Source organism: Maribacter orientalis (assembly GCF_900109345.1).
GTDB classification, from domain to species: Bacteria; Bacteroidota; Bacteroidia; order Flavobacteriales; family Flavobacteriaceae; genus Maribacter; species Maribacter orientalis.
In genome coordinates this window covers 7,883-123,225 of record NZ_FNZN01000001.1, presented here as the reverse complement: position 1 = coordinate 123,225, position 115,343 = coordinate 7,883, and the positions used below count along the sequence as shown (strand labels likewise).

The window sequence follows — 115,343 nt, the reverse complement described above, 5'->3', positions numbered from 1 at the left end:
CAATTAGCGAGGTAACCACATCTATCGAATTCGGTAATGGAAAATTCTTGGTAACGTTAAAGCCTACATCCGTCAAAAGCAGTGGAATTCTTGCGCCTACTGTCCACACTTCCTTTTTGCCGGGAAGGTCCAAAAGAGATTGGGACACAAACTCGGTAAGGGTGTCATTGAATTGCCCCACAAATCCTTGGTCCGAACCAAACACTATTGCACAAATTGAGTTTTCACTATTATCTTTAGGTTTTTCAATTTCAAGAATAGGACCGATGTTCGTCTCATTAAAATAAGCAACAATACCCAAGGAAATCGAAGTATAATAATCGCCCAAAGAACCGACTGCTGACTCATATTGCCCGATATTTGCTGCAGCCATGGCCTTCATGGTACGTACAATGGACTTTAGCTCCCCCGCACCTACAATTTTTCTTTTTAAACTTTCTAAAGTGCGCATTAGTTCTTATCAGGTATTGGTTCAGATTTGGCCTCAAAAGAGATCATTATATTTTTCGCCCGGCTAAAAATGGATTCTCGATCGGAGGTTTCCAATGCGGTAGCTGAATTGAGGCGTTTGACCATATCGGCAGGGAGCTCCCCAATAATTTTACGTAATTCAGTCTCCGCTATTTGTATTTTCTCCAATGGCACCCCATCAAAAAGGCCATCCATTAGGGCCAATAATACTATTATTTGCTCAGGAGCGGACATGGGCTGGAGTTCCTTTTGTTTCAAGCAGGCCCTGATTCGTTTACCATGTTCAATGATTTTTCTTGTGTTTTCATCCAAATGCGAACCAAAGCGGGCAAAGGTCTCCAATTCCTCAAATTGGGAATAGGCGAGCTTTAGATTTCCGGTTATGGAATGATATGCGGGCAACTGTGCTTTCCCCCCTACCCTAGAAACGGATTTCCCGACATCAACAGCTGGTAAAATTCCCAATTCAAATAATTTTGGAGAGAGATAAATCTGTCCGTCTGTAATAGAGATTAAATTGGTAGGGATGTATGCAGATATATTTTGTGCCTCGGTCTCAACAATAGGCAAAGCAGTCAGTGACCCCCCTCCTAGTGCATCATTTAGATGTGTAGAACGTTCCAATAACCTGGAATGGATGTAAAAAATATCCCCTGGAAACGCCTCCCTTCCCGGGGGTCTTCTCAAAAGCAATGAAAGTTCGCGATAAGCCCTCGCATGGTTCGTCAGATCATCATATACTATCAACACATCTCTGCCCTGATGCATAAAATATTCTGCAATACTTGTGGCTGCATAAGGTGCTATGTACTGTAATCCAGGAGAATTATTTCCTTCGGTAACCATGACAGTGGTGTATTCCATGGCTCCCTTTTCCTTAAGATTAGCAATGACTTTGGCCACCGATGAGGCACGTTGCCCGATGGCACAATAGATACAGAGTACGTTTTTATCTTTTTGGTTGATGATGGTGTCTACTGCAATGGCCGTTTTACCCGTTTGGCGGTCCCCTAAAATCAATTCCCTTTGCCCTCTACCAATAGGTATAAGCGCATCTACCACTTTTAGTCCCGTCTGCAAGGGAACGGTAACCGCAGAACGATCCATTATCGCAGTGGCAGAACGTTCAATAGGTAAGCGTTGATCAGTAGCTATGGCCTTTTTCCCATCCATGGGCTCCCCTAATGGATTTATAACCCTCCCTATCAACGCATTACCAACGGGAATATCCATTACACGACCAGTCCGCTCCACTTCATCGCCAGCATTTATTAATGAATCTTCTCCAAGTAATACTGCGCCTATCTCATGTTCGTCAATGTTGAAGGCAATTCCGTACAAATCTCCAGGAAACTTCAATAATTCTTCAAATCCTGCACTAGGCAGGCCGGAGACCTTGACCACCCCAGAAGATACACTACTAACGATTCCTACTTCTCGAGGGGAAAGGGAAAAGTGGTGCTTTTCACGTCCTTTAACCAATTGGTCGAATGTACGCTCAATGAAATCCTTATCTCTTTTTAGGCCCATATCATCCTTTTTCTAATGCAGTTTTAACATTTTCCTTTGCGCTGTCATTCATACTTTTCTCAAGAGAATTGATATATTCCGAGATACTCCACGATAGTTTATAGCCATTAGCCGATAATTCTATTCCGATAATAAGTTCTGGTGCTATTTTAAACTGAAATTGGCTTTCCACGTCCAATACGGCATTTATCGATTGCTGGATTTCGGTTTGCTGTTTATTCGATAACTTGAAGGCGCTTTTTACCAAAATGGGGTTTTTTCTTGATGTTAAGGTCAAAATCAATTTTTGCTTTTCATCCTCTTTTAGTTCATTGATTTTCTTGATAAAGGTCAGTACGGATTGTTCTTCCAAACTAGCCGAAGAAAGGTCGGTAAGTGTTTTTTTGGTAATTGTCACCACCTCTTGCTGAATCTTTTGGGCTATCTCACGATTCCTATTTTCTTGGCTGTCCTGTATATTTTTTTCCAATTTAGCCTTTAATGCATTGGCTTCATTTCTAGCTTCTTCTTTGATTTTCAAGCCTTCCGCATTACTTTCCTCAATTGCCTTTTGCATAAGTTCGCCCTTTTGCCTATCAAAGGTTTCATTCTTTTTTTTGAATTCGTTACGTTCTTTTTCCGCTTCGGCTTTTTTCGCTTCGGCATCCTTGAGTTGGGCTACGATTTTATTCTCCCGTTCGTCTATGGCATTTAAAATGGGCTTATATAAATAGCGCTTAAGCAACCACATTAAAACGAGGAAGTTGATAATCTGTGCTATTAATGTGAACCAATTTATTTTCATTATAACTCTTATTTAGCGATGAAATGGTTCCAAAATGGGTTAGCAAAAATGAGGATCATCGAAATCACGAAACAATATATTGCAAGCGACTCCAACATCGCCAATCCTACGAATAGCGTACGGGTTATTGTCTGCCCGGCATCTGGCTGTTGTGCCATTGAACTCAAGGCCGTAGAAATAGATTTTCCTTGGCCCAATGCGGGTATCATACACCCGATACCAGTGGTTACGCCAGCGGTAATGATGGAGACCATTGCGATTATAGTTGAATTATCCATAATAATTTATTTTTATTGTATTACTTTTTTTCGTTTTACTCTTTTTGATTCAGATTCTTGGGTGGCAGCTGCGATGTATACTGTCGCCAAAATGCTAAAAATATAGGCCTGAATGATGCCCGTAATCAGGCCAAGTACGGTCATTAGTACAGGAAACAGTAAGGGGGCAATGCTAAGAAGTATAGTTACGATCAACCCACCGCTCATAATATTACCGAATAATCGCACGGCCAAGGCAAGTGTACGTGAAAGCTCGCTGATAATATTAAAAGGCAGCATGATGAAGGTGGGTTGCACATATGTTTTTAGATATCCCAAAATCCCACTTTCCGCAATCCCAAACATGGGTACGGCCAGAAACACGCTTATGGCTAGTGCCGCTGTCGTCGATAATGAACTGGTAGGCGGTATATATCCTGGGAAAATGATACACAGATTCGCGAATGCTATGAATATGAACATGGTTCCTATAAACCCGATAAATTTTTCGGGTTTTTCTAAACCTATTTCCTTGATCTGCTTGTTCATGCCCGTTACCAGCATTTCAAGTACACATTGCCAACGTGAAATCTGAATATCGGTTTTGAGTCGTCTTGTAATCAATATCGAGGTAACTATCAGGAAAAGCATTAATACCCATGTTGTAACAAGGGTAAGGTTGATGGTTATAAAACCATGTTCCCAAAAAATAGTTTCATCAGGACTAAGTTCCATATCAGCTTTCCTTTTTTAGTTCTACTTCTTTTTTATCTTTTGTTTTGGCAAAATTTAGTACCATAAAACGGGCTATTACAAAACCTAGAAGACAAATAAGCATGTTGATCCAATCACCCATTGCGACGTAGTAAAAACCCAACATAGTGATTCCTACCCTTAGAAACAGGCTTCCCAAAAACCATAGAGTTGGTTTTTTAGAGGTCAACGCTTTTCTCACGGTAAGCCATAGTCCACCAAAAAATAGGGTTCCTAACGCTAAACCCACGATGAACACTAAAACGCTAAATAGATAATCATTCATTTTTTTCTTCTTTATCTTGATGCATCATTTTATTTTCCTTGGCTACCCATTGCCATGCAATCATGCAGCCAATAAATAACCCTGCGACCAAAAAGGTTAGGGTCCAAGAGATAGTTTCTGGATAATACTTATCCAACCACATACCCAAGGCCGCTCCGAGAACCGTTGGCACGGCAACCGACCAACCTACCATACCGAAAGTCCCCAAACCTGCCCAAACACTCCGCTTTTTTTCATAGAGGGCTTTAAGCTTCTGTTTTTCCTTTTGGCCTACCTCCTGCTTGAACGTATCCTCATTTTTTATCTCCATCGATTTATTATTGTTCCTGACGCAACTTTTTTATGCTCTGAATAAATTCGCTTTCAAGTTTTGCTACTGCCGAGCGTGCAATACGTTCATTTTCATCAAGGTTTTTAAATTCTCTCTCGATAGTTTCCCGAAGTTTTCCGAGATCCGCACCACCAATTGCATTACGAACTGAAACCTGTATTTCGTTTTCGGTCTTTATCAATACTCCCTCGTCAATCGCGACATAGTACACACCACCAGTTGCCGTTTCGTAGGTCAGTATTCCCGGTACTAATGCCGCAACACAATCGAGACGCTGTGGTAAAAACCCATAAGAACCCGCATTGGTATCTACCGTTACACGATTTACACGGATGCTGTTCATAAAAACTTTGTATGGAAGAAGAATTTTTAAATCCATCGGTATCTATGTTACTGGGTTAATCTCGACTTGTTTCACATCTGCACTTTTAAGACTTTCCTTACTTATTTCATTCTTTCCCTTTTCTATAGCTTCTTCTATATTGCCAACCATATAAAAGGCACTTTCGGGCAGATCTTTGAATTCATCAGAAAGTATACGCTCGCAACCAGCAAGCGCATCTTCTAGTCGAACCCCCTTTCCTTTCATGCCACTGAACTGTTCCGTAGTGAAAAAAGGTTGGGTAAAAAACCGTTCCAATCTCCGTGCCCTGTTCACGATGTTACGGTCGGTAACTGATAATTGCTCCAAACCTAGCATGGCAATGATATCCTTCAATTCTTCATACTGTGCCAGTGTTTCCCGAATTTGGTTCAAGATGATATAATGCCGTTCGCCAATGATTCCAGGTGTGGCCATTTTTGAACTGGATTGCAAAATATCAATTGCTGGATACAACCCTTCACTTGCCCTTTTCCGTGATAGGACTATGGATGCGGAAAGATGAGAAAATGTGTGTACCGCAGAGGGATCGGTTAAATCGTCCGCAGGAACATATACGGCCTGGATCGAAGTGATGGCTCCTGTATCGGTATTCGCTATTCTTTCCTCAAGTTTGGCAAGTTCTGTTCCCAAGGTCGGTTGATAACCCAACCTTGAGGGCATTTGCCCCATTAACCCCGATACCTCCATCCCTGCTTGGATAAATCTAAAAACATTATCTATTAGTAAGAGGACATCCCTATGCTCCTCATCACGAAAATATTCAGCCATGGTCAAGGCGGCATGGCCCACACGAAAACGTGCTCCAGGGGGTTCGTTCATCTGACCGAACATCATAACCATATTTTTTAGCACATCGGCCTTTTTCATATCGTGATACAGCTCATGTCCTTCACGACAGCGCTCCCCAATACCACAGAACATACTTACCCCTTGGTGGTACCCCACCATATTATGTATCATTTCTGTCAACAATACCGTTTTACCAACGCCAGCGCCACCAAATAGACCCGCATTGCCACCATGTTCCAATGGGACCAGTACATCGATCGCCTTAATACCCGTCTCAAAAATCTCGGATTCTGTAGATTGTTTTCCTAAAGGTGGGGGCAATTGATGCACATTGTGCCATTTCATTTTTGGTAAAGACGGGCCGTGATCTATGGTATTTCCGAAGACATCGAACATACGGCCCATTATTTCGGCTCCAACTGGCACAGAAAGTTGTTGCCCTAAGGTTTCGGTAATCATACCCCGTGCTAGCCCTTGTGTAGGTGTCAATGCGATGCCTCGCACACGATGATTATCTAGCTGTGCCAGTACTTCTATAACTACCTCTTTTTTTGCGCCTGTATGAATTACAGTGTTAATAGAAGGCACATTATTTTCAAACCATATGTCGACCACACTGCCACGGATCGAAACAACCTTTCCAAACAATAAGGAATCTTTTTGCTTTTCCGAGACAGCCTTCATGGATTTACCTATTTTTTATTCTTTGTAAAACTAGAGGTATGGTAAAAGACTTAAAATGATTTAAATCATTTCAAAAAGCGTTGAGCGAATAGATATTTGTCGCTGTACTATGAATGATAATAGTATCCACAAACATTCTGTTATGAAAAATTACATCAAATACTTTAACGAAATAGATATACACGATGTTCCCAAAGTAGGTGGTAAAAACGCTTCTTTGGGCGAAATGTTCCAAAAACTGACCTCAAAGGGCGTTCAGGTTCCAGATGGTTTTGCTACCACTTCTGACGCTTATTGGCTTTTTTTGGAGGAGGCAAAAATCAAGGATAAAATCTTCAATGAACTCGAAAACCTGGATAAAAAAGATTTTTCCAATTTACGAAAAATTGGGACTTCGATAAGGAATACCATTGCACAAGCGCGATTCCCCCAATCTATTAAAATGTCCGTAGAAAAAGGATATGATGCTTTAGTAAAAAAGTACGGAAAGGATGTTTCCTTGGCGGTCCGCAGTAGTGCCACTGCTGAAGACCTACCGAACGCTAGTTTTGCAGGACAACAAGAGACCTATCTCAACGTAAAGGGATTTGATGAATTGATTGCGGCTTGCCATAAATGTTATGCCTCGCTGTTTACCGATAGAGCCATAAAATACCGGGAAGACAATCATTTCGACCAGACCAAAGTGGCACTTTCTATTGGCATACAATTGATGGTACGTTCCGATCTTGCCGCCTCGGGCGTAAACTTTACTTTGGATCCCGATACCGGTTTTGATAAAGTGGTTCTAGTTTCTAGCATTTGGGGCTTGGGAGAGAATATTGTTCAGGGAAGTATCAATCCTGATGAATACTTCGTTTTCAAACCCAGTTTGAAAAAGGGAATTCGGCAACCAATCATTTCACGAAAACTGGGAAGCAAGGAAAAAACGATGATCTATGATTCTTCGGGTAGCGGTACCGTTAACCTTGATACCAAAAAAGAGAAACAAGAACAATTCGTATTGACCGATTCAGAAGTAGTAAAACTTGCCGAATGGTCAATCATAATTGAAGAGCATTATGGACGTCCCATGGATATCGAATGGGCGAAAGATGGTATTCTCAACGAACTCTTCATTGTTCAAGCAAGACCAGAGACAGTACAGAGTGCAATAAAGGACAAACTTAAAATCACAACCTTTAAATTACGGGAAAAAGGTAAGGAAATTACAAGGGGAATGGGACTGGGTAACAAAATATCCGCTGGAAAAGCAAGAATACTACATAGTCCGAAAGAGTCCGATAAACTGCAACCAGGAGAAATTTTGGTAACTGAAAAGACCGATCCCGATTGGGATCCCATCCTTAAAAAAGCGGCAGGAATTATTACGGATCAGGGTGGGCGTACCAGTCATGCGGCCATTGTGGCCCGTGAAGTTGGTGTAGCGGCCATTGTGGGATCTGTAAATGCAACTAAAACTATCAAAGATGGACAAGAGATTACGATTTCCTGTGCCGATGGTGATACAGGCATAGTATATGACGGAATATTAAAATGGGAGGAGAATGAGGTCGATACCAAATTCCTTAAAAAACCTGAAACACAACCCATGCTTATTTTGGCAGACCCGGATCAAGCATTCAAACTATCGTTTTATCCTGCCGAGGGTGTCGGGTTAATGCGATTGGAATTTGTGATTAATAATTCCATACAGATACATCCTATGGCCTTAAGGCATTTTGAAACCTTAAAAGATGCTTCGACCAAAAAAGAAATCGAAAAACTGACCCACCATTACCCCGACAAGGCCGATTATTTTGTGCATAAGCTAGCCGAAGGGGTAGCAACTATTGCAGCGGCTTTCTATCCTAAAGATGTCATCGTTCGTACCAGTGATTTTAAATCCAACGAATACGCTAATTTGATTGGTGGCACTGAATTTGAACCTGTGGAGAGCAACCCTATGATCGGTTTTCGCGGTGCTTCTCGTTACTATCATTCAAGATACCAAGAAGCTTTTGAGTTGGAATGTAAGGCAATGAAAATGGTGAGGGAAGACATGGGCTTCGACAATGTAAAAATTATGATTCCCTTTTGTCGTACCATTAAAGAAGCCGAAAAAGTAGTGAACTTGATGGCCGAAAACGGATTGAAAAGGGGAGAAAACGGATTACAGCTTTATATGATGACCGAAATACCCAACAACGTAATTCTGGCAGAAGAATTTGCTCAATATTTCGATGGCTTCTCTATCGGCTCTAACGATCTTACCCAGCTGACTTTAGGAGTAGATAGAGATTCAGAGCTGCTAAGCGATATTTTCGACATCAACGATTTAGGGGTCAAAAAAATGATTGCTATGGTCATTGCTTCTGCGCATAAGACCCATACAAAAATCGGTTTGTGCGGACAGGCACCAAGTGATTATCCTGAGTTTGCGCAGTTTCTGGTAGAAAATGGGATTAACTCCATTTCTTTTAACCCAGATGCGTTGATTACAGGAATCAAGAATATCAATACTGCAGAGGGGCACAAGGTAGTATTTGGTATGGCAGAGAGTAGTAATTGATTATGCTTGTAATCAAAAAGAGATTTTTTTGAACCATGCCAAAAATAAGCGCAGGAATCTTATTGTATCGGTTGAACAATAGTGACCCAGAAGTTTTATTGGTACATCCCGGCGGTCCATTTTGGGCAAAAAAAGATAAGGGCACATGGTCCATTCCCAAAGGAGAAATAGAACCAAATGAAGATTTATTGCAAGCCGCCATTCGAGAAACCGAAGAAGAAACTGGAATAAAGTCACAAGGAAAATTCATTGCATTATCTCCCCTAAAACAAAAAAGCGGGAAGATTATACATGCTTGGGCATTACAGGGCAACTTTGAGCCCTCAGATTTCAAAAGCAATGCTATTGAAATAGAATGGCCTCCAAAATCAGGTAAGAAAAAAGCATTTCCTGAGGTTAATGAGACTTCATGGTTTAGCACAGGAGAAGCAAAATTGAAAATTGTTCCGGGGCAAATACCTTTTATTACTGAATTGGAAAACCTTATATATCGTTAACGAAAATCAATAATTTAATTCTAGGAAAACTGCAATTTCCTTCAAAACCTACCCTCCAAGATTGTACTGGTTTACAATCCTTTCAAAAAGAAATTAGAAAACCCATTTATATTCCAAAAGAGTATTGGAATGATGATTTAAATCATTCTTCGCATAGTTTATACTCACTTCCTTTGTGTTTAGAATCAGGGTACTATCCTGTACTCAAGAATAGAACAAATGAAAGTTGCAGTATTCGACACACATAAATTTGAAAAAGAGTACCTCTTAGAAGCAAACGGCGAAAAAAACGAACTGAAACTTCTGGATACTTATCTAACGGTTGATACCGTAGAATTAGCCAATGGCTATGACGCCATATCCATATTTACAGAAGACGATGCATCTGAAAAAGTATTGGACAAATTAAAAAAATTAGGTGTAAAATTCATTGTTCTTCGTTCTGCAGGTTTTAACAATGTAGATATTGCGCATGCAAAAAAATTAGGGATTCGAGTGGCAAGGGTACCCGAATACTCGCCCTATGCAGTGGCCGAATTTACAGTTGCGGTCATGCTATCGTTGAACCGAAAGTTGACACGTACCCATTACAGGATTATGGAAATGAACTATTCCTTGGATGGGCTTGTGGGTTTTGATATGCACGGGAAGACGGTTGGTATTGTCGGTACCGGAAAAATCGGGCGGGTCGTTGTAAAGATTTTGCATGGCTTTGGTTGCCGATTATTGACATATGATGTGGTGGAAGATCCAGAGTTGATTGAACAATATGGCCTGATATATACAGATTTAGATACCCTGTGCCATCAATCAGATATTATCACATTACATGCCCCCTTAACAGCCCAGACCCACCATATGATCAATGAAAGACGCATTGTGCGAATGAAGAACGGTGTAATGCTGATAAATGCCAGTCGTGGGGCACTAGTAAATACCAAAGATGTTATCGACGGACTAAAATCTAAACACATCGGTTACTTCGGAATGGATGTATACGAGGAAGAAAAAGGACTCTTTTTCGAAGACCATTCCGAGGATATTCTTGAGGATGACCAAATAGCTCGTTTGATGGCCTTCAATAATGTGTTTATTAGCAGCCATCAGGCATTTTTAACGGATACCGCTTTAAAAAATATTGCAAAGACTACTATAGAAAATCTGGATTGCTTGGAAAAAGGGGAAGCCTGTGAAAATGAAATCAAATGATTAAAACCGTTTCCGAATACGTTAAAAACAAATGCAAATAAAATAAACATCATGTTAGAAAAATTAAAAAAATTCAAGGGCAACACCTTGGCAATTGAGGTTATTGATGGTTTTACGAAAACAGATGAAGCACTATGTCAAAAGTTCTTTAAGGCAAAACTAGACGAGGGTTACGATTATGTAAATGTGCTTGTGAAGTTGGATGAACTGAAAATTTCCCACAGCAGTACCAAAGCCTTTTTTGAAGATACCTTATGGGCACTAAGAAACTATAAGAAATTAGGTCATCTTGCCATTGTCGCTCATTCAAATGTTTTAAAGGCTTTGGTTCCAATCGATAATCTTTTCTTCGAAAGGGCCAGTAAAGGACGGCAAGAACGCTATTTTGACATTTCACAGATGGACGAGGCCATGGCATTCGTGGAGTCGAACAAATAATGAGACGGTCCACGAAATTAAATAAGTTATAGCTAATACCATCGATTTAAAAAAATAAAAAATGGGAAAACTAATACTCGTAAGACATGGGAAAAGCTTGTGGAACGTACAAAATATTTTCACGGGATGGACGGATATAGATCTTGCCACTGAAGGCATTGCCGAAGCTAAAAAAGCTGGAGAATTATTAAAAAGTAATGATATCTGCATCGATGTTTGTTTCTCCTCATATCTAAAAAGGGCCATACGAACGGCATGGATTACCTTGGATACCGCCAATCAAATGCATGTAGACACAAAATACCATTGGAAGCTGAATGAAAGACACTACGGAGCATGGCAGGGTCACAATAAAAATCAGATATTGAAAGATGTAGGCGAAGAAACCTATTGGGGCGTACGGAGAGGATATTATTTGTCGCCACCCAAATTGGACCCCAAAGATAAACAACAACCGAAATTCGATGCTCATTACAAAAACATAGATCCCGCTCTGCTCCCTCTTTCAGAGTCGCTCGAAAATACATCAAAAAGGGTTGTCAACTATTATTTTGAAGCTATAGTGCCACAGTTGGTAAAGGGAAATACAGTACTCGTTTCAGCGCATGGTAATTCTTTACGTGCCTTAATCGGCTACATCAAAAATATTCCCCCAGAAGATATTGCCCATTTAGAAGTGCCGACAGGGGAACCTAACCTTTATGAATTTGATGACAACCTCAACTTAACTGAACACTATAAATTAAAATAGGGAGCCTAAAAACCTTTTAAATGCACAAGAGAGAAATTACACTTGCCGTAAATCCCGAAATCGATAAGAGTATTAACGTGGCAGGTATAACTCTTAATACTAAGTTACCCTGTACGGCAACCACAAGACTTCAAAATAATATGATTAGTGCTTGCGACAGCATGGCGGCAGTAAGGGCAGCAGCTTTGGCGAAATGGTAAAATACGGTGTAGCCTGAGGTGCTGAGGCCATTAGGCAAGAGGTTAGGAATTATGCAATAAAGAAAACGTTGACAAATTGTATGAATGATAAAAAGATAGAAAAATTTCTAAACAATCAAAATAAAATAGAGGCAGATGGATATAGAAAAAATATTAAAAGAGGAGGCCGGTTTCCTTCTAGAACATAAATGTACCACTTTCCCCAAAGAAAAATTGCATATCCCTGGAAGCGATTTTGTAGATAGAATATTTGCTCTTTCAGACCGTTCGCCAAGGGTCTTGGGAAACCTTCAACATATTTTTAATCACGGTCGGCTTAGAGGTTCGGGTTATGTGTCTATACTTCCGGTAGATCAAGGGGTCGAACATTCCGCGGGAGCAAGTTTTGCACCGAATCCCGATTATTTTGATCCTGAAAATATTGTAAAACTGGCTATGGAAGGAGGCTGTAATGCCGTGGCCTCTACCCTTGGGGTATTGGGTTCGGTATCTCGGAAGTATGCACATAAAATTCCTTTTCTGGTAAAATTGAACCACAATGAACTACTATCGTACCCCAACACCTTTGATCAGGTCTATTTTGCCCAGGTAGAACAAGCATGGAATATGGGAGCGATAGCGGTTGGTGCGACAATTTATTTTGGCTCTCCACAATCTGATCGGCAAATACAGGAAACGAGCAAGGTTTTTAAACGTGCCCATGAATTGGGCATGGCCACCGTTCTTTGGTGTTACCTTAGAAACGATGCCTTTAAAATTGAAAGGGATTATAGTGTAAGTGCTGACCTTACGGGACAGGCCAATCACTTAGGAGTTACTCTTGAGGCCGATATCATCAAACAAAAACAACCTACCAACAATGGGGGATATCTCGCCTTAGACAATTTTGGAAAGACTAGCGATTTGGTTTACAGTAAACTAACGACTGACCACCCTATAGACTTGACACGGTATCAAGTAGCGAATTGCTATATGGGCCGGGCGGGATTGATCAATTCCGGTGGGGCTTCTGGAGAGGATGATTTTGCGGCTGCGGCCCGAACGGCAGTCGTTAATAAAAGGGCCGGGGGAATGGGATTGATTTCTGGTCGAAAAGCCTTTCAAAGACACATGAAAGAAGGGATTGAACTGTTGCATATGATTCAAGATATATATTTGGACAAGAATATAACCATCGCCTAAAAGCAACGTATAATGAAAAAGACAGAAAGCCTTGCATTACCTGTTATTCATAAAGGACAAATACCGTTGGCTTTTTTGAACACCACTAAGTCCCATGAAAAAGGGGTCGTATTAGCTGGTGATATAAGTGGTACGAAAACAAATTTGGCCCTTTTTCAAATCAAGAACGGGGTCCTAATCCTATTAAAAGAAAAATCCTATCCCACCAAAAAATATAAATCATTTATGGATATTTTCCATGCATTTCATAAGGATGGCATACCAAAAGTGAACGGAATATGCCTAGGTGTGGCAGGGCCGGTAACTCAAGGTAAGGTACATGGAACCAATTTTCCATGGGAAATCTATGGCGAGGAAATTGGCAGAGAACTGCATATTAGGTCCGTTTCACTTATAAACGACATGGAAGCCAATGCTTTCGGCCTAGCGGGACTCCACGAAAAGGACTTCTACACCTTGAAATATGGACCAAAAATACCTGGCAACGCTGCCATAATTTCACCTGGTACCGGTCTGGGCGAAGCCGGATTATTTTGGGATGGATCGCACTATCATCCCTTTGCCACAGAAGGAGGTCATTGCGATTTTAGTCCCCGTAATGAAGCTGATATGGAAATATGGCAATATGTTCAACAAAAATATGGGCATGTGAGTTGGGAACGTCTAATTTCCGGCCCAGGGATTTATGATATATATCAATTGATTAGACGTGTTAGCGAAGAGAAAGAGCCCCAATGGCTTGAGGAAAAAATGATTAAGGAAGATGCATCGGCAACAATAACCCAAGTTGCTCTCAAAAACGGCGATCCGGTATGTGTGGAGACTTTGGAACTTTTTATTCGGTTCTTAGCTATAGAATCTGCACAATTGGCCCTGAAATTTAAAGCCACGGGAGGAATTTATATAGGTGGAGGCATTATGCCAAAAATTATAAAAGGGATAAACCGAGAAATCTTCTATGGCAATTTTGTGCAATCCGCACGTATGAACTCTCTTTTACAAATGATTCCGGTAAAAGTAATCTTAAACGAAAAAACTGCACTTCTAGGGGCCGCATATTATGCGGCAATGGTACTCAAATAAGAATGTAAAACGAAGAATTAAAAATCTACTTAATATTGCCGATTAAAATTGAGTTTTAGTTTAGAAAAATATTAGCTGATCTGTTGCATGTTTGAAGATATACTGAGTAATATACCTCGAGACTTCTTAAATTTCCTGCTGGTTACACTATTTTCTTTACATAGGGGACTAGAGCAGAGAAGTAAACATTTAAACGAGCAGTTTGAAAGTAGATTCGGTACGGACAGAACGTTTACCTAATTTGAATTTTTGGATATATTCTTTATTTGTTAACTCCGATGAACTTAACATTCTTTGCTGGGTTAGAATCGCAATAACCGCACTTCTTGCTGTCTACTATCAGGGCAATATAAGGGAAAAACAAAAGTTTGGGATTACCTCTTTGATTACTGCCTTGATTACCTATTGCTTGGCTCCATTGATTTATCTACAACCTTCTTGGTTGGTTATTTTAATAGTGGTTATGGTCTTATGGTTGACCGAACAGAAAGAATCTTTTTTAAATTTTACGAAAAAATTCGATGATTGGGAGTTTGTCCCACTTGCTAAATTTCTTGTCATCGTTAGTGTGATTCTACCCTTACTTCCCGATAAGCCGACCTCAGTAATAATAAATATTTCCCCTTAAAAATTTTAGATGGCCATAGTTGCTGTTTCTGGTATTTCGTATTTCAGTTATTTACTTAAAAAGTTTGTATTTCCCAAATCAGGAATCTTATTGAAAGGAGTATTAGGAGGTCTGTATAGCAGCACTGCGGCTACGTTATCTTGGCAAGAAAAAGTAAAGAACAAGGAGATACCCAAAAAGTAGTACTCGCCATTCTGCTTGCCACGACAATGATGTACCTACGTATATTGTTATTGGCCTTATTCTTTCAAAATGATATTTAAGGATGCCATACGCATTTAAGGTTAGTAGCGCTACTACGAAAATTGCTGAGGCCATTTGTCAATTGACCTTCAAAAACCCCGCAGTTGGCATGATTGCCATGATGAAAAAAAAAGCACCTATTTTTTTTAGGCTATTTCAAGAATCTATAATTAAAAAGGTTGCTTTACCTTCCAGAGTTCCCTTTTTGATACTATCATAAGTTGAAGTTTAGCTTTTTTATTAGAATTTAAGATAGCTACTAGACTACAAAATAGCTGTTTTTAGTCATGCCATTATTACCTAAACTGATTTTAATCATAGGCAAATGATAGGCACTTTCTAATTTTGTTTCAAGACTATGAAACTATGGAAAAGAGAATCGTATTGCCTACTGATTTTTCAAACAACGCTTTGAATGCTATTGAGTATGCAATAGATTTACATAAAAACCAAAAGTGCGTATTTTATATCTTAAATGCTTTTTGGGGAGATAAGGAACCTACCGATATTGCTCCATTGATACCCGAGCGTGGAGATGTCGAATATACATCTGCCAAAAAGTTTTCGGAAGATGGCTTGACCACTTTGTTACCAATAGTACAACTTCGTTCAAAAAATTCTAAACATAGATACCATACCCTTTCGAGTTATAGTTCTTTACTATTTGCCTTGAAAGATTCGATAGCCAAGAACAATATTGAGCTAGTTGTCATGGGTACCAAAGGCACCTCAGATGAAGAAGAAACGCTATTTGGTTCCAATACCCTTAGTATTATGGAATATATTACGGAATGCCCCATTTTAGCGGTCCCTGGACACTATACATTTTCAGGGCTTAAAAAAATTGTTTTCCCTACCGATTATGAAATGGTTTTTAATGAGAATAAACTCAAATACATATTAGAAATAGCAAAATCAAACAAATCAGAAATACAAATATTGCATATCAAGAAAGAACGCAAGTTGGATGAATCCCAAGAAAAAAATAAGGGGATTTTGGAATCTATTTTCAAAGGTGTGGCATATAGCTTTCATGTTCTAACGGGTATTGCTGTAAATAAAGGAATTCATTCCTTTATCGAAAGTGAAACCTGTGACTTAGTTGTTTTCTTAGACGAGAAGTCAAATTATTTAGGCAATGAACTACCAAAATTTTTGGTTAAGGAAATCAAGTCCCATTTAATGATTCCGGTATTGGTAATTAACCCCTAAAAAAAATAGGTTTCAAAATAAAAAAGTCAGAAATATTTATCTAGGCCAAACTATGTTCATTTCATCTAAATGAATCATAAATTCGAAAAATGACTGATAATTGTCATGGTGCAAGTGGCCCAAGGGCTCTAAATTCACAAAATGAAACAATCAGAATTATGGAAAAGTGAATTCTAATACCCACCGATTCTTCTAAAGATATACGGAACGCTACAGAATAAGTCTTTAAGTTGTATAATGACAAAAAGTGTGGTTTTTATTTTTTTAATGGTTTTCAAGTAGATGGATATTCTGAATGTGATTTTATGATGATCGAGGAGTTGGGTACAATAGAACATAAAAATACCAAAACAATCTCCGAAGGAAGCCTTGATAGATTGAAAGACACTTTTGAGCTTTATCACCAAACCCAAAACACACCAATAAAACTATTTCTTGTATTTGAAAGTAGAGAAAGCGATATGGTCATATTCATGAACAGGAGAACGCATTTTTTTGGTAATAGATTGTCAAAGCCTTTACTTAGGGAATTAGATAGGCATTCAATTATTCCTGTTCTGGAAATTTCGATTTCTTAATAACCAACATAATATGCAAACACTAACAGATTTATTAAAAGATCCAACGATAATCAAAATCATGAGGACAACCCTGTGGATTGTCATCATTGGAATTTTAATCATGTTTCTTCGAAAACTGGTAAAACGGAGAATAGCTGATATAGCCTATCGATACAAGATTCAAAAAATGATAGAAATGGTCGGTATTTTTTTGATTGTCCTTATTATTCTTTTATCATTTACGCTAGACAATTTGAAAGACTACACGGTCATCATAGGGCTTTTTACCGCTGGTATCGCGTTTACATTGCAAGAGCTTATCTTAAGTGTCGCTGGATCTTTCTATATTTTTGCTTTAAGGGTTTACAAGCCTGGAGATCGTATCGAAATTAATGGTATAAAAGGAGATGTGATCGACATAAACAGTATGTACACCACGATTATGGAAATGGGCGAATGGGTAAGCAGCGATAATTATTCCGGTAGAATCGTCAAAATCAGTAATGCCTTCGTGTTCAAGGGCCCCATCAAAAACTATTCAATGGATTTTCCTTTTGTTTGGGATGAACTAAACATTCCAATAACTTATGAATCGGATGTTGAACTGGCAAAGAAAATAATTCTCCATGTTGCGATAGATCATTTATCAGATTACATTGAAAATTCCAAGGAAACATGGAAAGAAATGGTAAAACGGTACTATATCGAAGATGCGACATTGGATCCAACAATAGCAATAAAACTAACCGACAATTGGATTGAACTCAACCTGCGATATATCACGGATTATAAACGGAGGAGGGTTACAAAACATGAACTTTTCGAAAATATCGAGAAATCGATTCTGGAGACCAAAGGAAAGGTAAGCATCGCTTCTTCAACCCTTCAGTTACTTAAGTTTCCTTTGATGGATGTCAGGATGAAAAGTTGAAATTTTTGATTAATCAAGCATAACATATTTGAACATTTCTAAATATAATAAGCCAACAGCTTTTCTGGAATAATCAAATGATATTCTGATGTAAATCATTTTCGAAATTCCAAAATTGCCCTATTTTAAGAGTGCTAACAATATGATTATGAAAAAAAAAACTAATCACCAAATGATGATGGATCGCCTTCATGAACAAAGTCTTGAATGGAAATCTATTATACTTTTCATGGAAGAGGAAATTATCTTTTTGGAACATCTATTACACTCTTACCATTTTGAGCCAGATACCGCAGAACTTTATGAGCGTTATCATAAATACCTTAAACAGTTAGACGAAATAAAATTTGCGAAAAATAATCTAAAAGTTCAAATTGATGGGCATGAAGCAAGTATAGGTGGCATAATGGATTCTATAGATCATTTCGGAGACTCTAGTTTTTATATAGAGCATGATGATATAAATGTATTGGTTCAAAAGACTTCAGAAGATTATAGGAAGCTGAAATCTGAAATTTTTGATTATGCAATAACAGTTATGAGAAAGCATAAAAAACCTGACGAAATTTGAAAACGTCTCATTTTACTTTTAATGTCGAAAGAACATACTCTTTCTCTAAGAGAATTGTTCGCGTAAAATGAAATTCCTTAGATTCTAGAATGGTATTAAAGTATGAAGATTCTGACTGGGTTATTTGCTTGACCCCATACTTATCTTTCTTCATTTCTTAAATCCCTTTATTTGCATCTTCAATAGCCTCTTGAGGACTTTCATGTGAGGTGAAATTTTTTATTATCATAAAATTAGTTTTAAACACTATATGCTTTCTTATTTTATTCAGTGAAAAGGCGGCCCTTTTTCTACATAAATCTATAAATAAGATCAAAGCATTCATGATAGAAAAATCAATTGCTCTCATGGGTTTCTTTATACCGTCTTACCAACTGCTTTAAATCATCTAGGTAGGCTTGCATCACTTTTTCATCGGTATTTGGATGGGCCATATTGGGAATGGTTATAGGATCCTCTTCCAAAAACTTATAAATTTCCGGATATTCCTTTTCAATTTCATAGGTCAATTCTGTAATTTCCGTAAATATCTTCGAAAGTTCATCCATAATCTGTGGCATATTTTTTTCTTTTAGGCTTTTAACAAACGGTTCAACTTTTCACTGTCCATTACATGTTCGGTTATTGCGAACACCTTTTTGCGGTTAGATCTGAATGATTTTACGAAATCGGCAATACTATCCTCCAATTCTTCATGCTCGGTTCTAAATTTATGTGAATCGTATTTAAATGGGTCATCAATTAAATCGGCAAGATTAGTAAGGTGTTTGTTGGTTTTTTTCAGTAACTGATAACATTTGCGATCAATCTCTATCAAATCTGTTTCAATGTCCCTTACTTCATCCAAATTTTCCTTTTGGGTCATCCAAATAAAATATTTGTCAATAAGATGTTGTAAGAATCTTAAATCGTCTCTATAAAATTCAAGATCGTTCTTCCAATGTTCTGTTAATATGTAAATTCCCTGCCAATCTGCATCGTAAATGTATTTGCCTTTTGGCCTATATCTAAAGTCGCTCATTTGCACTATAATTTACATTTGAAATCTAAAAGTAGGTATGCTGGGCAAAGAATAAAATGATTTACATCATGGGTAAATACTTAAAATAATGAATACCATTATTAGTGAAAAGAGCAAACCAAACAGTAGAGATGAATGACAATACTGATTAAAATCATTTGTAAGTCGCTCTCGCTAAACTAGCTTTCAGGTAGGATATTAAAATTTAGATAAAATGGCGAATTTAAAAAATAGTGATCAAGAGATTTTGACAGAACTCCATAATGATACACTACTTTGGATATCAATGCTTGGCTATATGGAAAATGATTTACAGTTCATAAATAGATTACTAAATTCCAAAGCTTTTAAGGATAAGGTACCCAATCTTTTTGAACGTTTACAAAACTATTTACACGAGATGAAAACAAAAACGAGGGAGTTAAAGAATTTCAAAAAAGAAATCAATGAATATGGGGTTGAGCTAAAGGGTATTTTGGAATGTCAGGATATTTCTTGTGATACATTCTATTTGGAGAACCATAGGACTTTGAAGAATCGTTTTGAGAAATTCTATACCGAATTTAACGATTATAAAACCAGAATTTTTAACTATACCGGTGGTATTTTGCGTTAATGTACTTCATCTTAAAATTAATAAATATCCATCTTAGACCTTTATGAATCTGTATCGTTATCTTAAATCCGTTATTTCAACATTTTACAATTCCGTAATATCGTTTTCAATCATAAGTACCAATAGTATTTGTTGAAATGATATATCGCAAAATTTAAATATCAATTATACATATTTAGAATTTGTCCTAATTTAATTAGTCTTTTAGTGTAAATTTTGATTCTAAAATGGTGTTAGAACTTCCGCCAATAAATACTTTAAAATCACCTATTTCAGATTCCCAGGTATTGTTTGCAGTATAAAACTCCAATGACTTACTATTAATAGTAAAACTTACTTCTTTGGTTTCCCCTGGTTTCAAAGTAATCATTTTAAAATTTTTCAACTCTTTTACTGGCCTAGCTCTGCTTGCAAACAGATCTTGAATGTATAATTGCACTACTTCTTTACCTTCATATTTGCCTGTATTCGTTAAATCTATACGTACACTTAACTCCCCTGTTTTGTTGAGTGAATTTGCACTCAACTTTAGATTATCGTACTTAAATTCAGTATAGCTCAAACCATAACCAAATTCATACAAAGGTGTATTGACCTCATCGGTATAATGTGTCCAAAATACAAGATCATCACCTGGATACTTAGGTCTTCCCGTACTTAAATAATTATAATATAATGGCACTTGACCAACATTTCTAGGGAATGTCATGGGTAATTTTCCACTTGGGTTGTAATCACCATATAGTACTTTAGCGATGGCATCTCCGCTCTTAGAACCTAACTGCCAAGCTTCTACGATAGTAGGTATATTCTCATCGGCCCAATTAATAGTTAAGGGTCTTCCGTTCATTAAAACTAAAACTATGTTTTTATTTACGGCATATACGGCTTCCAGTAATTCTTGTTGTAGCCCAGGCAAATCTAAACTCGCCCTACTTCTACCTTCCCCAGATTGAAAACCATGCTCGCCTAGAACCATGATTACCACATCCTTATTCTTAGCAACTTCTACAGCTTCAGAAATACCAGTTCTATCAGTGGTATTAATATCAAGTTCAAAGACAAAGGCTTCTGTTCCTTTTATTAACTCCACTCCTTTTTCGTGATAAACCTTATTTCCTTTGTATTTCTTTAAACCTTCAATTACCGACACTGCAGAATTATCTTCGGCTGCAAGTCTCCAACCTCCTAACGGACTGTTCTTATCATCTGCTAACGGACCAATTACCGCTATTTTCATTCCTTCTTTTTTTAAAGGCAATAATTGATTTTCGTTTTTCAAAAGCACTATAGATTTTTCGGCCATATCAAGAGCGATTTCCATATTTTTATCACTTCCTATCACAGATTTCTCTCGCTCTTCATTGCAATATTTATAAGGGTCATCAAAAAGCCCTAATTCATATTTCACCCTTAAAATTCTTCGAACCGCATCTTCAATCTTATCCAACGATACTTTTCCTTCATCCACTAAATTTTTCAAATGTTTTACATATAAATAGGATTCCATATCCATATCACTACCAGCATTTGCAGCGCTTTCAGCAGCTGCCTTTCCATCTTTAGAATAACCATGAGCTATCATTTCTGCCATCGATCCCCAATCTGAAACCACAAAACCTTGGTAGCCCCATTCCCCTTTTAAAATATCTCGTTGTAAATACGCATTTCCAGTAGCGGGTATTCCATTTAGTACGTTGAACGAATTCATAAAGGTCTTTACATCTGCTTCTATCGCAGCCATGAACGGCGGAAAAATAATATTATACAATGTTGAGGTACCAACATCTACTGTATTGTAATCTCTACCGGCTTCAGAAAAGCCATAACCTGCAAAATGTTTAGCTGTAGCTGCAATAGTATTTACTGCAGAAAGATCTTCACCTTGAAACCCCGTAATACGTGCCTTAGCTATTTGACTACCTAAATAAGGGTCTTCACCAGCTCCTTCCATTACCCTTCCCCAACGAGGGTCTCTTGAAATATCTACCATTGGAGCAAAGGTCCAGTTGATACCACTCGCAGCAGCTTCATCAGCTGCCATTGCGGCCGAAGCTTTTATGGCTTCCATATCCCAACTAGCAGATTCTGCCAAGGGTATAGGACTCTGAGTTTTATAACCATGAATGACATCAAAACCTATTATTAATGGAATACCTAAACGTGATTCTTCAACCACTATCTTTTGTACTTTACGAACTTCGTCTGCACCCGTAACATTTAACATTGATCCTACCCAACCATTTTTAAGATGCTCGTATTTATTTGAGGCATCACCATCTTCCGGTATTGGCCCAGTAACATTCCAAAAACCGTTATATTGATTCATTTGCCCAACTTTTTCTTCTAAGGTCATTTTGGCCATTAGGGAATCAATTTTCTCTTCAATACGATTATCAAGGTTTACCTGTGCATAATTACTTTGACAGAATGCCAATAAACCAAATCCAATTACTAAAAATTTTTTCATATCGTTCTATTCATTAAAAATCGCCAATGATGGAAAGAAATAATCACTGAAGTTCGTTTAAATTTACTGTAAATTATTGATAAACTACTATTTAACTATTTCGTAATGTCTACGTATAGAGGAGGATTAATTGTACTGTCACTCTCATTTTCAACCATAATTAATTCCGCTTTCATAAAGTCTAATCACTGTAAAACACTTTTTTATTTTTATAAACTGAAAATTTGAAGGTGTTCTCTAAATAACGCACCTTTTACATTATATAGGTAGTTCTGCTCAATAATACCAAAAAATAAAAAAACCAAATAAATCATAAGATTTACATGATTTTTGTCGGGGTGGCAGCGTTAGAAATCCCTGCACTATCCTATTAATAACCAATATATTACAATAAATTTTTCAAAATAGGTGACCGAAAAGGTCTATTAGCAAGGCGTTCTGACGCCTTCGTACCTTAAAGATAGAAAGGTTATACCAAAACAGGACAAATCGATTCAAATCGAATTAATCCTAACACCTAAAATTCCAATTAACTATTTTAAAACCACTAATAATAAACATTCTCAATAATTGTCGCATAACCCACACACATAGTAGCTAAGGCATATTTTCCACCAGAACGAATCAACTCATTGGTAGCCGATTGAAGGATTCTGGTGCCGGACATTCCCAACGGGTGCCCTATAGCAATAGCACCTCCATTTAGATTGATTCTAGGGTCGTCATCTGCCAAACCTAGTTCACGTATACAAGCCAAGGCCTGTGCTGAAAAGGCCTCATTAAATTCCATTTAGGTACGAAAACAATAGAAGCCTTAGATATGATTAAAAAATTACATTTTTTATTAGGTTTAGAACGTCCAATGTAGATCATTGTGTGATTTGGACGATATCTGCGGCAATGCTATTTATCAACTACCACTTACAACAAGAAGGGAGTACTGCCAGTGATTGATCAAAAGAATCAAATTTGAACTAAAGACGGCTAGATTTAGACAAAAGAAACAACAACTTAAACAAATGGTCAAATCCGCTAAGTCGGAAATTTCTAAATTGGAACCAACGCCCAAAATTTAATTTTTGGTTCAATAGGTTATAATATCTTCTCTAGACAAGGCTTTATGGCTATATTCTTATGTTAACCCCAAAAATAAGTTGACGAAAACCACCACCAAATATACCAGAGGTTGCACGGTTCAAACGGGATGCCCTGTAAATGTCATTGGTGATATTTTTACCGTTGATAAAAGCGTTCATGTGGACATTATCACCAACAATAAAGTCATAGTTTACAAAAGCATCAAAAGTTCGGTAGCCTGGCAATTTTCCGATTGCACCATCCGCAGATTCATTGCTGAAATTATGAAATTCAGTAAATTGACTACTTACAAAATTGCCGCTTACTCCTAGCGACAATTTTTTGTAATCGTAATTTATTCCAATATTTGTTGTTCTCCTAGGGGTATAGGGAGCCTCTGCATCAACTAGTCCCTGCTTCCCAAATTGGATGACACTTTTAGTGATATTTTGGAATGTGGATGATTCAATGGTTTGGTCCGTTAACAGGGTTTCACCACCTAAACCGTCCGAAACATATATTTCATAAGCGTTTCTATTGGCATTTACGGTATTGATATATTCATTTTGGGTGGCCGAACTGTGGATGACCTGCGAAAAGAGATCTTTATCCTCTAATTTACCGGCCGATACTTTGGAACGCATGAGATTAAGATTTCCTACAAGTCTGAGCTGATGTTGGTTTTTGTTCAATAATTCAACACCCAAAGCCACTTCCAGACCTTGAACATTTATTTTTCCCAATTCCTGAAAAACTTCATTTCGTCCGCCGGCATAGAAATTACGGCTGGTGTTGTTAAAGTAGGTGAATTGGCCATCGACGCGATTATCGAATACATCTCCGCGCCACCCAATTTCCCTGTTCCAACTTAATTCTGGGTCAATATTGATACTTTGCCCGGCAAGCGGATTGGTGACAATACCGTCTTGTTCCACCAAAAATCCAAAAACTTTGGAGGGTGCAATCATTCCTTCATAAATGCTACCGTAGAATTCACCATAGTTTGTTTGATAATCCAACGTAATTCCCGGCAGGAATTGGGTATACACGTTTGGTTCCCGACCTTCTTCGGTACTACTGATATTAGGATCTTGAGCTACGGCAATCAAATCTTGGCGATACATGTCTACATGCTCAAAGCGGAGAATTGGGGTAATACCCCATTTTCCAATATTGAATTCGTTCCGTATGAACCCATTGGCAGACCAAAGTCGATACCATAAATCAGTAGTGGCGCGACCACTTCTTGCCCAACGGCTACTGTCTGCAACCAGAAAACGGTCCTTAAAAGTTTCGCGGTGCAGATTAAAACTAGCTTCCAAATGCTGTCCTTTTTCAAAGGCTTTCCATTCGTAGTCCATGGTTTCTTTGACCCCGGATACGGTATAGGTCCAACGGCTGTCGGTAGTGCTCTCCCTTCCATTGTTAACTCTACCAACAATAACATAATCTTCCTCCCCAAAAGTCCGTCCGTTCAAATAGCCGTATCGGTCGTTAAAAATGGCATCGCCAACATAATCTTGCACTTCGGAGGCTTTGATTTTGGCCGTGGTCTGTCGCCACCAATCGCGTTCAAAGTCACTTGCATATACTTTTGAAGTAAAGCTCAATCTTTTTGAGGGCAACCATTTGTGGATTATATCCAACCCATACCTTCTCATGGTAAACTGGTCTGCATCTAAAGGGTTTTGGGTAGGATCAGTATCAAATGTAAAAGGAGTTTGCGAACTTAAAGAGGCTTGATTGTCTTCCGATTGAGCGCTAACTTTAAAATAAAGCGATTGGTTATCTGAGAGTTTGGCAAATATTTTAGCGTTCAAGTTCAATACTTCAACCGATGAGTTATCCGTAAACCCATCAAATTTCTTATATACTCCTTCTACCAATGCCCCAAGATTGTTCCAGGTGCCGCCATATGAAATCAAACCTGTTCTATAATTTCGTTGTCCTCCGATCAACTTCACTCTCAACTCCGGCTTCTGAGGAGGCAAAGCGGTAATATAGTTGATGGCGCCATACATGTTGTTCGGGCCATAACGGAGCATATCCGCTCCTTTATATACTTCTATGGCTGTAATACGGTCGCTTACTGGATTGTAGTAGGCCCCTGGGGCAATATACGGCGCCGGTGCGGACGGAGTGCCATCTTCCATAAGCAAAACTTTTTTGGAACGCCTGCCCCATGAACCCCGGATACTAATGTTGGGACGGTTGGACAGCCCCATATCTCCGACTATATTTAGCCCTGGAACGGTTCTGAGCATTTCTTCCGTACTCAGAGGGTTACTATTTTTAAGTGTGATTGGAGTAATGAGGAAGTTACTTCCCTTGAATTCATCCTTAAAACTTTTTGGAGAGGCACTTACAATGACCTCATCTAAAGTCGTATTGCTCAATTGGAGCGGGATAGCGCCTAGTTCAGGATTTTGGGTATTAATGGTAATCGTTTTTTTTTCATAGCCCAAATAATTAACTGTACCAGCATAGTTGCCGGCCTTTAAATTAAATAAAAAGTTGCCATTCCTGTCGGTTATAGCCCCACTTCCATTATCCAGTACGATTTGTGCCCCCATCAGTGGCTCGTTATTCCCTTCTTCAATAACTTTCCCAGTAACCGTAATCTGGGCAACTACTTGTAGTTGGATAAAAAGTAAAACAAAAAATAAAAATGGTATCCTTCTTCTTAATTTCATAAAATGTAATGTTGATTTAAAAAATACTGAATACAGTTTCCAATATCAATTATATCCTTCTCAAAATAATTTTCTAATAATTCAAATGATATCTAATTGGCTCCGTCCAATTTAGCGATATCAACGGTAAATTTGGCGACTTCCCTGCCTTGGTCCGTTCCCACGGTTGCGTCAAATGTCCAGTGGATTCCACCGTATACCCTTGAAATGGCTGCTTCCTCTGCCCAACCACGCACTAACGTTGCCTTTTCAGGAAAGATATAGGCTAGAACTTCTGATGCAGCTGCGGAGAATACGCTATGGCCCGAAGTATAACTTGGGAAATTGGGCGTACCCGCAATGGTCTTAAATCCTTCTATGGTTTGTATAGGCCTGGGATAGTGGTAGTAATATTTGGCGTCCCAGCAGCTGATGCCCGAGTCCATAATGGCCATGTTCATATAGGCCAAGGTCCTGGCTGATCGTAATGGGTTCATTTTATCTTCTACCATAAATTCATTTGCAAAACGATTCCAGTGCCCCGGAGGAGTATACGTGCCCAACCCATCTTGCCAGAAATTGGCAATGCTCCTTTTTTCTTCGGTCATATTATCGGCATAGTCCTTTAAAATTGATACATCAGCCAAATAAGCATCAGAATCAATTGCAGGAGGCGGAACGGGGCGCACATTTTCTACATTGGCAACATTCCACATCTTAACTTTTCCGAACAGCGGGGTAAGTCCCACAGGTCGCACAGGTATCTCAAGATTTTCCCACTGCCAACCAAAACGTTCGAAGGCTGCAGCTTTTATAGAATCGGAAACGACTTTAGGTGCCTGTGCATTTTTCATACCATCATTGGCCGCCCTGGCCAATGCTATCTCAGAAATTTCATCGCCTATTGTAATACCAGCAGAAATATCACTGGGTACATTTCCTCCGGAAAGTAAAAGGCTTTCCAGATGTTCATCCTCCAGTTTTTGCAAATATTCCTTTTCCAAGGGAAACATTGCTGAAAGCACTTTTTTGGACACTCTAGCCAAAACCGCACCGTCCGATGGGTATGAAGGTATATCGTTCGGTTCATAGGCATAGGTGATGGAGCCGTCTATTTGATAAGGGGCGGCCCTATTATACAAATACTTATAATGCCATGCGGAAATCAATCCATCAAACTGCGCAACTGAAAGATAGGCCAATGCCCTACAAGCATAGGGTGGATGTGCAAATGGAAAAGCAGGTGGACCATTTGGGTCACTTGGGTTGGGCAAGGTATAGGACCCATCATCATTGGGCCCTGGAATCAGGTTATATTTAGCTATCAGCTCTAAAGCAATTTCGTTCCATCGAACAACGGCATTATTGCCCCAGTAGGTCAATGCCTTTCTTTGTGGGGCATTTATTTCATCTGTAGATGCTTTTATTGCTGAAATTTCTGCCTGATAGCTTTGCGACGAGATGTCTTCCGGTACTCCAATGTTTATAGCAGCACCTTCATCGATTAAAATGGGTTGCCAAGTACCTCCATTTTCATCAGTACTTGAATAAGAGTAGTCCTTATATTCCAGATAGGTGGGCAGATCTTTTTCACATGAAATGAACCATAGTAGACTACAAATGAAAAGGATTGATTTGTATATTTTATTGCGCATCTTGATCTTTGTTTGTGTTTTTGATAAAATTGAATTGATAGGTCAAACCTAAACCTACATTACTCATCTTTGCTGTATTTAAACCGTTTACCACATTATTATAATATCCTACTACTCCAAGACCTTTAAGTGAAGGGGAATAATATTGGATAGAAACCCCAAGCCTATCATATTTCACCTTATTGGTAGGTTGTGCCGCATTGTAAGCCCTAATATTGTCCCCGCTTGTAGATTTTAGGCCGGTATAATTCAGTTCTAACTTTAATGTATTGCTCATGAACCATTTACCGATAACTGTCTCAAAGGTCCAAGCATTTGGAACGTCCATCAAAGCGGTATAAAAACTACCGCTGTTATAGTAATAGTCACGCTCTGCCTCAGTATAACCACGCCATAAATGAGCTACTGTTCCACGCACATAAAAACCATTATTAAGCTGGTATTGGGTAATGCCACGTAGGGAAAACTCGGGCGCTCCAAAACCCAAACTATAGGGCATATAATCGGATAAATAATTGGTGGCTGGTGTTGAATACCCAACTGTTGTAAACAAGGATAACCGACCGGAGCCAAGTGATCTTTCCAGGGCTTTATATTTTAGGGCGACCATAAAATCTTGAAAACCTTTTGCTCCTTCAAATCTACCCCCATTCGTTTCGGATGATTTTGTTTTAACGTAGGGCAGCCCAATATAAAAATTGAGCTCATCAAAAATGCCAACAGCGGCCATAGGCAAAATTGTCGTGCGATTTACCGTGGCTATGGTCTCATTTCTTCGTAAATCATCTCCCTCCCAATAACGATCAAAATGACCGGCTTCATAATTTAAAAGAATACATATATTTTTGGATGGCATCATTAAGCCATCGGTAGGAGTCTGTCCATGGGCAAAAGCCACCATAAACAATAATAAAATTAAGATGTTCAAATCCTTCTGTGTCTTTCGTTTATAACGTAAGAGTAAAAGTAGTTTTCCGGTCATTTTAGGAATTGGTTTTTAGATTGATTGTTTATTATAAATGACCGACCAAAGTTGGCCGGTCATTTTACTAGTATTATCGATGCCACTTAAACAACATCTTAACAAACTCAACTTGAAAGCAAATGTAACGGCATTAATCTTACCTAGGGATTAAGGAAAAATCAAAAAGATTAATGAAAGGTTAAAGACCTTAATCAAATATTAAGATTTAAATAATAACCTTAATATCGATTAGGTAGCTTTAGTGTGTAGTTCAATTTAATTTTAGCCACCCTTAATCTATATTTGAATTTAAAAGATATTTCTATTGATTTCCCTAATGGCGATGAAAGAATAGTTAGTCCCTAAAAACGGTCCATTTATGAAACCCTTTTTAGGAATAGAAAACTTAAGATAAAATCTTTTTACTTCAAATGCTAGGATTTGTGTTTCGCATAGTTCATAAAACCATTCGTACAATCGAATTAACTAACTCACGATTTTTACTAAATTCAGTATTTTTCAGTATCAATGAAGTCAATTGTATGTTGCCTTAACTTTTCCGTTACTTTTAAAGTTGACTAGCTTAAGAAGCTTTAATAATATAACGGAAGGAACAGCCTATGAAAGAACTAGAATTTATATTTTGCTTTTTAATAACCATGATAAAATTTATTTGACCTTTTGTGTTCGAATATCCTTGTTCCCCGATGATCCTATTTACGAAGACCGCTGTTTATCAAAGGTTAATAAAATTGAAAGTATTATGTTGACCGATTTTTTGACTTTTTAAGGCGATTTTAGAGAAAAAATGTGCTTTTTAAAAAAAGCCCTTAAAAATAAAACCTAGCTAATCAATTGATTAGCTAGGTTTAAATATTAATAAAATGTGTTAGTCGGGGTGGCAGAGTTAGAACCCTATCCACATTCGTTTGAAAATCAGTTTATTACAATATTTTTCTAAAACAGGACACGTGTAAGGACATGTCTATCAGCGTTTTGACGCTTTCGCACCTTAAAAATACTAAATGAATTCCAAAACGATTCAGAACGATTCGTATTTAATTCAATCGTTATTTGAGCTTTGGCTGTCACAGTTCTTTATTGTGCTTTCGTTATTTATTCTTTAACGATTATTCCTCCAATCATTTCTTCCTCACTTGGTTTTTCGAACCAGTTTTCCATAAAATCAAAGTTTTCTTTACTTACTTCAAACTCAAAAGTTTCTCCTTTTTCTCCATTTCTTTTCATCACTCTATTCCATCGAATATCTTTTGATACATCTAAATAATGTATTGTTAATTGGTAGTTATTCAAATTGCCAAATTTTCTGAATTTTTCACGATGTTCAAATTTTGAAAGGCCCAAATCAAGAATGGAATCAGTTTTCGAGTTTTCCAACTGTCTAACTAAATCCATAATCAATTTTTCGGCTCGTTCAATTCTTTCGAGAAACCATTCCAGTCCATCAGTCGGTTTTTTATCAGCAAGAAATAATGTATTATTCCATTTATCTATTGAAAAAATAATTCCGTTGGTCATTCTTTTCAATTCATTTGAATATGTGGTTTTTCCTGAGCCTGTATTTCCAACTATTAAGTGAATCATTTATTTATTTTTTAAAAATGTGATAAGGTTATGTAGCCTTAACCGTTTTGTTGCCATTGCCCGAATAACACCAACAATACCTAACAAGATAACTGCCACGATTACTGAAAATGTTGGACTGAATGTCCCAATTCCAACTAAACCAAGCTCTTCGGCCCAATCTAAAATCATTTGCCCATTTGGTAATCCTCCAAAACTAAAAGACCAGATGAATAAATACGTAATCAAGACATCCAAGGCGGGAACGAAATACGATAGGCGAATATATTTCCAATTTCCCCAATTCCATTTCAAAGAAGAAACAGATCGTCTTTTCAATTTTAAGGTAACGATCGCTGCTAATGCCGGACACCACATAAGTCCCCCGATGTAGATACTAGAGGGGTAAAAATTGACTATTGCATAATGAAAGAGAGCACTGGTGATTGTAACAATACTTAAGAAAATAAAGATTGTTCTCCACACGTCTTTAGGTTCCGATACTTTTTGAAGCATTTTAGGTTGCTTTTATAAATGACGAAACAGTAGCATAATAGTTACAATACGCCTATTGGTTGGTGGTTGATATGAGAATTGCGTTGGTTTTAAAACCGATTTTTTTGATTTTTTAAATTGTCCTTAGCATTAAGGTCAGCTTTGCAGTTGATCGTTTATACTTTTAGTTATTTTAGATTTTACATCTCCTGTGTGTGCAGTAGTTTTATTTTCTATTAATAGAATTTTGCACTCTTCAATAGATGAAACTCGGTGATTGATCCCTTTTTTTACAATAAAAATATCCCCTGCCTCCATTGTAAAACTATCTTTCCCTTGAATCTCAAAAAGAAGGGCACCCTCAACAACATAAAAAAGTTCATCTTCATTTTCATGATGGTGCCATGGAACTTTTTCACCTAAGATCTTTACAATCTTGACATAAACATCATTCACCTCACCAATGATTCGTGGATAAAAATGATTCTGAATATCATTTAGAGCAATCGGTATGTTTATTTTTGAATTCATTTTTTTGTTAATGGAATGAAACATTCTAAGTATTCAACTAATAACTTTTTTATAGAGGTATAGGCCTTAATAGCTCATATTTTATTGTTCCTTAATTTTCAATCTTTAATTTTTCAATAATCTCTATTTTATTTAATTTTTTGTAGATCAACAGACCAATAATGAAAAGTGGTAATGTTACGATTACTGGTGCTATAGATAAGGTGTCTACAACATCATCTTGCATGGGTTTCAGGCTTGGTAAAAAAGCCAGTGAAAAGGAAAAGTTGATGAGCGCGTGCGTAATCGCAACTGGAACAAGTTTATTCGTTTTAAGCACCAATACCCCAAAAAAGAATCCAATAAATATCGCAAAGACCACCTGAACCAGTACTTGACCGGTATTATCATTCTTGGTCAGATTTAGTAGATGAAAAGTACCAAAAAACACGGATGTTAAAAGGATACTCATAAAGATACCGTTTTTACGTGAACCATATCTTTTTAAGAAGAGGGGTTGTAATAGACCTCTAAAGAGATATTCTTCAGCAAAGCCAACCATTAGGCATCCCAAAAACAATAGGGTCAAGTTGGCGGCCGCTATTTTTGATAAGTCTAGATTTGAAAGTCCAACCATTGCAATTATGATTAAATATGCTGGCAGTAAATTCAAATATTTAAATCTCCAGGGGAATTGAACTGTTAAACCTGCAAGTGTTCTAATCTTCAGCATTCTTATGAAGCTATAGCCTATGAGAAAAAGCAAGCCCATTTTAAAGATGCGATCTACGTACTCCAACTTAAAATCATCAGTAATGACTTTGCTGAATATTGCTTGTGAGGGCATAAGCATTATAAAAGCTATAACCGCAAGCATGGCGATCGCTATGACGAAGGGTGATTGATTTTTGATTGTAGTTAACATATTTAAGATCTAAAATTAATTCCCTAGATACTTTATTGACGACCGGATACTAATTTTCCCTTAAATTCTTGGGATCCATCTATAAGCGTTAGATGGGCATCGGTAACAATGACTTTTAAATCTTGCATACCTGCATTTTGATGGCCATTGATAAAATATTCATTGTCACCTATTGGAATTAATTTTACGGTACTTAAGTGACTTGTTTTAACGGAATCGTCCATGAACATTCCTTGTATTTTATGATTGGAGTTAATACTTAATACCATTCCAACATCAATTGTTTCAAAGTGAAATCTGACATGGACATTTTTGACTTCATCACCTTCAATTTTATAAATGTTGTACGAAATAAATTTACCCGCATGTTGTAAAAAGTTCCCCCACATTCCTCTTAATTGACCTAAGCCTTCCTCTGTGCCTATAAAACCCTTCATTTGTTCATTAGCATAGTCTACAAGGCCTTCAAAATTTTGTGTGCTCATGGCATTCGCAAAAAACAAAGCTGTTTTACTGCTGGCATTATTTTCTTCTGAATTTCTTGAAAAGGTATAGGTAAAAACCGACCAAGGCTCTTTGCCGGCCGTTTCTAATGAATAGATGCCTTCTTCCTTTTTTAAGACAAGCGCGTGTTCATCATCAAATTGATAGGTATTGGTAAAATCAACAATGCTATTATTTTTAATTGGTAACGCTAGGTTTTCTACACGTTTACCTTGAAACAGTGAAATAATTTTATCAGTAATTTCAGGAACAAAGGTAACTTCACCTTGAAACTCTTCTAATACAGGGTTTACAGAAGTGGCATTGGATAGAATGATTATTTTAATGTTTTTTGCTGGCATTGAACCCATTACTGAAGCATAGCCAGGAAGTAATCCGGTATTATAAATCCATTTCTCTCCTTCTTTTTGATCAATTACCCAACCCAGACCAGATACCATATCATTTACACCCATTGCTTGTGTAGCTGTGTATAGTTTATTTTTGGATGCTACTTTCAACAATGTACCATTCTCCAAAGCTTGCATAAATTTGAATAAATCAACTGTGGTCGAATTTACATCGGCCGCTCCTTGAAGCCAAGAAGGATGGAAAGACGAATTGAAGTTTTGAAATTCATTCATTCCCAAACCTAAATACGGGTGGGCTTTTTGATGGTTTGGTTTAAATGCTGCGACTGCTGAATTTTTCATATTTGCAGGTTTAAAAACAGCTTGTTCCATAAAGTCTGCATAACGTTGACCGCTCACTTTTTCGATAATCTGTGCTAAGAGCAAGTATCCAAAATTATTGTATTCATACCCCGTTCCTGGTTCAAATTTTAATTTTGAAGCCTTAAATTTTTCCAAAAGTTCATCCAAAGTAATTGGCGTTACTTCGGGCATAAGTCCGTTTCCACTTTCATCAGTCCGTCCAATATTGGCCTCCATACCAGAACTGTTATTGAGTAAATGTTGAATTGTAATATCTTTTGAATTGTTAGGCATAAAATCTGGGAAGTAGATCGAAATAGGGGTTTCCAATGTCAATTTACCATCTTCCACCAATTTCATAATACCAACGGCCGTCAATGATTTGGTAAGCGAGGCAATACTAAATATCGAGTTTTTGGTATTCTTTTTTTTACTTTCTATATCGGCATAACCAAAACTTTTTTGATAGATGATGGTGTTGTTGTCACTAATTAAAACGCTTCCCACAAAGCGATTGTAATGTGCATAACTTTCAAATAGTACATCGATATCCTTTTTTAATTCTTTATTGGAACTTGATTGTCCAAAAGAATTAATCCCGAAGACCAAGGCGATTAAAATTGCTGTAACCTGTTTCATTTCCTTTTGATTTTTAATTATTGTTATCCAATATTAGAATGCTTGAACGACACCATAAAAAGAATGTGATTGCTACCTATTTTCCTGTGATGGAAACTCATAAATATGTGAAAAAGGATAAATTTCACAGCAAAGGGCAATTTCGTCCCTACAATACTACCTTCTGCCCTTTTTATGAATCTGATTTACTTTAAACGCTACTTTTGATACGAAGCTGTTCATAATGAAAAAATATATAGAACCGATAATTCACGTTTTGGTTTGGGGAATAGGGTACTTTCTAATTCTAAACTATACATCGACTATAGGTGACTTCAGAAAAGACAAGGGCCCATATTGGGTTGCCCTCCTTTTCGGGATGCTTATGAACAATGCTGTTTTTTACACTACTGCATTTTTCTTGGTCCCAAAATTTTTGCGTCTTAAAAAAATAAGGGCTTTGATTATTTCTTTGCTAAGTGGTTTTGTAGTCATCAACGTGTTTGAGAGTATCGTTGATTATAGGTATTTAGCTGTCTTCTTTTCCTCCGCAAATGAGTCTTTTCTAGTGTATCTACTTTATAATTCAGTGGTCAGTTTTTTTATCTTACTAGTCGCCTTGTCTTATGCCCTGATTAAATATTGGATACAAAATGAAAAACTTAAACGCGTATTACTGGAAGAAAAGCTTTCCACAGAAATGGCTTTTTTAAAATCTAAGATCAACCCTCATTTTTTGTTCAATGTTTTAAATAGTTTTTATGCCAAATCACTAAAACATAATGTGCCGGAATTAGCTGATGGAATTGCCAAACTCGCAGAATTGATGCGATATATGGTTTATGAAACGAATGAAGATAAAGTGCCGCTGGAAAAGGAAATTCATCACCTTAAAAATTTTATTCAGGTGTATCAATTACGCATCGCTGACGAAGACGAGGTCTACATTAATTTTAAGATCAAAGGGAATGTCAAAGGCGTAAACATAAGTCCCATGTTGCTTATCCCTTTTGTTGAAAACGCAATCAAACATGGTATTGATCCCAAAACAAAATCCCTTATCGATATATCGTTAGAGGTAGAACAAAATAAACTATCTTTTAAAGTAACCAATACAATACATCGAGGAATCACTGGCTTAACGAATGAGCCATCCGGCTTCGGACTTGATAATTTAAAAAAGAGACTCTCCATTCTGTATCAAAATGCCCATACGTTGGAAGCAAAAGAGGAAATGGGGTATTTTATATCTTTACTTACGCTGCAACTCGATGAACGACCCATATGAACTGTATACTAATTGATGACGAACCAGCTGCTATAGATGTTCTTAAATTCCATTTAAGCAGTATTCCTTTTGTCGATTTGGAGAAAACGTTCAGAGATCCCCTAGATGCGCTTGAATACCTTCAAAAGCATACCGTAGATGTTATTTTTTTGGATATCAACATGCCAAAATTATCAGGGATCAGCTTCCCTAAGTTTTTGCAAAATCCACCCCTTATTATATTTACTACCGCCTATTCCGAATATGCCTTGGAAAGTTATGAATTGAAAGCGGTGGACTATCTTTTAAAACCCATTGAATTTAATAGACTGCTGCAAGCGGTTATGAAGGCACAACAGCTTTTAGAAAAAAATAGTAGTATAAAAACTTCAAGTGCTGAAGTTTCAAATGATGGTGGGGAACAAACAATTTTCATAAAAAGCGGATCTGAATTTCATCAATTATATATTCAAGATATAAACTACGTAGAAAGCGATGGCAATTATGTCACTTTCCACACCGGTAAAGGACCTGTATTGGCGCGTTATAAATTATCTGAAGTTTTAGAAATACTTCCGAAAGAACTTTTCATTAGAATACATAGGTCCTATGTGGTAGCCTTAAAACATATAGAAACGGTCAAAAAATACTGTGTGGTCATTGATGCTAAAGAAATACCTATTAGCAGTAATTACAGAGAGGAATTTCTTGCCATGATTAATGAGATAAGTAAGAAAGGGGCCGCAAAATCCAAAGATGACTAATTGTCTTGTAATGAACCATAGCTACAGGTTAAAAATTGATGATATACCCATTATACGATAAAATTAATAGTAAGTGGAAAAAGAATGAATTTACGGACTTTAAATAATCCTTTGTTTGAACTTTCAACGGTCTTGGGTATGAAACGTAGCGTGTAAAAAGACTCTTAATTTTTGAATCACAACAGAGCCGGATTTTTATGTCTTATTTTTAGATTTTGCCAAAGGGTTATACATCCTTTATTGATTTTTTTTCTTTTTCCTTCTCACTATTTTCACAATTCTATTATAAAAGATTTCTGCTAAATTCCAATTATAGCCATCGAAGTTGGTGGTATTGTTAAATTGAATGACGACTGTGTCTATGTCTTTGTCATATTTGGCAATACTCTGGTAGCCAACCAGCAGACCCGCATGCTCGTACCCGTAAATGGAAGAATAGATTTCCTGTTCCCCTTCATTAAAAACAGAACCATCGTTCAATGCCCTTAAGAATATGCCTACATCTTCTGCCGTAGCAAGCATTAAACCTGTATCTTCTGTCTTAAAATCTTCTTCAACACCAACATAATAACCACTCATAACACTGTCGATATTCACCTCACTAAGCGACCCGAAGGTATGGTCGAGTTCTAAGGGTGTTAAAATTTCCTTTTTAATATATTCTTGATGGGGATACCCTTGTGTTTTATCAATTAGGTCGGAAATCAACATATAATTCGTGTTCGAATAACCGGAATCTTCGCCGGGTTCAAAGTCCGCCGGTAGATCTAACGCATATTCAAGTGTTTCTTGTTTATTTTTTGGTGGGTTTGTCCAATAATCAGGGTGGGCTACAAAATTAGGAATCCCACTTCGGTGTGGTACCATCATTCTTAAGGTAATCCTATCTGCATTTTCAATTCGGTCTGCAAGTTCTGGAAAGTATTCAGCAAGTGTTGTATCCAGCGACAAACGCTGGTCTTTGACTAATTTGGCGACAGCGACCGCAACATATAATTTGGTAATGCTCGCAATCTTGAATAAGGCTTGTGGGTAGGCAGGTATTTTATTTTCTCGATCATGCCAACCAGCGGCATACAGCTCTGGTGGCTTCCCAGCTTGGTCGACGTAAACGATTATGCCATCAAATCCGTGATCAATAGCTTCATTTAGTTGTTCTTGAACCGTACCCGGTAGTGGTACTATCCAAGCCTTAACCAAAACCCATGGTACAAAGTACAATGAGCCTATGCTTACCATAATAAATGATATTATAAATATCCGTTTTATTTGTTTCTTTTTCGGCATGTCTTAATTTTAAGTACGGTCTTCTTTAGTATTTCTCAGTACTTTCACAATACGTTTATATACTTTTTCCGATACATTCCATGAATATCCACCACTGGTATTTACAAATTGAATAACGACGGCATCAATATCTTTGTGATACTTGGCAATACTAGAATATCCAGGCAATAATCCTGTATGTTCATATACATAAATTGATGAATAAATAGCTTGTTCATTATCATTTAGCAAAGAGCCATCGTTCAAGGCCCTCAGAAATATGCCCACGTCTTGTGCTGTAGCCACCATTGAACCGGCAGGGCTTATAAAATCATTGGGCTTTAAATCGGGATCATAATTTACGGCATATCCGCTCATAACATCGTCTAAATTTACTTCACTTAGCAAACTGTAGGTATGGTTCAGTCCAAGGGGCATTAAAATTTCCTTTTTGATAAATTGGTGATGACTATATCCCAGTGTATTATCCAAAATTTCGCCGATCAACAGATAATTGGTATTAGAGTACCTATATTTTTTATCCGGTGTAAAATCGGCAGGGGTATCCAGTACCAAATCGAGCGATTCGTTGGTGTTTTTCGAATAATCGTTTTCCCAAAAACCCGGTGAGTCGGTGTAGTTGGGAATGCCACTTCTATGTTGAACCATCATTCTCAAGGTAATTTTATCGGCATTTTCAATTCGTCCCACGAGTTCCGGCAAGTAATCAGCGAGCGTTTTATTTAAAGACAATTGTTTGTCATTGACTAATTTAGCGACCGAAACCGCAATATATAACTTGCTAATACTGGCAATCCTGAACAAAGCTTTTGGGTTGGCAGGAATTTTATTTTTTCTATCCTTCCAACCAGCGGCATAAAATTGAGGTGGCTTCTCAGCTTGGTCTACATACACAATGATACCGTCCAATCCGTATCCAATGGCATCATTGAGCTGTTCCTGAACCGTATTAGGTAATGGTGTTAACAGTATTCTTAACAAAATCCATGGTACAAAGATTAGGGAGCTGATGCTTGCCATAATAAATATGATTTTGAGTATTCGTTTTGTTTGTTTCTTTTTCATGATATTTAAAGGACGTTGCGCTTTTATTAACTTGCTTATAGTGATAAGGCCATGATTTCAAGATAGCCTTCGACGAAGACCGATTCCTCATAAAGTCATCCGTAAATCGATATTAAATAACTGTATATCAATTAACTACAGTTCACTTATCTAAATTAAGGAATTCTGGAAGTTCCGAATTCTTTGTTCCAGTGGGTTCTGTTAGCTTTTTGACGTTGGCCACTTGGTTGACTTGCCATTTCAGCCCAAACAATGGCCGTAAGAAACCGATTCTTCTGATGATGAATTCATAAATAAGATAGCACATAATACCCGTAAAAGCAGTAATAACGATGAATTTTAGCACGGTGGGCATTTCCAAAGGTAATATGAGCATGGCCCCTGCATACAGTACGAACATATGAATGATGTAGACCGGATAGGCTGCCTGGCTTAAATAGCTTAGGATCTTACTAGGTTTGTTCAAGTATTTATAACCAAAACCAAATACCCCAAAAATCCAGCAATTGGATTCGATGGCCATTAGATACCCTGGCGCTTCGGTAGCAAAAGCAAGGTATCGGATACCATACAGGATAGCTGCCAAACTAACATACAACCATCTCCACCTTAAAATGGTCTGCCAGAACGTTTTGCCACTGTACACCAAAAGGAAACCGAAAAAGAAAGCTAGGAATCCATTAAAAAAGCCATGCCAAGTCTGGGCATATAAGGCAAATATTTGGGGTTTTACCAGCAATACCTCGATGACAAAAAATAGGGATATCAACAAGGGCCCACCGGGATGGCTCATTAAAGCGGACAACCCTTTTTGGATTTTACCTTTTTCATGATTCTTCAAATAGTAAAAAACCGGCAAAAGCAGAACTACATAAACAAAGATATTTCCCAAGAACCATAAATGGCCTTGATGGGGAAAATAACCTAAAGGCATATTATAGTGTAGCTGAAAAACAAACATGTGTAAGGTTGTGATGGCAACAATACCAAATAGGAAAGGCAAGAGAATCCGCTTTGTACGTTCCAAAAGCAATTGTTTCCAGTTTCGTGTACGCATGGCGAAATAAAGTCCCATTCCCGATACAAAGAATAAGAATGGAATTCTCCACACGTTTAGCATGGTCATGGGTTTCCATAGCACCTCCAACGGTTCATCACTCTTTATGAAACCTATGAACATCGCCCATGGCTGGAAAATTATAGCTATATGATAGATAAGTAATAAACCAATGGCAATCACCCTTAGCCAATCGATATCATGTCTTCTTTCTGTTTTCATTTGAATAGAGATTGTAGTTCAATTATTGTAGCATCATAGCAATAACCGGACGTGTTTTTTCAATTTCCATCAGATCAATCTGTAGACCTAATGGTCCTAATTGTTGTTGTAGCATTTCATAGATGGGTTTTATTTCATCAAAAGGTCCCATAACGGTCGTGCGCGCAGTGGCGCCAAAATTGTTTTTTAAGGATTTGTCGGCATTCGCGTCTAAAAGCATTTGCACAATTTCAATCCTACCAAAAAATGCGGCCGTGTGCAAAGCAGTGGCACCATCATTGTTTTTTGAGCGTAGGTCTGCACCGGCGTCAATAAGTATTTGGGCAATCTTGTTTTTTCCAAAACTCGCGGCGGTGATCAATGGTGTAGCTCCGCTCATAGCATCTTTTTTATTCAAGTCTGTACCAGCCTTAACATGTTGTTCAACAGCTTCAAGGTTATCCGAAAGTATTGCTGTTTGAATGTTCATTTGTGGTGTCTCGATAATGGTCTTGGCTTCGACTTTAGTATCGGCTTGATTTTTAGACTTGTTACCCGACTGAGCGCATGAAGCGGTCAGTAGAAAAAGACCAAACGAAATGTAGGCTAGATTTTTTAAAGAACTAATTTTTAGTTTTTTACTCACGGCTTTGTTATTTAATTTTAATAGGTGTTCGTGCATCTTTGATTTCATGATTTTGATTTTTAATTGTTTGTTATAATTTTTGTTATGAGAAGGGATAGCCTTTGATGAGGGCCTACCCCTTTTTCTAACCCTATAAAGTGGGATTCTAATGAAGGTATTCTTTTGGTGTTGCCAAACGGATTCTCTTGCTGTCCTTCAAGTGACTGAAGTAAGTGAACCTTCTAGATTCCATTGGCGATTGACTGATGAATGTTTTCATGACTATGATTTTGATTATTATTTTTATTAACTGTGATTAGCGGTTATAGTTTCTGTACTGCGCCCATTGGGTTCTCTTGCTGTTGCTGAAAGATGAGAAGTACTGTCCAGTTCTTGTTTCCGTTGCCGTTCTTGTGATTGATGCTTTCATAATTATTATTTTAAATTGTTCGTTATGATTTTTGTGGTTACAAAGATGCCATGGAACTTGAAGCAAGCCCTATAAGCTATGCAGCGAACTATATTAAGTTTCGGGAGGGTATAAAAAATATGGCGCAGGCATATAAATTATGACGCAAAAGATGTCTTTTCCGATAAATAAGCGACCTTAGGGACAACAGGTAATTCCCTAGATTTTCACTAAATTAGAGCCAGTAAAAAAACAAAATGTCAAATCCTTCGGCCAACACATCAACCTTTATTGAACAAGCGGAAGCCCTGATTCTGGAGAATTTGGCCAATGAACAATTTGGTGTTTCCGAGCTGGCCGAGGCCACGAATATGAGCCGGTCCAACCTGTTGCGGAAAATCAAGAAGCAAACTAAACTTTCCGCAAGCCAATTCATTCGTCAAGTCCGCCTTAAAGAAGCTATGGATTTACTTAAGGAAGGCTCCTCGACTGTTTCAGAAATTTCGTATCAAGTAGGGTTTGGAAGTACCTCCTATTTTATTAAATGTTTTCGGGAACACTATGGATATCCTCCCGGGGAGGTGGGAAAAGATTCTGTAGAGTTGGAAACAGAAAAGGTTCATTCCAGCATTTTGGTACGATACCGTTGGCCTCTTATTGCTGGTATATCTGCGGCGCTTCTAGTTACCGCTTTGGTTATATTCAATAAAAAGGATAAAATAAAGGAACTGAAAATTGAAAAATCCATCGCCGTGTTGCCGTTCAAAAACGAGAGCAACGATTCCACCAATCTTTATTTTGTAAACGGACTCATGGAATCTGCTTTGAACAACCTACAGAAGATTGAGGATTTGCGGGTCATTAGTAGAACCTCGGTAGAGAAATACAGAAAAACGGACAAGGGTATTCCAGCCATCGCAGAAGAACTTAATGTGAACTATTTGGTTGAAGGCAGTGGCCAGCGTGTCGGTAATCAGGTTTTACTCAATATTCAATTGATAGATGCTTCAACCGACACCCCTATTTGGGTGGAGCAATACAATCGAGAAGTAGAGGACATTTTTGGCTTACAGAACGATGTAGCCAAGAAAATCGCAGATGCCATTGCTGCAGTAGTGACACCTTCCGAATTGGAGCAAATCGAGAGAAAGCCGACTGAAGATCTGATTGCCTATGACTATTTTCTCCAAGCATTAGATCCTTTTTATTCACAGACAACGGAAGGCTTGGAGGAGGCAATTCCGCTATTTCAAAAGGCAGTACAACAAGATCCCCAATTCGCGCGCGCCTATGCCAATCTGGCTATCTCGTACTATTATCTTGATATATTCCAAAGGCAAAAACAATATACCGATCTTATCAATAATTATTCTGACAAAGCATTACTATATGATCCTAAAAATGATGTAAGCCTTATCTCTAGGGCCCTGTATTACATGCATACCGAGGAATACAGATTGGCATTGCCCCATTTAGAGAAGGCCTTGGAGTACAGTCCCAATTCGGCCGATGTGGTACAAGTACTTTCTCTATTATACAACAGTTACATTCCAGATACTGCCAAATACCTCAAATACGCACTAATGGGTATTCAGCTAGATATTGCCGCCAACGACTCAGTTGCTAAAAGTTATATTTATTTAACACTTAGCAACGCGCTGGCCCAGACCGGTTTTATCGCTGAAGCTATGGAATACATTAACAAGTCGCTTGATTATAATCCAACGAACGACTATGCACCTTATTTGAAAGTCTACATCCAATATGCAAAGGACGGAGATTTGGAGCAAGCCAAAAAGTCTTTAATAGAAGAATTAGAAAAGGATAGCACACGTCTAGATATCCTACAGGAAGTCGCTAAGCTTCACTATTTCCAAGAGGACTACGATGGCGCTTTTACCTACTACAAGAAATTTGTAGAAACGAGGAAAAAACGTAACATGAAAATTTATCCTCAAGAAAACGGAAAGATAGCTCTGGTCTATGAGAAAATGGGGCTAAAAGAACAAGCGGCTAATTTTTTCAAGGAATATGCTGAATACTGCGAAGAGGACGAATCCATTTACAAGAGTGCCAGCATGGCGCAAAAGTACGCCTATGAAGGAAAAATCGACGAGGGTATCGAGCAGCTTAATGTTTTTGCGACACAAGATAATTATCAATATTGGATTTTGTTGTTCCTGGAAAAGGATCAGCTTAACAAGCAGCTGAAAAGACATCCTGAGTATAAGACGACGGTTCAAAAAATAAAAGACCGCTTTTGGGAAAATCATGCCAAGCTCAAAAAGACTTTAGAGGAAAACGACCTTATCTAATGTATTAAACTCTACTTTTCTTGCAATGCTTTATTGCCACAACTATAAAATACGTTTAGCACTATTTCGAAGTAGTAGCCCTATAAAGACACGGTTTTATAGGACACTTTTATAAAATGAAAACTCTTTTCGAAAAGATTCCTATTCTTGGTCTCTTTTAGTATTCTCGTTAATTAACCTTTTGTGAGACATTTTAACATATGTATAAATCTTAGTAAAAGTTTTAAGAAATAACACTTTTACCCTGGGTGTGGAAAAGTTCCATATTTAGTTCTAGTCCGAGTTCACCGAGAACTCAAATGTTAAAACCCTTTATACAAAGAACTTAAGAAGATATTTGATGAAAATAGGACACGTTCGATATATAATTTGTACCGTTTTGGTACGTCTTGGCAGCATTTTTAAAAACAGAAAACCCTGACAATCAATTGATTATAAGGGTTTTACTTTCAATTAGTCGTGGTGGCAGAGTTAGAACCCCTACCCTATCACATTAATAACCAATATGTTACGATCAATTTTTCAAAATAGGTAACCGAATAGGTCTACCCGAAAGGCTGTTTGATACTTTCATTACCTGCAGATAGCTGATCAATACCAAAACGATTTATATTTAATTTATCCTTTATCTGAACTTTCCTAAATTGAAGAATTTTATAAATGTACTATTCAAAAAAATAGGAAATCGGTTAAAATAATAAGTATTTATCTTAAACCAACTTAAAAATCAAAAAATAACTTATATTTAATTTCATTAAAAAGCAATTAACTTTCAATTTATATAAAATGAGAAATTTATTCTTTCTTTTCGTTGTATTTTCATTTGTGTCATGTAAGCAAAAAACGACCAATAAAGAATCGGGTAGTGAAATGAAAGTTATTCCTAAAAGTTATGAAGCTGAGATAATAGATGTACATACCCATTTTCAGAAAGACCGAAATTATTTCAATGATTTCATGGAAAATCGCAAAATGAAAACGATTTTGGTGGATGTGGCCAAACATAACCCCACAGACTCTACCCAAGTTGAGCGAAGTTGGGACGATTATGTGGCCTTAGCAGAAAAGCACCCTGATCTTTTTTGGCTATGTTCTTCTTTAATGGGCGTAGGAATCGATTCTCCCGATTTCGCTCAAAATGAAATTGAACGTTTAAAGAAAGAAATTGCCCAAGGAGCTAAAATGGTGAAGGTTTGGAAAAATTTTGGCATGGTTACCAAAGACAATTCAGGTAAATACATACAGATAGATGACCAAAGACTACAACCTATTTGGAATTTTCTAAAGGAACAAAATATTCCGGTCATGGCACATATAGCGGAACCCGTACAAGCCTGGAGGCCACTAAATCCCAATAGCCCCCATTTTGGCTATTACAGTGAACATCCAGAATATCACGCTTATAATTTTCCAAAGATACCGTCATATGAAACTATCATTGCCGCAAGAGACAATTGGATAGCGAACAATCCCGACCTTCAAATTCTTTGCGCACACGTTGGAAGCATGTCACATGATGTTGCTATGGTTGCGCAACGCTTGGACAGCTTTCCTAACATGAAAGTTGAACTGGCCGCAAGGTTTGGTGACCTTGCCACACAAGATTCCAAAAAAGTGAGGACCTTTTTTGAAAAGTACCAAGACCGAATTTTATTCGGAACAGATTTTGGAAATAATGGCGACCAAAATAATCTTAGTGCTGAAGAACTAGCTGCGGAACAGGAAGAATTGGCCGCAAATTATGACAGATTACATGCCTATTTGAGTACGTCTGATTCGGTTTTGATTAGAGGACAGGCTAATGTGGGACTTTCCTTGCCAAAAGAAGTACTTCAAAAAATATATGCTACCAACATAAAGAATTTCTTGAACCTAAAATAAGTCTCGTTCTGAAATACAATGATTGTTCTTACCCTACAAATTAATATTTATCAAATACTTTGGTAATTGTATCTCTTTCACTAAATTTCGTTTAACTTATATTTAGTTTCTTTTTAAATAGCGCCCACAAAATTTATGATAAGTTTCAGCCTCTTTAGCTATTTAAAAGACTCAGCCATTTGACTATAGTATAATTTTTTTTTGTTCATGGGAATATTCAATCGATCACTACTTTTTTTAATCACTTTAATGGGAATTAATTCTGCGCACTCCCAAAGAGAGGTATTGGAGGATTTCACACAGACCATTGAAGGTTCCAAATTGGAAATAGAAATGGTTGCGATTCCTTCGGGAAACTTTTTATTGGGAAGCCCCACATCGGAAGAAAATAGAAATATTGATGAAGGACCCACCAATACAGTGAAATTAGATGCTTTTTGGGTGTCTAAATATGAGATTACATGGGAAATTTATAACCTTTTCGTAAACAGAGCCATTGATAGTATCGAGCAAAACAATAAAGCCACTGAATTATATTTGGAAATCGATGCCATAGCCGGCGCGACCATACCCTATGTGGATATGAGCTTGGGTATGGGCACAAGCAAGGGACTACCTGTTGGTAACGTCACGCAGTACGCGGCATCTCAATTCTGTAAATGGCTTTCTGCCAAGACCGGGTATTTTTATCGATTGCCCACGGAGGCCGAGTGGGAATACGCGGCCCGTGCAGGAACCTCGACCGCCTATCATTTTGGTGACGACCCCAAAGAATTGGAAGACTATGCATGGTCGTACGAAAATAGCGGGGATACCTATCATCAAGTTGGTCAAAAACAACCCAATCCTTGGGGTCTCTACGATATGCATGGCAATGTGGCGGAATGGACCTTAGACCAATATGAACCGGAAAACTATAACTCCAGAAACGGTATTTCGGAAGCTCCTGTGGAATTTCCGGCGGAGGCATATCCTATTTCCGTTAGAGGCGGTTCCTATTATGACGATCCCGAATATCTAAGAAGTGCCGCACGGATGGGTTCCACGGAAAACTGGAAGATGCGTGATCCCCAATTCCCAAAGAGCAAATGGTGGAATACCGATGCTCCTTTTGTAGGTTTCCGTATCGTTCGTGACCCCAATGTGCCAACAGAAAGCGAAATACATAATTATTGGGGCGAGTAGCCCATAACCTAAAAATAAACACTCATGAAAAGTTCTAAGAATGAAACCAGTCTAAACCCCAAGACCTCCAGAAGGGGATTTTGTAGAAACACAGCTCTCGTAAGTGCAGGAATGCTATTACCGGGACTGGAAATGAGTGCCATGGTCAATGTTTTTAACGATAAGAAATTGAAATTGGCCGTAATAGGTTGTGGCGGTCGTGGTTCTGGTGCTGCCAACCAAGCGTTAAAGGCAGATGAAAATATTGAATTGGTGGCCATGGCCGATGCCTTTCAAGACCAGCTGGACAATAGCCTTTCCAATTTGCAAAAGGAGTTCGAAGGGACCAAAAAAGTGAACGTGAAGGATGCCCATAAATATGTGGGGCTAGATGCGTATAAAAAAGCCATAGACCAAGCGGATGTTGTGATCCTGGCAACACCACCGGGATTTAGACCGTACCACTTTGAATATGCCATCAATGCCGGAAAACACGTCTTCATGGAAAAACCGGTAGCTACCGATGCACCTGGCATACGAAAAGTACTGGAAATGGCTAAAGTGGCCAAGGAGAAAAAATTGAACGTGGTCGTTGGCCTTCAACGTCATTATCAAAATAACTATTTGGCGATAGCCGATAAAATACAACAGGGCGATGTAGGTAAAATCGTTTCCGGACAAGTATATTGGAACAGTGCCGGAGTTTGGGTACGACCACGTCAGGAAGGCCAGTCCGAACTGGAGTACCAAATGCGCAACTGGTATTACTTTAATTGGCTTTGTGGAGACCACATCCTGGAGCAACACATCCACAACATCGATGTGGCCAACTGGTTCATTGGGGAATATCCAATTTCAGCGCAGGGCATGGGCGGCAGACTGGTACGTACCGGAAAGGAACATGGCGAAATTTTTGACCATCATTTCGTGGAGTTCACCTACCCTAGTGGGGCGGTGATCGCAAGTCAATGCCGTCACCAACCGGGCACCTGGTCCAAGGTGGGAGAGAATTTTCAGGGCACCAAGGGCAGTATTGAAATGAACGACGCTGGCGCCGCTAGTATCGTGGGACTGGACGGTGAAAAAATGTTCGACTACCGTAACCGCAACGATCCCAATCCGTACCAAGTGGAGCATGACCGTTTATTCGCATCCATCCGGAACAATGAAGTCATCAGCGATGCCGAGAATGGGGCCAAAAGTACCATGACCGCAATTATGGGAAGAATGGCCACCTATTCCGGTAAAGTGATTACTTGGGAAGATGCTTTGGAATCCAAAAAACTTTTGATGCCCAGTGAACTCACTTGGGATTCGAAGCCACCAAGCCTACCGGGACCGGATGGACTGTATCCCATACCAACGCCAGGAGTAACTGACGTTTTGAGTTAGGGTTTAATAACCAACCAACACAACTATTGTATTTGAATTCAATAACAATACTTAAATATTAAGGCAATATGAGTCTAATTAGCTTTTGATTGAATATTAAAACAAGCCATTCATATGACATTTAAGAGTATTAGCTAAAGAATTAAAACGGTAAACTAACTTTTTGAACTGGACAGTTATTTATTCCTGAAAAATAAAATTGACGGATGGAGGTCATAATTATGTGCGTCAAAATTTGATATCTATCAATATCATATGTTTATCAAGTGGTAGATGTTTTTTCTTAAGCTATTCGGAGAGGTGAAAAATTAAACGAGTTTTATAATAAATTGTATTAGTAGCACTTTAGTTACTATTTTTAACTAGTAAGAATTTGCGTAAAACCAAAAAGAAAATTAGTATAAATTCGAAAATTATACCATTTACACTGTCTAAATTGTTAATTAAAATATTGGCGACAATCACATCTCATGCTGAAACAAATAAAAGAATCATAGATGTTTAACAACATGCACTTTGGTAATCAAACAAGAATAATTTCAACACCTAAACTTAAATTGAATAATTAGAGAATGAGAAAAATAGTACTAGTTTCAATATTATTGATTACTACTATTAAAGCATTTACCCAATATGAGGAAAAAGTTGAAATAGTAATGCTAGAGGGCGAATATTGGTGGGGCGGACTTAGTGCTATTGGTCATAATACCCCTTATGATTCCAAAAGTGTTGAAAGCCATGATCTTTGGGGAGATAATAAAGGAAACCAAGCTCAACCTTTGCTTTTGTCAAATAAAGGAAGGTATGTTTGGAGTGAATCACCTATAAAATATTCATTTGATAGAGGAAAAATAACCTTAACCACCAGATCTGGAGAAATTCAATTTGGAAGTGCAGGTAATAATTTATCGGATGCTTTCAACTTTGCCGTTTCCCATTTTTATCCTCCAAATGGAAAAATTCCTGATGAACTTTTATTTACAAAACCACAATATAACACTTGGATAGAGCTAACCTATAACCAGAATGAAGATGACATCTTAGCATATGCCAAGGCCATAATCGATAAAGGATACCCCCCTGGAGTACTAATGATAGATGACAATTGGCAGGAAAGCTATGGCACATGGGAGTTTTCCCCGCGACGATTCAAGAATCCAAAGGAAATGATCAAAAAACTCCACAATATGGGTTTTAAGGTTATGCTATGGGTATGTCCATTTGTAAGTGCAGATACCGAAGTTTTCAGACATTTGGCAAAAGAAGGAATGTTGTTACTGGATGACGATAAAACGCAAGAGGTTTTATGGTCAAATACAAAAAACAAAGCGGCTATTATTCGATGGTGGAATGGGGCAAGTGCTTGCCTAGATTTAAGCAATCCAAAAACCCAAGACTGGTTTGTAGATAGGTTGAAATTTTTGATGGATGAATATGGTGTTGATGGATTTAAATTTGATGCGGGCGATGCTGATTTTTATACCGATGATATTTTGTCATTTGTACCGGAATTAAATCCAAATGATCATACGACCTATTTTGCAAGATTGGGATTGCAGTTTCCGTTGAATGAATATAGAGCATCTTGGAAAATGGCAGGGTTGCCTTTAGTGCAACGCCTAAGGGATAAAAATCATGATTGGAATGACCTTCAAAAACTCATTCCGGATTTAATGTCTCAAAGTATTATGGGATATGCCTATACATGCCCGGACATGATTGGTGGAGGTGAATATCAATCTTTTCAAAATTCTACAACTATAGATGAAGAATTGGTGGTGCGTTCAGCACAAGTACACGCCTTGATGCCTATGATGCAATTTTCTGTTGCCCCTTGGCGGGTCCTTTCAGAGGAAAACAACAGATTATGTCTTGAAGCCGCTTTACTACATGTTAAAATGGGAACTTTGATTCTAGATTTGGCTAAAAAAGCTTCAAAAACCGGGGAACCCATCGTAAAACCAATGGCTTTGGCATATCCCAATAGTGGTTATGAAAACATAAAGGACCAATTTATGCTCGGAGACCAAATATTGGTTGCCCCTGTTGTTCAAAAAGGAAGACGTAACCGAAAGGTAATTTTACCTAAAGGCTCCTGGATAGATGAGAAAGGAGTAACTTTTAGAGGAGGAAGAGCCATTGATATTGAAGTCCCCATGAGTCGCTTACCCTACTTTACAAAGAAATAATAAAAAGCTTGCCTGTTTTTTCATTTTCCAATGGTCTTTAAACAGGCTTTTTTATTTGACCTTTACGTAAAATTTAAAAAACCAATTGTATTCAAACATGTTGTTGACTTTACAAAAACCTTGGTCGTTCAATTTTTTGTAAATCCATACTTCAAGTCAAAAACAAGTTTGTCAAGTAAATGAAAAAAACATTTCAACCTTTCAATTAATAGACTTTACCTAACACTAATCACCTAATCTTTCCTTGATTCCAAATCAACTTTGGCATTTGATAAAATTAGAACTACAAACCTGGATTTTAAATTTTAAAATAAATCTTATGCTTATCCAAAAAATACGTGATATACCAAAATATAAAAAGTACAAATAGGGAGTTTAAAACAAGTATTAGATCTTCAGAAATATTGAGCGGACCAAAAATTCCTTTGGTAAATATTAATCCGAAACCCCTGAACCATTGTATGCCCACTGTTTCCGAAAACAAGTAAATAAATATTGAATTGGTACCTACAACAGAAAAAACCTGCAACCACTTTTTGCGATTGTTACGCACGTCTATGTACCAATAGAACAAAGTCAAGGCCAAAAGGGTAAATCCGCCGGAAACAAGGGTAAACGAAGTTGTAGCTATCCTTTTTACAATTGGTGTAATGCCTGTCAAATCTAGAAAATAGCCACTTAACAGTAAAATAAAACCACCAATTACAAACATTTTCAACTTCTCTTTTTCTGCGCGTTTTGATAATAATACTTGACCACAGACAACACCCCAAATGGTGTGTGCAGCAGTAGGCATGAAGTTTATTGTCACCCAACCACCGTTATTTATTTTACCCATCAAAAGCATATCCATGTAGGATCCGAAACTCGCCCCATTATTATAAGGATCCTGAAAATCATACATTCTATACAATACCTCTGTAAGAATTAGCAATCCCAGAGATATTAAAAGCTGATATTTATGGGGCAGGTTCATGATTGCATACGCAATAAGAATAGTGAAAGCCAATTGAACCAATACATTCCATAACTCCCAAACCAACTCATGACTGTAAACACAGTGAAGTAAGACACCAAATGCAAACAAGAGCAAACAACGTTTAAGAATATGTTTATTTACCTGACTTTTAGAGCTGGTTGCAAGCCTTTTACGCAAAGAAAAGGGCATGGCAACCCCAACGATGAACATGAAAAAAGGTTGTATCAAATCCCAAAAGCGTAATCCATGCCATGGATGATGGTGTAATTGCAATGCTACGGGTTCCAAGAACGTATGCTCGGCAAAATCATAAAAATTATGGTGAAAACCTGCCGCTTCAGCAATGAGCAGGAACATAGTTAGGCCCCTAAAGACATCTAATGAAAATAAACGATTCGATAATTTTTCGGTTGATACTGCCATGGTTTGTCTGTTATAGGTTGGTAATCTTAATTTCAAATTTTAAAAAAAGTACTCGAATTTTATATGGTTTGATATTTCATCTGTCAACTTATTTTAGGTAGTGTGAGGTTATTCAAAAAAATCCAAGTAATTTAATTGTACTCCCAATACGGACTTAGCGGAAAGAAAAGTCCTAGATAATAATATTTATAGCACCGAACCTTCCTCATAAACCGTTTTACTATCGCCACGATTATCCTTCAATTTTATGGTCTTCATATGATTATTTAAAAAGATGCTTCTGCTGTTTTGCGACAAGTAACCCTCACCAAGATAAAATTCCCGTTTGTAGCTTGTTCCGTCTTTTAGAATAATCTCGGCACTGACTATATTTGCAGGAACTTTGATACTGCTTAATGGAGCTTCTTGTTGATTATTTAGTTCAAATATTTTTAAGGGAGCATCATTATTTGCCACAAGCACATACATTGTACCATCTGCTTTTGTCAATTTAGATAATGCACTAGCGTCCCAATCATTCAAAAAACCGCTTTTTTCAAAAGGTAAGGTTGAAAATTGACCTTTGCCGTTTCCTTTTAAAACAATTCCTTTAATGGCATCATACCTTCCTATAGAGACTTCCGTTGTATATGAATTACCTGTTAATAATGCATCTAAAGCACCATCTCCATCAAAATCGTCAACAAGTATACCCTCAATTGGACCCATTTGACAACTTTTCGGCAAAGCTTTAACGGAAAACTGTCCGTTACCTAGATTCTCCAAAAATGAACTTTCAAAAAGGTTACTACGCAATATGTAACTACCATCTACTTCGTCTGGGAGGAAGGCATCTTCAAAGGTAACATCCGAATAGGACTCATAAGTTTTAAAGCGGGCCCTCATAGCTTTGATTTGACCAATAATCTCATCGCGTGAATGCACAATATATTCTTCTCCTTCCGTAAAATAGCTCATCACCGGGTCTATTTTTCCATTTTTATCAAAATCCTTTGCATAAATGGACACTGGCGTTTGCTTTGAAACGTTATATCTATTATTAAGACCAAGGTTGCCCAGTAGGTAATCAATGTCACCATCATTATCAAAATCGCCACCTGACACACTATTCCACCACCCACTAGTATTTAATAAACCTGCTTTTACCGGTTCTACATATTCCAATTTTCCTCGGTTATTATGAAATAGAGTAATGGGCATAAATTCACCTACTACCATAAGATCTGTCCAGCCATCATTGTCATAATCGGTCCATAATGCAGAGGTAACCATAGTAAGTTTATTCCAATTATTAATGGAAGCGCTTATGTCTCTAAACCCTATTTTTCCAGTTTTGGAGTCCGAAACGTTTTCCAATAGATAACTTTTTGCCGGTGTTGGATAAGACCCAGGACTTACCCTTCCACCAATGAATAGATCCAAATCGCCATCATGATCAAAATCTGAAGCGTTAACCACTGAACCACTGGAATTTAATTCTGGGAAATCCAAAAAACGGATAAAATTACCTTTACCATCATTAATATACAGACGATCTTGGTAAGATGTATTGCTATTATCCGATGACACGCCTCCACTTACTACATATAAATCTTGGTCTTGGTCTCCATCCACATCAAAGAAAAGAGCACCCATATCCTCAAAATTAGCTTCAGGAGCAAAAGGGCTGGCGCTAAATTGTCCCTTTGAATTTTGTAAAAATAACTTTCCAGGAAATCCAGCCGCCCCTCCAATGTAGAAATCCTCAAAGTCATCATTGTTGACATCACCTACCGCAATTCCAGGTCCATTCCGGGAGTGCATATGGGGCAAAATATATTGTATATTGAAATCTACCATAGGGTCTTCCTTGTGGTTATAGAATATCCCTAAAGAATCCGTAACATTAGTGAACAAAGAAAAATCATAACTACTACCGCTGATTGTACTATCCTTAAATTTTGCCAATGATTGATCCAGTGTCAACAGCTGATTGGCCTTTATATTGGTAAGTATTTGTTCCCTTTCGTCTGGCCAGGTAATTTTAAGAGAATCAATGGAGGTAAATTTTCCGATACCAAAATGCACCGTACGGTCAACGGCAGATTCGTATCCCCTACTGAGATATTGTTCATAAAATTGGGTAATGCTGTCTGTCGTAATTTTGATAGTGGCCCCTATGCCATCCAGGTTACCTTTTTCACCTTTAAGCTGTACCCGCAAATAATTGCTGTTTTCACGAGCATTTGCCGTATTCTCATATAAAAATGCCGGTTGATTAACATTGTTTACAATCAAATCCAGATCCCCATCATTGTCCAAATCGGCATATGCAGCACCATTAGAGCAACTTGGTATATCAATGCCCCAATCCTTTGTTACATTTTCAAAAGTAACATCTCCTTTATTCCTATAAGCATAATTGTTCAATTTTGCTGGAGGTAAATCACGAATGGATTCAAGTTTTTTTCGCATCTTGGCATCGTAGTCGCCCAAAGGATTGTCATAAATATTTTGGTAATTAATATAATCCAAGTTTCCCAAATCTCTTAAAAACCCGTTAGTTATATAGATATCTTTAAAACCGTCATTATCATAATCTGCAAAAAGTGGACTCCAGCTCCAATCCGTACTGCTAATTCCAGACATAAAACCGATTTCACTAAACTCATCCCCACCCCTATTAAGCTGTAACGTATTACGACTATATTGTGGATCATAACCCGCTTTCAACATTAATTGAAACCTATCATACCCTGTAGATGATATAATTAACTTTTGCCTCTTATTGTCTTCGGGCCTCATATCTAAAACCAGGATATCGGTTTTACCATCATTGTTCATATCGGCCACATCATTTCCCATCCCCGCATAGGAGCTATGATTAATAAACTCGCTTAGTTTATTGTCAAAAGTGCCATCCTTCTGGTTTATATAGAGGATGTCACTCCCTATAAAGTCATTGGATATATAAATGTCTGGCCAACTATCATTATTTATATCCGATACCCCAATTCCGAGGCCGTATCCTTCAGTTAGGATTCCAGCTTCCATGGTGACATCTAAAAAGGTACCATTACCCTCGTTTCTATAAAGGCGATCATTACTTAGAGACTCTCCATTCAGCTTTCTTGGTTTACTAGTATTAACAAGCTGTTCATAGGCAGCGGGATTGACCAATAAATACATGTCAAGATCTTGGTCTTTATCATAGTCAAAGAATGCAGCGTGCATGGATTGTCTTGTATCCGCAAGGCCATAGTCTGCTGCCTTTTCCTCAAAAGTTAAATTGCCATTGTTGATATACAATAAGTTTGCCCTCTCCGATTCTTTAGCTCCTCCCGACACACAGACATAAATATCCAACCATCCATCTTGATTGATATCTACCATGGTAACTCCAGTACCCCAACTAGAATTAAGGATTCCCGCTGTTTCACTAATATCCTCAAATTTTAGCCCACCTTTGTTGAGAAAGAGCCTGCCGGACACCATATTGCCACTAAAATATACATCTGGTAGCCCATCATTGTTAATATCACCTACAGCCACCCCTGCACCTGTATAGATGTTCATGAATTCAAATACATTGACACTATCATTCTCAATGATCGTATTTTCAAATTGAATTCCGGTATCTTTTGGAGTTAGGAGTCTAAACAATTCAGGCTGTTTACGACCACATGAAAAAATAATGGTAGAAAACCCTATTAAAAGAAAAACATATGAGTAAATCCTTTTCATTGTATTAGCAATATTTCATGTTCATTACCCTGAAAATCAACAATTATCACGGAACTTGCATTTCTTGGAATTTTAAAGGCCCTACTAGGCTGGGATAGATATCCAGATGATCGAACAAATTCAAATCGTTGAACAGAACCATCAGAATACTCAATTTTTGCTGCAACCTCATTTTCTTTGGGATAATAGATTTTATGTGACGGAGTCTCATATTCTAAAACGGCAACAGGCCCATTGTTGATTCCAGCGATTATAAGCTCTTGGTCACCTGATCTTAGGTTCACCAATGATTTGGCATCCCCTTTTACCAAAAAACCACTTTCCCTAGATTCTATAGAGTTAAAACTCCCTTTTCCATCACCTGATAATAACCAACCAATCGAGGCATCATATTGACCTGAAAATACTTCAGCGTTATAAAAATTTCCTACCGCAAGGACATCCAAATCGCCATCATTGTTATAATCGCCTACCAAGGTCCCATACATAGGAGCCGTTTGCATCATTTTGGGTAATGCGGATAACTTAAATTTACCATGGCCTAAATTCTCCAAATAGCTATTGGCAAAAGTTTTACTTTTAACAACATAAGCGTCCTCTAATTCTTGCTTTAAAAACGATTCATTGAAGGTTGCTTCGGCATAATCAGAATAGGATCTAAACCTCCCCTTCATTGCGCTTATTTGTTTGATTAGGTCATTCCTTGAATGGGCCAAATAATTCTCACCATTTATATAATAACTCATAACGGGGTCGATCTGTCCGTTTTTATCAAAATCTTTGGCATAAATGCGTAGAGGTTCATCTGTACTTATGCCAAAACGGTTATTCAATCCAAAATTTCCAAGTATATAGTCCATATCACCATCCCTGTCAAAGTCTCCGGAACTTATACTGTTCCACCAGCCATGACTGTTCTCAAGGTTGCTAGTCTCACTTATTTCCTTTAAAACTCCCTTATCATTCTGAAAGATCTTTATGGGCATAAACTCACCGACCACAATCAAGTCTGGCCAATTATCATTGTTAAAATCAGTCCAAAGCGCAGCGGTTACCATTCCCAAATCGTTGAGTTGGTTATTACGTAGGTCTTCCATAAATCTTATTCTTCCTTTTTTGCTATTATTCAGCAAGAGCATGCTCTTTGGAACAAGGGGGTATTCTCCTGGGCTTACCCTTCCGCCAACAAAAAGATCCATCAAACCATCCCGGTCGTAATCTACAGCAATTACTACAGAACCGCTTGCGCTGTTTTTGGGTAAAGCGTAATTTCTTGTAAAAGTGCCCGTACCATCATTTTCATACAATCGGTCTTCGTATAACTCACTGTCTTTACCAAAACTACTGCCCCCACTTACAATATATAGGTCTTGATCCCCATCGTTATCGGCATCAAAAAACAAGGAACCCATATCCTCATATTCAGGGTCTTTAAAATCAATTTTGGCGAAATTTTTATTCTCCTGTTGTATCATAAGAGCTCCTGATTGTCCTGCGGCACCGCCAACAAAACAGTCTTCCAATCCATCTCCATTGATATCCGCAACAGCAATCCCGGGACCGTTTCTAGAATGCATATGTGGCAACAAAGCCTGGACTTTATAATCCACAAAATTATCTTCGCGATGGACAAAAGGAAATAGTGTAGTGTCTTTTGGATAAAATGTTTGTTTATAGCTTTCTTTAGCTATAAGCTGATCTGAATTCCATTCTGATGCATTCTTGTAATCTAGGTCATATACTTGTCCAGTAGCAACATCCTTTAAAAGTTGTTTTTTACCATCAGGCCAAGAAACTATAACCGAATCTATTTGTTTTACATCCCCAAGCCCAAAGTGAATTCCAGACTCAACCGAAGAAAGATAACCTCTATAGGGAGTATTGTACCCAACCTGTTTTTTAAAATTGTAACGAATTTCAACTTGACTTCCAAGGCCATCCCTATTTTTAGACGTTCCAGTGAACTTAAATTTGATATAATTGCTTGATGGGTTTTGATCACTCTGGTTTTCATATAATCCTGCAGGGTCATCGATATTATTTATGACCAAATCCAAATCCCCGTCATTATCAAAATCTGCATAAGCCGAGCCATTAGAATATGTGCGATTTTTAAAGCCAGCTTTTTCGGTGATATTTTCGAAACCCAATTCCCCGGTATTTCTATAAAAATAGTTTTGAATCTTAATTTCAGGTAATTTATTCAATTCCTCTATTCTGGCCTTTCTATTTGCTTCTTCTGTGCCCATGGTGAGTATAGTTCGCCCGTAGTCCATAAAATCCAAATTGGTAACATCTTGCCTATAGCCATTTGTAATATAAAGGTCTTTAAAACCATCTTGGTCAAAATCGGCAATAAGCGGACTCCAACTCCATTCTGTTGCTGATATGCCCGCCAATTGCCCTATTTCACTAAAAGTACCGTTTCCGTTATTTAACTGTAATGTATTCCTAATATATTGAGGTTCATATCCGAATGATCTCCCCAAATGAAACTGATCATAGTTATTGCCTATCATAGTAAGCTTATGCCGTTTATTATCTTCTGGGAGCATATCAAGTACTACTACATCCATTAGACCGTCGTTATTAATATCTGCAATATCATTACCCATACCGTTGAATGTTAAGTGTTCAAAATAGTTGGCTATTTCATTTTGAAATGTTCCATTTTTTTGATTGATATATAGGATATCGGGGGTTAAAAAATCATTGGATATGTATATATCGGGCCATCCATCCCTATTAAAGTCAAAAACTTCAACTCCTAGACCAAAACCTTCAATTAAAATATTGGCTTCCTTAGATACATCCGTAAAAGTGCTATTGCCATTGTTCCTGAACAATTTGTCCATCGAAGGAGCCTTTCCCGTTTTTTCTAAAGGACGTGCGGTATTCCTATTAAAGTCTACCAATGCATTATTTAGCAAGTACATATCTAGATCTCCATCCATATCATAATCAAAAAAAACAGCCTGTACGGAGTATGCATCATCATTTAAACCCCATTTTAAAGCGGACTCTGTAAAAGTCAAACCTTTACCCTTACTACCATTATTGATAAAAAGTAAGTTGGCCTTTTCCTCACTTGTAGATCCCCGCGGTCCACCTCTGCTAACGTATATATCCGGATAAGAGTCTTGGTTTATGTCAACTATAGCGACTCCATTTGACCAATTTTTAGTACCTGTATTTGATGATGTGGTAACATCCTCAAATTTCCAATCACCTAGATTTCTATAGAGTCTATTGCTCGACATATTAGCAGTAAAATAGATATCCTGAAAACCGTCCAAATCAAAATCGGCCACAGCTACTCCTGCTCCATTATACATGTATTCAAAGTCAAGGACTGTCAACTCATCGGATAAAATAAGTTGATTCGAGAAATGAACACCTGTTTCCCTAGGTGTTTTTAATTTAAATAAAGGTGTAGTATTATCACATCCAATATATACAAGCGCAAAAACTATGGCTAGGTAATTCTTTAAGCTTTTCCTAAAAAGACTTGAAAACATAATGATTGACAAAATTGATTGTTCCTATACAAAACAATCCAATCTATAAACTATAGATTGGATTGCCAAATTAAAATAAACTAACTCAACTATATTTAGAACATTAAATAGAATTCTATTTTTCTATTAGTATCCTGGATTTTGATTTAACACACCATTAGAACGCTCTATCTCTGTTAATGGAAATGGAAAAACATTTAATCTATCATTCCAGTTTGCACCAAATACTTGAGATCCTATACCCCATCTTGTAATATCAAACCATCTATGGGGCTCAAATGCCAATTCTACCCTTTTTTCTTGTCGCATGGCCGTTAACAAGTCTGCACCAACAGCCAAATCTCCTAATCCAGCTCTGTTACGAACATCATTTATCTGTTGCTCAGCTATACCCAAATCACCACCTCCTTCAATGAGTGCTTCTGCATATAATAATTTAAGCTCTGCAAACCTGAACCAACGCTCATTGTTAAATTCAGATTGTCCATTGGGAGAACGATTTCCATCAACCGTATTGTGAGCACCTTGGTATTTACTTGATGTCAATGAAGTTGAGGACCACGTTGTATCATAAGGTAATACAATTTGACCGCCACCATCATAACTATAGTACGTATCACCGTCATGGTATAAAACAAAAGGTAAACGCACATCTCCAGGTTCATAAGCATTTAATAGGTCCTCTGTGGGAGCAAACCATCCATTCTTACCACCTGGTACACCATTTCCGCCGGCGTCCCAATAGTATGATCTGGCAATACCTTGTGATGCCTTGAAATCTTCAGAGTGCGTATCATCAAACACCCAAATGTTATCGTCAGAGAAAGGACCACCAAATTGAATTTCAAATATGGATTCCGCATTATTTTCAGTGTCGAAATTGAAATTATCCTCATAATTGGGCATCAACATGTAAGGCCCATTATTTACTACATTACCTAATGCGGTAATTGCTGCAGGCCAATCTTCTTTCCAAACATTTACCTTTCCAATATAGGAACTAGCCGCCCAAGACGTTGCCCGTCCTGTATTACCGCTGTCCCAGACCTCTGGTAAACCAGCTTCAGCATCTGCAAAATCAGACAAAATGGCCGCAAACAAATCATCTCGAGAAGCATTTGGCAAAGCTTGGGCATTTATATCAGTAATAACCCCCAAAGCCGCCGGAGGAGTTCCAAATAATTTCATTGCCTGAAAATGAAACCAGGCACGAAGAAATTTTGCTTCAGCCGCCAAAACAGTTTTATCATCAGCTGTAAGTTCGTTTTCAGCATCCAAACGATCAAGAACAATATTTGCGCGGTAAATACCTTCATAAATTTGGGTATAGACCGCAGCATAAGGAGTATCAGCGGCTCTTATCTGAAGCGCATCAACATCTCTTGTTATTCCATCTGCATTTACGGCATCAGCTGCGACATCGTCCGTAATCGCCACGCTGATTTTCCAAAATTCACCTCTTTCCGATAGCGTTTCCGTACTGGTTCCCCAAAAATCCTGTATGGAGGAATAAGAGGCAAAAATAGCGCCATCGAAGTCAGCTCTAGTTTTATAGAACGTATCTGTGGTCAGCCTATCTAAAGGCTGCAAATCTAATTGGTCGCTACAGGAGAATAACACCCCTAAAGAGCAAACGACAACTATAAATTGATTTATTTTTTTCATAACTGTTATATTATAATAATTTTTTAATTAAAGTTTACTGTCCAACCCAATTGAATTATCCTAGGTAAAGGCGTCTGTCCACCATCTTGACCGGTAGCCAAGGTAAAATCACCTTTTTGAAAACTCTGGGCCCGACCTACCTCAGGATCATATCCTGAATATTTGGTAAAGGTAGCCAGATTTTGTGCTCCAATATAAAAGCGCATATTGGTTACGAAGTTATCAGTCCAACTTCTCAATTTCTCTTGAGACAGCGTATATCCTATGGATATATTCTGAATTCGCAAATAGCCTGCATCTTCAACCCATCGATCAGAAAAACGGTTATTTCCATTAGGATCATTAAGGGCCAACCTAGGATTAGAACTTGAATTAGTACTACCTTCACTTGTCCATCTATTCAGTATTTGAGTACTAAAATTACCGGTACTATTCATTCCTTCCAAACCAATTCTAGCGGAGTTATAAATCTGTCTGTCACCGACTCCCCTCAAATTCATGGAAAAGTCAAATCCTTTGTATTCTGCATTGAAAACAAAACCATAAAAGAAACCTGGGAACGGACTACCTAAGAAAGACCTGTCATCTGCGTCCACTACACCATCATTGTTAATATCAACAAAACGAACATCTCCAGGAGAAGGCGTTCCATTAACATCAGGTACCGCTGCAGCAACTTCAGCAGCATTTTGATAAAGTCCATCGGTTTTGTAGCCATAAAAATGCCCTAGGCTTTGGCCTACAACAGTTCTATGGGTAGAAGCCCCACCTATACCACTTATTATATTAGGTATTGGCCCTAAGTCTGTGACCTCATTTTTAACTGTAGTAAGGTTTCCTCCAATGCTATAATTAAAATCTCCAATAGCATTGGCATAGGTAAAGGAAAATTCAATACCTGAATTCTTTATTTGCCCAATATTTGCATCGGCAGGTAGGAAGAATCCTGAGACAAAAGGTAAAGGGAAACCTAAAAGAACATCATCCGTTGTTTTATTATAATAATCAAAAGTTCCTGTTAATTTACCATCAAAAAAGCTTGCGTCAACACCAATATCAAATTGTGTACTGGTCTCCCATTTTAAATCAGAATTTGCAAATGTAGTTGGTGCAGGAGCAACTACTGTTCCTTGATCGTCTCCGATTACATATCGGACATTATTATCAATTGCACTTAAGTAGGCAAAATTGAGACCCGTAAATTGATTACCTGATTGTCCCCAGCCACCTCTCAATTTAATTTCGTCTATCGCAGTATCTTTAGGAAAAAAGTCTTCGTCAGTCATCCTCCAACCCAATGAAACGGATGGGAATACCTGATCTCTATTACCAGGGGCAAATCTTGAAGTAGCATCTCTACGCATATTGGCAGTAGCAAGATATTTACCCTTGTAATTATAGGTCAAACGACCTAACCATCCTTGTAGGGTCCACAAATCAGCCTCATTGGCACCGGCTACCGTGGTACCGGTCGCAGCAAAATTTTCATTGAACAGGTTCCTTCCCTGAAGTCGCTGCTTATCATATCTAAATTTGGTCTGCTCAAATCCAAAGAGGGCACCAATGTTATGATCGCCATCACCAAAAGTCTTATCATATTGCAGTGTTGCAGCGCTGGTCAATGTTAACTCTATAGGTCTCTCGGACACCAATAATGATGAACCAGAAGCTCCATTCAATTGATCAACTCCACTTGTGAAATAGTCACCTACACCTACATTATAGTCTACACCCAAAGATGTCCGGGCCTTTAACCCTTCAATTATATCGAGCTCACCATAAAAGTTCGCAAGGACCTTACGTGTCTGAATGGTTGTCCTAGTAAACCTTTCATCCGTATTGAAAAGATAGTTATTAGCAGAACCCTGTCCCACAGTCTGCTGGTTTATCAAGTTATAACCCAATGGACCATCTCCAAAAGGCTGATAATACGGTGCATTACTAGCGGAATTGAAGCCCGCAAATATCCCTGGCTCACTTTGAACCTGTCTATCCACCTGGCTAATCAAAATAGATTCTCCAAATTTCAGCCTATCCCCTACCTTTATATCTGAGTTTGCTTTAAAAGAATATCTAGAAAAAGCCTGAGCTCTTTCAGTTCCTTCCTGGTCTAAATAACCACCGGATATAAAATAGGTTGCCTTTTCACTTCCACCACTTACGGAGACGTTATGGTTTTGCACAAAACCGGTCTTAAAAATTAAATCTTGCCAATCCACATAGGGCTGGCCACTAAATTGAGAAAGATCCCTGCCCAATTGGCCTTGAATATCTATATACTGGTCTACATCTAAAACATCTATCGTATTTCTAACACTGGCAAAAGAAGTATAACCATCATACGTTACTCGAGCATCTCCTTTTTTACCCCTTTTGGTCGTTACGATAATAACACCGTTCGCTGCTCTTGCCCCATAAATGGCGGTAGAAGCGGCATCCTTTAATACATCGATGGATTCGATATCATTCGCATTCAAACCAGCCAAAGGGTTTGAATCCGTCGTTGATGAAGTATTAACGGTTATATTGGTGGTTTGCACAATTGGAACTCCATCAATAACCCATAAAGGATCGTTTACTCCTGGTGTACCCACCCCACGTATATTTACACTTATAGGAGCACCTGGGTCACCACTTCGGTTCGTTATGTTTACCCCAGAAATTGTACCCGCTAGTGCTTGGTCTGGACTTGTAATGGGTTTTGAGACAATATCTGCCGCACCTATGGAGCCAATTGACCCTGTCAAATCCGCTTTACGCTGCGTACCGTATCCAACCACAACCACTTCGGACAGAGCCTCAGCATCTTCCTGTAGTGATACATTGATAGTTGTTCGATTATTGACTGCAACTTCTAACGTTTTGTAACCAATGTAGCTAACAACCAAAGTAGCATTGCCTGATGCATTAATAGTGAAATTACCGTCAAAATCGGTTTGGGTACCATTAGTGGTTCCTTTAACTAATACACTTGCTCCAGGAAGTACGCCGGAACCATCCGTTATTGTGCCTGTAATAGATGTCTGCGCATAGACTTGCGTGGACCCCAAGGACATGATAGCTAAAAACGCCATATAAAACAATTTGTTCATATAGCATTTACATTGTGGTTTTTTCATAATATAGAGTGGTTTAAGTTAATTGAATTAGTTTTAAGTTAATTAGTTTTATTTGGATATATGATCTTCATTATATGTTGATGTTAGAAATCCTAAACTAAGTTAAATATATGTAAAATTTTGATTATAACGAAAGAAATATAAATTAAAAAATTATATAACCTTTCTTAAATATTATTTTTCCTTTTTTTTAAACGTTCTCATCATATTATCAAATAGGATTTAGTAAATTTTAACCCCTTTGACCACTCTTGAAATTGCACCTGTGGTAGAGGGAGAGTCTGGTTGTAGATTTAAATTTAAAGATTTGTAAAATCCTAATAGCTGTCCGAGTACTATGTAGCAGACTGAAAGATATTCATCATCAATAATTATTGATTCGTCATCGTCCAGAACAATGAGATCATCAATAAAAGGTATACATTCTTCACGGGTGGTGATTCCTATCTGTTTCAATGGCCTCTTACCAACTCCCATCCCTTGGACAAGATCTATTTCATATTGGAGTACTTTTTTATTATTTGAGAAATAATATACCAGCAACGTATTCTCATCAACTACAGCCTTAGGTCCGTGCCTAAATCCCAAATACGAATCATTTTTACAGATAACCAAACCATCGGTTAGTTCCTGTAATTTGAGATGGGATTCCATAGCCGTGCCATAAAGCGGTCCAGAACCAAGAAAAACGGCTCGTGTAAAATCCAATTGAGCAATTTTTCTAATTTGGTCTAATTTTTTATGAAGCAACTGATTTGCATACTTGACAATAGCCTTTACCACTTCTTTTTTTGAATCCAATTTATCGAAATTACTCATCAGTAAAATTGTTAAGAGCATTCCTGAATAGCTACCCGTCATCGCAAGACTTTTATCATTGGATTCCGGCGGCAATAAAAAAACCATGTGTTTATTTTTCGAAGAGTATTTTGCCAAATCCCCTTCTTCGCTACAAGTAATGATTAAATGAAAACAATGATTCAAATAAGTATCTGCAAGCTTCACCACAGCAATACTTTCGGGGCTATTTCCAGATCTTGCGAAAGAAATCAATAATGTTGGAGTTTCCCGTTCTAGATAATCATTTGGATGTGATACGATATGAGTGGTAGCTATCGATACAGTAGTAATGCCAGTATTTCGTTGAATGCAGCCTTCTACAGAATGACCGATATAGGCACTCGTACCAGCACCAGTCAAGATAATTTTTTTAGTTTCTTTCAAGACCGAATTTAGAAATGGGGCGATCCTTTCTTTATCCCTAACTAATTTTTCAAATATTTTAATCCAAAGTTCAGGTTGTTCTGCTATTTCTTTTGCCGTATCAAATCCGCCGACAACTTTTAATTGAGAAGCCTCAATATCCAAGTATTTCATAAAGTAGTTATTACGTGATATGTAACTTTCATATCCTTATGTTACAAATATATAAAACCTACTTAAAGTTTCGTATAGTAATTTTATTTATTTGAAAACAAATTTTTACCTTATTGGTGGCATATGTTTATATATTAGCTTTTAAAATGCCAAAATCATAAGAAAATGAAGGGAGCAAAAACAAAAAGGTCTACGGTTGAACGCCGTAAAAAAATACTTAATTTACTTGATGAGGATGGACAGGTCTTCGTACACGAACTTAGTGCAACATTTGGAGTTAGTGAGGTCACCATACGTAACGATCTGGAATTATTTGAGACTAAAGGTTTGCTTATTCGCTCAAGAGGCGGTGCTATGATAAATGAAAATAAAGTAAGTATGGATTTTCAATTATCGGAAAAGGATAAGATAAATTACAAGGAAAAAATAAGGATTGGCAAAAAAGCTGCTGAGCTAGTGAATTCTGGTGAGACCATAATTTTAGATTCAGGAACCACTACAATGGAAATTGCAAAGAATTTAAATTCAAACAAATCTTTAAACGTAATCACCAATGCCTTAAACATCGCAAATGAATTACTCAAATATCCAAACATCAATATCATCGTTCCAGGAGGCACCTTACGAAAAAATTCACATTCACTAGTAGGACCATTGGCAGAAAAAAGTATGCGGAATTTTTACGTAGACAAACTATTTCTGGGTGTTGACGGATTTGATATCACGGAAGGTGCTTTCACGCCAAATATAGAAGAAGCGTCATTAAATCAAGTGATGATTGGAATAACCAAAGAAGTCATCCTTGTTGCTGATTCTAGCAAATTTAGACGAAGGAGCCTAGCCTTTATATGTCCCACGAAAAAAATCGATATTGTAATTACGGATGAAAAGTTAAGTAAGGAGGACAGAAACTGGCTAAAAGATCAAAACATTCAACTTATTATAGCTTGAAGTTCAAAATTATAGCTAGAAAACACTTTGAATAGGCTACCCTAATTGTCCCGAAAAATTGAACATTATTTTAACAGGGTAGCTAACTCTAATTGGATTTAAATCTTAAAATATTACATCTTAAATACCCCGAAAATTCTTTTCATACCAGTTTCCTACTTCATCCCGGGTTCAATACAGGTTTAAAACAGGTAAATGCAAAAGTCATCACCTTAACGAGGGCTGAACTTTCCTTGTTTATCCCAGATTATCTTAAGTCTAATTTTTTAATCATAGTTAATTACTAGGATACCATCTAAAAGATTACTTACTTATTCTTTTGGTGGATTTGTTTCAACCCGAATAAATTTAAATTAGATTGAAAAATAACTAAAAAAAAGATTTTCTTTAAAATAAAAAGGTAGAATAAGTTAATTTATAATTTTATATTTACATAAACAAAAGGTCTTAATTTATAATTTACAGAGTAGCAAGCAGTATTTGCGGTATAAATTTTAAATCAAAATTTTGTTCCAAAAATGGTCGGCTATTCAAATTGAGTTTAAAAAATATTGTCCATTAAGACTTTTAAGAAATGAGTAAATAACTCAAATCAGAAATAAAGTTTAAAAAATTTAAAATTATAAATACAATGATATCTTTTGATGTACTGGTAATTGGAGAATTAAATGTTGACATTATTTTAGATGACATCAAAGGTTTCCCAATGATTGGGAAAGAAATTTTGGCAAGCGAGCTTAATGTAGTGCTGGGAAGCAGTTCCGCCATTTTTGCAAGTAATTTAAGTTCTTTGGGTAAGTCCGTTGCTATGGTAGGCCTTTTAGGAGAAGATAGTTTTGCCGATTTGATTAAAAAATCATTACAGAATAAAAAAGTAAATACGGATTTTGTTGTAACCACAAAAAAATACAGTACGGGGTTAACGATTGTCATGAACTACGGAATGGATCGTGCCAATGTTACCTTTCCAGGGGCCATGGAGCACCTTTCAACAGCAGATATTACAGATGAAATGTTGTTGAGCTCCAAACACCTGCATTTGAGTTCCATATTCCTACAAAAGGGAATAAAGAATGAGGCAATAGAACTCTTTAAACGCGCCAAAAAATTGGGACTTAAAACATCAATGGACCCCCAATGGGACCCAGCTGAAAATTGGGATTTGGAATTGGAGCAGTTGTTACCTCATATTGACATTTGGATGCCCAATGTTATGGAATTTAAAAATATTACCGGCACCGATACCATATCTGCAGGAATTGAAAAAATAAAGAACTATTCAAATTGTGTTGTCATCAAAGATGGTGTACATGGTGCCCATCTTTGGGAAAAAGGAAAACTAACTTCGAAACCTGCATTTCTAAATAGCAAGGTAGTCGATTGCATCGGTGCCGGAGATAGTTTTGATGCTGGGTTTATTAGTGAGTTCGTTAAAGGATCTAGCTTGGACAGGTGTGTGGAAGTAGGTAATGTTATGGGGGCCATCAACACGCTCGAACCTGGTGGCACTGCAGCATTTGAAAACATTGAATCCGTAAGAATAAAAGCTCAAGAGAAATTTGAATTTACACTCTAACCTATGGGATTAAAAGAAAAATTAAAACAGAACAAACAAACAGGCAGGGCGCTACTCGCAACAAATTTCTATAATTTTGAGACTCTAGCCGCTGTCCTGACAGCAGCCCGTGATACAAATTCAGAACTGATTTTACAGCTTTCAGAGAGTTCCATACATTACATGGGGCTAGAGGTCGCTACATCGCTTGCCCGGGCCGCCATTTTACAATATGGGGTGAAAGCATGGCTCCACCTAGACCATGGTCAGGATGTAGAATTGGTAAAAAGGTGTATCGATGCAGGATTTGACTCGGTAATGATAGACGCCAGTGAAAAACCTTTTGCCGAAAACATAGCAATAACAAAAGAGATTGTAGACTATGCTACTGAATATGACATAAATGTAGAAGCAGAGTTAGGATATATTTCAAAACTTGGTCAAGAACAAAAAATGATATATACCCGCCCAGACGAGGCTAAGGAGTTTGTAGAGGCGACGGGTATAAATGCCTTGGCAGTAGCTGTGGGTTCTGCGCATGGTTTTTATAAGGAAACACCCAAATTACAATTAGAGCTTATTGGTGAAATCAATAAAGCAATGGATGCAGCCCTAGTACTTCATGGAAGCTCAGGAATCCCTAACGACCAATTACAGCGTGCCATTAAAATGGGTATCACCAAAATAAATTTGGCAACGGAGATTAAGAACATTTTCATGAAATCACTTCAAGAGACCTTAAAACATACCGATAATATAGACCTAAGACAGGTATTCCCCAAGGCCACATCCGCAGCTACCGCATTGGTCAGCGCAAAATTAAAAACAATAAATTTCAGTTAGTCATGAATAGAATCATTTTACTATTATGTATTTGTTTTGGAATTTTTAGCTCTAGGGCCCAAGAAGACATTCTACTAAAGGATTACCGACCAAAATCGATCTATAATATTCAAAAAACCGTCATTTCCAAGGCTAAATATCCCATAATTGATGTGCACTCCCATCCCTACGCCTCATCCGATGAAGAAATAAGAGCGTGGATAATGACCATGGATGCCAAAGGAGTTGAAAAAACAATCATTCTAACGTACCAAACAGGAACGAAGTTCGACAGCATTTATAATGCTTATTCAAAATATGGGGACCGCTTTGAAGTTTGGTGCGGATTCGACTATTCCGGCTATGAGGAGCCAGGGTATGTGCAGAAAGCAATTAAAGAACTTGAACGCTGCTTTAAGGTAGGTGCCAAAGGAGTAGGTGAATTAGGGGATAAAGGACTTGGAATGGCCAATTCTGGACCAACCCCAGCACCTGGAATGCACTTTAACGACCCTAGGATGCAGCCCTTGCTAAAACGTTGTGGTGAATTGGGAATGCCTGTCAATATTCACGTTGCTGAACCCATTTGGATGTATGAACCAATAGATAACCAAAACGATGGTTTAATGAATGCAGCTAAATGGAAAATTGATACTTCTAACCCTAATGTGTTGCCACACGCTGATTTAATAGGAACATTGGAAGAGGCTGTATCCAATAACCCTGGCACCACATTTATAGCCTGTCATTATGCCAATTGCGGTTACGATTTGAGTATTCTTGGCAATTTATTTGATAAGTACCCAAACCTGTACGCCGATATATCTGCTAGATATGCCGAGGTAGCTCCGGTACCAAGGGCTACTAAAGCCTTCTTTAAAAAATACCAAGATCGATTACTTTACGGAACAGATATGGGAATGGACGACTCAATGTATCAAACTACGTTCAGAATTCTAGAGACAGCAGATGAACATTTTTATGAGAATGACCTTTTTAGTTACCATTGGCCATTAAACGGTTTGGACCTTGACGACGAGACCTTAAGAAAGGTATATAGTGAAAACGCAAGAAAAATATTAAAATAAATGAGATATTTCAGTCTAAAAATCCTAGCACTTGTTATTTTCATGCCCTTTGTGAGCTGTAATACGGATTCGGGCAATAATGCAGTGCTCAAAATTGAACATGGCGCTTTGGATTATGAGGTGGACGGGTATTTGCAAACCAAAATATCAAGTAACCTTCCCGACACCAAAGCACTTGTTTCGTCTTTTCAACCGTCAGAGAATATAGAAGTAAACGGTAACACTATTGAAAAGTTTGAATATCAAGAAACGAAGGAGTCTACTATTGATGGAGCGCTAACCGGGAAACAATGGGTATTGCAAGGGCTTTATGAAGACGAAGGAATAAATATTCTAAAAACGGTGCGCTTGACAGCATACGACTCATTCCCAGACCTAGTATCAACACAAGTTACCTACGTTAATACTTCATCGGAAAATCTTATTGTAGATCATTGGTCAAACAACACATACACTATAGACTCCCAAAATGATGCGCCGCCCTTTTGGGCTTTTCAAGGAAGCTCTACCTCAGCGAGAAGTGACTGGGTTAGACCGCTAGAGGCTGGTTATTATCAAAAAAACTTTATGGGCATGAATGACTCCGATTATGGAGGTGGGATTCCCGTAAGTTCTGTATGGCGAAAAGACGTAAATATTGCTGTGGGCCATTTAGCATTGGTTCCCAAACAGGTTAGCCTACCTACAGAAGTATTGTCAAATCCTTTAGTGGCTAAGTTAGGCGTACAGGAAGATTTTGATAATCATACCATTTGGAAATCCAAAGACACTATTCAGACGCTGGAAACTTTTGTTTCCATAAGCACTGGTGATTATTTTACAAGCCTTTCAAAATATTCAGAATTAATGCAAGCCAAGGGAATCACCATCGTGGAACCAGAGGAAGCTTCTTTTGAACCCATTTGGTGCGCATGGGGCTATGAAAGGAATTTCACGTTAAATGAGGTTATAGGCACACTACCAAAAGTAAAGGAGCTTGGAATTAAATGGGCTGTTCTTGACGACGGCTTTCAGATTGCAGAGGGAGATTGGAACGCGGACCCAAAAAAATTTCCGCAAGGAAACATAGAAATAAAAAGATTGGTAGATAAAATACATGATAACGGACTGAAGGCTAAAGTATGGTGGACACCTTTGGCAGCCGATCCAGGAAGCAAGGTTTTAAGAGAACATCCGGATAGTAAAATTATCCAAGAAGATGGTTCACCACAATACATAACATGGTGGAATTCCTATTACCTCTCCCCTACTAAAGAAGCTACTATAGCCCATACCAAGGAAACAATACATTTATTCATGGAAGAATGGGGATTTGATGGTTTAAAAATGGACGGTCAGCACATGAACGCCGTTGCTTCAGACCATACGTTGGAAAACCCTAACAATTCTGTTGAAGGTGTACCCGCTTTCTTCCAAATGATATATGATGAGGCCCGTAGCATTAAGCCAAATGCTGTAGTAGAAAACTGCCCCTGTGGTACATGCATGTCTTTTTACAACATGGCTTCAATGAACCAAGCGGTATCTTCTGATCCGCTTTCCAGTTGGCAGATTCGCCATAAAGGAAAGACCTATAAGGCCTTGGTTCCCAATACGGCCTATTATGGGGACCATGTGGAGTTAAGCGATGGCGCAGATGATTTTGCAACTTCATTTGGTATTGGAGCGGTACTCGGCACAAAGTTTACTTGGCCCAAAGACAATCCCAGTGCCTCCGGAAAATATGTATTGACCCCAGAGAAGGAAAAAATCTGGAAGAAATGGTTTGATCTTTATAACAACATGATGCTCTCCAAAGGCACCTATTTGGGTGGGGTATATGACATTGGTTATGACAAGCCAGAAGGACATGTCATTCAAAAGGATGATGTTCTATTTTATGCCTTTTATGCGGATAATTGGGATGGGGATATCCAATTGAAAGGTCTCGATCAAAGTAAGACCTATCTTGTTAGGGATTATTTTAACAATGAAACGTTGGGAGAGATTTCAGGAGCAAATCCCATTTATAATGGCTCCTTCGATGACTTCCTTCTGTTGGAAATCAAACCAAAACAATAACATTAGATAATAACCAAGAACAATGATTATGAATTCTAGACGAGATTTTTTAAAGAATACCACCTTGGCAAGTGCAGGCCTTTTTGCAGTACCCAGCTTTGCCACCCAGTACTTTAATGAGAATGACAAGTTGAACGTAGGCATGATCGGGGTAGGATTGCGGGGCACCAACCACCTTAGAAACCTGCTATTACGCAAAGATATCAATGTTACCGCGATCTGTGATACTGACCCAGAGCGGATAAGAATAGCACAAGATCATATTAAGAAAGCTGGGTTCAAGGCGCCCAAGACTTTTGGCAGTTCTGATTATGACTATCGGAACATGCTAGATTTGAAAGAAGTGGATGCTGTTATCATTGCCACACCTTGGCTTTGGCATACACGCATGACGGTAGATGCCATGAAAGCAGGTAAATATGCCGGAGTGGAGGTTTCGGCAGCCAATACTTTAGAAGAATGTTGGGATTTGGTGAATATGCATGAGCAAACCGGAACCCACATGATGATCTTGGAAAATGTGAACTATCGCAGGGATATCCTAGCCGTACTGAATATGGTAAAACAAAACTTGTTCGGTGAGTTGGTACACTTCAGATGCGGTTATCAGCACGATCTAAGGCATGTGAAATTTAATGACGGTAAAACAGCCTATGGCAAGGGCGCAGAGTTTGGCGAAAAAGGTATTTCGGAAGCCAAATGGCGTACCGCGCACTCGGTGAAACGCAATGCTGATGTCTATCCTACCCATGGCCTTGGGCCAATAGCCGTAATGGCGGATGTAAACCGGGGCAATAGATTTGTTTCCCTGACCTCTCATGCCACAAAGGCCATCGGGCTGCATAACTATGTAGTAGAAGTTGGAGGCAAAGAACACCCCAATGCAAATGTAAAGTTTAAACAAGGCGACGTCATTACCTCAACCATAGATACCGCAAATGGAGAAACTATTATCATAACCCATGACTGTAATCTGCCTAGGCCTTATTCCCTAGGATTCCGTGTACAAGGTGCCAACGGTCTTTGGGAAGTGGACGGCAATAGAATTTATATTGAAGGTAAATCCAAAGAGGCACACGAATGGGATGAAGCTACTTCTTGGTTGGAGGAATATGACCACCCCCTTTGGAAAAAATATGGTGAGTATGCCCTGGGTGCAGGTCATGGCGGTATGGATTTCTTTGTACTCAACTCTTTTGTAGAATCCGCAAAGGCTAATATTGCCCCACCCTTAGACGCCTATGATGCTGCGGCTTGGAGTGCCGTAACTCCATTGTCCGAAGCTTCTATTGCTAATAATGGAGAGACACAGGACTTTCCAGATTTCACCAGGGGCTTTTGGATGAAAAGGGCACCTTACGAGTGGATGAAAGATAATTATTAGGTCATATCAATTTCATTGACCGGGGAGTATTGCTAATTCCTATTTGCCCTTAAAAATGGGGCATATGCTTTCTTATTCAGCAATAATTTGGAAGCATTTCTGAAATTTGAATACATCGCTCCCTTACTATTGGTATATAGTAACGATACAAGAAATCATGGCCTGATGTTTCTTGGCTAATTTAAGTGTCCGCTAAGGCGGCATTGACCAAACCTAAGGTCTTTCAAAAGCGTAAAATAAAACCGCTATTAAATTAAGCAACCCATGAAAATAGATGCCCATATCCATTATAACTCAACCAAAACCAATCTATTGGAATACGGTGTTAAAAAGGATATTGGATACTTATCCATAGTTACAGATGTTCCTGGATTTCCTTCTGTTGACGATCAGTTAAAAACGGTAGTGAATCTTAAAAAGGCCTATGGAGATTATTTAAACTTTACCACAACGTTCTCATGCAGGGCTTGGGGTTCCCAAAAATGGCTAGAGACCAGCCTAAATACCATTAAAAAATCGTTGGATATGGGAGCCATTGGCGTAAAGATCTGGAAAAACATAGGTATGTCCATCCAAGACAAAAATGGCCATTACGTTATGATTGACCATCCGTCTTTTGAACCTATTTTTAAATATCTTGAAGAAAATGACGTGGTGGTCCTAGGCCACAATGGGGAGCCAAGAAATTGCTGGCTGCCCATGGATGAAATGACGGTTGAGTCCGATCGGGATTATTTTGCTGCCCACCCAGAATATCATATGTATTTACATCCGGAAATCCCCGATTATGACCAACAGTTGGAAGCAAGGAACAAAGTCTTGAAAAGACATCCCAAACTACGCTTTGTGGGATTGCATTTGGCTAGTTTAGAATGGGATGTTGCTAAAGTTGCCGCTTGGTTAGATTACCATCCTTTGGCCATGGTAGACCTCGCTGAGAGAATTTGTCACCTGCAGTACCAAACTTTGACCCATTGGCAAAAGGTATATGATTTCTTTATCAATTATCAAGATCGTATTATCTACGGAACGGATTTTATAATGCATCATGACCAGGAAGTCTCTGGATTAAACGCTTATTTGGATGATAGATATCAACTGGATTGGGATTTTTTTGCTAAGGATAATACTATGACCGCACCTGAGGTAAAGGGGACCTTTAAAGGGCTAGGACTGCCCCCTTCGGTTTTGCAAAAAATATATACCACCAATGCCAAGAATACCTATAGAATTTAAAATCTTAAACTGGAACAATCTTTTTAAACTATGATACAGAGCAAGTACCTTTTAATACTAACCATATGTTCCGTCTTTATCTATGTGGGCGTAAAATTTAGAAATAATACTGTAGCTACCAAGATAGAACCTGTAATTTACTATCAACTCAAAGATTTTAATACGGTTAAAAAGTTTGATGTCCATATCCATATCAATACCAAGGAAACACATTTTATTCAACAAGCGATAGCAGATAATTTCTATTTTCAAGATATTGTAGATGACCGCCCTTTTGGAGTAATAATGGACCAACAACAATCATTTGCCAAAATTCACCTGAATAACTTTCCGGATCAAATGAACTTTGCTACTACTTTCAAAGTTTCCAATTGGGACCAAAAGGATTGGGTGAAAAGTACCATAGCCCATCTCAAACAATCCTTTGCCCAAGGTGCAACCGCTGTAAAGATTTGGAAAAATATTGGGATGGATCTTAGGGATGAAAATGGAGATTTTGTGATGGTCGACCATCCACGAATTGATTCTGTATTAACTTTTCTATCTGAGACGGGTATACCACTACTAGGGCATAATGGTGAGCCAAGAGATTGTTGGCTGCCCCTGGAGAAAATGATCTTTAACCAAGGGTATTATGGCTCGCATCCTGAATATCATATGTACTTGCATCCAGAATATCCTTCCTATGAAGATCAGATAAATGCTAGGGACACTATGTTGGAGAAACATCCTAACTTGAACTTTATGGGGGCCCATTTGGGCAGCTTGGAGTGGAGTTTGGAAGAACTGGCAAAACGTTTGGATGCCTATCCCCTAATGCGAGTAGACCTTACACGTATGCCAAACCTTAAACTACATACATTCAATAATCGGCAAAAAACAAGGGAGTTTTTCATTACCTATCAGGACCGGTTGATTTATGGGACCGACACAGCTATTAACCCAACTGATGATCCAGACGAATTGAAAGACCGTATTCACCAAAGGTGGCTGGATGAATGGAAATTTTATGCCACGGACAACCCCTTAAAGCTAAAGGGCTATGGTAAATTAAAGGGGTTAAAACTACCACGTGAAGTTATTGACAAAATTTACTTTGAGAATGCCTCAAAGTTATTGGGGTTTAAAACTATGGGGTAAACGCCTACCACTAAAAATATGGAAATTATGAGCAACAAGGATTATGACCGAAGAAAATTTTTGAAACAATCCTCGTTCGCCATGGGAGGATTAACCGTAGCTGGCTTGGGGGTTCCAATGGAACTTTTAGGTCAAGAAACTACAGCAGTACCGGAAAAGAAAATAAGACTGGGATTTGTTGGAATTGGTGGTCGAGGCTCCTATCATCTTGATGTGGCATTAGGCATTGAAGGGGTGGAAATACCTGCAATTTGTGAACTGAAACCAGACAGATTACATAGGGCAAAAAGATGGATCGAAGAGGCGGGTCAACCTACCCCAAGGCTCTATGACCGCGGACCTACGGACTTCAAACGGCTCTGTCAGGAAGAAGAACTGGATGCAGTGATAGTTAGTACTTCATGGAAATGGCATGCCCCTATTTGCCTTGCTGCCATGAACAACAATAAGCATGCGGCGTGTGAAGTTCCTCTGATCCAGACTTTGGATGAGGGCTGGGAATTAGTAGAGACCTTTGAAAGAACTGGTAAATGGGCCAGCCTTGTACTAGGCGGTTTTGGGGACATGACACTTTTAAACATGGTCCGAAAAAACCTGCTTGGGGATATTATCCATGTAGAAAGTGGGTATGTCCATGACCTAAGAAGGGTGAAATTTGACCCTGATGAAGAACCTTGGCGATTGCAGCATGCAGTTGACCGAAATGGAAACCTTTATCCAGACCATCCCATGAGAAATATGATGCCTGTTCTGGACATTAATCATGGAGACCGTTTCGATCACCTTGTTTCCATGAGCTCTAAGTCCGTTATGCTGAACAGATATGCCGCATCCATGTATGGTGATGACCATCCTTATGCCAGTAAGAAAATGGCCCTTGGTGATTATAATGCAACCCTCATAAGAACGGTAAACGGTAAATTGATTACCCTAAACCATGATACACACACCCCTCATCCTAGAGAGAATTTCCGTATTCAAGGTACCAGCGGTGTATACCTGAGAGACCGAGTGGATTCCAAAATCTATATTGAAGGGCTAAGTCCAGAGGAACATCGGTGGGAGTCTGCCGATAAATATGTAAAAGAATACGAACACCCCATGATTCAAAATTATAATCCTCCTAAAAGAAAGGGCGGTGCCATTCGTGGACATGGAAGCAGTGATACCAAAACACCTATCAATTGGCACCGATTGATTGCTGCATTACGCGACAATACTTTGCCTGATTGGGATGTGTATGACTCGGTAACAAGCAGCTCAATTTCACCACTTTCAGAAGCTTCGGTCGCGCAAAAGAGTAAGTCTGTGGACATACCTGATTTTACAAAAGGTAAATGGAAAGAACGTACCCCTATTTACAGCTAAAAATTGTAGCCATTATGAAACCATTCAACTTATTTAAAGGAACACTACTCCTTTTGGTTGTGTTTTTGGGGGCCAAAGAGCGTCTGCATGCACAGAAAGCCTATGCCGAAGGGGAACTTATGAAAGAAATCAAATCTCACAAAACCGGACTAGCTGCATGGTGGACGGGACATAATGGCTGGCTCATAAAATACAATGACATACTGATTGGCACAGACCTTGCCCTTGAAACAAAAGAACGCTCAATATCTTCTCCCATATCGGCGGAAGAATTGGCAAAAGAACTGGATATTTCATTTATCAGCCACGAACATGGCGATCACTTTGAAAGAGAAACCAGTGAAATCTTATCAAAAAATGGAAATTGTGTTTTTGTAATGCCAGCCAATTGTAAGGAAACGGCCATGCAAGAACTAAATATTCCAGAAAATCGTATCAAAGTGGCTTCCCCAAGAATTCCTTTTGACATTGGTGATATCCATATTGAACCCGTAAGGGCCATTCACGGTAATCCAAAATTTGCAGTGTTCTATGATGCAAATTTGGAAGATTGTGGCTATGTCATCACAATTGGGGGCAAACGCTTTCTACAAATGGGAGATACGGTTTTATTGGAAGATCATCTGTTCCTCAAAAATGTTGATGTCCTGTTCTTCTCCCCTACTGAACACAACACCCATATTGATCCTTCCGTAATTCTAATAAATGAATTGGAACCAGCTTACATTTTGCCTCAGCACAGAGACACCTTTAAAGTAACAGATCAAAATCGATATTGGACCAGCGGATATGCCCATGAAGTAGAATTTCGTTTGTCAAAAACACTTCAAGATCGGTACCACATTCTGGATATTGGGGAGAAAATCAATATCCATGGCAATACCAACTCAGTGGACAAGAATAAGTAGATACCTTACTGTAAGTTAACTTGATTTCAAAAAAAATAAACATTAAATAAGAGATTATGATCAAACCCAACAAAAGTGTTTTAATGCCCCTGCTTCTCATATTGGTTATTACATGCATTTCGGCACAATCGAGCGATTTAAAACTTGTTGATTGGCAACCAGTAAGTCAGCTTGTTACGAAAAAAACAGAAATAATTAAGGCGAAATTCCCTGTCATTGACATCCATAACCACCTTGGCGACCTTGAGAATACAGAGCACTACTTGGCCGAAATGGATAAAGCAGGTGTCTGGAAATGCGTAAGCCTTGATGCACTCTCCAAAGATGATTTTTACAAAGAACACCTAAAGGTTTCTGCTGCCGTAGGTAAAGATCGCTTTCTGCCTTTTTTTAGACCCGATTTCAGTAAAATAGATGAACCCAACTTTGGAATCAAAGAAGCTGAGAAGTTAGAAAAAGCAGTTCAACTGGGATGTCGAGGGTTAAAAATATCAAAAGCACTTGGCCTAGGTTTTAAAGATGCCTCCGGAAAATTTGTAGCTGTAGATGATCCCCGAATTGACCCCATATGGGCTAAATGTGGTGAACTCGGCATCCCCGTTGAGATGCACGTATCAGATCCTAAAGCCTTCTTTACTCCTATTGATCAATATAATGAACGCTATGATGAACTAGGTAAAAATCCTGAATGGTCTTTTTATGGAGAAGCGTATCCATCAAAAATGGAAATCTTGGAAGCTAGGAACAGAGTTATTGAAAAACATCCTAATACCATTTTTATAGGAGCACATTTTGGCAATCTGCCCGAGGACTTAGCCGTTGTTGGAAGTTGGCTAGATTCATATCCCAATTTTTATGTGGATATAGATGCTCGAATAAGCGAATTGGGAAGGCAACCTTATACGGCCCGTAAATTTTTTATAAAATATCAGGACCGCATACTCTTTGGTACGGATACTCCCTGTGATGCTGAGGCTTATCGCCTATACTTTCGTTTTTTGGAAACCGATGACGAATATATAGACCCAACACCTGCTCATAAATTACAGGGACGTTGGATGATTTATGGTCTTTATCTTCCGGATGAAGTACTGGAAAAAATATACAACAAGAATGCCCTTAAAGTATTAGGTATGGCAGGTTGATCATTACACGAGAAGGTCCATATCTAGGGCAATGATTGAACTATTTGAAAATTATTTTTATTTTCTTTATATCTAGCTAAAATCTAAGTATGTCATATGTTGGTTTTAATCAAAAATAATTTTCACTTGATTACCATTACCATCGTAAGGCTTTCACATAAAAATCAAAGTTGGAATGACACAGATTAAAAGAAGGAGATTTATAAAGAACACAATTTATTCGGGATTGAGCGCCTCCCTAATCCCAACGCACCTAATGGCACAGACACAATCTGGAATTGATCACCTTGAAAATGAACGGCACCCTACAGGAAAAACCAAAAAAATCATCGTCGCCGGAGCTGGTATTAGCGGACTTTCCTGTGCCTATGAATTAATGAAAAAGGGTCATGAGGTAACGGTACTGGAAGCCTCTGGAAGATTTGGTGGGGCAGTACTCTCCGTTCATGATGGACTAGCTGATGGACTGTATGCTGACTTTGGGGCCGAAAACTTTACCAAACCTGGTTACGAAAACTACTGGAAGTATATTGAGGAGTTCAAACTTACCGTTCTACCATATCATCATAGAGAAAATAGATTAACAAGAATTGACGGGGTATGGCACACGGATAAAATGGAAAGAGAGGTTCGCGAAAAGAAGATGGAACTACTAGGAGGATTCAACAAATATGAATTGAATTTTCTGAAATCAAACCCTGTAAGCAACTTGCAATTACTATATCTGGAACCCTATTTCGGGAAATTTACAGATGAATACCAACCTTTTGGAATTGGGTACGACCAACTAGAAAACATACCGGTCTCCCAAATCTATGAGCAAGCAGGTGCTTCAAAAGCTGCAATGTCACTCTTGGGAGGAGATAAAACTTCTGCCCTTTACAGTATTTGGCAAGCCTTTATAATGCACAAACGGGGCTACGATAATCAATTTAAACTATTTCGTCTTAAAGAAGGGAATCAAGCATTAACAAATGAATTGGGACGACGCTTGGGCACCAACCTAAAGCTGGGTTGTCAAGTTTTGGAAATAGCCCATACCGAAACAGGGGTAAACGTAAAATATAGAGAACTGGGGGGGATCAAGGAAATGTCTGCCGATTACCTTGCATGCTGCCTTAGGACAACCGCACTCAAAAAAATCCTGATTACTCCCGTCCTTCCACCCGAAAAGCAATATGTAATAGACAACCTAAAATATGACCAGACAACAAGAATTGTCTTCCAAGCCCGATCTAAATTCTGGTTAAAGGACCAGCTAAGCATCAATCTTTCATTTAACCACCCAGCCCTTTCCCATATTTGGCAAGTTGCCGATGAAGTACAAACGGATAGGGTCTCCTTGATGGCAAAGGCACCTGGGGGTACTAATCCAAGCCGTACCTTAGATGCCTTTAAGGAACTCTACCCTGGTAAAAAGTCCAACATAGACATTGAACAGATTTTAGTTAAGGATTGGTCAAAAGATACTTTTGTACACGGTTGTGAGCGTCATGGTTTTTCAGCCTTGGGCGAACTATCAAAGTTTTGGCCCCATACCATGGCAGCCCATGGCAGAATCCATTTTGGTGGAGCACACACAGACAACAGAAGTTGGGGAATGGAAGCGGCCACAAACGCTGCTAACAGAGTAGCCATGGAAATCGATAAGTCTTAATAATTAAAATATTTAATAAAAAGTGGTTCGAAATATTATACTTCTAGTTTTGATTAGTTCCACATTGAATATTTGGAACGGACCTACGAAAAAGTCCGACAATCAAGGTGTTTCTGAAGTATTGACCAAGTTTTCACAATTAGCATTTTTTTCAACAAAAAATCAACAGGAAAAATCGCTTCCCAACGTAAAATTACATCTTTCCCAAAATGAAAACCTTACTTGGGGTAGTTTCGTCCAATATACTATTGACGTTTCCGATAAAGCAGACGGAGACTCAAAATATGGTGAAATATTGAACAACAAGGTATTGTTGGAAATTGAGTTTATGCATTTAAACGATAAACAAGGGCTAAACCAAAATAGGGCTGCAAACAAAAAGGAACCTAACCATGAGGGGTTGTCATTAATGATGGAATCTACTTGTTTTGCCTGTCATACAGACAAGGAAATAATGACCGGTCCTTCATTTTCCGAAATTGCTAAAAGATATGAGATAAACAAGAACAACATTACGCTCCTGGCAAATCATATTTTAGAAGGATCCAAGGGGCAATGGGGCAACATAGAGATGCCTTCCCACCCGAACTTAACGGTTGAAGAAACCGAGAAAATCACAGCATTTATCCTTAGCCAAGGTAGCAGAAAAAATCACCAGATGTTAACCGGTCTGGAAGGCATGTTCCAAATCATGGAGAAACCCGGCGATCTAGAGCAGGGAGTATATCTGCTTACAGCAAGCTATACCTCCACTTCCTCAATCAAAGGACAGCAAAGCATTACCTTACCAATAAAATAATATATAGATAATTAAATGATATCTAAAGATTTCAAATAAAGCCGACTCAATATTAAAACCCGATAGAATTAAGGCTTAGTGGTGAATAGCAAAATAATTTTGCAATATAGCTCACCTGTATTACCGCTTATGAAAATGACCTAAAACAATAACACCATGATAAAATTTACAAATTACATATTGGTATTGATGCTTTTGACATCGTGCAGGCAAGAGGAACTCCCCCCTACTTTGATTCACTTTTCTTTTTCTGGAAGTGCCGTTGACGCTCAAGGTAATTCAGGTAATCTGGAAACCCATGGCGCAAAGAATTCAACAGATCGTTTTGGCAATCTAAAAAGCGCCTACTCTTTTGATGGGGAATCTGCTAGTATGAATGTGACCTTAGGTAAAATGCCTTCTATAGATAGTCCTCTCACAATATCTTGGTGGTTTAAAAGTAAGGGGAAACCTATTTTTAAAGATTCTATGGATGCCGGAAATATGATTGCCCTTGTGGATACCACCAAGACTATTGGACTTCAATTTGGTTACAGAGCTCCCGGATATAAAACAAAAGGCCTGGATGTTTGGAATTGGGGAGGTGGGACGATTCTTGAGAGTCAAAAACCTGAGATAAATCAATGGCACCATTGCGTGTATGTTTATAATGGGAATGAGCACTGGTTTTTTCTTAATGGACAACTAATTTCACGATCAAAAATAAAGCCCCAAAGCGGTAGCCCTAATCTTTTAATGCTTGGCAACTATCCTGGTGGTACACAATTTTTTAAAGGAAGTCTAGACGAAATCAGAATATTTGACCAAGCACTTACCAATGATCAAGTCCAAATATTATTTGAGCACGAAAAGTCAAAATCGTAATTTACATTACATAAAGCATAGCATTACCCAAATTGGAATTAGCTATTCTTAGTGCCTTGCAGATTATCATGCCCAAACCTAGTAAGACACTATTTTACATTAAGTACATTACGATTTCTTTCTAAATACATACATATTCTTTCATAACATTTCAATAATGAAATTTAAAAAGTAAATGAAATATTTATATATTTGATTAATCCTTTTGTAACATTAACTTTTCACAAGGTATGCTTAGAGGGATGCCGTATTTGTAATACAGTTTTTGCGAGTACGGTAAAATGGATGTAAGGAAGGAAGGAAGGAAGGAAGGAAGGAACGTACTCCTATTATTGACAAAATTTAGATGTGGTGAACCATAGTAAAGATAATGTAGTAGGCATCTATCAAATAACTATTTAAAAATATTCCAATACTGATCTAGAAAGAAAATTATTCTTAAATCATGGAAAACCAAAAACCCGAGAATACCTTACTCTAAAAGTTATGAAACGTAGATCATTTTTAGTTTCCGGCAGCCTCTCAGCGTTTTTCTCTGGTATCAATTTTGGATTTGGTTCCCATAAAGAAGGAGCACAAAATAAACTACCAATTGATTTTGGTCCACCCCCTCCGATTACCGATCGTTTATATCAAGGCCCCTTTATAAACTATGGACCGGCGGCCAATGTACCCGGAAGTGATGTTGTAATGACGACAACACCTGCAACGGGTCATGTTAGAAATTTTGGCATGGGCTTGGTTACCTATATTTGTGATGAAGTTGGCCCTCCAAAACCGAAATATGGAAGTCTACGAAATACCATAGAAAAATTGGCCAAGTGGGAACTGGGTGACGTACTTTATATACGCGTAGATTGGAGGGATATTCAAAAGGAACCCGGCAAATTAGAATTTCCCGAGCATTGGAACCTTACTTTTGAAATGGCCAAAAAATATGGAAAGCGGGTAGCTTTCCGAATCCAATTAATGAGTCCGGTAATCTCCCCCCAATCGATGCCCGATTTTTTAAACGGTAAAGTGCCCATGGTAAAATTAGGCACTACCGATCAAATTGGTATACCAGGAAAGGTGCACTACGCACCGCGTTATGACCATCCAGAATTTATGAAAGCATTCAAGGAAATGGATGATTTATTGGCCGAAAAGTATAATGGGCATGAGCTTTTGGAATATGTTGACACATGTATGTATGGGTTCTGGGGAGAGGGTCATACATGGCCCTTTGAAGGCTCTCCACTACCCGATTATTATATCGCAAGAGATACCTTTCTTGAAATTTTTGGACACCAAGCCATAAATTGGTCCAAAACACCCTTAACAACGAACACCCAACCAGACTATAACCTTGTAGGTAATGCTGAAGTCCTAGAGAACACTATTAGGTCGTATAACTGGCTTAGAACGGACACTATTTTTATAGAAAACGAACAGATAGATGTCTTGAGCAATAGACCTTCTTGGATTGGTGCTACCATAGAGCAAGGCATTACTAAAAGCAATACAGAGGATTTGCGAATGGTTGACGATTTAATGAGGAATGAAAACATTATTGCCCATGTTAAGGACGTAGGGCCTAACTATTTTTCACTTTGGAACTGGCATGATATTGCGTTGGAAAATCTTTTGAGCTATTATGAAAAGTACCCTAAAGCGCTCAACGACTTATCTCAAAATATTGGTTACAGGGTGCGGCCTTCTTGGATTTGGTCTTTTGAAAAAGAAGGATACCTTGGATTGGTATTAGGATTGGTTAATGACGGCATTGCTGGGATACCTGGCGCTTTGCGCATTCATGTGCGTGATGCGGCACAAACTTTTGAAGTTTCAGGTAGTTTAGACCCGGGCTATCCTTTACCCGGAAAAGTGAGGCAAGCGGTGATTATGCTACCAATAGGCACCCCATGGGAAGGCCTTAGGCTTAATCCCGTTTTAGAAATCAAGGGTGTAAGACGTCCTATTAAATGGGCATGTGCACAAGAACTTGAGGAGGACGGAACGTTAATTTTAAAGAGAAATCTATAATTCCTTACATATGAAATCAAAACTATGGTTGGTTTTTGCAATAATAACAACAGTTTTTTGGGGTGTTTGGGGTGCTTTTACAGGCCTCCCTACTGAAAATGGTTTTCCTGAAACCTTGGTGTATTGTGTGTGGGCACTAACAATGATTCCACCGGCAATCATTGCTTTAAAATTGGTAAACTGGAAATTGAACCAAGACAAAAAATCCATTTTATACGGTTGTCTTATCGGTTTATTAGGTGCTGGCGGACAAATGGTACTGTTTCATGCTGTTACCGAAGGACCAAGCTACCTCATCTTTCCCATTATATCACTATCTCCCATGGTTACCATAGTCCTTTCTTATACCTTCCTAAAGGAACGAACGGGTATTTTGGGAACAATAGGTATCATACTAGCCCTATTGGCGCTCCCTTTATTTGACTATTCAGATGGAAGTGAAACGACAGACTACGGATATTTATGGTTTATACTTGCGGTGATTGTTTTACTGGCGTGGGGCCTACAAGCCTACTTTATGAAGTTTGCAAATGAATCTATGAACGCGGAAAGCATATTTTTTTACATGACCGTTACAGGTTTGGCCCTAATTCCCATAGCCCTTTATATGACAGATTTTTCGGAGTCTATCAATTACGGGGCTGATGGTCCTCTTTTGGCTGCTGGAATACAGATTCTAAATTCAATTGGTGCTCTTTGTTTGGTATACGCCTTCCGTTATGGTAAAGCAATGGTGGTCTCCCCAATGACCAACGCTGGGGCGCCTTTAATTACCGCAGTAATTTCCATGATTGTATTGGGCTTTGTTCCGGGAACGTTTAAAATTATCGGAATTGTTTTGGCTGTTTTGGCCGCCTTTTTCTTGGCTTTTGATCCAGGTGATTCAGAAATACAGGATGAGGGAAAATCCAAATGATGGTGCCTTATTCTAAGGTTCTCCCTAATTAGATAGTTTATTGATTGGTTTTAGGATTACTTTTCGAAATTCAACCTCAGATCCTTCTGCCTGTAAAGCGATTTGACCACTTTCCGCTGTTGCATTATACCCGTAATTAACCAAATCTCCATTTACCCATACCTTTATTTCATTGCCGACACATTCAATAATCATTTTATTCCATTCACCTAAAGGTTTTTCTGAATTATCCGTTAGGTTGAGTATTCTACGTTTTTTATCCTCTGTAATCCCCCATTCTTCCCTAGTACCTCTTCGCTCTACCATATTATCCACTTTAATATCTTCTACAATAACCCAAAAATCCCCAGCATCTAAATGCTGCATTTGTACTTCTATTGATTTGGGAAACATCTTATAAAGGGCTCTGGGCTCAGAAGCATGTACCAATACACCACAATTGCCTGGCTCACCCGCAAAACGATATTCAACTGTTAGTCTATAGTTTTTATAAATATTGTCAGTAATCAGATGTCCCCTAGGTGTGCCCAGGCTAACTAACATTCCATTTCTAATTGTAAATGGATTTATGGTATTTGGAATAGTATCCATTTCTGGCACGTCTATATGCCAACCACTCAAATCTTGACCATTGAAAAGGTTAATGGTCTTTTCATTTTTGCATGAGGTAAAACTACAAAAAATAAATAGTAACCCTATTAGAAATTTCATGATGCTTCTTGTAGATTTCATTTTGGTTTTATTTTAGTTAATATGACACAATTACTAATTACTGTATGTTTCAATTTATCCCGTTCTTAATTTATTTTTCATAAATAAAAAGCTTTTCACATACGCTATAGTATTGAAAACTCTCGTATTTGATTTACCTTGAAAACATATCACACCAGATTAAATCATTTTAAGGTTACTCCTAACTATTTTGTGAACCATCCTAAATACATAATAAAGACAAAGATTAATTGAGGATTTGCTTTTAATCATCATGGACCACCTTAACCAATGGAAGTAATTGTTGCACATCTTCTCGTCTTAATATTCCCAAATCCTCGTTCATACAATTTGCCGCACCACAAGCTGCGCCATAACTGGCAATTTTATCTAACGAATACCCTTTAAAAATGGCATATGCAATTCCCGCGGTTAGGCAGTCCCCACTCCCTACAGTACTTTTAACCTCTTTCAACACTACATTGGCATGTGCAAAATTACCGTCCAGGTGAAGGAATAGACCGTCCTTTCCTTTGGTAAGAGCCAATAGGGATACCTTGTTTTTCAAAAGTTTGCTTATCTCCGTATGCTTTTTGTTACCAAAATAAGTCTCTGCTTCTACTTCGTTTATATGTAAACCAAAAAACTTTCCTTTTAAAGCATTCCTCAATTGAATTCCTGAGCAATCCAAAATGGCCTTTTTACCAACTTTCTCGCACAATTGCAGCAGTTGATAATAGGCATCTTCCGGAGCCCCCATTGGCCATGATCCTGACAAACAGACCAAACTACAGTCTTGTAAGGCTAAGTTAAAATGGACTAAAAACGACTCCCAATCTCCATCGGTCATTTTTGGGCCAGGCTCCAATAATTCCGTATTATTAAACGTATTGTCAATTTTAGATCTAAACGTATAGCACTTTCTTGTATTCCCTTTAAGTTGCGGACCTAACATTTCAATGCCGTTAAGACGTGTATTACTTTTAATCCATTCCCCATTGGAGCCAGCCCAGTTCGCCATTAAAGAAACAGGACAGCCCAATTCTTTTAATGCCATGGCCACGTGTATTCCCTTACCGCCAGGAAACTCCTCAATTTTACGGATTCGGTTTACCTCTCCATTTTTAAAAGTTTCCAGCCACGCATAAGTGTCTATTGAAGGGTTTGGACATACAGTAAGAACCATATTAATTTAATTTAAAGAAATAGTTTAAATTTAAATTGGAAATTAAACGAAAGATAATCAATTTGATATATCTTTCATATCCTTTTTTTTATTAAATTCCTTGAAATGTTGAAGCGGATTTGAAATGTATAAAGAACCGAATTCATGAAATGTCTTCTCCCTTTGGCGATGTTGCTACTTATCCCAATTGCACGTGGACAGAACCTTTCTGGAACAAAATTGAAGATTAAAAAATCACATGGAGAAATTACGCTCGATGGCGTTCTTAGAGAAAAAGCCTGGGAGGAAGCCGATGTAGCCAAAAATTGGTATCAGAATTTTCCCGTCGACAGCCTGCCAGCCCCATTTCAAACAGAAGCGCGAATGACATTCAATGACGAGTATGTTTATGTATCGTTTGTTTGCTATGACGATGATACCCCCGATGTGGTTAGCACCCTTCGAAGAGATTTCAACTACGCTCTTAATGATAACGTTTCCTTCATTGTTGGGCCATATAATGACCGCCTAAATGGGTATTTTTTTAACGTTACCGCTGCGGGGGCGAAGCGTGATGGGACCTTATCTAGCGGCGGTGTAGGAGAAAATGCTTTCAATATTTATTGGGATAATAAATGGTATTCTAAAGTTGTGCGGTACAAAGATAAGTGGATTGCAGAATTAGCTATCCCTTTCAAAAGCTTCAAATATAAAAGTGATTTAAAAGAATGGAATGTTACTTTCGATAGACTTGATAAAAAACGAAACGTTAAATCGGCTTGGGTGAAAACCCCTCGACAATTCTATACAGGCACTTTTGCCTATGCCGGACAACTTGTTTGGGAAGACCCGATTCCAAAAGCCAAGTCAAATATTTCGTTTATTCCCTTTGTATCCGGTGGAGGGTTTCAAGATAAGGAAGTGGATCCCGTTACATCATCTACGAGACTACAGACAGGATTTGATGCCAGAGTAGGCATAACCCCTTCCATGAATTTAGATTTTACTATAAACCCTGATTTCTCTCAAATTGAAGTTGATGAGCAAGTTCTTAATTTGTCAAGGTTTGAATTTCAGTTCCCGGAAAGAAGACAGTTCTTCTTAGAAAACACCGACCTCTTTGCGAATGCAGGCTTTGAATCCGCTAGACCATTTTTCTCGAGGCGTATCGGAATTGTGCAAGATACGGCCGGTCTTTCCCAGATAGTACCCATTTTATACGGAACCAGACTTAGCGGTACTTTAGACGAAAAATGGCGACTTGGTGTCATGAACATGCAAACCAAAAAAATGTTGGAATTAGGACTGCCCGCTCAAAACTATACCGTTGCCACGGTGCAAAGAATGTTCTGGGAACAATCCAGTATTTCAATGACTTTTGTCAACAAACAAAGTCTGGGAGTGCAAGAGGGTGATTCCCTTAAATACTTTCATCCGAGTATTTTTCGTAAGATAAATAGGGAAGGTATTCGTAAACCGAACAAATACAATAGGGTTGTTGATGTGGATCTCGTTCTTCGTAGTAAGGACAACAAATGGTACCATAGCTCATTTTTAGCTCAGTCTTTCGATGCCCAAAATAGAGCAAAGACAATGTCGGGTTCCGCCTTTTTTGAGTACGCAGACCGAAATTTAAAAGCAAACTTAGGAGGGTTCTTCGTTAATGAGAACTTTAATGCGGAAGTAGGGTTTGTTCCCGGCAGCACTGTATATCCAGGCCAAATTGGCTACTATTCTGAAGTAGGCTATAAGATATACCCAAATAGCACTCATGTTTTATCAACCGGACCACAGATAGGCATAAACAGTATTTTATTGCCCGACGGAACCTTGGCAGACCGAGCGTATACTGTTGGCTATGGTCTTGATTTTAAAAACTCCTCCAACCTATTGATCGAATATAAAGATATCTATCAGCGATTGACCCTTGATTTTAGCCCCGTCAATACTATTGACAACAGAACGTTTTTGAAAGGTGAAGCATATCGTTGGAATACAGTTTCTGCCACATACCAAAGTAACACAACAAGAAAATTCAACTTTTTATTGAACGCTACTTATGGAGGGTTCTATAATGGTACCAATCTTAATTTAGGCGGTGAGATTAACATGCGCTTTCAGCCTTATGCGACTATTTCTATGCGCTTCGATCACAACAATCTAAAGTTACCCGATGATTATGGAGATGAAGAGTTATTTCTTTTGGGTCCAAAGCTAGATGTAACTTTTACGGACAAAATATTCTTTACAGGCTTTTACCAGTATAATAATTTGACCGACAATATGAATTTAAACGCAAGGGTCCAATGGCGCTACAAACCGGCTTCCGATTTCTTTATAGTTTATACGGAAAATTATTTTCCGGCAAATTTTGCCAGTAAGAACCGTGCATTGGTTTTTAAATTTACATATTGGCTCAACATTTAGATTAGGACTTTAAAATTGATAATCAGAAATTAAAAGAGAATTTGATGAAAAATATAACTAGACGTGAATTCACGATAAAATCGGCATTGATCGGTGCCGGACTGGCAACTTCTAATTTGGTGGCATTTACCGGCAGGCGTTCTGTTCGTAATGACGAATTGAGCGTGACTATACCCATGCCAATTCAGATAGTTATCGATGATGTGGGCTGGTGGTCTGGAGAGGACGGCCATAAACGTCAAGAGCCATACCGAACAGGCATAAGTAGAAATCACGTTCCTGCGGATTATCAGGCGATTGTAGATCTAGGAATAAAATTGGACGTACGGCCACAGGCAGCAACTATACTTTGTGAATGGGACAGGGAAAATATTTTACGGAATGTTTCAACAATTACGTGGATGCGTGAGAAATGGGATAACAGTAAATGGGTGGGACCCTGGCTGGATGAGGCAGCGGATATCATAAGAAATAATCAAGATCATTATGAGCTAACAATGCATGGCGTAGGGCATGAATATTGGCAAGATAAAAATATGACCAGGGCAGAATGGGCCGATAGCTCAGGAACAATGCGGCCTCTTGACCAGGTTGAACTTCACCTTGATCATTTTGAAAAATTATTGTATCAAAATCGATTAGGTTCTTTTCCAACTTCCTTTGTGCCCACCGCTTTTTTACATGGTTTTGGTTTAACGGGTGAGCATCAAATCAGTATGGCCGGAGTAGTAAAGAAACGTGGAATTGAATATATAAATACCCCTTTTTATAATATGTTTAATGCCGAAGGTGCTCAATTTGAATTATTTGGGATTGATTCTGGAGTAATTACCATCGACCGGGGAGAAGATTTGCTTGGTTGGGATGACTTTGGTGAAAAACCAACTGGAATACTGACGGGGCCTACTTGTGGTTTGCATTGGCCAAACCTGCTGCATGAAGACCCAAGTCGCAATTCAGAAATCGTAGATGCCTGGGTGAAACTTCTGAAGCCATATGATGATAAACCCGAAACAGTTTTAGCCAAGAATTCTACCTCCTTTAGAAATCAGCTTGTACATCACATTTGTTCGAAAGTGCGAATTCGTGAAGATAAAATTGACATTGATTTTATCGAAACAACTAAATTAAATGGGCAACTCAGTGATAGGCAGTTAACCCTCAAAATAGAATCCGATAGAAAGTTAACATTCAATTCGGAAGATGTAAAGCTGTCAAAGCAAAAAATAGTACAAGAAAACGACAGAAATTTGTATACTTTAATAATTGATAACACAAAGCATCTTGAAAAAGCTATTGTCAAATTTGAATTGTCATAAGGCTGTATCCTTAAATCAGGGTATCTCATTTGGCAATACCATATAAAATCAATTTGAAATAGCAAGCAAATGACACCCAAATATCTTTTCGTTCTTAGGACTTTACTTCTACTCATGCAGTGTACCCAAATTACACCAACTGATACGATTAAAGCGACGTTTACCTAAGTATTCCCGGTAATCGAGGGTATGGAAAATGACCTCATTTGGCAACAGATTATGCCTTTAGTGCTCAAGGAAAATCGTTCTGGAAATGAAATACAGGAAGCCGGTCTAAAGACATATGTCAAGGAATGTTATGATGACAACACCTTATATTTTTTCTTTATGTGCAATACTTTAGATATTTAGACATCATTTACACAAAGGGATGAACATTTATGGGAGAACGAGGCGATAGAAATTTTTATTGATGTTGATATTGCGCCTCAAACTTATGTGGAAATTGAAGTATCTCAGGCGAATGTTCTCTTTGATAGTTATATCGTAGATACTCTGAATATCGATGTCTCTAAAACAGTTCTATTTAATTTAAAAGGAATAAGAACAGCAGTAACTGTCTAGGGAACACTAAATAAGCAGGATGATATGGATAATCATTGGAAGGCCGAAATCGCAATACCCTTTGCAGACTTGGCCATTGAAAATATTCAAAAAGTAATAACCGCAACATCAACAAGAATCAATTTTTATCGCCGGGATGAAAACCTAGGAAGGCAACGGATGTCTTATGCCTGATCTCCCACTGGTGGTACATTTCATAAACCTTTGTATTTTGGCAAGTTAATTCTTAATTGATAAGTACCTAGATATGAAACGATTTGAAATCAACAAACTGCAAAAAGAAGCGCTATATTTTTTGGCTTACTTTTTATAAATGGGCATAAATTTAAAATTTTTATTAGTTTTCAAAACTAACTTTTAAAAAATCATAAAAAAGAAATTACATCAAAAAGTTTAAAATTAAAAGCTATGAAATTTAGTTAAAGACGTGGTACACTGACTGGTATAAAGGGTAACCAAATAAAATTAGCTAAAAAGAAATTTATTACATACCATCAAAATTTATGATTTATGTTCAAATCCGAGTTCCCCGAGAACTCAAATATTAAAACCCTTTATACACAGAACTTAAGAAGATCTTTGATAAAAATAGGACACGTAATAGGACACGTTCGAGGTATAATATGTACCGTTTTGGTACGTTTTGGTAGTATTCCTAAAAATATAAAACCCTGACAATCAATTGGTTATCAGGGTTTTACTTTCAATTAGTCGGGGTGGCAGGATTCGAACCTGCGACCTCCGCGTCCCAAACGCGGCGCGATAACCGGGCTACGCTACACCCCGAGATGGTTATCAAAAAATATGTCTCTCAACATATCGTTGCGGAGAGACAGGGATTCGAACCCTGGGTACCCTTGTTAGGGTACGACGATTTAGCAAACCGCTCCTTTCGGCCACTCAGGCACCTCTCCAGTAATTCTTCAATGAACATTTGCTTTGAATAGCGGATGCAAATGTATAAGTATAACTGGTCTTACACAACTATTTTTTATTTTTTTTTAAATAAAAATTTAGACCACTGTTACTCAGGATATTCCACACGCAAATGATAAATGTTTATTAGCTTTTGTTTAAATATTTTCTTGATTGTTTCTATTTCCTTGAATGTAATATCAGCGTTCAAAAACTGATTTGCCTTCATTTGACCCGAAATTATCTTGTCAACGAATTCATCAATTATCAAAAATGTAGGGTCTTTTAAACTTTTGGATGCTGCTTCTACCGAATCTGCCATCATCAAAATTGCAGTTTCTCTGGAGAAAGGTAATGGACCTGGATATCTAAAATCTTCTTCGTCTACCTCACCCTCAAGGTCTTTTTGCTTTTTATAGAAGTAATAAACAAAGGTTGTCCCATGATGCGAACGAATAAAATCTATAATTCTATCAGGAATATTATTCTTTCTAGCGATTTCTATTCCTTTGATTACATGGTCAATTATTATTCTAGCACTATCTCTTGGGCTTAATTCATCATGTGGATTTACATTTGTTATCTGATTCTCTGTAAAGAAGGTAGGATCGTTCATCTTACCAATATCATGGTATAAAGCCCCTACTCGCACCAACATGGCATTTGCCCCAATTTCATTTGCTGCAGCCTCCGCCAAATTTGCCACTTGTAAAGAATGATGAAATGTACCTGGAGCTTTATTTGAAAGTTCCTTTAACAGCTTAGAATTAGTATCTGAAAGCTCTAACAAGGATACATCAGAAACAAGTCCGAATAACTTTTCATAAATATAAATTAATGGCTGTACGAATAAAGTTATCATTCCATTCAATAGAAAAAGTCCTAAAGTGTACCATTCAATATCACTTAAATCACCCTCATGAATCGTATGGAAAGCCAAATAGCCAATAATATAAATCAGCGTTATCTGACCTACACTGACAAATAAATTTGCTCTCTTATAAAGTTCAGATACCGTTAGAATAGTTACTATACCTGTAATAATCTGAAGAAAAATATATTCAAAACTATTAGGAACGACAAAACCTAAAATCAAAACCGCTAGTACATGTACAAAAAGACCTAATCTAGCATCGAAAAAAGTTTTTAATATTAATGGTAGAATACATAATGGTACTACAAAAACCAATTGATCATTATACTTTATGACCATTGTAGTAATAAACACCATCAACAGTATATTGAAAAATATAAAGGTCACCTTTACATTATTGTCGTATACCGTTTTTCTGTATTTTTTAAGAAATAAGAAAAGCATTATTAGTACAAGAGCTACCAACACCGTATATCCAATTAAGATGTAGTAATAATTATTTGCGGTCCATAGTTCTGACTCGTATTCAGCTTTTAATGATTCTAAAACTTTTAAGTTTTCTGCCTCTACAACTTCCCCTTTCGCAATAATTAAACGGCCTTGATCAACCGTACCTCTAGTGTATGATAATTTTGACAAAGCTTCGTCTCTTGCTTTTTGAGTCAAATTATTATCAAAGCTTACATTCGGCGCTATCAAATCAAAAAAGAGCGATTGGGTCTCATTTGTATAGACCGAAAGATTATTATCTTCTAAAACTTTAGCCACTAATTCATTAATATCATTGACCCTATAAAATTCCGAAACTCTTACTTTCCTAGCCTCATTATCTTTAACGAGGTAAACAAAGTCACCTTGTACTTGTTTTCCGTTATTTTGTAATATTCCTTTATTGTAGATTGTATCTAAAATCGCCTTTGAAAGGTTCTCTAGCCGATTTTTCTGATTATTTCTTAATCCGGAACTATTCCATTTTTCATCAAATTCCTGTTCAAATTTTTCACGAATACCGCCAACAATCTTTTCGTCATAATTATAATAAGGAAGCTGGGAACTTTCAATAGACTGCTTTTCTTTTGTTATTTCAGAATCGGTCTTTTTAATCGAAAAATCGAAAGGAGCATATAGGTTTTCAAACTGCCAAGGCTTCCCTTTTTGAAATTCATATTTAAATTTACCTCCTTTAGGTAAGAAAAAAACAATAAAAGCAACAGCAGCTATATATAGTATATACTTAAAAATTAGCGATTGCTTTTTGTAAAGATTATCCAAAAGAAAAATTTAATATGTTCATCAAAAATAGAAAATAATAAACTGATAACAGGTAATTGAAACGATATCCCTTTGGTTGCTATAGAATTTAGTAATTTCGTCATATCAAAATAATTAAAACATGAAAGAGGTTGTAATTGTTTCAGCTGTAAGAACACCTATCGGAAGCTTTATGGGTGGATTATCTACAATACCTGCTCCAAGATTGGGCGCTATAGCCATAGAGGGTGCATTGAAGAAAATAAATTTAGATCCTGCCCTAGTAAATGAAGTTCTTATGGGTAATGTTGTTCAAGCAGGAACAGGTCAAGCACCTGCTAGACAAGCAGCAATTTTTGCTGGCATTCCAAATACGGTGCCCTGCACAACAATTAATAAGGTATGTGCATCTGGCATGAAGGCTGTAATGCAAGGCGCCCAAGCTATAGCTTTAGGTGATGCAGATATTGTAGTCGCTGGCGGTATGGAAAACATGAGCCTTATACCTCATTATGTTCAAATGAGAACAGGTACCAAATTTGGACCATCAACTTTAATCGACGGCATGCAAAAAGACGGTTTGGTCGACGCTTATGACGATAATGCCATGGGTATCTGTGCTGATGCTTGTGCCGCTAAGTATCATTTCAGTAGAGAAGATCAAGATGCTTATGCAATTCAATCTTACACAAGGGCTTCTAAAGCATGGGAAGCTGGAAAATTCGACAATGAAGTTATTCCTGTAGCAGTACCTCAAAGACGTGGGGAACCCAAAATAATTGCAAAAGATGAGGAGTTCACCAATGTATTCATGGATAAAATTCCGAATTTAAGACCCGCGTTTTCAAAAGATGGCACTGTTACCGCTGCCAATGCCTCAACTATTAATGATGGTGCTGCTGCATTGGTTTTAATGAGTAGAAAAAAAGCTGACGAATTAAATTTAAAACCATTAGCTGTTATAAAAAGTTATGCAGATGCAGCTCATGAACCAGAATGGTTTACAACCGCCCCTGCCAAAGCACTACCAAAAGCTTTAGCGAAATCTAATATATCAATTGAAGAAATTGAATTCTTTGAATTTAATGAAGCATTTTCTGTTGTTGGTCTTGCAAATATGAAATTATTAGGTCTAAATGATAGCAACGTTAATGTAAACGGAGGTGCAGTTTCATTAGGTCATCCTTTAGGATGTTCTGGTGCTCGAATACTTATAACTTTAATGAACGTGTTGGAACAAAATAATGCCAAACTAGGTGCTGCTGCAATTTGTAATGGTGGCGGAGGTGCTTCAGCAATAATTATTGAAAGGGTCTAAGAGCATAAAAAAGTTACATGCAATACGGTATTTGTCACTTAAGCATTATTCCAGTAAGAAGCACTCCCGATCAAATTTCGGAAATGGTTACCCAACTTTTGTTCGGTGAGCATTACAAAGTGTTAGAAAGTAGAAAAAACTGGTCTAAAATAAAAACAATTTACGATAAGTGCGAAGGCTGGATAATGAATAACCAGCTGACCTTTATATCTGAGGATGAGTTTAATACCATTCTAGCAGTTAAGGAATTCCAATATGTTGCTGAATTAATATCATTTGTTGAAGATTCCAATAAAATACTAACACCCATATTAATTGGTTCAAGTATTCCCAATACCCCGTCATTAAACGTAAATTTTGGTGGTGTAGTTCTTAGTTCCGTAAAACCTAAGGAGAAAATGATTAAAACGGCATTACTTTATTTAAATTCTCCGGAATTAAAAGGAGGAAAATCACCTTTTGGTATCGACAGTGCCGGTTTTGTCCAAATGGTCTATAAGATTAACGGATACCATCTTTTTCGAACTGCAGAAAGTCAATCTACTCAGGGCACCGCACTAAGTTTTGTTGAAGAAAGCGAGGCTGGTGATTTAGCCTTTTTTGATAATGCCAACGGTTCTATTGATCACGTAGGTATAATTATGGACAACAACTATGTTATTCACGTAAATGGAAAAGTAAGAATCGATCGTTTAGACCATACAGGCATTTTCAATAATGACCTTAGAACCTACACGCATCAACTCAGGGTCATTAAAAAAGTAGTATAAAAAAGGCCCTAATATTAGGGCCTTTTAAATTATGGATTAGAAAAAAATTATTCTCCTAATAACTTTTTCAATCTCATGAAGTTTTCATTATCTCCCATTGCTCCATAAATATTCTTTAGCTGGGTCATAATATTCTCATTAGCCGGACTTGTTTTTAAAGCTTCTTCCAACACATCTGCACCTTGTCTAAACAAACTATCCTTTTTCTCTTTAAGTACGTCATACTTTGCGATATCAGCTCTTGAATTACCTAAAGAATTCATTTCATCAATCAATGCGTTACCTTCATTAACATATGTTGTAGAAAGATTCAAGTAAGCATTAGTGTACTTTGGATCAAGCTCAATAGCTTTTTTGTATGAAACTCTAGCGTCTTCATAATTATTTTGCTCCATGCTTATTACACCTACATTGTAGTGAAGATCTGGGTTATCAGGAGCCAATGCGATAGCTTCAGCCATTAATTCCTTAAACTTATCCTTATTTCCTTGATTGAAATATAAGTTAGCTTCGTTAAGAATAAGATTTACATCTTCTGGATCATTCTTTCTTGCTGCTTGATATGCTTCCAAAGCTTTCTCGTCCTGACCTAATTGAGTATAGATTAATGCAGTATTTTTTACAATCTCTGATTTTTTAGATGGAGTTTTCTCATCTATAGGATTTGTATAACCTCCAGATTTAACCATAAGATCTCGTTGAAGTTTATCCATCTCCTCTACTTCACCCGAAGCTGCATTGGTAGCCTTATATACAATCCCTCCACCATCATACCCTACTTCTTGTAGTTTATTATAGTAATCTAAAGCCATTTCATAATGACCGCCATTTACAGCACTACCAGCTGCATAATACAAATAAGAAGTGTCTTTAGGACTAAGCGTGTAACTCATATAAAGTTTTTCAGCAGCTTCTTTAAACTTTTGATTTCCATTATCACTAACCGCAGAATTAACAAGATCGGCTGTTAAAGCTGCCATATATTGATTGGTTTCATCAGTATATTTTTGCTTACCTGATTTTTCTTCAATCTCAATAACTTTCTTAAAGGATGTTGCAGATTTCTCGAAAGCATCATTATTTCCTTTTTTAGCCAAATCACTGTAAATTTTACCTTTTGTAAAATAATACTGCGCTTGTGTTTTTTCATCTGCAGATGCAATAGTACCAGAAGCGGCTTCGATAGCTGTTTGAGCTGCTACCGCATCTCCATCTTTCAATGCTTTTTCAGCATCTTTTATCTCATTCTTTTGTGCAAAACCGACCATTGTAAATGTCAATGCCGCGACAAGTAAAAACCTATTTTTCATTTTTAATATATTAATTATTAGTGTTTAAAGTTTAGATGTTTATTCTTTTGAATCATCTGTTTCATCAATATCAATCTCCGTGCCGTTTTCCGTATCTACTTCAATATCAAGTATTTCCGATTCCTCTAAATCATCCTCATCTTTCATTACCTTGGCAACAGCGGCAATGGAATCATTACCTTTAATATTAATCAATCTAACACCTTGAGTTGCTCTACCCATTACACGTAAATCTTCTACGCTCATACGAATTGCAATTCCAGATTTATTGATAATCATTAGATCATCAGAATCGGTTACGTTTTTAATAGCAACCAACCCACCTGTCTTTTCGGTAACACTGATTGTCTTAACACCTTTACCACCTCTATTGGTAACTCTGTAATCTTCTATACTTGAACGCTTACCATAACCCTTCTCGGAAACCACCAGAATCTCATCTTCAAAGTTATGAACCGAGACCATACCAATCACCTCATCCTCTTCATTAGCTAAAGTAATACCTCGAACCCCAGATGCATTACGACCCATTGGTCTAGTTTTACTTTCTTCAAAGCGTATTGCCTTACCAGATTTAAGACCTAAGAATATCTCACTTGTTCCTGTTGTCAATTTGGCTTCTAACAACTCATCACCATCACGAACGGTAATAGCGTTGATACCATTTTGACGCGGTCTAGAATATTGCTCTAAAGAGGTCTTTTTAACAACACCCTTTTTGGTCGCCATAATCACATAGTGACCATTTACATATTCTTCATCCTTTAAATCTTGAGTACAGATAAATGCTTTTACACAATCGTCTTGCTCAATATTAATCAGATTCTGAATAGCTCTACCTTTTGATGTTCTACTTCCTTCTGGAATTTCAAAAACTCGCATCCAGAAACATTTTCCTTTTTGAGTAAAGAATAACATGTACTGATGGTTGGTCCCCACAAATAGATGCTCTAGAAAATCTTCATTTCTTGTTGATGAAGCTTTTTGACCTACTCCGCCCCTATTCTGAGTTTTGTATTCCGTCAACGGTGTTCTTTTGATATAACCTGCGTGAGAAATAGTTATAACTACTTGTTCATCAGGTATCATATCCTCCATACTAAGGTCTCCACCTGCAAAATTAATTACAGACCTTCTCTCATCGCCATACTTATCCTTTATCTCTTGCAACTCATCTTTAATGATTTGCATTCTACGTTCCTTTTTATCAAGAATATCCTTCAAATCTGTAATCAGAAGCATTATCTCATCATATTCGGTTCTAAGCTTATCTTGCTCTAGACCGGTAAGCTGACGTAATCGCATCTCTACAATTGCCTTCGCCTGAATCTCGCTTAGCTTAAAGCGCTCAATTAAGTTTGCTCGAGCTTCATCCGCATTGCTTGAAGCTCTGATTATTGCTATAACCTCATCAATATTATCTGAAGCGATAATCAAACCTTCTAAAATATGAGCGCGATCTTCTGCTTTTTTCAATTCAAACTGCGTTCGTCTAACCACCACCTCATGGCGATGCTCTACGAAATAATGAATCATTTCCTTTACGTTCAACAATCGCGGCCTTCCGTTAACAAGAGCAATGTTATTTACGCTAAAAGATGTCTGTAATGCTGTATACTTATACAACATGTTTAATACGATATTTGGTATTGCATCTCTTTTTAAGATGTAAACGATTCGCATACCATTACGGTCAGACTCGTCCCTAATATTAGAAATACCTTCAATTTTCTTATCATTGACAAGATCGGCAGTTTTCTTAATCATGTCCGCCTTATTCACTTGGTAAGGAATTTCATGAACGATTATGCATTCTCTACCTTGAACCTCTTCAAAAGTTGCCTTGGCACGCATCATTACACGACCTCGACCTGTATGAAAAGCTTCTTTTACGCCATCATACCCGTAAATAATACCACCTGTTGGAAAATCAGGAGCTTTTATATGAGTTATCAACTCATCAATTTCAATGTCATTGTTATCGATATATGCAACCGTACCGTCGATAACTTCTGCAAGATTATGCGGAGGCATATTGGTAGCCATACCTACTGCGATACCAGATGCGCCATTAACCAAAAGGTTAGGCACCCTAGTAGGAAGTACGGTAGGTTCTTTCAACGAATCATCAAAATTCAATTGATAATCCACTGTCTCCTTTTCTATATCGATAAGCATATCATCCGCAATCTTACGCATACGGGCTTCCGTATAACGCATCGCTGCAGGACTATCACCATCTATAGACCCAAAGTTACCTTGACCGTCTACAAGCATATAACGAAGGCTCCATTCTTGAGCCATACGAACCATTGCATCATATACTGAGGTATCACCGTGTGGGTGATACTTTCCTAGTACCTCCCCGACAATACGGGCAGATTTTTTATGTGAGCTATTACTTCTAACCCCTAATTCATGCATTCCAAACAAAACCCTCCTGTGCACTGGTTTTAATCCGTCCCTGACATCTGGCAGAGCTCGTGACACAATGACCGACATCGAATAATCGATGTAAGCAGATTTCATTTCATCTTCAATATTAATTGGTATCAATTTTTCACCGTCAGCCATTTAAAATCTTCTGTTTTTTAATTAGTAAAAAAGCATGCCAATATACTTAAATCCTAGGCGTTTCAAGAATAAGTGGATTTAATAATATGAAAATTTATTAACAGTTGCTTTTAAGATGTTAATTTTAAAGATATGCGTTCATTTTCAGGCACAGAGATGCACATTTTGCGAGTTTTACAATAACTTTAACGATTATAGGTACGGTATTTGCCATTGATTGAATGAGATTTAGTAATTTTATAGTAGATAATATAGTATATGGATGATAATTTTTCCCCAAGAGTAAAGGATGTGATTGCTTATAGCAAGGAGGAAGCATTGCGACTTGGTCACGATTTTATCGGTACTGAGCACCTAATGTTAGGGCTCCTTAGAGATGGAAACGGGAAGGCTATTAGCATTTTAGATGCTTTAGAAGTTGATTTGGATCATTTACGTAGAAAGGTTGAAATTCTTAGCCCTTCGAATCCAAACGCTAACGGTGTTCAAAAGGACAAAAAGAACTTACATTTAACAAGACAAGCTGAACGCGCACTAAAAACAACCTTTTTAGAAGCCAAACTTTTTCAGAGTTCTTCGATAAATACAGCTCACCTTTTACTTTGTATTTTAAGAAACGAAAACGACCCTACTACAAAACTTTTACATAAGTTAAAAGTAGATTATGATGGCGTTAAGGAACAGTTCAAATTCATGATAACAAGTGACGACGATATGGTAGATGGCCCAACGGCCGAATCTTTTCCAAGTGATTCTGATGAAACATCCGAAGGTAAAGAAAGTACTTTTGGCGCTACTTCAGGCCAAAAAGGAACCAAGAAATCTAAAACTCCTGTACTGGATAATTTCGGAAGAGATCTTACCCAAATGGCAGAAGAAAATAAATTAGATCCTGTTGTTGGTCGCGAGAAAGAGATTGAGCGAGTTTCTCAGATTCTTAGTCGTAGAAAAAAGAACAACCCGTTATTGATAGGTGAACCCGGAGTTGGTAAAAGTGCTATTGCTGAAGGGCTTGCATTACGAATAATCAATAAAAAAGTTTCAAGAATTCTTTATAACAAAAGAGTTGTAACTCTTGATTTAGCGTCTTTAGTTGCGGGTACTAAGTATCGTGGCCAGTTTGAAGAACGCATGAAAGCTGTTATGAATGAACTTGAAAAAAATGACGATGTTATATTGTTCATTGATGAAATTCATACCATAGTTGGTGCAGGTGGTGCGACAGGAAGTTTAGATGCTTCGAACATGTTCAAACCCGCATTGGCAAGAGGTGAAATTCAATGTATCGGTGCAACTACCTTAGACGAGTATAGACAGTATATCGAAAAAGATGGTGCATTAGAAAGACGTTTTCAAAAAGTAATTGTTGAACCGACTACCGTTGATGAAACAATTGAGATATTACACAATATTAAAGGTAAATACGAAGACCATCATAATGTAACTTATACTGATGAAGCAATTGAAGCATGTGTCAAGTTGACAAATAGATACATGACAGATCGCTTTTTACCTGACAAGGCTATAGATGCCCTTGATGAGGCAGGATCACGTGTACACATTGTAAATATGGACGTTCCAAAACAAATTCTTGAATTGGAAAAGAAATTGGAAGATGTACGTGAGCTAAAAAATAGTGTAGTCAAAAAACAAAAGTATGAAGAGGCTGCAAAATTACGTGACGATGAAAAAAGCCTTGAAAAAGAATTAGCCATCGCTCAAGAGCGTTGGGAAGATGACAGCAAACTGAATAAAGAAACAGTAAGTGAGGATAATGTTGCCGATGTTGTTTCCATGATGAGTGGCATACCGGTTAACAGAATTGCTCAAACAGAAAGTAACAAATTAGCTGGCCTACCAGACCTAATTAAGTCTAACGTTATAGGTCAAGACGAAGCTGTTGCAAAAGTGTCTAAAGCTATTCAACGAAATAGAGCTGGACTTAAAGATCCTAATAAGCCTATCGGTTCATTTATATTTTTAGGACAAACGGGAGTTGGTAAAACTCAGTTAGCCAAAGTTTTGGCTAAAGAACTTTTTGATTCAGAAGATGCACTTATACGCATCGATATGAGTGAGTATATGGAGAAATTTGCCATATCAAGATTGGTTGGAGCACCTCCAGGATACGTAGGTTACGAAGAAGGTGGTCAATTGACTGAAAAAGTAAGAAGAAAGCCTTATTCTGTAATCTTATTAGATGAAGTCGAAAAAGCGCATCCAGATGTGTTCAATATGCTTTTACAAGTATTAGATGATGGCTACTTAACTGATAGTCTTGGTCGTAAAATCGATTTTAGAAATACGATTATCATAATGACATCAAATATTGGTGCTAGACAATTAAAAGACTTTGGTCAAGGTGTTGGTTTTGGTACAGCGGCTAAAAAATCTCAAGAAGATTCACATCAAAAAGGAGTTATTGAAAATGCGCTTAAAAAAGCATTCGCTCCTGAATTTTTGAATAGAATTGATGACGTAATTGTTTTTAATGCTTTAGAAAGAGAGCATATTCACCAAATTATCGATATTGAACTTGCTAAACTGTTTAAAAGAATTAAAGATATAGGTTATCATTTAAATCTTTCAGACAGCGCAAAAGATTATATCGCGGAGAAAGGTTTCGATAAGCAATATGGTGCTAGGCCTCTTAAAAGGGCAATACAGAAGTATATTGAAGATGCTTTAGCAGAAGAAATTGTGAATTCGAAACTTAAGGAAGGAGATACTATATTTATCGATCTTGACGAAAAGAATGAAGAATTGACTATTAAAATTGAAAAAGCTGAAGAAGAAAAACCTAAAACATAGATACATTCAGAATATAATTTATATTAAAAAGGAGTTCTAAGTCGGGCTCCTTTTTTCGTACAATGACTTTTTAATTGTAAGAAATCAAATACAGGCAACACCAGCCATACGCAGTACGAACGATATTTACGCGTTTAAACTAATAATTTATTCGAAAATTAAAGTTCAATTTACTTTCGCTTCAGACACACTATATTAATAAGAGCAGAATGAAAATTGAATCCTCCAAAAAGAAGAAGGTAATCGTACGGGAGTACGAGTTAGAAGTAGGAAAAATTCAAGTATTTGAAAATTACATGGTATCCATCTTTGATGAAGGAGCTACTCTAACCCTTGAAAGAGCATATCAAATAATTGGAATATCAGAAATTCATTTTAGGGATAAAAATTTCGGATTCATAAGTCTTCGTAAGAATTCATTCGCAATTGACCCAACCATCTATAATTATCTAAAACAACTAGATAACCTAAAAGCATTTGCTATCGTTTCGGTTAAAGAAATAGACATGCATAACTTTAAGATCGAAAAAATGTTTTATAAAAAGCCAATGAAGTTTTTTATAGAATATGACAATGCTCTCAAGTGGGTGAAGAGGAGAGTTAATTCTTAATATTTTTTACAATTTTAGAAAGAATTGAAATATATTATTGTCCTTTCGATTCTTCCACTACAGGGTGTTCAGGTATTTTAAATAAATCGAGATAAGCACTTCCTATACTTTCTATAAGGCTAGACGCCACTAAAGATTGGTAGCCAGTACTTTCTACAGCTATATCGCCAGCTTTACCATGTAGGTAAACTCCAAATATAGCAGCATCCAATGCCGTGTATCCTTGAGCTCGCAATCCAGTTATTATTCCAGTCAACACATCTCCACTGCCAGCGGTTGCCATACCTGGATTTCCTGTGGTATTCACGTAGCCTTTATCAATCTGCACGACTATAGTATGTGCTCCCTTTATTACTACGATACACTTAAACTTCTTGGTGAATTTCTTAACCTTATCCAACTTTTCAAAATCATCTTTCCAAGTTCCTATCAATCTTTCCAACTCTTTGGGGTGAGGGGTTAAAATGGTATTTTCAGGAAGCTTCTTTAACAACGATTTGTTTTTCGAAAGAATATTTAGAGCATCGGCATCAAGTACCAATGGCTTTTTATTCTTATTTAAAAATTCAGTAAAACCAGTAACTGTTTTATTATTCGTACCCATCCCAACTCCTATTCCGACAACGGTAGGCTCAAAATCAAATTCTATGTTTTCAAGTAAATCTTCATTAGAATCTGTTAATACCATAACTTCTGGCAAAGAAGTCTGCAGAATAGAATACCCTATTTTCGGCACATAGGCAGTCACCAATCCGCTACCTGCATGTAGTGCTGCATTTGCTGCCAAACAAACAGCACCCATTTTACCATAACTACCTCCAATTATTAGAGTATGCCCGTAAGTACCTTTGTGAGCATACTTTTCACGGGGTTTATAAACACTCAATGCTTCATTATTTCCGATTAACTCATAGTCAGTTTCAGTAGCCATTAAGTATTCAGGATCTAAACCAATGTCCAATACTTCCCATTGCTCTATAAACGACCCTGTTTGAGGTAAAAAGAAAACCAATTTCGGGGTTTGAAAACTTAGCACAAAATTGGATTTTATAATAGCTTCCAAATTTTCTGGCCCTTGGTCGGTAAATAAACCTGACGGAATATCAATAGATAAAATAAAAGCCTCTGACTTATTTAAATGCTGAATAATTTTAGCAACCCAATCATCTGGCGTTCTATTCAATCCTATTCCAAAAATACCATCAACAATAATGTCATCCTTTCCTATTTCAGGAAGCTCATCATCAGAGCTGATGAAACTTGGCCAACATTTTCTTGTTTTTAATCTTTCGAGATTAATTAAAAAATCTTTAGAGCGTTTTTCACTATAATTAATAACATAAACTGATATATTATAACCATGATCCAATAGATGACGAGCTAGTGCTATTCCATCACCCCCATTGTTTCCTATACCACAGAATAAATGAATTTTTACAGGAGCACCTTGCATTCGCAAATGAATCCAATTAAATAACTGTAACGCAGCTCGTTCCATTAATTCATCACTAGTTATTTCTTCTTTTTTAATAGAAATCTGATCTGCTTTATAAATCTGTTTTGCGCTATATAATTTCATTCTTAATTTATTTTACTGCTAAAAATTAACGATTCCACAAAAAATTGTGGAATCATTTGATAGGGATATCAAATGTACTACTTTTGGCGCTCAACCATTAGTATTATGGACTGCGATAAGACAGGCATAAATTTCGATATCACATCACTTACCAAATTTAATGGTACTACATTCACATGGTTCACCCCTTGGGGGTCATAACGATATTTCTCCGTCTCTGTGTTTAATTACACCATTTCTTAAATTAAAAGTCAATATTACAATAACATGAAAGTTCTAAAATTTGGTGGTTCATCTGTAGCCAAACCTGAAAATATAGTTAAGATTAAAAATATAATTTCTTCCTATCAAGACCAAATAGTATTGGTGGTCTCTGCTCTTGGTGGAGTAACTGATTTATTGTTGAAGGCTGGCACAATGGCCTCTTCACAAGAGCAATCTTATAAAAATGTACTTACATCTATCGAGGAAAGACATCTTGCAACAATTAAAGAATTACTACCTGTTACAGCACAAAGCAAGGTGCTTAGCAAAGTAAAAAGTGAGTTCAATGTTTTAGAAACATTATTAGAAGGAGCTTACTTCATTGGTGAAATAACCCCTAAACTTTCTGATAAAATTGTTAGTTATGGAGAATTATTTTCATCTTATATTATCAGTGAATACCTAATTACAGAAAATCTAGATGCTCAATTTAAAGATAGTAGAGACCTTATTATCACGCACAAATTAAACGGTAAGAATGTGGTGAATTTCACCAAAACCAATGCCAATTGTGCAACCTATTTTAATTCATCACACAAGAAAATTATCGTTTGCCCTGGTTTTATAGCTACATCAGAAGAAGGTGTTTCTACTACTTTAGGCAGAGGAGGTTCAGATTATACTGCAGCGATTTACGCCGCTGCCATCGATGCTGAAATTTTAGAAATTTGGACAGATGTGAGCGGCATGTATACTGCCAATCCGAAAATGGTAAAACAAGCCAAAGCAATACCCCATATATCATATGAGGAAGCTATGGAATTGTCTCATTTTGGAGCAAAAGTGCTTTATCCTCCCACCATTCAACCAGTATTATCAAAAGGAATTTCGATAGTAATAAAGAATACATTTAGTCCTGATGAAGCAGGAACATTAATCACTAAATCTAAAAACGAAAAAGGTAAAACCGTAAGAGGTATAAGCCATATAGGTAATATTGCCTTGTTATCACTAGAAGGCCCTGGTATGGTAGGTATACCTGGCATATCAAAACGTTTTTTCGAAGTGTTATCGCAAGCAGATATTAGTGTTGTACTTATTACTCAAGCTTCTTCTGAACATTCTATTTGCGTAGGTATTTCTGCTGATGATGTTGTTAAAGCGGTAAGTATTGTTAACGAAGCTTTTGAGTATGAAATTGAAAGGGGACGTATTAAACAAGTCATTCCTGAAAAGGATCTGGCTATTGTAGCATTAGTTGGTGACAATATGAAGAGTCACCAAGGTTTAAGTGGTAAAATGTTCAGTACCCTTGGAAAAAACAATGTGAATATTCGAGTAATTGCACAGGGAGCTTCAGAAAGAAATATTTCTTGTATCATCGACGAAAAAGATGTAAAAAAAGCCTTGAATGCATTACATGAAGAATTCTTCGAGGAAAACATAAAGCAACTAAACCTATTTGTAATGGGTGTTGGTAATGTTGGTGCAAAATTTTTAGAACAGATAAGAGAGCAACGTAAATTCTTAAAAGAGAATTTAAAATTAAACATTAGAGTTATTGGTATGTCGAATTCTCGTACAATGGTTTTTGATGAGAAAGGAATAGATCTAAATGATTGGCAATCGAAATTAGCTCAAGGAGGGAAAGCAGATAAAGCTAAATTTTTAGAATTGGTCAATACTTTAAATTTTAGAAATAGCATTTTTGTAGATAATACTGCCAGTGAAGAAGTTTCTAATACATATAGTGAGTATTTAGGCAATAGCATATCAGTTGTTACTTGTAATAAGATTGCTTGCTCCTCGGCATATGAAAATTATTCAAACCTAAAATCATTGGCAAGATCCTATAATGCACCATTTTTATTTGAAACTAATGTGGGAGCTGGCTTGCCTATTATTGATACTTTAAAACATTTAATAGCATCTGGTGATAAGATTCTAAAGATTCAGGCGGTGCTATCTGGTAGCTTAAATTTTGTTTTTAATAATTTTAATGAGAACACCACCTTTCATGATGTTGTAAAACAGGCTCAAGAAGAAGGCTATACCGAACCAGACCCTAAAATAGATTTAAGTGGTGTTGATGTAATGCGGAAAATATTGATTTTAGCAAGGGAAAGCGGTGATCAATTGGAAATAAGCGACATTAAAAATAATCCATTTCTACCTGAAGAGAGTTTAAATACTAACAATAATGAAGATTTTTTCGCCTCTTTGATAAAAAATGAATCCCATTTTCAATCTTTATTTTCAAGTGCTAAAAAGGCAAATAGCAAATTAAAATATGTAGCGCAATTCGATGAAGGTAAGGCAAGCGTAGGTTTACAAGAAATACCAAAAGGGCATGACTTTTACAACCTTGAAGGCAGTGATAACATTGTTCTTTTTTATACAAAAAGGTACCCACAACAACCTTTAATCATCAAAGGTGCTGGTGCAGGATCTGCTGTCACAGCTTCCGGAATATTCGCAGATATTATAAGAATAGGTAACTTTTAAAATAAAAAAAACATTTTTTAAAATGAACCAAAACGAAATAAAGGTTTTTTGCCCTGCAACCGTAGCAAATATATCATGTGGTTTTGATGTTCTTGGTGTTGCCTTAGATTCAGTCGGTGATGAAATGATTGTTAGAAAAATTCCACAAAAAGGAATTCAAATCACCAAAATTTCAGGACAAAATTTACCCAAAGAAACCTTGAACAATGTAGCAGGTGTTGCTGGTAATGCATTTCTATTGGCTGCTGATTACGATGGCGGTTTTGAAATTGAAATCAATAAAAAAATAAAGCCTGGTAGCGGTATTGGTAGTAGTGCAGCTAGTTCTGCCGGTGCTGTTTGGGCGATGAACTATCTTTTAGGTAATCCATTCAGCAAAACTGAATTAGTGAAATTTGCTATGGAAGGCGAACGACTGGCCAGTGATGTTGCCCATGCCGATAATGTAGCCCCTGCCCTATTCGGTGGCTTCACTCTTGTACGTAGTTATAATCCATTGGATATTGTAACCATACCAGCACCATCTGAGTTGTATGTTACTATTATACATCCACAGATTGAAATAAAAACTTCCGATTCTCGAAAAATATTAAAGACTACCATTTCAATGGAAACAGGAATAAAACAATGGGGAAATGTTGGCGGACTTGTAGCTGGTTTGTTTAAAGAAGATTACGAATTGATCGGCCGTTCATTAGAAGACCATATCGTAGAACCAATTCGCTCCATTTTGATACCCGGTTTTGATGAAGTTAAAAAAGTATCCTTAGAAGCAGGTGCTTTAGGGTCGGGTATTTCAGGGTCAGGACCATCAATTTTTGCTTTCAGCAAAGGGGAAGAAACTGCCTTAAAGGTTAGGAAAGTGATGAAATCGGTCTACGAAAAAATTGGCATTGCTTACGAAATACATATTTCCAAGATTAATATGGAAGGCGTAAAACCTTTATAATTTTTGAAATATCACAATAACAACAGATAAATACATTCGACTTGAAATTCTATAGTTTAAATAATAAAGCACCCGAAGTTTCTTTTGATAAGGCTGTAATTAATGGAATTGCGCCTGACAAAGGATTGTATTTTCCAGAAGAAATTAAACCGTTACCCATTTCTTTTTTTGAGGAAATTGAGAAGAAATCCAACGAAGAAATCGCATTTACGGCAATTCGACAATTCGTAGAAGGAACTTTACCCGATAATGTCTTAAAAGATATTTTGAAAGAGGTGTTGGATTTTGAATTTCCGATTGTAGAAATAACCCCTTCAATTGGCACATTAGAACTTTTTCATGGTCCTACAATGGCTTTTAAAGATGTAGGCGCCCGATTTATGGCACAATGTTTAGGTTATTTTTCAAGGTCCAATAAACAAGAAGTTACCGTATTAGTTGCTACTTCTGGTGATACTGGTGGCGCTGTTGCAAATGGCTTTCTTGGTGTTGAAGGTGTTAAAGTTGTGATTCTTTATCCGAGTGGAAAAGTTAGTGATATACAAGAACGCCAACTTACAACACTAGGTCAAAACATAACAGCTCTAGAGGTCGACGGTACCTTTGATGATTGTCAGGCCATGGTTAAAAATGCCTTCTTGGATAAAGATTTGTTGACACACATGAAATTAACATCGGCCAACTCAATTAACGTAGCAAGGTGGTTACCTCAGCTTTTTTACTTCCTTTTCGCCTATAAACAAGCAAAATCTAAAGGAAAAGAAATTATTTTTTCTGTGCCTTCTGGTAATTTCGGGAATATATGTGCAGGTTTGGTTGCGCAACGTTTAGGTATGCCGGTGAACCATTTTATTGCGGCTACAAATGTAAACGACACGGTACCACAATTCATGTCGACAAAAGAGTATGCCCCAAAACCATCTACAGCGACTATTTCTAATGCAATGGATGTTGGTGACCCAAGTAACTTCATTCGTATTCGTCATTTGTTTCAAGATGATTTCGAAGCATTGAAAAAAAATCTTTCGTCCTACTCTTTTAATGATGAACAAACAAAAGAAGCGTTAAAGGAAATTTATAATATCAATGGATATATCGCTGACCCACATGGTGCAGTAGGTTATCTCGGACTTAAAAAATATCAAAAACTACATCCAAATACATATGGTATATTCTTAGAAACGGCCCACCCCGTAAAATTCTTGGATATTGTGGAAGAAACATTGTCCGAAAAACTAGAAATTCCTTCACAAATACAAAAGGTGATGGGCAAAACCAAAGTATCATCTAAGATTTCTACCTACGAGAATCTCAAAGAATTTCTTATGACTTCTTGATTAGGGGATATAGTTTACAATATTTTCCTAAATAGCTGTTCTATCAGAATTGCTTCTATTTATTTTCGATAAATTTGTATCGCCGATAAATAAAAGAAGATGAAAAATACTGCGCTTACCAAAACACATGAATCGCTTGGTGCCAAAATGGTGCCATTTGCTGGATATAATATGCCTGTTTCGTACGAAGGTGTGAATGCTGAACATGAAACGGTACGCAAAGGTGTTGGTGTATTTGATGTATCTCACATGGGAGAATTTTTAATTTCTGGTCCAAATGCATTAAGCTTGATCCAAAAAGTAACTTCTAACGATGCATCTAAATTGACCATTGGTAGAGCACAGTATAGTTGTTTACCAAATGAGACAGGTGGTATAGTTGATGATCTAATTGTTTATCGCATCAAAGAAGAGCAATACCTATTGGTTGTGAACGCCTCTAATATTGATAAAGATTGGGCTCACATTTCAAGCTATAATAATGAGTTTAAAGCGGATATGAAAAATATATCCGAAGGTTATTCCCTATTAGCTATTCAAGGCCCTAAAGCGGTTGAAGCTATGCAACCGTTGACCTCTATCGATTTATCAGCTATAAAATTCTATCATTTCGAAGTAGCAGATTTTGCCGGCATTGAACATGTTATTATTTCTGCAACAGGATATACGGGTTCTGGCGGATTTGAAATTTATTGCAAGAATGAAGATGTAAAACAAATTTGGGACAAGGTATTTGAAGCCGGAGCAGATTTTGGAATAAAACCAATCGGATTGGCAGCAAGAGATACATTACGTCTAGAAATGGGATATTGCCTTTATGGGAATGATATAGATGATACAACTTCACCTATTGAAGCAGGATTAGGGTGGATAACGAAATTTACCAAAGATTTCGTCAATTCTGAGGCACTCGAAAAGGAAAAAAAACATGGACCAGAACGTAAATTGGTAGCCTTTGAGTTAGATGAACGAGGCATTCCTAGACATGGTTATGATATAGTTGATGGAAATGGTAAAACCATAGGCATTGTCACTTCGGGTACTATGTCTCCATCTATGGGAACTGGTATTGGTCTGGGCTACGTACCTCCAATTTTTTCTGAAATCGGAAGTAAAATTCAAATTCAAATTCGCAAGAATGTAATACCGGCTACAGTAGTTAAATTACCATTTTATAAAAATTAATGAAAGACTTTCAACGTGTTCTTGATACCATCAATGAAACTTCCAATAACGCTGTAGAAAGGGGTACCATAGCTAACTATATTCCAGAATTAGCGAAAATAGATATGCAAAAGTTCGGTATCCATTTGATAGATATCGGACAACATCACTTTTCTGCAGGCAAAGGTGCTGAACGTTTTTCAATTCAGAGTATATCAAAAGTTTTGACGCTTTCAATGGCGCTTGGGCTAATTGGAGAAAATATATGGGAGCGAATAGATGTTGAACCATCTGGTGACCCATTCAATCATTTATCACTATTGGAGCTAGAGAATGGTATTCCGAGAAATCCATTAATTAATCCAGGAGCAATTGTTGTAGCTGATATTTTGGTATCACAATTAGCAGACCCGAAGAAAGAATTTTTAGCTTTTGTTAGAAATATTGCAAATGATGATTCTATTGATTATGATGAAGACGTGGCCCAATCTGAAAGACGAACAGGCTTTCGAAATTACGCCGCTGCCAATCTTTTAAAATCATATGGTAATTTAAAAAATGATGTAGATATAGTTTTAGATTTTTATTTTCACCAATGCTCATTATCTATGAGTTGTGAACAATTGGCAAACACTTTTTTTATGTTTATAAATCGGGGTAATTGCAGAAGAGGCAATACATTTCTTACTATGGGCCAAGTAAAACGTATCAATGCATTAATGCTTACTTGTGGTTTTTACGACGAATCTGGTGAGTTTGCTTTCGAAGTAGGCTTACCTGGTAAAAGTGGAGTTGGCGGTGGCATTGTTGCATTGTTGCCTAATAAATTTTGTGTTGCCACATGGTCACCAGGTCTTAATAAAAAAGGCAATTCAAAATTGGGAATGCTCGCCTTAGAAAGATTGACAACAGAAACTGAACTTTCTATTTTTTGAGTTTGGATAATAATAAAATATTGATCCTCGGTGGTAGCGGCTTCATTGGCAATGCTATTTATAAAGAGCTTTGTAATTATTTTGACACCTATGGCACCTATTGTCACGCAGCAAATTCATTCTCTTCTAATAAACAATTTGTGCATTATAATTTAGAAGAAGATGATATCGTTGAGGTTTTAGAATCAGTGAAACCGCAAGTGATAATTTCCGCTTTAAGAGGTAATTTTGCCGCTCTTATAATAGCTCACGAGCATATTATGGAATATGTTATAAAACAAGATTGCAAAATCTATTTTATTTCATCGGCGAATGTTTTCGATGCCTATAGCAAATATCCATCTTATGAGATGGATAAAACGTTATCAGAAAGTATATATGGCCGACTAAAAATTAGAATTGAAAATATGCTTTTGAGATTACCAAAAGAGAAAATGGCTATCTTAAGAGTTCCTATGGTATTTGGAAATAGTTCTCCAAGAATACGGAATATGAAAAAAGCTATCATCGAAAATGAACCTGTTGAAGTATTTCCAAATTTAATTTTAAACGTTACAAATGATGACAAGATAACGCAGCAAATTCATTATCTTATAAATAGAAATAAAACAGGTATTTATCATTTGGGGAGTAATGACCTCACCCATCATGAAGATTTTATAAAGGAAGTTTTAGAACGGGTAGGTAATTTCAATCCAATATTGAAAAGGGTATATACTACCAATGAAGATCGTTATTTGGCAGTACTGCCCAAAACCAATAAATTACCAAAAAATTTACAATATACATATCAGGATATTATTGATCATCATGTCCTTAATTAGCAATTATTATGAAAGAAATAGAAAAATTTACTGATCAACAAATAGCAGATTATCTTGGTCAATTAGACGGATGGGAATATGTGGATGGAGCTATCGAGACCACTTTCGAGTTTAAAGATTTTAAAGAAGCTTTTTCTGTTATGACACGCATCGCTTTTGAATGCGAAGCTCAAAATCACCACCCTGATTGGAGCAATGTATATAAAACCTTAAATATTCGTTTAAGCACCCATGATGCAAATGGGGTTACCGAGAAAGATTTTGTACTTGCACGAATAATTGAAGATATAGTAGAAAGCGAATAATAACAACCAAGTCAAATCATAAGATATGTGTGTTCAGTGAAGTAATTTAAATGATTTCTGAACATCTCTTGTTTTTGTACATTTGTTTAAAATAATTTACCATGGGAAGAGCTTTTGAATTTAGGAAAGCACGTAAAATGAAAAGATGGTCAGCAATGTCCAAGGCCTTTACACGTATCGGCAAAGATATTGTAATGGCAGTAAAGGAAGGCGGACCAGATCCAGATTCCAATTCACGCCTTAGAGCGGTTATACAAAATGCCAAGTCGGTCAACATGCCTAAAGACAATGTTGAACGTGCTATTAAAAGAGCAAGTGATAAAAGCCTTGGAGATTATAAAGAAGTACTTTTTGAAGGGTATGCACCCCACGGTATTGCCGTTCTAGTTGAAACCGCAACCGACAATAATACAAGAACAGTAGCCAATGTTAGAAGTTATTTTAATAAATGCAATGGTAACTTAGGCACATCGGGTTCAGTAGAATTCATGTTCGACCATACCTGTAATTTTAGAATTCCTGCAGAAGGTTTAGATCCTGAAGAATTAGAATTAGAACTGATTGATTTTGGTGCAGAAGAAGTTTTCGTAGATGATGATGGTATTTTAATATACGGCCCATTCGAAAGTTTTGGAGCCATACAAAAAGAATTAGAAAATAGAGGACTTGAAATACTTTCCTCAGGTTTTGAACGAATTCCACAAGTCACCAAAGCATTATCTGAAGAAGAAGCTGCTGATGTAGAAAAACTTCTAGAAAAGTTAGAAGAAGATGATGATGTTCAGAATGTTTATCATTCTATGGAAGAGTAACTACATATGTTTTTAGGATATAAAAAAAGGAGACCAGAATTGGTCTCCTTTTTTTTCGTTCAATTATAAATCTATCCTATTTAGAAGAAAATAAAACCCCTTGACAAGTAGCGCCAAGGGGTTTGTAACTTATACTAAATATCTCAATTCTTTTTAATGAACTTCAGGGTAACACTACCCATATCGGATCCATTAGCTCGAATCATATAGACCCCTGTTTGCAAATCCTCAATATTCAATTGCTGTCTTAAGCTATAATTTGCTTTTATAGTGCGAATCAATTTACCGATCATATCATGAATGGAATAGCTATCTACTTTATCTGTTTTCGACAATTGTAAATTAAGCATTTTAACAGAAGGATTAGGCCATAACTGTAATTTTAGCGTAATCGAACTTGATGTCAATAAGGAATTCAACTCACCAAGTGTTGCTACTACCAAGGAGCTTGTGAATTGGTCAAAGGCTATTTCCGTTGCGGCAATACCATGTGCAATTGGCACATCATGGTTATTAAATTTGAATAAAGATGTGATATAATTAAAAAAGCCACTCAAATGAGTGGCTTTTTCTATGCAATCAATGCACATTTTAAATTATACAATTCTCGATTGTAATAGGGTTCCAATGTGTTTCAAATTATCGGAACCATATTTACTTCTATTATTTCCTTATAATTTTTAAAGTTTCGGTGCCATACACAGAGGTCATTCGGATAAAGTACAAACCTATAGGTATTTCTCCCGTATTCAAATTAATATCATTATCCCCTTGCTTTAAGGTGTATGTTCCAAAATCCTGAAGTTGTTGCCCTATACCATTATACAATGATAGTGTGCCATTCATATTTAATGGAGACTCTATTTTAAGATTTATATAATCCTTAAATGGTACAGGATAAGCCGTCAGCTCTAGTTTGACCGATGCCGTTTTACTAGGTACTGTCACATTCGGACAAACATCGGCATGGAGCACTACATAGAAGTTGCCCGGATTGCCAACATTTACACTTTCGAACGTAAATGTATTAAAGTCCCCTTCGACCGTATCGCTATAAGGATACTGACCTGGGGCAGTGGTGAACCTACCATTATTATCCGTTGGTAAAATTTCAGTGCCAACATATAATTGGGCAACCGTCATTTTATACCCACTTAAGGTAGAAACGGTTACTTCTACAGCACCATCGGTATAAATGACCTCCACATTTCCTACTAGGGCACCATTAGAAATAGTACACTGACCTGCGGCCGCATATAAATCCATGTTATACGTTCCATTGGTAGACGGGAATTCATTTGTCCACCCCCATCGGTTACCAGAGACATTAGGTATATCTATGAAACATGACCTGACATTTTCGTCCACAGATCTAGCGAATGCCGTCTCACATTGGTCGATGGTTCCAGTACCACAGTCATTATTGTTTTCAATAATGTCCCAGGTACACGTCAGTTCATTCCAGACAGCTGTTTCTTGACATTGCGTCATTGGCATCTCCGGTTGTACGCCCTCAATATCCCATTCGCAGGTAACTTCGTTCCATGTCGCGGTTTCGTAGCATTCCGTCATAGGCTCCAAGGGCTTCTCACCGTTGATCTCCCAATCGCAGATCTGATCGCTCCAGACCGCAGTTTGGTA

At 37.6% G+C, this 115,343-nt stretch carries 93 protein-coding genes, 2 tRNA genes and 1 pseudogene (1 of these 96 cut by a window edge); 55 read left to right on the top strand and 41 right to left on the bottom strand.

Going from position 1 to position 115,343, the window contains the following annotated elements; all coding sequences use genetic code 11:
• The 9 genes in view from BMY56_RS00500 to atpD are tightly spaced (at most 12 nt apart) and all read right to left on the bottom strand, a layout consistent with a single transcriptional unit that may run on beyond the window.
• Window positions 1-451, bottom strand: partial view of a F0F1 ATP synthase subunit gamma gene (locus BMY56_RS00500; protein WP_091618678.1) — the 5' portion only. Its footprint begins 446 nt before the window's first position; the window shows 451 of its 897 coding nt (coding positions 1-451); its start codon is at window positions 449-451; its stop codon lies beyond the left edge, outside the window.
• Window positions 451-2,001 (bottom strand): alternate F1F0 ATPase, F1 subunit alpha, encoded by a 1,551-nt coding sequence (locus BMY56_RS00495; protein WP_091618676.1) that lies wholly within the window; start codon window positions 1,999-2,001, stop codon window positions 451-453. The genes BMY56_RS00500 and BMY56_RS00495 overlap by 1 nt, the downstream gene beginning before the upstream one ends.
• A 1-nt stretch (window position 2,002) precedes the next feature.
• Window positions 2,003-2,785, bottom strand: a complete 783-nt coding sequence (locus tag BMY56_RS00490) for a F0F1 ATP synthase subunit B family protein (protein WP_091618674.1) — start codon at window positions 2,783-2,785, stop codon at window positions 2,003-2,005.
• 8 nt (window positions 2,786-2,793) lie between these two features.
• On the bottom strand, window positions 2,794-3,063 hold the full coding sequence (locus BMY56_RS00485) for a F0F1 ATP synthase subunit C (protein ID WP_091618672.1): 270 nt from the start codon (window positions 3,061-3,063) through the stop codon (window positions 2,794-2,796).
• 12 nt (window positions 3,064-3,075) lie between these two features.
• Window positions 3,076-3,777, bottom strand: a complete 702-nt coding sequence (locus BMY56_RS00480) for a F0F1 ATP synthase subunit A (protein ID WP_091618670.1) — start codon at window positions 3,775-3,777, stop codon at window positions 3,076-3,078.
• A 1-nt stretch (window position 3,778) separates the two neighbouring features.
• On the bottom strand, window positions 3,779-4,081 hold the full coding sequence (locus tag BMY56_RS00475) for an ATP synthase subunit I (protein ID WP_091618668.1): 303 nt from the start codon (window positions 4,079-4,081) through the stop codon (window positions 3,779-3,781).
• Window positions 4,074-4,391: an AtpZ/AtpI family protein gene (locus BMY56_RS00470; protein ID WP_091618666.1), complete on the bottom strand. Its 318-nt coding sequence runs from the start codon at window positions 4,389-4,391 to the stop codon at window positions 4,074-4,076. Before BMY56_RS00470 ends, BMY56_RS00475 begins: the two co-directional genes overlap by 8 nt.
• A 7-nt stretch (window positions 4,392-4,398) precedes the next feature.
• A complete protein-coding gene (locus BMY56_RS00465; protein WP_091618665.1) occupies window positions 4,399-4,791 on the bottom strand; it encodes a F0F1 ATP synthase subunit epsilon in 393 nt (130 codons plus the stop codon).
• Between the two features lie 6 nt (window positions 4,792-4,797).
• Complete coding sequence (atpD, locus tag BMY56_RS00460) at window positions 4,798-6,270, bottom strand: F0F1 ATP synthase subunit beta (RefSeq protein WP_091618662.1); 1,473 nt, start codon at window positions 6,268-6,270, stop codon at window positions 4,798-4,800.
• A gap of 142 nt (window positions 6,271-6,412) precedes the next feature.
• Here atpD and ppsA point away from each other — a divergent pair, with 142 nt between their 5' ends.
• The 15 genes from ppsA (at window position 6,413) to BMY56_RS00385 (ending at window position 18,326) form a co-directional block, all read left to right on the top strand.
• Entirely contained in the window at window positions 6,413-8,821 is a 2,409-nt protein-coding gene (gene ppsA, locus BMY56_RS00455) for a phosphoenolpyruvate synthase (protein WP_091619983.1), read from the top strand.
• A gap of 35 nt (window positions 8,822-8,856) precedes the next feature.
• Entirely contained in the window at window positions 8,857-9,318 is a 462-nt protein-coding gene (locus tag BMY56_RS00450; RefSeq protein WP_091618660.1) for an NUDIX hydrolase, read from the top strand.
• A gap of 219 nt (window positions 9,319-9,537) precedes the next feature.
• Window positions 9,538-10,527 carry a 2-hydroxyacid dehydrogenase gene (locus BMY56_RS00445; protein ID WP_091618658.1) on the top strand — a complete coding sequence of 330 codons (990 nt, stop codon included), beginning with the start codon at window positions 9,538-9,540 and terminating at the stop codon, window positions 10,525-10,527.
• A 51-nt stretch (window positions 10,528-10,578) separates the two neighbouring features.
• The gene (locus tag BMY56_RS00440) at window positions 10,579-10,965 is read left to right on the top strand and encodes a SpoIIAA family protein (protein ID WP_091618656.1); all 387 of its coding nucleotides are present in this window, start codon (window positions 10,579-10,581) and stop codon (window positions 10,963-10,965) included.
• Between the two features lie 61 nt (window positions 10,966-11,026).
• A complete protein-coding gene (locus BMY56_RS00435) occupies window positions 11,027-11,716 on the top strand; it encodes a 2,3-bisphosphoglycerate-dependent phosphoglycerate mutase (protein ID WP_091618654.1) in 690 nt (229 codons plus the stop codon).
• A gap of 20 nt (window positions 11,717-11,736) precedes the next feature.
• Window positions 11,737-11,916 carry a hypothetical protein gene (locus tag BMY56_RS00430; RefSeq protein ID WP_091618652.1) on the top strand — a complete coding sequence of 60 codons (180 nt, stop codon included), beginning with the start codon at window positions 11,737-11,739 and terminating at the stop codon, window positions 11,914-11,916.
• A gap of 135 nt (window positions 11,917-12,051) precedes the next feature.
• On the top strand, window positions 12,052-13,098 hold the full coding sequence (locus tag BMY56_RS00425) for a class I fructose-bisphosphate aldolase (RefSeq protein WP_091618650.1): 1,047 nt from the start codon (window positions 12,052-12,054) through the stop codon (window positions 13,096-13,098).
• A 12-nt stretch (window positions 13,099-13,110) separates the two neighbouring features.
• Window positions 13,111-14,181: a glucokinase gene (gene glk, locus BMY56_RS00420; protein ID WP_091618648.1), complete on the top strand. Its 1,071-nt coding sequence runs from the start codon at window positions 13,111-13,113 to the stop codon at window positions 14,179-14,181.
• Between the two features lie 202 nt (window positions 14,182-14,383).
• Window positions 14,384-14,809 carry an MgtC/SapB family protein gene (locus BMY56_RS00415; protein ID WP_091618646.1) on the top strand — a complete coding sequence of 142 codons (426 nt, stop codon included), beginning with the start codon at window positions 14,384-14,386 and terminating at the stop codon, window positions 14,807-14,809.
• A 9-nt stretch (window positions 14,810-14,818) separates the two neighbouring features.
• Window positions 14,819-14,992 carry a DUF4010 domain-containing protein gene (locus tag BMY56_RS00410; RefSeq protein ID WP_091618644.1) on the top strand — a complete coding sequence of 58 codons (174 nt, stop codon included), beginning with the start codon at window positions 14,819-14,821 and terminating at the stop codon, window positions 14,990-14,992.
• Window positions 14,993-15,074: 82 nt separating this feature from the next.
• The gene (locus tag BMY56_RS18540) at window positions 15,075-15,272 is read left to right on the top strand and encodes a hypothetical protein (RefSeq protein ID WP_091618642.1); all 198 of its coding nucleotides are present in this window, start codon (window positions 15,075-15,077) and stop codon (window positions 15,270-15,272) included.
• A gap of 146 nt (window positions 15,273-15,418) precedes the next feature.
• Window positions 15,419-16,264: a universal stress protein gene (locus BMY56_RS00400; RefSeq protein WP_091618641.1), complete on the top strand. Its 846-nt coding sequence runs from the start codon at window positions 15,419-15,421 to the stop codon at window positions 16,262-16,264.
• A gap of 305 nt (window positions 16,265-16,569) precedes the next feature.
• The gene (locus tag BMY56_RS00395; RefSeq protein ID WP_143057757.1) at window positions 16,570-16,842 is read left to right on the top strand and encodes a hypothetical protein; all 273 of its coding nucleotides are present in this window, start codon (window positions 16,570-16,572) and stop codon (window positions 16,840-16,842) included.
• Window positions 16,843-16,903: 61 nt separating this feature from the next.
• Window positions 16,904-17,755, top strand: coding sequence for a mechanosensitive ion channel family protein (locus BMY56_RS00390; RefSeq protein WP_245737104.1), 852 nt, complete (start codon window positions 16,904-16,906; stop codon window positions 17,753-17,755).
• Between the two features lie 148 nt (window positions 17,756-17,903).
• On the top strand, window positions 17,904-18,326 hold the full coding sequence (locus BMY56_RS00385; RefSeq protein ID WP_143057756.1) for a hypothetical protein: 423 nt from the start codon (window positions 17,904-17,906) through the stop codon (window positions 18,324-18,326).
• A gap of 335 nt (window positions 18,327-18,661) precedes the next feature.
• On the opposite strand, the gene BMY56_RS00375 is transcribed toward BMY56_RS00385, so the two are convergent.
• Window positions 18,662-18,886, bottom strand: coding sequence for a hypothetical protein (locus tag BMY56_RS00375; RefSeq protein ID WP_245737103.1), 225 nt, complete (start codon window positions 18,884-18,886; stop codon window positions 18,662-18,664).
• An 11-nt stretch (window positions 18,887-18,897) separates the two neighbouring features.
• Window positions 18,898-19,347 (bottom strand): hypothetical protein, encoded by a 450-nt coding sequence (locus tag BMY56_RS00370; protein ID WP_091618633.1) that lies wholly within the window; start codon window positions 19,345-19,347, stop codon window positions 18,898-18,900.
• Window positions 19,348-19,561: 214 nt separating this feature from the next.
• Here BMY56_RS00370 and BMY56_RS00365 point away from each other — a divergent pair, with 214 nt between their 5' ends.
• On the top strand, window positions 19,562-19,963 hold the full coding sequence (locus tag BMY56_RS00365) for a hypothetical protein (RefSeq protein WP_091618632.1): 402 nt from the start codon (window positions 19,562-19,564) through the stop codon (window positions 19,961-19,963).
• Between the two features lie 196 nt (window positions 19,964-20,159).
• Here BMY56_RS00365 and bglX read toward each other — a convergent pair whose 3' ends face one another.
• The 10 genes and pseudogenes from bglX to BMY56_RS00310 form a co-directional block, all read right to left on the bottom strand.
• Window positions 20,160-22,433: a beta-glucosidase BglX gene (gene bglX / locus BMY56_RS00360; RefSeq protein WP_091618630.1), complete on the bottom strand. Its 2,274-nt coding sequence runs from the start codon at window positions 22,431-22,433 to the stop codon at window positions 20,160-20,162.
• 547 nt (window positions 22,434-22,980) lie between these two features.
• Window positions 22,981-23,223: pseudogene (locus BMY56_RS00355) on the bottom strand (3-oxoadipyl-CoA thiolase); the annotation flags it as partial.
• Window positions 23,224-23,557: 334 nt separating this feature from the next.
• Window positions 23,558-26,203 (bottom strand): TonB-dependent receptor, encoded by a 2,646-nt coding sequence (locus BMY56_RS00350; RefSeq protein ID WP_091618626.1) that lies wholly within the window; start codon window positions 26,201-26,203, stop codon window positions 23,558-23,560.
• A gap of 92 nt (window positions 26,204-26,295) precedes the next feature.
• On the bottom strand, window positions 26,296-27,837 hold the full coding sequence (locus tag BMY56_RS00345) for a vanadium-dependent haloperoxidase (RefSeq protein ID WP_091618624.1): 1,542 nt from the start codon (window positions 27,835-27,837) through the stop codon (window positions 26,296-26,298).
• Window positions 27,827-28,819 (bottom strand): transporter, encoded by a 993-nt coding sequence (locus tag BMY56_RS00340; protein ID WP_218144541.1) that lies wholly within the window; start codon window positions 28,817-28,819, stop codon window positions 27,827-27,829. Before BMY56_RS00340 ends, BMY56_RS00345 begins: the two co-directional genes overlap by 11 nt.
• A 1,098-nt stretch (window positions 28,820-29,917) precedes the next feature.
• The gene (locus tag BMY56_RS00330; RefSeq protein ID WP_091618620.1) at window positions 29,918-30,406 is read right to left on the bottom strand and encodes a P-loop nucleotide/nucleoside kinase family protein; all 489 of its coding nucleotides are present in this window, start codon (window positions 30,404-30,406) and stop codon (window positions 29,918-29,920) included.
• Entirely contained in the window at window positions 30,407-30,901 is a 495-nt protein-coding gene (locus BMY56_RS00325; protein WP_143057755.1) for a hypothetical protein, read from the bottom strand.
• Between the two features lie 135 nt (window positions 30,902-31,036).
• Window positions 31,037-31,411 carry a cupin domain-containing protein gene (locus BMY56_RS00320; RefSeq protein ID WP_091618616.1) on the bottom strand — a complete coding sequence of 125 codons (375 nt, stop codon included), beginning with the start codon at window positions 31,409-31,411 and terminating at the stop codon, window positions 31,037-31,039.
• Window positions 31,412-31,502: 91 nt separating this feature from the next.
• Window positions 31,503-32,315 carry a CPBP family intramembrane glutamic endopeptidase gene (locus BMY56_RS00315; RefSeq protein WP_091618614.1) on the bottom strand — a complete coding sequence of 271 codons (813 nt, stop codon included), beginning with the start codon at window positions 32,313-32,315 and terminating at the stop codon, window positions 31,503-31,505.
• Window positions 32,316-32,347: 32 nt separating this feature from the next.
• On the bottom strand, window positions 32,348-34,150 hold the full coding sequence (locus tag BMY56_RS00310) for a serine hydrolase domain-containing protein (protein ID WP_091618612.1): 1,803 nt from the start codon (window positions 34,148-34,150) through the stop codon (window positions 32,348-32,350).
• Between the two features lie 223 nt (window positions 34,151-34,373).
• Between BMY56_RS00310 and BMY56_RS00305 the strand changes: the two genes are divergently transcribed.
• Both BMY56_RS00305 and BMY56_RS00300 read left to right on the top strand, forming a co-directional pair.
• The gene (locus BMY56_RS00305) at window positions 34,374-35,417 is read left to right on the top strand and encodes a sensor histidine kinase (RefSeq protein ID WP_091618610.1); all 1,044 of its coding nucleotides are present in this window, start codon (window positions 34,374-34,376) and stop codon (window positions 35,415-35,417) included.
• Complete coding sequence (locus BMY56_RS00300) at window positions 35,414-36,160, top strand: LytR/AlgR family response regulator transcription factor (protein WP_091618608.1); 747 nt, start codon at window positions 35,414-35,416, stop codon at window positions 36,158-36,160. The genes BMY56_RS00305 and BMY56_RS00300 overlap by 4 nt, the downstream gene beginning before the upstream one ends.
• A 237-nt stretch (window positions 36,161-36,397) precedes the next feature.
• Here the strand turns inward: BMY56_RS00300 and BMY56_RS00295 are convergent, their stop codons facing one another.
• The 4 genes from BMY56_RS00295 to BMY56_RS00280 all read right to left on the bottom strand — a co-directional run bounded on the left by BMY56_RS00295 (window position 36,398) and on the right by BMY56_RS00280 (window position 40,464).
• Window positions 36,398-37,447, bottom strand: a complete 1,050-nt coding sequence (locus tag BMY56_RS00295; protein WP_091618606.1) for a serine hydrolase domain-containing protein — start codon at window positions 37,445-37,447, stop codon at window positions 36,398-36,400.
• A gap of 9 nt (window positions 37,448-37,456) precedes the next feature.
• Entirely contained in the window at window positions 37,457-38,512 is a 1,056-nt protein-coding gene (locus BMY56_RS00290) for a serine hydrolase domain-containing protein (protein WP_091618604.1), read from the bottom strand.
• 142 nt (window positions 38,513-38,654) lie between these two features.
• Entirely contained in the window at window positions 38,655-39,791 is a 1,137-nt protein-coding gene (locus BMY56_RS00285; protein ID WP_091618602.1) for an acyltransferase family protein, read from the bottom strand.
• A 22-nt stretch (window positions 39,792-39,813) separates the two neighbouring features.
• Window positions 39,814-40,464 carry an ankyrin repeat domain-containing protein gene (locus BMY56_RS00280; protein ID WP_245737101.1) on the bottom strand — a complete coding sequence of 217 codons (651 nt, stop codon included), beginning with the start codon at window positions 40,462-40,464 and terminating at the stop codon, window positions 39,814-39,816.
• A gap of 597 nt (window positions 40,465-41,061) precedes the next feature.
• Here BMY56_RS00280 and BMY56_RS00275 point away from each other — a divergent pair.
• The 5 genes from BMY56_RS00275 to BMY56_RS00255 all read left to right on the top strand — a co-directional run bounded on the left by BMY56_RS00275 (window position 41,062) and on the right by BMY56_RS00255 (window position 49,745).
• On the top strand, window positions 41,062-43,119 hold the full coding sequence (locus BMY56_RS00275) for a helix-turn-helix domain-containing protein (protein WP_091618598.1): 2,058 nt from the start codon (window positions 41,062-41,064) through the stop codon (window positions 43,117-43,119).
• Between the two features lie 786 nt (window positions 43,120-43,905).
• Window positions 43,906-45,000 (top strand): amidohydrolase family protein, encoded by a 1,095-nt coding sequence (locus BMY56_RS00270; RefSeq protein ID WP_091618596.1) that lies wholly within the window; start codon window positions 43,906-43,908, stop codon window positions 44,998-45,000.
• A 249-nt stretch (window positions 45,001-45,249) separates the two neighbouring features.
• Entirely contained in the window at window positions 45,250-46,185 is a 936-nt protein-coding gene (locus BMY56_RS00265) for a formylglycine-generating enzyme family protein (protein WP_245737100.1), read from the top strand.
• 24 nt (window positions 46,186-46,209) lie between these two features.
• A complete protein-coding gene (locus tag BMY56_RS00260) occupies window positions 46,210-47,556 on the top strand; it encodes a Gfo/Idh/MocA family protein (RefSeq protein ID WP_091618592.1) in 1,347 nt (448 codons plus the stop codon).
• A gap of 572 nt (window positions 47,557-48,128) precedes the next feature.
• Window positions 48,129-49,745: a glycoside hydrolase family 31 protein gene (locus BMY56_RS00255; protein ID WP_091618590.1), complete on the top strand. Its 1,617-nt coding sequence runs from the start codon at window positions 48,129-48,131 to the stop codon at window positions 49,743-49,745.
• Window positions 49,746-50,043: 298 nt separating this feature from the next.
• Here the strand turns inward: BMY56_RS00255 and BMY56_RS00250 are convergent, their stop codons facing one another.
• The 6 genes from BMY56_RS00250 to BMY56_RS00225 form a co-directional block, all read right to left on the bottom strand.
• Window positions 50,044-51,147, bottom strand: coding sequence for an acyltransferase family protein (locus tag BMY56_RS00250; protein WP_091618588.1), 1,104 nt, complete (start codon window positions 51,145-51,147; stop codon window positions 50,044-50,046).
• 186 nt (window positions 51,148-51,333) lie between these two features.
• Entirely contained in the window at window positions 51,334-54,870 is a 3,537-nt protein-coding gene (locus BMY56_RS00245; RefSeq protein ID WP_091618586.1) for a VCBS repeat-containing protein, read from the bottom strand.
• A complete protein-coding gene (locus BMY56_RS00240; RefSeq protein WP_091618584.1) occupies window positions 54,867-58,388 on the bottom strand; it encodes a VCBS repeat-containing protein in 3,522 nt (1,173 codons plus the stop codon). Before BMY56_RS00240 ends, BMY56_RS00245 begins: the two co-directional genes overlap by 4 nt.
• A 126-nt stretch (window positions 58,389-58,514) precedes the next feature.
• A complete protein-coding gene (locus BMY56_RS00235; protein ID WP_091618582.1) occupies window positions 58,515-60,053 on the bottom strand; it encodes a RagB/SusD family nutrient uptake outer membrane protein in 1,539 nt (512 codons plus the stop codon).
• Window positions 60,054-60,076: 23 nt separating this feature from the next.
• On the bottom strand, window positions 60,077-63,172 hold the full coding sequence (locus BMY56_RS00230) for a SusC/RagA family TonB-linked outer membrane protein (RefSeq protein ID WP_091618580.1): 3,096 nt from the start codon (window positions 63,170-63,172) through the stop codon (window positions 60,077-60,079).
• Between the two features lie 222 nt (window positions 63,173-63,394).
• Window positions 63,395-64,549: an SIS domain-containing protein gene (locus BMY56_RS00225; protein WP_091618578.1), complete on the bottom strand. Its 1,155-nt coding sequence runs from the start codon at window positions 64,547-64,549 to the stop codon at window positions 63,395-63,397.
• A gap of 165 nt (window positions 64,550-64,714) precedes the next feature.
• Between BMY56_RS00225 and agaR the strand changes: the two genes are divergently transcribed.
• From agaR to BMY56_RS00145, 16 genes are all read left to right on the top strand, one after another.
• Window positions 64,715-65,500 (top strand): transcriptional repressor AgaR, encoded by a 786-nt coding sequence (gene agaR / locus BMY56_RS00220; RefSeq protein ID WP_091618575.1) that lies wholly within the window; start codon window positions 64,715-64,717, stop codon window positions 65,498-65,500.
• Between the two features lie 631 nt (window positions 65,501-66,131).
• Window positions 66,132-67,076 (top strand): carbohydrate kinase family protein, encoded by a 945-nt coding sequence (locus BMY56_RS00215; RefSeq protein WP_091618573.1) that lies wholly within the window; start codon window positions 66,132-66,134, stop codon window positions 67,074-67,076.
• Between the two features lie 3 nt (window positions 67,077-67,079).
• Window positions 67,080-67,898: a class II fructose-bisphosphate aldolase gene (locus tag BMY56_RS00210; protein WP_091618571.1), complete on the top strand. Its 819-nt coding sequence runs from the start codon at window positions 67,080-67,082 to the stop codon at window positions 67,896-67,898.
• 2 nt (window positions 67,899-67,900) lie between these two features.
• Complete coding sequence (locus BMY56_RS00205; RefSeq protein ID WP_091618569.1) at window positions 67,901-68,965, top strand: amidohydrolase family protein; 1,065 nt, start codon at window positions 67,901-67,903, stop codon at window positions 68,963-68,965.
• Window positions 68,966-71,026: a glycoside hydrolase family 36 protein gene (locus tag BMY56_RS00200; protein ID WP_091618567.1), complete on the top strand. Its 2,061-nt coding sequence runs from the start codon at window positions 68,966-68,968 to the stop codon at window positions 71,024-71,026.
• Between the two features lie 28 nt (window positions 71,027-71,054).
• Window positions 71,055-72,410 carry a Gfo/Idh/MocA family protein gene (locus BMY56_RS00195; RefSeq protein ID WP_091618565.1) on the top strand — a complete coding sequence of 452 codons (1,356 nt, stop codon included), beginning with the start codon at window positions 71,055-71,057 and terminating at the stop codon, window positions 72,408-72,410.
• Between the two features lie 264 nt (window positions 72,411-72,674).
• Window positions 72,675-73,646: an amidohydrolase family protein gene (locus BMY56_RS00190; RefSeq protein ID WP_091618563.1), complete on the top strand. Its 972-nt coding sequence runs from the start codon at window positions 72,675-72,677 to the stop codon at window positions 73,644-73,646.
• Between the two features lie 30 nt (window positions 73,647-73,676).
• Window positions 73,677-74,786 carry an amidohydrolase family protein gene (locus tag BMY56_RS00185; protein WP_091618561.1) on the top strand — a complete coding sequence of 370 codons (1,110 nt, stop codon included), beginning with the start codon at window positions 73,677-73,679 and terminating at the stop codon, window positions 74,784-74,786.
• Window positions 74,787-74,867: 81 nt separating this feature from the next.
• Window positions 74,868-76,154 (top strand): Gfo/Idh/MocA family protein, encoded by a 1,287-nt coding sequence (locus BMY56_RS00180; protein WP_177170892.1) that lies wholly within the window; start codon window positions 74,868-74,870, stop codon window positions 76,152-76,154.
• A 14-nt stretch (window positions 76,155-76,168) separates the two neighbouring features.
• Window positions 76,169-77,062, top strand: coding sequence for an MBL fold metallo-hydrolase (locus BMY56_RS00175; RefSeq protein WP_218144540.1), 894 nt, complete (start codon window positions 76,169-76,171; stop codon window positions 77,060-77,062).
• Window positions 77,063-77,118: 56 nt separating this feature from the next.
• Entirely contained in the window at window positions 77,119-78,207 is a 1,089-nt protein-coding gene (locus BMY56_RS00170; protein ID WP_091618556.1) for an amidohydrolase family protein, read from the top strand.
• Window positions 78,208-78,382: 175 nt separating this feature from the next.
• Window positions 78,383-79,864, top strand: coding sequence for a flavin monoamine oxidase family protein (locus BMY56_RS00165; RefSeq protein ID WP_091618554.1), 1,482 nt, complete (start codon window positions 78,383-78,385; stop codon window positions 79,862-79,864).
• Between the two features lie 49 nt (window positions 79,865-79,913).
• Window positions 79,914-80,663: a c-type cytochrome gene (locus tag BMY56_RS00160; RefSeq protein WP_143057754.1), complete on the top strand. Its 750-nt coding sequence runs from the start codon at window positions 79,914-79,916 to the stop codon at window positions 80,661-80,663.
• Between the two features lie 156 nt (window positions 80,664-80,819).
• Window positions 80,820-81,527, top strand: a complete 708-nt coding sequence (locus BMY56_RS00155) for a LamG domain-containing protein (RefSeq protein ID WP_091618551.1) — start codon at window positions 80,820-80,822, stop codon at window positions 81,525-81,527.
• A 486-nt stretch (window positions 81,528-82,013) separates the two neighbouring features.
• Window positions 82,014-83,552 (top strand): hypothetical protein, encoded by a 1,539-nt coding sequence (locus tag BMY56_RS00150; protein WP_218144539.1) that lies wholly within the window; start codon window positions 82,014-82,016, stop codon window positions 83,550-83,552.
• Between the two features lie 10 nt (window positions 83,553-83,562).
• Entirely contained in the window at window positions 83,563-84,468 is a 906-nt protein-coding gene (locus BMY56_RS00145) for an EamA family transporter (protein ID WP_091618549.1), read from the top strand.
• A gap of 24 nt (window positions 84,469-84,492) precedes the next feature.
• Here BMY56_RS00145 and BMY56_RS00140 read toward each other — a convergent pair whose 3' ends face one another.
• Together BMY56_RS00140 and BMY56_RS00135 are read right to left on the bottom strand one after the other, a co-directional pair.
• Window positions 84,493-85,200 carry a 3-keto-disaccharide hydrolase gene (locus BMY56_RS00140; protein WP_245737099.1) on the bottom strand — a complete coding sequence of 236 codons (708 nt, stop codon included), beginning with the start codon at window positions 85,198-85,200 and terminating at the stop codon, window positions 84,493-84,495.
• Window positions 85,201-85,444: 244 nt separating this feature from the next.
• Window positions 85,445-86,365, bottom strand: a complete 921-nt coding sequence (locus tag BMY56_RS00135) for a 1-phosphofructokinase family hexose kinase (RefSeq protein ID WP_091618547.1) — start codon at window positions 86,363-86,365, stop codon at window positions 85,445-85,447.
• Between the two features lie 144 nt (window positions 86,366-86,509).
• On the opposite strand from BMY56_RS00135, the gene BMY56_RS00130 reads away from it, so the two are divergent.
• The 4 genes from BMY56_RS00130 (at window position 86,510) to BMY56_RS18530 (ending at window position 90,828) form a co-directional block, all read left to right on the top strand.
• The gene (locus tag BMY56_RS00130) at window positions 86,510-88,771 is read left to right on the top strand and encodes a carbohydrate binding family 9 domain-containing protein (RefSeq protein ID WP_143057753.1); all 2,262 of its coding nucleotides are present in this window, start codon (window positions 86,510-86,512) and stop codon (window positions 88,769-88,771) included.
• Between the two features lie 44 nt (window positions 88,772-88,815).
• A complete protein-coding gene (locus BMY56_RS00125) occupies window positions 88,816-90,090 on the top strand; it encodes a hypothetical protein (protein WP_091618543.1) in 1,275 nt (424 codons plus the stop codon).
• Between the two features lie 189 nt (window positions 90,091-90,279).
• Window positions 90,280-90,441 carry a DOMON domain-containing protein gene (locus tag BMY56_RS18535; protein WP_177170891.1) on the top strand — a complete coding sequence of 54 codons (162 nt, stop codon included), beginning with the start codon at window positions 90,280-90,282 and terminating at the stop codon, window positions 90,439-90,441.
• A 237-nt stretch (window positions 90,442-90,678) separates the two neighbouring features.
• Entirely contained in the window at window positions 90,679-90,828 is a 150-nt protein-coding gene (locus tag BMY56_RS18530; protein WP_177170890.1) for a hypothetical protein, read from the top strand.
• A gap of 537 nt (window positions 90,829-91,365) precedes the next feature.
• Here BMY56_RS18530 and BMY56_RS00120 read toward each other — a convergent pair.
• The 3 genes from BMY56_RS00120 to BMY56_RS00110 all read right to left on the bottom strand — a co-directional run bounded on the left by BMY56_RS00120 (window position 91,366) and on the right by BMY56_RS00110 (window position 93,715).
• Window positions 91,366-91,440: transfer RNA gene (locus BMY56_RS00120), tRNA-Pro, on the bottom strand.
• A 39-nt stretch (window positions 91,441-91,479) separates the two neighbouring features.
• A tRNA-Ser gene (locus tag BMY56_RS00115) sits at window positions 91,480-91,568 on the bottom strand.
• A gap of 110 nt (window positions 91,569-91,678) precedes the next feature.
• Window positions 91,679-93,715 carry an HD family phosphohydrolase gene (locus BMY56_RS00110; RefSeq protein ID WP_091618541.1) on the bottom strand — a complete coding sequence of 679 codons (2,037 nt, stop codon included), beginning with the start codon at window positions 93,713-93,715 and terminating at the stop codon, window positions 91,679-91,681.
• A gap of 121 nt (window positions 93,716-93,836) precedes the next feature.
• Here BMY56_RS00110 and BMY56_RS00105 point away from each other — a divergent pair, with 121 nt between their 5' ends.
• Together BMY56_RS00105 and BMY56_RS00100 are read left to right on the top strand one after the other, a co-directional pair.
• Window positions 93,837-95,012: an acetyl-CoA C-acyltransferase gene (locus BMY56_RS00105; protein WP_091618539.1), complete on the top strand. Its 1,176-nt coding sequence runs from the start codon at window positions 93,837-93,839 to the stop codon at window positions 95,010-95,012.
• A gap of 17 nt (window positions 95,013-95,029) precedes the next feature.
• The gene (locus tag BMY56_RS00100) at window positions 95,030-95,782 is read left to right on the top strand and encodes a C40 family peptidase (RefSeq protein ID WP_091618537.1); all 753 of its coding nucleotides are present in this window, start codon (window positions 95,030-95,032) and stop codon (window positions 95,780-95,782) included.
• Window positions 95,783-95,829: 47 nt separating this feature from the next.
• Here the strand turns inward: BMY56_RS00100 and BMY56_RS00095 are convergent, their stop codons facing one another.
• Window positions 95,830-97,092, bottom strand: a complete 1,263-nt coding sequence (locus BMY56_RS00095; protein ID WP_091618535.1) for a tetratricopeptide repeat protein — start codon at window positions 97,090-97,092, stop codon at window positions 95,830-95,832.
• A 39-nt stretch (window positions 97,093-97,131) separates the two neighbouring features.
• Complete coding sequence (gyrA, locus tag BMY56_RS00090; RefSeq protein WP_091618533.1) at window positions 97,132-99,666, bottom strand: DNA gyrase subunit A; 2,535 nt, start codon at window positions 99,664-99,666, stop codon at window positions 97,132-97,134.
• Window positions 99,667-99,924: 258 nt separating this feature from the next.
• Between gyrA and BMY56_RS00085 the strand changes: the two genes are divergently transcribed.
• Together BMY56_RS00085 and BMY56_RS00080 are read left to right on the top strand one after the other, a co-directional pair.
• A complete protein-coding gene (locus BMY56_RS00085) occupies window positions 99,925-102,477 on the top strand; it encodes an ATP-dependent Clp protease ATP-binding subunit (RefSeq protein WP_091618531.1) in 2,553 nt (850 codons plus the stop codon).
• A 209-nt stretch (window positions 102,478-102,686) separates the two neighbouring features.
• Entirely contained in the window at window positions 102,687-103,088 is a 402-nt protein-coding gene (locus tag BMY56_RS00080) for an STAS/SEC14 domain-containing protein (protein WP_091618529.1), read from the top strand.
• Window positions 103,089-103,122: 34 nt separating this feature from the next.
• Here BMY56_RS00080 and BMY56_RS00075 read toward each other — a convergent pair whose 3' ends face one another.
• The gene (locus tag BMY56_RS00075; protein ID WP_091618527.1) at window positions 103,123-104,667 is read right to left on the bottom strand and encodes an NAD(P)H-hydrate dehydratase; all 1,545 of its coding nucleotides are present in this window, start codon (window positions 104,665-104,667) and stop codon (window positions 103,123-103,125) included.
• Window positions 104,668-104,934: 267 nt separating this feature from the next.
• Between BMY56_RS00075 and thrA the strand changes: the two genes are divergently transcribed.
• From thrA to BMY56_RS00035, 8 genes are all read left to right on the top strand, one after another.
• The gene (gene thrA / locus BMY56_RS00070; RefSeq protein WP_091618525.1) at window positions 104,935-107,376 is read left to right on the top strand and encodes a bifunctional aspartate kinase/homoserine dehydrogenase I; all 2,442 of its coding nucleotides are present in this window, start codon (window positions 104,935-104,937) and stop codon (window positions 107,374-107,376) included.
• Between the two features lie 22 nt (window positions 107,377-107,398).
• Window positions 107,399-108,325, top strand: a complete 927-nt coding sequence (locus tag BMY56_RS00065) for a homoserine kinase (RefSeq protein ID WP_091618523.1) — start codon at window positions 107,399-107,401, stop codon at window positions 108,323-108,325.
• 41 nt (window positions 108,326-108,366) lie between these two features.
• Window positions 108,367-109,662 carry a threonine synthase gene (gene thrC / locus BMY56_RS00060; RefSeq protein WP_091618521.1) on the top strand — a complete coding sequence of 432 codons (1,296 nt, stop codon included), beginning with the start codon at window positions 108,367-108,369 and terminating at the stop codon, window positions 109,660-109,662.
• 99 nt (window positions 109,663-109,761) lie between these two features.
• Window positions 109,762-110,847 carry a glycine cleavage system aminomethyltransferase GcvT gene (gene gcvT, locus BMY56_RS00055; RefSeq protein ID WP_091618519.1) on the top strand — a complete coding sequence of 362 codons (1,086 nt, stop codon included), beginning with the start codon at window positions 109,762-109,764 and terminating at the stop codon, window positions 110,845-110,847.
• The gene (locus tag BMY56_RS00050) at window positions 110,847-111,761 is read left to right on the top strand and encodes a glutaminase (protein ID WP_091618517.1); all 915 of its coding nucleotides are present in this window, start codon (window positions 110,847-110,849) and stop codon (window positions 111,759-111,761) included. Before gcvT ends, BMY56_RS00050 begins: the two co-directional genes overlap by 1 nt.
• Window positions 111,762-111,763: 2 nt before the next feature.
• The gene (locus tag BMY56_RS00045; RefSeq protein ID WP_091618515.1) at window positions 111,764-112,585 is read left to right on the top strand and encodes a sugar nucleotide-binding protein; all 822 of its coding nucleotides are present in this window, start codon (window positions 111,764-111,766) and stop codon (window positions 112,583-112,585) included.
• An 8-nt stretch (window positions 112,586-112,593) separates the two neighbouring features.
• Window positions 112,594-112,890, top strand: coding sequence for a 4a-hydroxytetrahydrobiopterin dehydratase (locus BMY56_RS00040; RefSeq protein WP_091618513.1), 297 nt, complete (start codon window positions 112,594-112,596; stop codon window positions 112,888-112,890).
• A 101-nt stretch (window positions 112,891-112,991) separates the two neighbouring features.
• Window positions 112,992-113,702 carry a YebC/PmpR family DNA-binding transcriptional regulator gene (locus BMY56_RS00035; protein ID WP_091618511.1) on the top strand — a complete coding sequence of 237 codons (711 nt, stop codon included), beginning with the start codon at window positions 112,992-112,994 and terminating at the stop codon, window positions 113,700-113,702.
• A 143-nt stretch (window positions 113,703-113,845) separates the two neighbouring features.
• Here BMY56_RS00035 and BMY56_RS00030 read toward each other — a convergent pair whose 3' ends face one another.
• Complete coding sequence (locus BMY56_RS00030; RefSeq protein ID WP_177170889.1) at window positions 113,846-114,259, bottom strand: T9SS type A sorting domain-containing protein; 414 nt, start codon at window positions 114,257-114,259, stop codon at window positions 113,846-113,848.
• Between the two features lie 106 nt (window positions 114,260-114,365).
• On the bottom strand, window positions 114,366-115,343 hold a 978-nt coding region (locus BMY56_RS00025; protein ID WP_177170888.1), incomplete at its 5' end, for a T9SS type A sorting domain-containing protein.

Excerpts from the sequence above, each read along its gene's own strand:
- BMY56_RS00315 (WP_091618614.1), bottom strand. The coding sequence starts at position 32,315 with ATGTTAACTACAATCAAAAATCAATCACCCTTCGTCATAGCGATCGCC.
- BMY56_RS00375 (WP_245737103.1), bottom strand. The coding sequence starts at position 18,886 with ATGCCACAGATTATGGATGAACTTTCGAAGATATTTACGGAAATTACA.
- BMY56_RS00430 (WP_091618652.1), top strand. The coding sequence starts at position 11,737 with ATGCACAAGAGAGAAATTACACTTGCCGTAAATCCCGAAATCGATAAG.
- BMY56_RS00350 (WP_091618626.1), bottom strand. The coding sequence starts at position 26,203 with ATGAAATTAAGAAGAAGGATACCATTTTTATTTTTTGTTTTACTTTTT.
- BMY56_RS00185 (WP_091618561.1), top strand. The coding sequence starts at position 73,677 with ATGATACAGAGCAAGTACCTTTTAATACTAACCATATGTTCCGTCTTT.
- BMY56_RS00150 (WP_218144539.1), top strand. The coding sequence starts at position 82,014 with ATGAAACGTAGATCATTTTTAGTTTCCGGCAGCCTCTCAGCGTTTTTC.
- BMY56_RS00100 (WP_091618537.1), top strand. The coding sequence starts at position 95,030 with ATGCAATACGGTATTTGTCACTTAAGCATTATTCCAGTAAGAAGCACT.
- bglX (WP_091618630.1), bottom strand. The coding sequence starts at position 22,433 with ATGAAAAAATTTTTAGTAATTGGATTTGGTTTATTGGCATTCTGTCAA.
- BMY56_RS00290 (WP_091618604.1), bottom strand. The coding sequence starts at position 38,512 with ATGAAAAAGAAACAAACAAAACGAATACTCAAAATCATATTTATTATG.
- BMY56_RS00255 (WP_091618590.1), top strand. The coding sequence starts at position 48,129 with ATGAGAAAAATAGTACTAGTTTCAATATTATTGATTACTACTATTAAA.
- BMY56_RS00410 (WP_091618644.1), top strand. The coding sequence starts at position 14,819 with ATGGCCATAGTTGCTGTTTCTGGTATTTCGTATTTCAGTTATTTACTT.
- BMY56_RS00175 (WP_218144540.1), top strand. The coding sequence starts at position 76,169 with ATGAAACCATTCAACTTATTTAAAGGAACACTACTCCTTTTGGTTGTG.
- gcvT (WP_091618519.1), top strand. The coding sequence starts at position 109,762 with ATGAAAAATACTGCGCTTACCAAAACACATGAATCGCTTGGTGCCAAA.
- BMY56_RS00145 (WP_091618549.1), top strand. The coding sequence starts at position 83,563 with ATGAAATCAAAACTATGGTTGGTTTTTGCAATAATAACAACAGTTTTT.
- BMY56_RS18540 (WP_091618642.1), top strand. The coding sequence starts at position 15,075 with ATGCCATACGCATTTAAGGTTAGTAGCGCTACTACGAAAATTGCTGAG.
- BMY56_RS00295 (WP_091618606.1), bottom strand. The coding sequence starts at position 37,447 with ATGCCGAAAAAGAAACAAATAAAACGGATATTTATAATATCATTTATT.
- BMY56_RS00180 (WP_177170892.1), top strand. The coding sequence starts at position 74,868 with ATGGGAGGATTAACCGTAGCTGGCTTGGGGGTTCCAATGGAACTTTTA.
- BMY56_RS00205 (WP_091618569.1), top strand. The coding sequence starts at position 67,901 with ATGAATAGAATCATTTTACTATTATGTATTTGTTTTGGAATTTTTAGC.
- BMY56_RS00200 (WP_091618567.1), top strand. The coding sequence starts at position 68,966 with ATGAGATATTTCAGTCTAAAAATCCTAGCACTTGTTATTTTCATGCCC.
- BMY56_RS00480 (WP_091618670.1), bottom strand. The coding sequence starts at position 3,777 with ATGGAACTTAGTCCTGATGAAACTATTTTTTGGGAACATGGTTTTATA.
- BMY56_RS00165 (WP_091618554.1), top strand. The coding sequence starts at position 78,383 with ATGACACAGATTAAAAGAAGGAGATTTATAAAGAACACAATTTATTCG.
- BMY56_RS00370 (WP_091618633.1), bottom strand. The coding sequence starts at position 19,347 with ATGAGCGACTTTAGATATAGGCCAAAAGGCAAATACATTTACGATGCA.
- BMY56_RS00260 (WP_091618592.1), top strand. The coding sequence starts at position 46,210 with ATGAAAAGTTCTAAGAATGAAACCAGTCTAAACCCCAAGACCTCCAGA.
- BMY56_RS00195 (WP_091618565.1), top strand. The coding sequence starts at position 71,055 with ATGAATTCTAGACGAGATTTTTTAAAGAATACCACCTTGGCAAGTGCA.
- BMY56_RS00390 (WP_245737104.1), top strand. The coding sequence starts at position 16,904 with ATGAGGACAACCCTGTGGATTGTCATCATTGGAATTTTAATCATGTTT.
- BMY56_RS00135 (WP_091618547.1), bottom strand. The coding sequence starts at position 86,365 with ATGGTTCTTACTGTATGTCCAAACCCTTCAATAGACACTTATGCGTGG.
- BMY56_RS00485 (WP_091618672.1), bottom strand. The coding sequence starts at position 3,063 with ATGGATAATTCAACTATAATCGCAATGGTCTCCATCATTACCGCTGGC.
- BMY56_RS00395 (WP_143057757.1), top strand. The coding sequence starts at position 16,570 with ATGATGATCGAGGAGTTGGGTACAATAGAACATAAAAATACCAAAACA.
- BMY56_RS00085 (WP_091618531.1), top strand. The coding sequence starts at position 99,925 with ATGGATGATAATTTTTCCCCAAGAGTAAAGGATGTGATTGCTTATAGC.
- BMY56_RS00465 (WP_091618665.1), bottom strand. The coding sequence starts at position 4,791 with ATGGATTTAAAAATTCTTCTTCCATACAAAGTTTTTATGAACAGCATC.
- BMY56_RS00320 (WP_091618616.1), bottom strand. The coding sequence starts at position 31,411 with ATGAATTCAAAAATAAACATACCGATTGCTCTAAATGATATTCAGAAT.
- BMY56_RS00130 (WP_143057753.1), top strand. The coding sequence starts at position 86,510 with ATGAAATGTCTTCTCCCTTTGGCGATGTTGCTACTTATCCCAATTGCA.
- BMY56_RS00065 (WP_091618523.1), top strand. The coding sequence starts at position 107,399 with ATGAACCAAAACGAAATAAAGGTTTTTTGCCCTGCAACCGTAGCAAAT.
- BMY56_RS00425 (WP_091618650.1), top strand. The coding sequence starts at position 12,052 with ATGGATATAGAAAAAATATTAAAAGAGGAGGCCGGTTTCCTTCTAGAA.
- BMY56_RS00270 (WP_091618596.1), top strand. The coding sequence starts at position 43,906 with ATGAGAAATTTATTCTTTCTTTTCGTTGTATTTTCATTTGTGTCATGT.
- BMY56_RS00310 (WP_091618612.1), bottom strand. The coding sequence starts at position 34,150 with ATGAAACAGGTTACAGCAATTTTAATCGCCTTGGTCTTCGGGATTAAT.
- BMY56_RS00435 (WP_091618654.1), top strand. The coding sequence starts at position 11,027 with ATGGGAAAACTAATACTCGTAAGACATGGGAAAAGCTTGTGGAACGTA.
- BMY56_RS00365 (WP_091618632.1), top strand. The coding sequence starts at position 19,562 with ATGGCGAATTTAAAAAATAGTGATCAAGAGATTTTGACAGAACTCCAT.
- BMY56_RS00250 (WP_091618588.1), bottom strand. The coding sequence starts at position 51,147 with ATGGCAGTATCAACCGAAAAATTATCGAATCGTTTATTTTCATTAGAT.
- BMY56_RS00095 (WP_091618535.1), bottom strand. The coding sequence starts at position 97,092 with ATGAAAAATAGGTTTTTACTTGTCGCGGCATTGACATTTACAATGGTC.
- BMY56_RS00230 (WP_091618580.1), bottom strand. The coding sequence starts at position 63,172 with ATGAAAAAACCACAATGTAAATGCTATATGAACAAATTGTTTTATATG.
- BMY56_RS00240 (WP_091618584.1), bottom strand. The coding sequence starts at position 58,388 with ATGTTTTCAAGTCTTTTTAGGAAAAGCTTAAAGAATTACCTAGCCATA.
- BMY56_RS00265 (WP_245737100.1), top strand. The coding sequence starts at position 45,250 with ATGGGAATTAATTCTGCGCACTCCCAAAGAGAGGTATTGGAGGATTTC.
- BMY56_RS00210 (WP_091618571.1), top strand. The coding sequence starts at position 67,080 with ATGGGATTAAAAGAAAAATTAAAACAGAACAAACAAACAGGCAGGGCG.
- BMY56_RS00155 (WP_091618551.1), top strand. The coding sequence starts at position 80,820 with ATGATAAAATTTACAAATTACATATTGGTATTGATGCTTTTGACATCG.
- BMY56_RS18530 (WP_177170890.1), top strand. The coding sequence starts at position 90,679 with ATGGATAATCATTGGAAGGCCGAAATCGCAATACCCTTTGCAGACTTG.
- BMY56_RS00105 (WP_091618539.1), top strand. The coding sequence starts at position 93,837 with ATGAAAGAGGTTGTAATTGTTTCAGCTGTAAGAACACCTATCGGAAGC.
- BMY56_RS00300 (WP_091618608.1), top strand. The coding sequence starts at position 35,414 with ATGAACTGTATACTAATTGATGACGAACCAGCTGCTATAGATGTTCTT.
- BMY56_RS00040 (WP_091618513.1), top strand. The coding sequence starts at position 112,594 with ATGAAAGAAATAGAAAAATTTACTGATCAACAAATAGCAGATTATCTT.
- BMY56_RS00050 (WP_091618517.1), top strand. The coding sequence starts at position 110,847 with ATGAAAGACTTTCAACGTGTTCTTGATACCATCAATGAAACTTCCAAT.
- BMY56_RS00490 (WP_091618674.1), bottom strand. The coding sequence starts at position 2,785 with ATGAAAATAAATTGGTTCACATTAATAGCACAGATTATCAACTTCCTC.
- thrA (WP_091618525.1), top strand. The coding sequence starts at position 104,935 with ATGAAAGTTCTAAAATTTGGTGGTTCATCTGTAGCCAAACCTGAAAAT.
- BMY56_RS00035 (WP_091618511.1), top strand. The coding sequence starts at position 112,992 with ATGGGAAGAGCTTTTGAATTTAGGAAAGCACGTAAAATGAAAAGATGG.
- BMY56_RS00440 (WP_091618656.1), top strand. The coding sequence starts at position 10,579 with ATGTTAGAAAAATTAAAAAAATTCAAGGGCAACACCTTGGCAATTGAG.
- BMY56_RS00190 (WP_091618563.1), top strand. The coding sequence starts at position 72,675 with ATGAAAATAGATGCCCATATCCATTATAACTCAACCAAAACCAATCTA.
- BMY56_RS00445 (WP_091618658.1), top strand. The coding sequence starts at position 9,538 with ATGAAAGTTGCAGTATTCGACACACATAAATTTGAAAAAGAGTACCTC.
- BMY56_RS00215 (WP_091618573.1), top strand. The coding sequence starts at position 66,132 with ATGATATCTTTTGATGTACTGGTAATTGGAGAATTAAATGTTGACATT.
- BMY56_RS18535 (WP_177170891.1), top strand. The coding sequence starts at position 90,280 with ATGGAAAATGACCTCATTTGGCAACAGATTATGCCTTTAGTGCTCAAG.
- atpD (WP_091618662.1), bottom strand. The coding sequence starts at position 6,270 with ATGAAGGCTGTCTCGGAAAAGCAAAAAGATTCCTTATTGTTTGGAAAG.
- BMY56_RS00330 (WP_091618620.1), bottom strand. The coding sequence starts at position 30,406 with ATGATTCACTTAATAGTTGGAAATACAGGCTCAGGAAAAACCACATAT.
- BMY56_RS00475 (WP_091618668.1), bottom strand. The coding sequence starts at position 4,081 with ATGAATGATTATCTATTTAGCGTTTTAGTGTTCATCGTGGGTTTAGCG.
- BMY56_RS00125 (WP_091618543.1), top strand. The coding sequence starts at position 88,816 with ATGAAAAATATAACTAGACGTGAATTCACGATAAAATCGGCATTGATC.
- glk (WP_091618648.1), top strand. The coding sequence starts at position 13,111 with ATGAAAAAGACAGAAAGCCTTGCATTACCTGTTATTCATAAAGGACAA.
- BMY56_RS00325 (WP_143057755.1), bottom strand. The coding sequence starts at position 30,901 with ATGCTTCAAAAAGTATCGGAACCTAAAGACGTGTGGAGAACAATCTTT.
- BMY56_RS00385 (WP_143057756.1), top strand. The coding sequence starts at position 17,904 with ATGAAAAAAAAAACTAATCACCAAATGATGATGGATCGCCTTCATGAA.
- BMY56_RS00245 (WP_091618586.1), bottom strand. The coding sequence starts at position 54,870 with ATGAAAAGGATTTACTCATATGTTTTTCTTTTAATAGGGTTTTCTACC.
- BMY56_RS00470 (WP_091618666.1), bottom strand. The coding sequence starts at position 4,391 with ATGGAGATAAAAAATGAGGATACGTTCAAGCAGGAGGTAGGCCAAAAG.
- BMY56_RS00225 (WP_091618578.1), bottom strand. The coding sequence starts at position 64,549 with ATGAAATACTTGGATATTGAGGCTTCTCAATTAAAAGTTGTCGGCGGA.
- BMY56_RS00275 (WP_091618598.1), top strand. The coding sequence starts at position 41,062 with ATGTCAAATCCTTCGGCCAACACATCAACCTTTATTGAACAAGCGGAA.
- ppsA (WP_091619983.1), top strand. The coding sequence starts at position 6,413 with ATGAAAAATTACATCAAATACTTTAACGAAATAGATATACACGATGTT.
- BMY56_RS00305 (WP_091618610.1), top strand. The coding sequence starts at position 34,374 with ATGAAAAAATATATAGAACCGATAATTCACGTTTTGGTTTGGGGAATA.
- BMY56_RS00080 (WP_091618529.1), top strand. The coding sequence starts at position 102,687 with ATGAAAATTGAATCCTCCAAAAAGAAGAAGGTAATCGTACGGGAGTAC.
- BMY56_RS00285 (WP_091618602.1), bottom strand. The coding sequence starts at position 39,791 with ATGAAAACAGAAAGAAGACATGATATCGATTGGCTAAGGGTGATTGCC.
- BMY56_RS00280 (WP_245737101.1), bottom strand. The coding sequence starts at position 40,464 with ATGAAATCAAAGATGCACGAACACCTATTAAAATTAAATAACAAAGCC.
- BMY56_RS00400 (WP_091618641.1), top strand. The coding sequence starts at position 15,419 with ATGGAAAAGAGAATCGTATTGCCTACTGATTTTTCAAACAACGCTTTG.
- BMY56_RS00345 (WP_091618624.1), bottom strand. The coding sequence starts at position 27,837 with ATGCGCAATAAAATATACAAATCAATCCTTTTCATTTGTAGTCTACTA.
- BMY56_RS00075 (WP_091618527.1), bottom strand. The coding sequence starts at position 104,667 with ATGAAATTATATAGCGCAAAACAGATTTATAAAGCAGATCAGATTTCT.
- BMY56_RS00340 (WP_218144541.1), bottom strand. The coding sequence starts at position 28,819 with ATGACCGGAAAACTACTTTTACTCTTACGTTATAAACGAAAGACACAG.
- gyrA (WP_091618533.1), bottom strand. The coding sequence starts at position 99,666 with ATGGCTGACGGTGAAAAATTGATACCAATTAATATTGAAGATGAAATG.
- BMY56_RS00235 (WP_091618582.1), bottom strand. The coding sequence starts at position 60,053 with ATGAAAAAAATAAATCAATTTATAGTTGTCGTTTGCTCTTTAGGGGTG.
- BMY56_RS00140 (WP_245737099.1), bottom strand. The coding sequence starts at position 85,200 with ATGAAATCTACAAGAAGCATCATGAAATTTCTAATAGGGTTACTATTT.
- BMY56_RS00495 (WP_091618676.1), bottom strand. The coding sequence starts at position 2,001 with ATGGGCCTAAAAAGAGATAAGGATTTCATTGAGCGTACATTCGACCAA.
- agaR (WP_091618575.1), top strand. The coding sequence starts at position 64,715 with ATGAAGGGAGCAAAAACAAAAAGGTCTACGGTTGAACGCCGTAAAAAA.
- BMY56_RS00170 (WP_091618556.1), top strand. The coding sequence starts at position 77,119 with ATGATCAAACCCAACAAAAGTGTTTTAATGCCCCTGCTTCTCATATTG.
- BMY56_RS00450 (WP_091618660.1), top strand. The coding sequence starts at position 8,857 with ATGCCAAAAATAAGCGCAGGAATCTTATTGTATCGGTTGAACAATAGT.